The organism is Arthrobacter sp. Leaf234 (assembly GCF_001422665.1).
Lineage (GTDB): Bacteria > Actinomycetota > Actinomycetes > Actinomycetales > Micrococcaceae > Arthrobacter_D.
The window spans coordinates 1-114374 of the sequence record NZ_LMLU01000007.1 but is presented as its reverse complement, the minus strand read 5'-3'; the positions used below and the strand labels follow the sequence as shown (position 1 = coordinate 114374).

Sequence of the window (114374 nt, the reverse complement as noted above, 5' to 3'; positions counted from 1 at the left end):
TCCTGCAGTCCGCGTCCGGACTGCTCCGCCACTCCGACCTCACCCGGATTGAGGGCTTCATCCGGTCCGCCGCCCTGCGCGACCTCGTGGATGCGCTCGCCGTCGACGTCGTCGGAAGCCTCCTGCAGCGACTGGCGGGGCAGGATGCGGCGCGTGCGAGCGCCGTGGTGGCCCGGTGGGCCGGCACCGACGAGCCCTTGCTGCGGCGTGCGGCCGTCCTCGCCCACCTGCCCGCCTACCGGTCGGGGAACGGCGACGACGACGCCTTCCGGCGGACGGTCCGCTCCATCTCGGGCGTCCAGCGGAGCCGGGTCCCGGAGGTCGAGGAGGCGATCGCCCTGGTGCGATCCAGTGGCGCGCCCTAGCGGATGTCGATGGTGCGGATCAGTCGTCCACGCAGTGCCGGCACGAGGTGATGGATCCCCATCATCCCCACGCCGTACCGGCGGACCCGCCGCATGGACGTGGCGACCCGCAGGCGGGGGTCGATGCGGACCGCCTTGTAGCCGAGGCGGCGCGCCACCCGGGCGGAGAAGTCGATGTCCTCGTCGCGGGTGTCGATCGCGGTCCGCCCGAACCCGCCCGTGGCCAGATAGGCGGAGGCCCGCACGGCCATGTTGTGCCCGGCCACGAAGCGCAGGAAGGCGACGTCGAGATGGACGGCGGCCATCATAACGCGCAGGAGCCTCAGCGCGCCGGGCATGAGGATGTCGTCGCCCCAGCGGTAGTGGTGATCCCGCAGTGGCACGCTCGTCCCGCCGAGCAGCTGGACCTCCGGGTGCTCCGCGAACGTGCGGCGGATACGCGCCGACCAGTCCTCGGCCGGTTCGCTGTCGCCGTCGGTGCGGGCGATCACGGTGTAGCCGTCGGCGATCGCGGTCCGGAAACCGGTGTCGCAGGCTGCTCCCGTGCCCTTCTGCCGTTCGGTGAGCAGCGTGAGTCCGGCGGACGGGTGTGCGGCGGCGAACTGCCGGACGCGCTGTGCGGTGTCATCGGTGGAGTTGTTGTCCACGACGTAGACGTGCAGGCCATCGAGATCTCGCTGCCCGAGCAGCGCCTCGAGCGTGTGCGTGATGCCGGGTTCGTTGAAGACGGGTACGACGACGGCGAGCCGGTCGGTCACGAGTGGTCCTTCGGGGGTGTGCAGGGGGATGGGGGCGGATACCGGGGAGGGAGGTCTCAGGGGGTGTCGAGGTCGGCGGCGGCAAAGGTGTCGCAGGACCGGAGGTCTCCGGTCTCGTACCCCTGCGAGAACCAGGCCTGGCGCTGGGCGCTGGAACCGTGGGTCCACCCCTCGGGATCGACCCGGCCCGTCGCGGCCTCCTGGATGCGATCATCGCCGACGGACGCGGCAGCGGACAGTGCGTCCTGGAGATCGGTCGTGGAGAACGGGAGCAGGAACGGCTGGCCGGACTCCGGGTCCTCCACCGTCGTGGCGTGTGCAGCCCACATCCCGGCCAGGCAGTCGGCCTGCAGCTCGACGCGGACGCCGCCGGATTCCTCGCCCTGCGGGTCCTGCCCGGCGGCGCCGAGCGTGCCGATGAGGTTCTGGACGTGGTGGCCGAACTCGTGGGCGACGACGTATTCCTGCGCCAGCGGGCCGCTCGATGCGCCGAACTGCGTGACCAGTTCGTCGAAGAACGCGGTGTCGTAGTAGGTCTGCTCGTCGACGGGGCAGTAGAAGGGTCCGACGGCGCTGGTCGCCGTGCCGCAGCCGGTGTCCGTGCGGTCGGTGAACAGGGCCACGCCGGGCTGGGTGTAGGCGACCCCGTACTCGTCCAGGTAGGGGAGCCAGAAGCTGTCGAGGCTCTCCGCCGTCGCGAGGATGCGGCAGTCCAGCCGCTCGTTCGCCTCGATCCCCGAGACGCACTCGCTGATGGCACCGCCACCGTCGTCGCCCGGTCCGGCCGTGCTGGTACCGTCCTGCAGCCCGAGCTGGTCCACGACACCCGGACCGAAGATGAGGGAGAGGATCAGGAGGAGCCCCCCACCCACGCCGCCGCCGACGGCGACGCCGCGGCCCCGTCCTCGCCGGTCACTGACCCGGGAGGGGTCCAGGTGGGTCCTGTCGTTGAAACTCATGGATCAACCATAAGCCGACTTAGCGTCCGGCGGTGTACGGAGGGTGACGCGCCGCACCACTAGGCGAGCGGCCGGCCGGCGCGCGGCCAGGTCCCGGGATCCACCCGGACCTCGGACACGCCGACCTTCAGCGTGTCGAGCTCGCGTTGGAGGATCGCCGCGGCCTTCCGGCTGCCCTCGGGGGTGAGGTGGACGGCGTCGGCCAGGTCGTCCTCGAGTTCGTGCGCCGTCAGCCAGTCGCCCACGGAGACGAAGGTGATGCCCCGCGCGGCGGCGAGATCCCCGAGGAGTGCGTCCACCTCTGCACGGCGACCACCGCCGTCTCGGGAGCTGCGGCTCAGGGTGCCGATCATGATGACGCGAGACCGGGGGTAGGTCCGTTCGAGCCCGAGGAGCAGGGCGTTGGCGCTGCCGAGGATGTCCCCGTCCGATGCGCGCCGCCCGGCATCGTTCCCGCCTCCCTGGACGACGACGAGCGCGGGGTCGCCGTGCGGCAGGACCCAGGTGTTGCTGGTCAGGGAGTCGTAGTAGTTCGGCGCGTCGATGCTCGGATTGGCGACGACGAATCCGGTACCTCCCGCGCCGAAGAAGCGGACCTCGTAGCCGAGGGCGCGCAGGGCGAGCTGGGGCCAGGAATCCTTGCCGGCCGCCTGCGAGTCACCGATGAGCACGGCCGTCCGGCGCACCGTCGGCACCACGACCTCTCGCCTGCCGGTCGTCGGGTTGGTCGCGGTGCTCCCGACCTGCAGGCCGGGGACCGACACCACGGTGGCCGGCAGCACCGTCGTCGGACCGGTCACGGCCGGGGTGTGCAGGACGTCTTCCGATCGTGGTCGAGGGATGTCCCAATGGGGCAGGACGATGGACTCCGTCGTGGTGCGGCTGGACTCCTGCGCGTCGGCGGGCGCTGCCGAGGCCGGCGCCACCCCGGGAACGAGTGTCAGCGAAGCGATCAGGGCGACCGCCCCGATCCGGAGGCGGTTCCTGTCGGCGCCCCAGGCCACGGGTACGGCCTCGCTCTCCGTGGTGCTGGTCATCGTGATCCGCTCTCCCCCTGGGTGCCTCCACCCGGCATCCCGGGGACCAGCCTATCGGGGTGGCACGACGGTCCGCGGCCGCCCGGCCAGGACACTCCGGAGCGTGCGCTCGCGCTCCGGAGGACCGCTCAGGCGAGCCAGTGCTGCGGCGCCGACAGCCGTCGAGGCAGTCGGGTGGCCCGGTCACCCAGCGCCGCCGCGACCTGCATCGGCGTGAGGAACAGGGCGCCGGAGAGATCCGCACCGTGCAGGCGCGTGTCACGCAGGTCCGCGCCGAGGAGGTCCACCCGGTCGAGATCCACGCCCGAGAGGTCCGCGGCGATGAGGTACGCGCCGCGGAGATCGGCTCCGCGGAGCATGCGGCCGGTGAGGTCCGCGCCGAGCAGATCGGCACCGGGGCCGAGACGGCGGGGGTGGCGCGAGCCGGCAGCGCTGCGCCGTACGGACACGCTGACGGCCGTCAGCGTGTCGCCGACCCGCCGACGGAGGGCGCCGAGGTCGAGGCCCGGGAGGCGGACCGCGTCCAGGCGCGCGAGGGCGGTGGTCTCCTCGGTGAGCGCGGCGATCGTGGTTCTCACATCGGACGGGACCTCCGGTGCGCCGGCGGCCAGGGCCAGCGCCTCATCGAGGTACCAGAGGATCTCGTGCAGGTCGCGGACCACGGGGAAAGCAGCGAACATCGGTGCGCGCACCTCCGGGTGGTCGGTCCAGCTGCGTCCGCCGAAGGTCAGCTGGGCAACCTGCTGGCCGGCCCCGAAGCAGTCGAAGACGGTGCAGCCCTTGTAGCCCGCATCGCGCAGCTTCCGGTGGATGGTGCAGGAGAAGTCGTCGGCGAGGTTGTGGCAGGCGCGGCCGATCGGCTTGTCGTGCGCGAAGTCGCTGGAGCGCTCGAAACCGAGCGCCGAGCAGCACAGCGCGAAGCAGCTGGAGCAGTCGGCGGTCAGGGGGACCTCCGGGTACCCGGTCAGGTGCAGGGGGACGGCGGGCACGGGGTCCTTCCGGATGCGGCTGGCGTCGGCCATCGATGCAAGCGTGGCGGAACCTCCACTGTGCCACAGGCAGGACGAGCCCCGCCGGAGTCCGGCGGGGCTCGTGCTGACGCGCCCGGCGCGCCGGTGTCAGTGCGCGGGTGTCAGTGCACGGGCGTCGGTGCGGCGCCGTCCTGCTGCGGCGCGCGGACGAAGAAGGAGGCGACGACGGCGAGGAGGAAGATGATCGCGCCGTACATGAACGCGGCCCTGATCCCGCCGGCCATGGCGGGGAGTTCCCCGACGCCCTCCGAGACCAGGGCAGTGGTCTGCAGGGTCATCACGGAGATGAACAGCGCGGTCCCGGCGGCACCGGCCAGCTGCTGGGCCGTGCCGAACACGGCGCTGCCGTGCGAGTACAAGTGCGGCTTGACGGACCCGAGGGCCGAGGTCAGCAGCGGCGTGAACATCAGGGCGAGGCCGATGCTGAGGAACACGTGCGCCACGAGCACCAGCTGCAAGGGTGTGGTCTCGGTGAGCCGTGTCATGGCCCAGAACACCACGCTGACGAGCAGGGCTCCCGGCACCAGGAGTACGCGGGGTCCGCGGCGGTCGTAGATCCGACCGACCACGGGGCCGAGCAGGCCCATGGCCAGCCCGCCCGGGAGCAGGAGGAGTCCGGACACCAGGGGGTCCATGCCCAGCACGGTCTGCACGTAGATGGGGATGAGGATGATCGTGCCGAACAGGGCCATCATGCTGACGGCGATCGCGACGATCGAGATGGTGAAGTTGCCGGAGGTGAATACCCGGAGGTCCAGCAGGGCCGCGTCCCTGCGCTGCAGGACGAGCTGACGCGTGATGAAGAGGGCCAGACCGGCGATGCCGGCGACGAGCGGGATCCACGCGGGGACGGCGCTGCCGGTCGATGCCTCGCCCAGCTGGCTCAACCCGTAGATGATGCCGCCGAAGGCGACGGCGGACAGGATGACGGAGGGCACGTCGATGGCCGACCGGCGGGGCTCCGTGACGTTCTGCATCTTGGCCGCGCCGATGGCGAGCGCGGCGAGGGAGATCGGGAGGACGAGCCAGAACATCCAGCGCCAGTCGAGCACGCTCAGGATCGCTCCGGAGATCGTGGGACCGAGGGCGGGAGCCACCGAGATGACGATCGAGATGTTGCCCATGATCTTGCCGCGGGAGGCGGGCGGGACCAGCGTCATGACGGTGGTCATGAGCAGGGGCATCATGATGGCGGTGCCGCTCGCCTGGACCACACGGCCGATCACCAGGACACCGAAGCCGGGCGCCATCGCGGCGATGAGGGTGCCGAGGCTGAACAGGCCCATGGCGGCCATGAAGACGGGGCGGGTGTCGAAGCGCTGCAGCAGGTAGCCGGTGATGGGGATGACCACGGCCATGGTGAGCATGAACGCGGTGCTGAGCCACTGCCCGGCACCGACCGTGATCCCGAGGTCCTCGACCAGCCGGGGGATCGCCACGCCCATGATCGTCTCGTTGAGGATCACGACGAACGCGGAGATGAGCAGGAGTGTGATGACGAGCTTGTCGCGGGGCGGGAGTGCAGCGCCGACGGGACCGGCGGTCCGGCGCGCATCGGACGGCGCATCGGACGGCGCATCGGACGGGGCACCGGCGCGCGTGTCGGGACGGGGTGGTGTCGCGGCACGGGCCGTCGCGGCCGCGGCCCCGACGCCGGGCACCTCGGGACTGGGTAGTGCGTCGGAGACGCTGGAGGATGGGCTCTGGGTCATCGTGATCCGCTCGGTTCGATCTGGTGCCGCCCGGCCGGGACGATCCATCCGGGGCCGGTATGCGCGTGTACAGGGGACCGTCCAGGTGAATGGTTGATCCGGTCAACTACCTGAACCCCTGGGTCCGGGAGTCTATTCCGCCCGCGGTCCGCCTGCCCGGGACGGTGGCTCCGGCCGTCGTCCGCGTCAGGCCCGGGCGGTCCGCTGCTCCACTAGCATAGGGCTGGTGCGGCGCGCCGGGCCAGAGTCGGGGATCGCCGGTCCCGGCCCGCACGATCCCGTGCCGACGACGAAGGAGAACTCCCTGTGGCCGATTCTTTCTACCGCGGACTCGGTGGCGGACGGTTCGTCTCCACGCTCAACGCGCAGGGGGCGTGGAACCCGGAGGAACAGCACATGGCTCCGATCTCCGGGCTGATGACGCAGTGCCTGCTCGAGTGCGCGCCGCGGGAGGGCATGCAGCTGAGCCGGATCGGCTTCGACATCCTCGGGATGATCCCGGCGGGCGAGTTCGAGATCACCACCGCCGTCGTGCGTCCCGGGCGGACGATCGAGCTGCTCGAGGCCAGGATGGAGGCCGCAGGCAGGACCGCGATCGTCGCCCGGGCCTGGCGCCTGAGCGCACAGGACACCGGAGCCGTCGCCGCGGTGGAGGACCCGCGTATCCCCGGCCCCGACGCCGCTGGTCCCCATGAGGGCATGACCGCGTGGCCGGGCGGGTTCATCCGGTCGCTCGACGTACGCGTGGTGCCCGGCCACCGGCCGGGGCGCGGGCAGGTGTGGCTCCGGAACCCCTACGCCATGGTGGAGGGCGCAGCAGCGCCCGATGTGGTCCGCCTGGTCGGGATGATGGACGCAGCCAACGGCATCGCCTCGCGGGTGGCGCCCGGCGGGGACAGCTGGATGTTCCCCAACGTGGACCTGCAGGTCCATCTGTACCGGGAGCCCGCGGGGGAGTGGCTCGGCCTGGACACGCGGGTGACGTTCGGGCAGGACGGCGTCGGACTGACCTCGAGCGTGGTGCACGACCTCGACGGACCGTTCGGGCGGCTCGAGCAGATCCTCACCGTGCGGAAGCTCTGAGGGGCACCTGCCGGAATGACGGGGCGCCGGCCATGGTTGCACGAGGCACGGAAGCCTGCGGCGTGCTCCACGCCCGGGCGGTCACCGCGCCCACGCGCCCGTGGGACGTCGAGGAAGAGGAACCATGCCGAAAGCACTGTGGAACGATCAGGTCATCGCCGAGTCCGCGGACACCGTGATGGTCGAGGGGAACCACTACTTCCCGCCGAACTCCATCGCGGAGCAGTTCTTCGTCCCGACACGGACGCAGACGGTGTGCCCGTGGAAGGGGACCGCGAGCTACTTCAGCCTGGAGGTCGACGGCGAGCAGAACAAGGATGCCGCCTGGAGCTACCCGGAGCCGAAAGAAGCGGCGGAGAACATCCGCGGTTACTACGCTTTCTGGAAGGGCGTCACGGTCAGCGCGTGACCACGTGAGCGAAGGGCGCCGTCGTTCGACGGCGCCCTTCGCGCGTGCGGGCCGAAGCGGCCGGCACGGCACCACCCGAACGGACGACGGCGCCGCACGGCGCAGGATGAAGGAGCACCATGGAGAACCGGACACTCGGCAACAGCGGCACCTCGGTCTCGCACCTGGCCCTCGGAACGATGACCTTCGGCGCGGAATCGGACGAGGCGACGTCGCACGCCATCCTCTCGGACTACGCGGCGGCGGGCGGCAACCTGATCGACACCGCCGACGTCTACACCGCCGGGGCCTCCGAGGAGATCATCGGCCGCTGGATCGCGAAGAACCCGGCCGAGAGCGGACGCATGGTCCTCGCGTCGAAGGGCCGCTTCCCCATGGGCGATGACGCCAACGACCTGGGACTGTCCCGGCGTCACCTCCGCCAGGCGCTCGATGCCTCCCTCGCGCGCCTGGGCGTGGAGCACATCGACCTCTACCAGGTGCACTCGTGGGATCCGCTGACCCCGCTCGAGGAGACCCTCGGCTTCCTCGACCACGCCGTGGCGCAGGGCAAGATCAGCTACTACGGGTTCTCCAACTACACCGGCTGGCAGCTCACCAAGGCCGTGATGATCGCCCGGCAGCGCGGGTACTGCCTGCCGGTCACCCTGCAGCCGCAGTACTCGCTGCTGGTCCGCGAGATCGAGGCGGAGATCGCCCCCGCGGTGCTCGACGCCGGCATGGGCATGCTGCCCTGGTCCCCGCTGGGCGGCGGCTGGCTCACCGGCAAGTACAGCCGGGACACGGAGCCCACCGGGGAGACCCGGCTCGGCGAGAACCCGCAGCGCGGGATGGAGGCCTGGGAGAAGCGCAACGCGCAGGACCGCACGTGGCGCATCATCGACACCGTGACGGGCATCGCCGGCGAGCGTGGCGTGAACGCCTCCCACGTCGCCCTCGCCTGGGTGGCCGCGCAGGCCGGCGTCACCTCCGTGATCCTCGGCGCGCGCACCCGGGAGCAACTGGCCGACAACCTCGCCTCCGCCGACCTCGAGCTCACCGCGGCGGAACTCTCCCGGCTCGACGACGTCAGCGCCCCGACCTTCAGCGACTACCCCTATGGCGGCCCGGGCATCGAGCAGCGCAGCCGCGTGATCGGCGGGGGCCGCTGACCCGGTTGGCTCCGTCCGCCTGACGGGCTATCGTTTCGAGCAGTGACACGGGGTGTCCCTCCAAGGGAGGGGCTGAGAAGAGACCCGTCGAACCTGATCCAGCTCATACTGGCGAAGGGATGTCCTGCCGGGCCCTCGGCCCCGTGCGTCCTGCCGCCCCATCGCGAGAGGTCGCCACCGTGCACCAGGTCCAGGAGAACCCCACCCAGGCCGTCGGCCCCGTCACCGCCGAGGACTGTGCGCTGCTGCTCGCGGCCCTCCGCGACGCCGTGCCGCTCGTGCAGTGCATCACCAACGCCGTCGTCACGAACGTCACCGCCAACGTGCTCCTCGCCCTCGGAGCGGCTCCCGCCATGGTGGACATCCCGGGCGAGGCCCGGCAGTTCGCCCCCGTCGCCTCGGCTGTGCTCGTCAACCTCGGCACCCCCACCGGTTCCCAGCGCGAGGCGATGCTGGAGGCGGCGGACGCGGCGAACGGGGCAGGGACGCCCTGGGTCCTCGACCCCGTCGCGGTCGGCTTCCTCACCGTCCGCACGCAGACCGCCGCGGAGCTCGTCGCCCTCCGCCCCGGGATCATCCGGGGCAACGCCTCGGAGATCATCGCGCTCGCAGGTGCGGGCGCTGGCGGCCGCGGCGTCGACTCCCTCGACGAGCCGGCCGCCGCGCTCGACGCCGCGCGGCTCCTGGCCTCCCGCCACGGGTCGGTCGTCGCCGTGTCGGGCGCCGTGGACATGATCGTCGCGCCGTCGGGTGCCGTCGTCGGCGTGGCCAACGGGACGCCCCTCCTCACGCAGGTCACCGGGGGCGGGTGCGCGCTGGGGGCCGTCATGGCCGCCTTCGCCGCCCTCACCGAGGATCCGCTCCTCGCGGCGGTCGCCGCGACCGGCGCGTACACGATCGCCGCAGAACACGCCGCAGCCGTCGCGTCGGGGCCGGGCACCTTCGGGGCACAGTTCCTCGACGCGCTCTCAGCCATCACCCCGGACGACGTCCGGCGCAGGCTGACCCTGCAGGCAGGCTCCTGATGCCCGTCCAGGACGGGAGCGCCCGGCCGTCGCCGGCGTCGTACCTGCCCCTCTACCTCGTCACGGACACCGTGCTCTGCTCGCCACGGTCGGTGCCCGACGTCGTCGCCCTCGCCGTCGGGGGCGGGGTGACCTGCGTGCAGGTCCGGGACAAGCGAGCGGGCGTCCGCGATCTCCTGGACCTGCTGGTGGCCGTGGCCGCCGCGGTGGACGGCCGGGTGCCCGTGCTGGTCGACGACCGGGTGGACGTCTACCTCGCTGCCCTCGCCGGGGGTGCCCGGGTGCACGGCGTCCACGTGGGGCAGTCGGATCTTCCTGCCGGCGTGGTGCGGGCCATGGCCGGACCGGACGCCGTCGTCGGACTGAGCGCGGCGACGCCCGGGCAGTTCGAGGCGGTGTCGGAGCTCCCGGCGGGCACGGTCGACTACCTGGGTGTGGGCGCGGTGCATGCCACCAGCACCAAGCCCGATCACCCGGCGCCCCTCGGTGTCGACGGGTTCGCGGGCCTGGTGGCGGCTGCTCCACTGCCCTGCGTCGCGATCGGCGGCATCACGGCGGACGACGCGGCTCCGCTGCGCCGTGCCGGGGCCGCGGGGATCGCCGTCGTCTCCGCCCTGTGCACGGCCGCGGACCCGTCGGCGACCGCACGCGACCTGCTCGGGGCGTGGCAGGACGGAAGGAGCTGATCCCTGCGCGACCGGTCGGCGGGACGGGTTTCCCGGCCGGCGATCGGCGCTCGGTGCAGCAGGCACGACGTCGCCCGCGGTGGCCGGTCGCGGACCCCGCACCGGCCACCGGTGCCTACGATGAAGGGATGAGCACTTTGTGGAACGGCGCCGACGCGCTCGCCGTCGTCGTCGAGGGAGGTCCCGCCGATGCAGGCGACTCCCCGGTGGAGGACGCGGCCGTGGGGGGCGGGCCGCGCGCCGCTGCCGACCTCGATCGGGGCATCGCCATGCTGCGCGAGGTCGCCTCGGGGACCCGCCCGCCGACGCTGCGCCTCTACCGGCCCAGCCCTACCGTCGCCTTCGGCCAGCGGGACGCCCGCCTCCCCGGGTTCGCCGCCGCGGGCCGTGCCGCCGAGGACCGCGGATTCACGCCCCTCGTCCGGCGGGCGGGGGGCCGGGCCGCGGCCTACCATGGCGGATGCCTGGTGGTGGACCACCTCGAGCCGGCGGCCGACGGCGTCGCCGGTACGCGGGCGCGCTTCGCAGCCTTCGGCGCATTCTTCGCGGCGGTGCTCGCCCGCGTCGGCGTCGACGCGCACGTGGGGGAGGTCAAGGGCGAGTACTGCCCGGGGGAGTTCAGTGTGCACGGCCGCCGAGACGGCGTCCCCGCGGTCAAACTCGTGGGCACGGCCCAGCGTGTGATCTCCGGCGCCTGGCTGTTCTCGTCCGTCGTGGTGGTGGAGGACGCCACGCCGCTGCGTGCGGTCCTCTCGGACGTGTACGCGGCACTGGGCCTGGACTGGCTGCCCTCGACGGCGGGCGGGGCCGAGGACCTGGCTCCGGGACTCGCCGTCGACGACGTCGAGCAGGCGCTGCTCACGGCCTATGCCGCCGTCGTCCGCCTGGACCCCGCCTGACCGGCAGCTCGTCCGGAAACAGGGCGTCCCGCCCCTCCGGGAGGAGGGACGGGACGCCGGCGGACCGTGGTGCTGCAGCTCCGGGGTCAGTGCCCGCGCGCGATCCATTCCTCGAGGTGCGGGGCCTCGTCGCCGATCGTCGTGATGTCGCCGTGACCCGTGCGGGCGATCGTGTCCGCGGGCAGCGTCAGCAGGCGCGTCCGGATCGACTCGATGATCGTCGGGAAGTCGCTGAAGGACCGTCCGGTGGCACCGGGCCCGCCCTGGAAGAGCGTGTCGCCGGTGAAGACCGTGCCGGCCTCCTCGAGGTAGAAGCAGGTGGAGCCGGGGGAGTGGCCGGGCGTGTGCAGCGCGGTGAGGACGACGCCGGCGACCTCGATCCTGTCGCCGTCGCCGATCCACTGGTCCGGACTCAGCTCCGGGAACACCATGTCCCACAGTTCGCGGTCGGCCTCGTGCAGGTGGATGGGTGCACGGACGGCGTCGAAGAGGTCCCCGACGGCGCGGATGTGGTCGTCATGCGCGTGGGTCAGGAGGATGGCCCGCACGGTGCGACCGTTCACCTGCTCCACGATCGCCGCGGCGTCGTGCGGCGCGTCGATGATGACGCACTCGTCGTCGTCACCGACGATCCAGACGTTGTTGTCGACGTCCCACGTGCCGCCGTCGAGCGAGAACGTGCCCGAGGTGACGAGGTGCTCGATCCGCGCGACCATCAGAGTTCCACCACCGAGCGCAGCACCGCACCGTCGTGCATCTTCTCGAAGGCCTCCTCGACCTGGTCGAGGGAGATGCGCTCGGTGACGAAGGCCTCGAGGTCGAGGGTGCCCTGCAGGTAGTGGTTCACGAGCATCGGGAAGTCGCGGCTGGGCAGGCAGTCCCCGTACCAGGAGGACTTCAGCGACCCGCCGCGGCCGAAGACGTCCAGCAGCGGGAGTTCGAGGGTCATCTCGGGCGTCGGCACGCCGACGAGCACCACGGTACCGGCGAGGTCGCGGGCGTAGAACGCCTGCTTGTACGTCTCGGGGCGCCCGACGGCATCGATCACGACGTCGGCACCGTTGCCCCCGGTGAGGGCGCGGACGGCTTCCACGGGGTCCTCGTCCTTCGAATTGACCGTGTGGGTGGCACCGAGGCCCTTGGCGAGCTCCAGCTTCCGGTCGTCGATGTCGACGGCGATGATCGTGGTGGCGCCGGCGAGCTTCGAACCGGCGACGGCGGCGATGCCCACCCCGCCGCAGCCGATCACGGCGACGGAATCGCCGAGGGACACATTGCCCGTGTTGATGGCCGCACCGATGCCCGCCATGATGCCGCAGCCCAGGAGGCCGACGGCGGCGGCGTCGGCCGCCGGGTCCACCTTGGTGCACTGCCCGGCTGCGACCAGCGTCTTCTCGGCGAATGCACCGATGCCCAGGGCGGCCGTGAGCTCGGTGCCGTCCTCGAGGGTCATCTTCTGGGTGGCGTTGTGCGTGTCGAAGCAGTATTGCGGCTCGCCGCGGCGGCACGCCCGGCACTCGCCGCAGACGGCGCGCCAGTTCAGGATCACGCGATCACCGGGCGCCACCTGCGTGACGTCGTCACCCACGGCGCTCACGACGCCGGTGGCCTCGTGTCCCAGCAGGAAGGGGAAGTCGTCGTTGATGCCGCCCTGCTTGTAGTGCAGGTCGGTGTGGCAGACGCCGCACGTGAGGATGTCGACGAGGGCCTCGCCGGGACCCGGGTCCGGCACCAGGATGGTCTCGATGGTGGCGGGGGCGTCCTTCGCCCGCACCACGACTCCCTGAACTCTGTGCACCATGGTCTCGCTGTCCTTCCGCTGGGTACCTGCTGGCGGTCGGACCGCGTCCTGCCGGTCCGCCGTTCCCCAGCATAGGGGGACGGCGGACGAGGACGGCGCCGGGTCCGGGCTAGACGGAGAGGCGCGTCCTCACATCGGCGACGGACGGGTTGGTGGCCGTGCTGCCGTCCGGGAAGATCACGGTGGGGACGGTCTGGTTGCCGCCGTTGAGGGACGCCACGAGCTCGGCGGTGCCCTCGACCTCCTCGATGTTGACCTCCGTGTAGCCGATGCCCTGGGCGTCCAGCTGCGACTTCAGGCGTCGGCAGTACCCGCACCACGAGGTGGAGAACATGGTGATGGTTCCGGCGTCGGGCGTGTAGTCCACGGTGCTCCTCGAATCTGCGTGCGGTTCTCCCGCACGTGCTCTGATCGGTCAGCGGTCGGCATTCCCGCCCGCACCCTCCTCAACGCGCGTGGTGGGGCGGGCATTCCACGACCGACCCGCCGCCCCTGGCGCGCGCCGACCGGGGCGACGGTAGGCTCACGGCATGCCCGGAGCGAACGAAGAGCAGAACGCGATGCAGCTGGCGGCGGTCCGCGTGGCCATCAACGAGGTGGACGAGCAGCTCGTCTCCCTCATCTCACGGCGCGAGCGCCTGGTGCGGCGTGCAGGTGCCCTGAAGCAGGACGACGCCTCCGTGCGCGCGCTGGCGCGGGTGGAGCAGGTGATCACGAACGTCCGGGGCTACGCGGCCAGGCTCGGGGTGGACCCCACGGTCGTCGAGCACACGTACCGCGCGATGATCTCGGCGTTCATCGACCTGGAGCTGAAGGTGCGGCGCGAGGGCTGACTCCCCGTCGGACCTCCGCCGGTTTCCTGTGGCTCCCGCCGGCTCCCTGCAATGAGCGTGTTGGTCGGCCGTCCGCCCAGCCGATACGATCAGGACGGCGGTCCCGTGCCCTACCGGGTGCCGCCGTGCCCGTTCGGGCGACTATTTTCCACCCAGCACCGAGGAGACCTCCCGTGTCAGCGCCGCAGCCCCTGAAACTCATCGTCGACGGCGAAGAGAAGCAGGCGACCACGGGTACCACCGGCACCGAGCTGTTCTCCGAGCGGCGCGACGTCGTCGTCATGCGCATCGACGGGGAGCTGCGCGACCTCGACCAGGTTCTGCCGGACGGTGCGACCGTCGACGGTGTCACGCTGGAGGACCCGGCCGGGCTCGAGGTGCTCCGCCACTCCGCCGCGCATGTCATGGCCCAGGCCGTGCAGCAGCTGCGCCCGGGCGCGAAGCTGGGGATCGGCCCCTACATCACGGACGGTTTCTACTTCGATTTCGACGTCGAGGAGCCCTTCACGCCGGACGAGCTGAAGCAGCTCGAGAAGATGATGCTCAAGATCGTCAACGCCAACCAGCGCTTCGTCCGCCGCGTGGTGTCCGAGGACGAGGCCCGTGAGGCCATGAAGGACGAGCCGTACAAGCTCGAGCTCATCGGCCTCAAGGGCGGTGCCACCGAGGAGGACGGCGCCTCCGTGGAGGTGGGCGCCGGCGAACTGACCATCTACGACAACGTGGACCGCAAGTCCGGGGACGTGATCTGGCAGGACCTCTGCCGCGGGCCGCACCTGCCCAACACCAAGCTCATCTCCAACGCCTATGCGCTGACCCGCTCGGCCGCCGCCTACTGGCGCGGGAGCGAGAAGAACAAGCAACTGCAGCGCATCTACGGCACGGCCTGGCCCACGAAGGACGCGCTCAAGGCGTATCAGGAACGCCTGGCCGAGGCGGAGCGCCGCGACCACCGGCGCCTCGGCACGGAACTCGATCTCTTCTCCTTCCCGGACGAGCTGGGTTCCGGGCTCCCGGTGTTCCATCCCAAGGGCGGCATCATCCGCAAGGAGATGGAGGACTACTCCCGCCGGCGCCACACCGACGCCGGGTACGAGTTCGTCTACACACCGCACATCACCAAGGGCCACCTCTACGAGGTCTCGGGCCACCTCGACTGGTACCGCGACGGCATGTTCCCCGCGATGCACGTCGACGAGGAGCTCAACGAGGACGGCACGGTGCGCAAGCCCGGGCAGGACTACTACCTCAAGCCGATGAACTGCCCCATGCACAACCTGATCTTCCGGTCCCGTGGACGCTCCTACCGCGAACTGCCGCTGCGCCTGTTCGAATTCGGCTCCGTGTACCGGTACGAGAAGTCGGGCGTCGTCCACGGCCTGACGCGCGTGCGCGGCATGACCCAGGACGACGCGCACATCTACTGCACGCGCGAGCAGATGAAGGACGAGCTCACCGGGACGCTCACCTTCGTGCTCGGCCTGCTCAAGGACTACGGCCTCGAGGACTTCTACCTCGAACTCTCCACCCGCAACCCGGAGAAGTCCGTCGGATCGGACGAGATCTGGGACGAAGCCACGCGGACCCTCGCCGAGGTCGCCGAGGCATCGGGCCTCGAGCTCGTGCCCGATCCCGGGGGAGCGGCGTTCTACGGGCCGAAGATCTCCGTGCAGGCCCGGGACGCGATCGGACGGACGTGGCAGATGTCCACGATCCAGCTGGACTTCAACCTGCCCGACCGGTTCGAGCTCGAGTACCAGGCGGCGGACGGTTCGCGCCAGCGGCCCGTGATGATCCACCGGGCTCTCTTCGGCTCGATCGAACGCTTCATGGGAGTCCTCACCGAGCACTACGCGGGCGCCTTCCCGGCCTGGCTCGCGCCTGTGCAGGTGCTGGCCGTCCCCGTGGCCGAGGCGTTCAACGAGTACCTGTACGACGTCGTCGACAAGCTCAAGTCCCAAGGGATCCGCGCCCAGGTGGACGCCGGCTCGGACCGCTTCCCGAAGAAGATCCGGACGGCGAGCAAGGAGAAGGTGCCCTTCGTGCTCATCGCGGGCGGCGAGGACCAGGAGGCGAACGCCGTGTCCTTCCGGTTCCGGGACGGCAGCCAGGACAACCAGGTGCCCGTGGAGGAGGCCGTCCGGCGGATCGTGGAGGCGGTCCGCAGCCGGGAGGCGACCGTCTGATGGCGGGGGCGGACGGAGTGGACAGGCCCGTGGAGGGCGCCGCACAGGGGTACCCGGGTGATGCCGCGGTGACCGACGGCTTCGAGCTGGCGGGTGTGCCGGACGCCTTCCAGCGCCTGTGGACCCCGCACCGCCTCGCGTACGTGAAGGGCGGCCAGGACCAGGTCGGCTCCGAGGAGAGGTGTCCCTTCTGCCGTGCCCCCCGGCTCAGCGACGAGGAGTCGCTGATCGTGCACCGCGGGACCCACGCGTTCGTCCTGCTCAACCTGTTCCCCTACAACGCCGGTCACCTGCTCGTGGTCCCGTACCGGCACGTGCCCGACTACACGGACATCGACGAGGCGGAGACGGCCGAGGTGGCAGCCCTGACCCAGACCGCCATGCGCGTGCTGCGCCGCGTCTCCCACCCGACAGGCTTCAATCTCGGGATGAACCAGGGGGCGACCGGCGGGGCCGGGATCGCCGCCCACCTCCACCAGCACGTGGTGCCGCGATGGGGTGGGGACGGCAACTTCCTGCCGATCATCGCGCAGACCAAGGCCATCACCCAGACCCTCGGCGAGGTCCGGGCGCAGGTCGCCGAGGCATGGCCCTCGCGTGGGGACGACGCCGCCCCGCCGGAACCGGGCTCCTGATGCTCAACAGGTACGCCCGGGGCTTCTTCACCCGGCTGTTCACCCCGCTGGCGCGGTTGCTGCTGCGCTGGGGTGTGACGCCTGACGCCGTCACCATCGCCGGCACCATCGGGGTGGCAGGCGGTGCGCTGGTGTTCTACCCCCTCGGACAGCTGTTCTGGGGGACCGTGGTCATCACGCTCTTCGTCTTCTCCGATGTCATCGATGGGATCATGGCACGCCTGAAGGGGCACGGCGGCTCCTGGGGCAGCTTCCTCGACTCGACGCTCGACCGCATCGCCGACGGCGCGCTGTTCACGGCGGTCGCCATCTGGTTCTTCACCGGCGGACAGAATCCCGCCATCGCCGTCGCCGCCCTCGCCTGCCTCGTGCTCGGCATGCTCGTGTCCTACGCGCGGGCCAAGGCGGAGTCCCTGGGCTTCACGGCCAACGTCGGGGTGGCGGAGCGGGCCGAGCGGCTCGTGTCGGTCCTCGTGGTCACCGGGCTGACGGGCCTCGGGTTGCCGGAGGTCGTCCTGTTCACCGTCCTCGTGATCCTGGCGCTGGCGAGCCTCGTCACGGTGTACCAGCGTGTCCGCGCCGTGCGGAGGCAGTCGCTCGAGGCGGCGTCGCCCTCCTGACCCCACGCCGACGGGCCCACGCAGCGCGTGGCCGGGCCGGTGAGCAGCTGAGCGTCCCCGCACCCGTGCACGGTTGTGCGCACGGGTGGTCCAGCGGCCGGGTCCTGGTGCCACCGTCGTCCCTTGCGCCCGGCACCGATGCGTCCCGTCCGTCCGGCACCGATGAGTACCGTGCGCCCGGACCGTCTAAGGGGCACCGATGCTCCACGACGGAAGGACGGCGTCATGTCACCCCTCGGATTCCTGCCCGCGGACCTGCACATCGTCTCGCAGGGCGATCTCCTCCTCCTGCAGGCCGGCGGCACTGCCCGTGACCACCGCACCGGGCCCGGCGCCGGGAGCCGCCGGTGCCCGCCCTGGCCCGACGAGGCGGTCGACCGCGTCCTGGACGAGCTCGAGCGCAGGGACGCCGCCGTGCTGCAGTGACCCCGCCGTGAGTCACTCCCTGCGTTGCCGCGTGACGGTGACGGACGTGACGGACGCGACGGACGCGACGGACGCGACGGACGCGACGGACGCGACGGACGCGACGGACGCGACGGACGCGCCGCAGTCCCTCGGCATCAGGCGCCCGGCGCCGGCGCGGACCCGATGGACCAGATCCGCGGTGGTACGGCGCCGTTGACCGAATGGTCACCGACGATCCTGGCCTTGAAGACCCAGGGGTTGTGGTTGGCGGCGGTGCGCGCGTTGCGCCAGTGGCGGTCGAGGTTCTTCGCCGTGCTCACGCCCGAGGCCGCGAGGGCGCCGAAGACGTCGGACGTAGCCCGCGTGGCGAGGGCGGACAGGATCACCTGGGCCTTCGCGGTCTCTAGCTCGGCGACGTCGTTGCGCCGCTCGTCCTCGGCCTCGTCATCGAGGAACGCGCCCTCGTAGGCGTGCTGCAGCGCCCGCGCGGCACGCTCGACCGTCGCCTCCGCCGCATACGCGGCCGCGGACACCTCCCCGACGACCTGCAGGATCTGGGGATCGGCCGCGAAGGATGGAGCATTCCCGTGGCTGAAGATCCGCGTCCTGGTCCGGACCTCGCGGGCGACGTCGTGCTCCGCGCCCTTGATGGTCCCGGCAAGGACCGCAAGCAGCACCGCCTGGTAGAACGCGGTCTGGTAGGCGAACCGGGTATCGAAGTCGATGACGTTCTCGGCGTCGACGCGTGCTGCGTCGAACGTCGACGTCCCGGAGCCGGTGGTCTGCTGGCCGAAGCCGTCCCAGTCGTCGGCGTGCGTGACCCCCGGCTGGTGGGCACTGACGACGGCGATCACCTTGACGCCGTTGTCGGTGCGCTGGGCGAAGGTGTCGATCCAGTCGGCGAAGATGCTGCCTGTGGAGTAGTACTTGGTGCCGCTGACGAGGAACCCCCCGGAGTCCGGATCGGGACTGACCTTGGTGATCACGTCGCCGATCGTGACGCCGCCCACCTCGGTCCAGGAGTTCCCGACCGTCTCGCCGTCGACGAACCGCCTGAGCCACGTCTCGCGGTGCGGGCCCGAGGAGACCAGCCGGTCCTCCACGAAGGCGAAGTGGCCACGCAGGGCCTGCGGGATGTTCGGGTCGGCCGCGGCGAGCTCGGTGAGCAGCCGGAACAGCTGGGGTAGGGAGGCGCCGAAACCGCCGGCGGCTACGGGGACCCGGAGGGCGCCGAAGCCCGCGTCGATCAGGGCACGGATCTCGGCGCGGGGGAGTTCGTGCTCACGGTCCCGCCGCGAGGCTCCGTCGGCGATCCTGGCGAAGAGCGGGCGGAAGCGGGCGGCGAGGAGCTCGTAGTCGGCATCGGCAGTGCGGGTGATGTTCGTGATGGTGGTCATGACGGACCTTTCGATGAAGGGATGCAGGGCGGACAGGGCGCGGGAGGGGTGTAGAGCGGTTGTCAGGCGTCGACGGCGACCGGCTGCGCGGCGATGACCGGTACGGGCCGGCCGCCGAGGGTGACGGCGACCGCGAAGAGGGCACCGAGGACCACGGCCGTCGCGATGACGGCCGTCGTCCCGCCCGGCCAGGCGCCGTTGAGGCCGAGCAGCGCGGGGACCACGGTGCTGATTGTGCCCACGAGGATCGCGCTCCAGCCGGTGACCCGCGTGAGGCGCTCCGCGCCGCGGGCGAGGAGCAGGAAGAACAGGGTCCAGAGCGCGGCCCAGCTGATCCAGAGCACCGAGCTCACAGGGTCCTCGCGGGCTGCCGTGCCGGCGAGGACGAGGGCGAGCACGGCGACGAAGCCGCAGAACCAGCCGACGCCGGCCGATCCGAGGCCTGCGACCGAGCCCAGCCCCACGTACAGGTAGGTCAGGCCGAACAGGACGATCCCGGCCGCCGATCCGGCGGCGCCGGGATCGGACGAGGCGACGAGCAGCGCCACGACCAGTTGCAGCAGGCCGATCGCGATGTTGAAGAAACCGGCGTCGCGCGGGGTCACGCGGCCGAGCAGGGAGACGCCGTTGATCAGCAGGGCGGCCCCGGAGAGCAGGAGGCAGATGTACGACATGGGTGTCCCGTCGTCAGGACGCGGACCAGGGGTGCGCGCCGTGCTTGCCCCGACGCGGGCTGCGCGGGGCCTGATCGTCACCTGGGGCACCCCGCCACGGAGGGGGTTGCCGTCCGACGAGCCAGGGCTTCGCGTCGGAACTCTTGATCTGTCCTCCGAGGCTAGGCCGTCCCACCGCCGGTGTGCCGGAATGCGTCGGAGCGTGACCCCCGATGACCTCCGATGACGCCCCGCAGCCTCACGTGGCAGACCGGGATGCTCGGTCCGCCTCGCCCCGGAGACCGGTGCCCGACACCCGTCGCCCGCGGAACATAAGCACCCTTCGCAGTGTTGTAGAAGGTGATGACGATGCCCCAGGAACAGGATCTGACCACGATCACCCCCACGCGCCTGTGGGTCCCGCGCCATGTGCTGATCACGCGTGCAGCCTCCGACCTGCCGCACACCGCGGAGATCGTCCGCCGCTGTGAGGCAGCCGGAGTGGAGGACATCCGCGTCCTCCCCGGTAACGCCCTGACGGGGCTCCGCGGCGCCACGGAACGGGAGACCTATGCGTCGGCGAAGAACACTTTGGCCGTCGTCGTCGCACCGCCCAGTGCGCTGAAGCCCCAGCCGATCCCCCCGAGTGCCGACTGGCGGATCGACCTCGCGAAGGGTTGTCCCGCCCACTGCCAGTACTGCTATCTGGCCGGCTCGCTCCAGGGTCCGCCGGTGACCCGCGTCTACGCGAACCTCGACGACGTCCTCGACGGGGTGCGCACGCACGCCGGCCGGGGTTCCGTGACCAGCGGCACCATCGAGCGAGGTGGCGAGGGCACCACCTTCGAGATGTCCTGCTACACCGATCCGCTCGGCATCGAGAACGTGACGGGCTCGCTCGCGGCGGCGATCTCCCGCGTGGGCTCGGGAGAATTCGGCGAGGACGTCCAGCTGAGGTTCACCACGAAGTTCGACGACGTCGGCGAGCTGGTGACGCTGGATCACGGCGGCCGGACACGGGTGCGCTTCTCGGTCAACGCCGCCGAGGTGGCCAACCGCTTCGAGGGCGGGACGGCCAGGATGCCCGCACGGCTCACGGCGCTCCGCGCGGTCGCGGCGGCAGGCTACCGTGTGGGCCTGACCATCGCCCCCATCATGCCCGTCCCCGGCTGGCGTGAGCAGTACGGCGCGTTGCTCGACGACGTCGCCGCTGCCCTCGACGGCATCGAGGACGTCGACCTCACGGCCGAGATCATCACGCACCGGTTCACGCCCGCCAGCAAGGAGGTGCTGCTCGGCTGGTACCCGCGGACGAAGCTCGAGATGGACGAGGACCTGCGGAGTCGGAAGCGCTCGAAGTTCGGTGGGATCAAGTACGTGTACCCGAAGCAGACGATGAGCGAGATGCGGACCTGGTTCGTCGACGAGCTCGAGCGGCGTGTCCCGGCGGCGCGCCTCCTCTACTGGACCTGATCGGGGCATCCGGGCGTATCCGCCCGGTCCGCTGAACTCCCGGTGCAAGCCCCGTGGTAGGACCGCCCCTGGCCGAGCGCCACGGCCTGTCAGCACCCACCGCCCCCTGGAAACGGGCGGGCCGGCAGCTCTCCCGGGGGCCGCCACTGCGGCCGGAACAGTGCCCCGGGCGTCGTATCATGAAGGGTCAGCTTTTTTCTACCTTGAGGGGCAAGTTGTGTCCACCGTTGAAGACAATTCGGCAACCACAGCGCAGACCGGCGGAAGCCGGGTCAAGCGGGGTATGGCTGAAATGCTCAAGGGCGGCGTCATCATGGATGTCGTCACAGCCGATCAGGCCCGCATCGCCGAGGACGCCGGTGCAGTGGCCGTCATGGCGCTCGAGCGGGTTCCCGCGGACATCCGCGCCCAGGGCGGCGTGTCCCGGATGAGCGATCCCGACATGATCGACAGCATCATCGAGGCCGTCTCCATCCCGGTGATGGCCAAGGCACGCATCGGTCACTTCGTCGAGGCGCAGGTCCTGCAGTCGCTCGGCGTCGACTACATCGACGAGTCGGAGGTCCTCACGCCGGCCGACTACACGAACCACATCGACAAGTGGAAGTTCCAGATCCCCTTCGTCTGCGGTGCCACCAATCTCGGTGAGGCGCTGCGTCGCATCAACGAGGGCGCTGCGATGATCCGCTCGAAGGGCGAGGCCGGCACCGGTGACGTCTCGAACGCCACGATGCACATGCGCACCATCCGTGCGGAGCTCAACCGGTTGTCCTCCATGGCCGAGGACGAGCTCTACGTCGCCGCCAAGGAACTCCAGGCGCCCTACGAGCTCGTCAGGGAGGTAGCCTCGGCCGGCCGCCTCCCCGTGGTGCTCTTCACCGCCGGCGGGATCGCGACGCCGTCGGACGCCGCGATGATGATGCAGCTCGGCGCGGACGGCGTGTTCGTCGGTTCCGGCATCTTCAAGTCCGGCAACCCGGCCGAGCGCGCCAATGCCATCGTCCAGGCGACCACCTTCCACGACGACCCCGACATGATCGCCAAGGTCTCGCGCGGGCTCGGCGAAGCCATGGTCGGTATCAACGTGGACGAGATCCCGCAGCCGCACCGCCTCGCAGAGCGCGGCTGGTAGTACTGCCCGTCCCCGATCAGGGACGCGAGGACCTCAGGAGGACCGCAGCCCGCACGGGCTGCGGTCCTCCTGCCGTTCCCGGCCGGAACCGGCCTACCGACCGGCGGACCCGTCGAGCTGCAGCGAGAACGTCTTCCCGCGGCCCAGCAGCGTGAAGCCGCGTCGGGAGAAGAACGCATAGCCCTGGGGAGTGGCGTTGACCGCGAGGTCGAGGGCTCCGGCTGCCGCGGCCCGCCGTGCCGTCGTCGCCACCAGGGAGGTCGCCAGTCCCTGCCGCTGGTGATCCGGCAGCACCTCGAGGTGATGGATGCCGCCGAGGCCGCGCAGTCCGGCGACGCCGGACGGGTAGAACGAGTAGGCCGCACCGGTGATGTTGCCGGTACCGGCGGACCGCGACACCGCATGCCACGCCTGGCGGGGCTGCGACCGGACCACTCGCAGTTCCTGCGCCAGGGGTCCGATGTAGTCGGGCACCTCGTCCGTCAGCCGGGCGGCGCCCGCGTCCCCGCCGCCGTCGTCGCCCTCCTTCGCCACGCCCGCGCCACCGGTGACGGCCGACACCGGTGCGGCCATCCACCACGGCTGCCAGCTCGGCTCGAAGCGCAGGTCCCCGAGCTCGACGGCGTCCACGGCCCCGTTGAGCCACACGCGGACCGAGGCGGCGCCGAGCCGCACTCCTTCGGCCAGCGCGGGCCGCACGGCGGTGGCACTGACCGCGGAGGGGAACATCAGCCCGAGCTCACGCCGCGCCGGCAGCCAGACCCAGGTGTTCCCGTGCGTCGAGAACGTCTTCCCACCCGTCGCCGTCGCCAGCGCCGCCGACCATGCCGTCTCCAGCCGCTGGCACTGCGCGATGGTCACCATGCGGGTGCGCCCGCGCGGACGCGTCTCACGCGAGACCGCGACGCACGAGCAGGGGCTGCAGGTCCGCGTCGCGTCCGCGGAACCGGCGGAAGGCCTCCAGCGGATCGATGCTGTTGCCCCGTGACAGCAGCTCGCGCCGGAAGTGGTCGCCGTTCCCGCGCGTCAGGCCGCCGGAAGTCCTGAACCACTCGACCGTGTCGGCGTCGAGCATCTCGCTCCAGATGTAGGCGTAGTAGGACGCCGCGTACCCGCCGGCGAAGATGTGCTTGAAGTAGGACGTACGGTAGCGCGGCGGGACCGGCGCGAAATCCACCCCCGCGTCCGCGAGGGCGGCGGCCTCGAAGGCGAGCGGGTCCTCGACCACCGTGCCGGAGGGGATGGAGTGCCAGGCGAGGTCCAGGAGGGCGGCGCCGAGGTAGGCCGTGGTCTCGAAGCCCTCGCCCCAGGCGCCCGCCGGGTGGATGCGGTCGATGACGTCCTGGGGGAGCGCCTCCCCGGTCTCGTGGTGGCGCGCGTAGTTCGCGACGATCTCGGGCCACAGGATCCACATCTCGTTGACCTGTGAGGGGTATTCGACGAAGTCGCGCGGGACGGCGGTCCCGGCGAACAGCGGGTAGGTGACGTCCGAGAACAGGCCGTGCAGGGCGTGGCCGAACTCGTGGAACGTCGTGACCACCTGGTCGTAGGACAGCAGCGTCGGTTCGCCCGTGCCCGGCTTCGACAGGTTCAGGTTGTTGACGACGACGGCACGCGTGCCCTCGAGCGCGGACTGGTCCACGAACGAATTCATCCAGGCACCCCCGCTCTTGGTATCGCGCGTGTAGTAGTCGCCGAGGAACAGGCCCAGCCCTGACCCGTCCGCATCGAAGACCTCCCAGACGCGGACGTCCGGGTGGTAGCCGACGAGGTCGGGGCGCTCCGCGAAGCTGAGTCCGTACAGCCGGTTCGCGGCGTGGAAGACGCCGTCGTTGATGACGCTCTCCAGTTCGAAGTACGGGCGCAGTGCATCGAGGTCCACGTCGAACTTCGCCTTCCGCACCCGCGACGCGTAGAACGCCCAGTCCCACGGCTCGATCGGGTGCCCGGCCTCGGCCTCGAGTTCCGCGGCCTCGGTCCTGGCGTTACGGACGGCCGGAGCGGCCAGCTCCCGCATCCGGTCCATGATCGCGGCGAGCGACGGCGCCGTCTGGTTGTCGGTCGCCGCCGCTGCGTGCGTGTCGAATCCGAGCAGGGCTGCGCGTTCGGCGCGGAGGGTCGCCATGCGGGTCGCGATCGCGAGGGTGTCCGCCTCGTTGCCGCGCGCTCCGCGGTTGACGGACGCCTCGTGGAGCCTGCGGCGGACGTCCCGGTCCGTCAGCAGCTCCAGTGCGGGCTGCGCGGTCGGCAGGATCAGGGTCAGCAGGTACTTGCCCTCGTGGCCCGCCTCCGCGGCAGCTCCGGCGGCGGCGGAGACGGCGTCGGAGGAGAGGCCGTCGAGTTCCTCCGCGCGATCGAGGAGCAGCGCCGAATCGTTGGTGTCCTTCAGGAGTTTCTGGGAGAACTCCGTGCTGAGGGCCGAGAGTTCGGAGTTCAGTCGGCGCAGGGTCACCTGGGCGTCGTCGTCCAGTTCCGCACCTGCCCGGACGAAGCTGCGCAGGTACTCCTCCACCAGGCGCACGGATTCGTCGTCGAGCCCGTCGAGCGGCACCCGGCGGAGACGCTCGAACAGTGGCCGGTTCAGCTTGATGTTGTCCTCGTGCTCAGCGAGCCTCGGCGCCACCTGCTGTTCGAGATCCTGGATGAACGGCGTCGCGTGGCTGACCGAGTTGCTGAAGAACACGCTCGCGACCCGGTGCAGCGTACGCCCGGCACGCTCAAGTGCCACGACCGTGTTCTCGAAGGTCGGGGCCTCGGCCGAACCCGTGACGGCGTCGATCTCCGCGAGGTGCTCGGCGAAGCCGGCGTCGAAGGCGGGCAGGTAGTGCTCCTCCCGCAGGGAGGCGAAGGGTGGCAGCTGGTAGTCGAGGGTGCTCGGCTCGAGGAAAGGGTTGCTCATGAGAACTAACTTTTGCACGTTGTTGCACGTATGCGCACCACCCTTGACCCGTCCGGATCACGCTCCCTAGGGTCGGGAATGCTTCGCTGCCTGATGATCGGCGTCCTTCCGGGGGCGCCACCAGGACAGGGGCGGCCGGCACAGGAGCCGGTTGCCGCGGAGCACGCCGGGCAGCGCAGCCCGGTCCCGAGAAGGAGCACCCATGAGAACCCGTTCCCGAACATCCGTCCTGCTGACACTGTCGCTGGCCCTCAGCGGCGTCACCGTCGCAGCCGTCCCGGCAGTAGCGGCACCACCGCCGGCTCCCGCCCGCGTCGTCGCCCCCCTCGCCGCCGACGGGACGACGCCGATCCCGGCCGTCGAGGGCCCCCTCGCCTCCACGGCGGAGTCCTACCCCTTCGGGGCGGCGGACCACCAGGAGGTCCCGCAGGACCTCGCCCGCCTCGGGTACGTGGAGGAGGAGTACCTCGTGAGCGGTACCTCCAACGTCTACACATGGCCTGCGGCAGGGCCCGCCGAGATCCGGACCCCCGACGCCCCGTACAGCACCCGCGTACTGGTCCGTAAGCCGGCCAGGGGCCAGGCGTTCAGCGGCAACGTGGTCGTCGAGATGCTCAATCCGAGCAACCTCTTCGACCTCAACATCGGCTGGGCCGTGGCCCAGGAGCAGATCGTCGCCAACGGTGACGCCTGGGTGGGCATCACCGCCAAGCCGATCGCCGTCGAGGCGCTGAAGAACTTCGACGCGGAGCGGTACGCCTCGCTGTCCTTCGCCAATCCGCTGCCCCTGACCGATCCGGCGAACTGCGCCACGGTCGCCGCCGACTCCTCCAGGACGACGGAGAACGGCCTGATCTGGGACATCTACTCGCAGGTGGGTGCCTGGCTGAGGAGCGACGACGCCACGAACCCGCTGCGCTACGGCGCGCGGACAACCCGCGTGGAGCACGCCTACGGCTTCGGCTACTCCCAGACCGGTGGCTTCCTCGTGAACTACATCAACGGCGTGCACCCGCTCGTCGTCGAGTCGGACGGAGCGCCGATCTACGACGCCTACCTCGTCGCCGTCGCCGGTGGCGCCTTCGCCGGCGCGTACCCCATGAACCAGTGCGAGCCCGCGCCACCGGCCACCGACGTCCGCCGCCAGTTCAGGGACGTCGGCGTGCCCATCATGCGCATGATGTCGCAGTCCGACTATCTCCTCGGCATCGGCTCCCGCCGGGAGGACAGCGATGCGCCGGGCGACCAGTACCGCCACTACGAGATGGCAGGCGCCGGCCACGCGACCCCCGACGAGCTCACGTTCTCGGCGTCCTCCGCAGACATCCTCGCCGCGGACCGCGCCGTCCCGCCGGCATCCTGCAACGAGGGGCCACGCAGCCGGTTCCCGAGTTCGATCTTCTTCAACGCAGCGCTGCGGAACCTCGACGCCTGGGTGCGCGACGGCGTCGCGCCTCCCCACGCGGAGCCCATCCTGGTGCGCAACGGCGCGCCGGTCCTCGACCGGTTCGGCAACGTGCAGGGCGGCCTCCGCTCGCCGTTCCTCGACGCGCCCACCAGCACCTGGTACGGCACGGCGACGGGCGCGTCCTTCTGCTTCATCGCAGGATACGAGCGCCCGCTGTCCCAGACGGTGATCGACAGCCTCTACCGGAACCACGGAGCCTACGTGAAGGCGGTCAAGGACAGCGCACGCAGCCTCGAACGTGAAGGGTTCCTGACCGCCTACGACGCACGCGAGCTGCAGAGGGACGCCGCGCAGAGCAGGATCCCCTGATGGTGGGATGAACGCAGAGAGGCCCCCGTTCCGGCGGGGGCCTCTCTGCGTGGACGGCCTGCAAGGGGACATCGGCTGTGGCAGGGTTGCCGGATGGACGAGCAGACCTGGGAACAGCAGATCGGGACCTACTGGGAGCAGGAGTTCGACGACACGCGTCCCGAGGAATCCCTCGTCCGGATGCGGGACCTGGCCGCCGTGCGGCCTGACGGCGATGCGGCAGCCCTCTTCGAGTACGCCGGCGTGCACGACGCCCTCGGTCTCGAACACGAGGCGATCCCCCTCTATCGTGCGGCGATCCGTGCGGGTCTCGAGGGCGAGCGCGCCACCCGCGTGGTCATCCAGCTGGCCAGCACCCTGCGCAACGTCGGCGCGTCGGCCGAGGCGGTGCGGATGCTCGAGTCGATGCCGGCGACGGAGGCCGACGAGGCGGCGCGTCAGGCCTTCCTGGCCCTCGCGCTCTACGACGAGGGACGCTATGGCGATGCCCTGCGCACCGCACTCGCAGCCCTGATCCCGACGCTCGACGGCTACCGGCGAGCCCTCGGTGCCTACGCCGACGAGCTGCCGAGCACGACGCCGGACCGCGGCTCGTCCCCGCAGCCTGTCATGGATCGCCCTGAGTGACGTGACGTGACGTCCGTCCTCCGCGGCACGGTCACGGCCGGCCTTCACCCCACGTGGCGGCGAGCGCGGTCCAGGCTGTCCTTCCCGTGGCGAGCGGGGTCCTGGCTGTCCGTGCCTGGGCGGTTGCGCGTCCTGAACGCCTCCGCGCCGAGGGTCGCAGCCGTGCTGCCCACGCCGAGGACCAGGCCGATGCGGGTATGCGGAAGCCGCGTGCCTCTGTCCGCAAGGCGCTCCCCGACACCGAAGACGAGCCGTTCCATTCCGACCGTCAGCGCGACGCTTCCGCCGAGGAAAGCCACCGCTGCTCCCGTGAGCACCACCGGGTGACGTACGGGGTGGCGCATCGACGACCGGAAGCGCGGGCCCCGGTGGGTGCCCGAGCGTCCATCGGTGGTCGACCGGGGTGATGGAGGATCGGCGGCGACACCCGGGTCGCCGGGCTCCGGCTCCGGTGCAGTGTCCTCGCCGGGTGAAAGCCTGCCGCGTCTCATCGCCGCGATCCCGTAGGCCGCACTGGCGGTGAGGATCATCGTCTTGGCGACGACGCGCACCGGCCTGCTCGTGGTGTAGTCGGGCAGGGCGTACCAGAGGATGATGCCCAGCCCGGACAGGAGATCGGCCAAGAGCGGGAGGGGAGGTGTGGTCTTCGGCGACATGGGATCCACGCTACGGACCCGCCCGGCGCGGGCGCATCCGCCCTCGTGCTGATCCCGGTGTCCTCCGCGCGGAGGATGGCCGCCCGTCCGGCGGAGGAGAACACGCCCAGCCGGCGGAGCAGAAGGCGCTGGACGCCAGGGCGAAGTCCGCTGGACCCCGGAGCAGAAGGCGCTGGAGGCCGGAGCGAGGTCCGCCCGGACACCGGCCGTGCCCGCCCCGGAGTCGGGCGGGCACGGCGTCGGGTCCACGTCGTCCGCAGGTCAGCCGTTCGGGGGCGTGTAGAGCTGGAGGTCGTTGCCCTCGCTGTCCTTGAACGGGAGGATGCGACCCCACGGGTACTCGCTGATGTCGCCCTCCACGGACGCTCCACCCCGGGCGGCGATGCGCTCGAGCTCGTCCTCGATGGAGCCTTCCGGCTCGAGGCTGATGACGGCTCCGCCGCCTGCTCCGCCATGGGTGGCCTCCCGTGCGTTGAGGCCGATGGTGAGCCCGCCGGCGTCGATCTCGGCCCACTCGTCCTCCTGCATGCTGACGTCCAGTCCCAGGGTGTCCCGGTAGAAGGCCAGCGCCCGGTCCATGTCCTCGACGGGGACCCAGACGGTTGCTACTCCCTTGGCCATGATGCTCCTTCCGCGGATCCGGAGGGGATCCAGAGGGTTCACGGACCCGGCCGGGCCCGTCCCTCGGCACGCTACCGGCCGGTCGGAGCCGACGCTCCGGAGGAGAGGACCCTTGACGGCGGCTCGCCCGTGCTGTCCTACCGGGGGCGCTCGGCGGCGTGGCGGCGCGCGAGATCGGCCAGGGAATCGTCCAGGCCGTCGGCGTCGAAGGAACCGAACCTGCGCTCGGCGGCGGTGCGCAGGAGGAAGTCGGCGATGGCCGGGTTCTTGGGCAGGAGCGAGCCGTGCAGATAGCTCGCCACGATGTTCCGGTAGCGCGCCCCCTCATGCTCGTCCTCAGCATTGTTGCCCGCGCCCTTGACGACGGTCGCGAGCGGCCTGACGCCTTCGCCGAGGAAGGTCTGTCCGCTGTGGTTCTCGTAGCCGTGGATGTCGCCGAATTCCTCGCTGGTGGCGACGACGTTGCCGATCAATCGCTCCGTGCCACCCCGGGTTTCGAGGTCCAGCACGCCGATCCCGGGGATCACGGTGCCGTCGTGTGTCCGGAACTCCCTCCCGAAGAGCTGGTACAGACCGCAGATGAGCAGCATCGGCGTACCGTCTTCCGCGAGCTCGCGGAGACGCGGAGCGATCGACTGGAGGTCGTCCTGGATGACCACCTGTCCGCTGTCCTGTCCGCCGCCACCGATGATGACGTCGATGTCCGCGGGGAAGGCGTCGCCGGCGTTGTGTTCGAGGATCTCGGCGCCGTAACCGCGCCAGGCGAGCCGCTGCTTGAGGACCAGGACGTTGCCGTAGTCGCCGTAGATGTTCATCTCCCGTGGGTACAGCTGCAGGATGCGCAGCGTCCCCTTCGCCGGATCGGCAGGAGCCTCGCTGAGGTGGCTGGCGGACGGTGCATCGGTCATCAGGAGACCACCTCGACCTTCGTGATCTTGGAGAGTTCGCGGCGCACGGCGAGCATCGCCGTGTAGGTGCAGAAGATGCGCTTGGGGTGGCCCGCCGAACCGCCGATGAACTGCTTGAGCCCGTCCGGGATGTCGGTCTCGACGGCGCCCACGCGGACGTCGTCGTACTTCAACCGGAGCGCCATGTCGTAGGCGCGGACGCCGCTGACCATCTCTACGCCGCCGAGTCCGAGCGAGTCGAAGTCGACGTCCCAGAGCCAGGACATGTCGCGCCCGTCGGCGTAGTTGTCGTTGATCGCGATCATCGTCGCGCAGCCGGCAGGATCGAACGACTTCAGCCCGAGCCGGAAGCCACTCGGGTTCTTCACCAGGACCAGTTCCAGGGGAAGGCCGTCGACGACGAGGCTCTCGCCCCGTCCGAACGCGGGCTCGACGGCGGCCAGGGACGCGTACAACCGGTCGTCGTCGGCGGTTCCGGCCATGACGGTCCGCGCCGCAGCGAGCGCGGCGGCCGCGTTGAAGATGTTGTAGACGCCCCGGAGGCGGAGATCCGTGCGGGTCACCGTGCCGTCCGCCTCGAACTCGGCGGACTTACCGTCGACCGAGCGGAGGACCACGTCAGCGGGCAGGGCGGAGGCGGGAGCGGTGCCGGCCGCGCCGCGGAGTTCGTCGTCGTTCGGGAACGTGCTCCGCAGTGATGCGTCGAGGCCGAAATAGACGACGTCGGCGGTCGTGACCGATGAGGCGATACCGGCGACGCGCGGGTCCTCGCGGTTGAGCACGACGGTGCCCGTCGTGGCCAGGGCGATGCGCTCGAGCAGCCGCGTGGTGGCGTCGATCTCGCCGAAGCGGTCCAGCTGGTCGCGGAGCACGTTGAGGAGCAGGGAGAAGCGTGGGGGGACGAGCTTGACGAAGTGCACCGCGTGCGCCTCGTCGAGCTCGAGCACGGCGACGTCCGCCGTCAGGCGGCCGCGCCAGTCCACCTCGCCGAGCAGTGCGGCGGCCACGCCGCGCGTGAAGTTGCTGCCGGTGCGGTTGGTGAAGACTTTCAGGCCCTGGCCCTCGAGGAGCTCCACCACCATCTTGGTGGTGGTCGTCTTGCCGTTCGTCCCGCTGACGACGACGACGCCGCGGGGGAGGGTGGACAGCGCGCGGGCCATGAACCCGGGGTCGAGGCGCTCGACCACGAGGCCGGGAAGGGCGGAGCCGCCGCCGCGCAGGCGGGACGCGATGCGCACGGCCTTGCCCACGAGGACTGGAAGGGGATTCATGCCTCCACGATATCGCCGGGCCGGCGTTCTTCCCGCGAGGCGGGGGACGAGGCGCTCCCGGCCGGGGCGGCTACGCCCGGCCGACGACCTAGAATCGAGGGATGACCTCCCCGTCCTCCTCGGCGCCCCTGCCGACGTCGGTCCCCGTATCCGATGAGCCGATCGACGCTCCGATCGACGCTCCGTTCGACGCTCCGTTCGACGCTCCGTTCGACGCTCCGTTCGACGCTCCGTTCGACGCTCCGTTCGACGCGCCGATCGATGCGCCGGCCGACACCCGTCGATCCGGCGTGCGTCCGGTCGGCGTGCCTCCGGCCGGCGGGCGCCCGGTCTCCGGGGATCGCGCGATCACGGAGGGGAGGGCCGCGGCCGGACGGCGCGACGTCGTCGTCGGGGTCCTCGCGGTGCAGGGCGACGTACGGGAGCACATTGCGACGATCGAGTCGCTCGGCGGACGCGCCGTCACGGTGCGGCGTCCGGCGGAACTCGCCGCTGTGGACGGCCTCATCATCCCCGGCGGCGAGTCGACCACCATCGACAAGCTGACGCGCACCTTCGGGCTGGCCGCTCCGCTGCGCGAGCTGATCCTCGGCGGCCTGCCCGTGTACGGATCCTGCGCGGGCATGATCATGCTCTCGGATGTCATCGCCGATCCCGCCTCCGACCGCTCGGGGAATCCGCAGCAGACGTTCGGCGGGCTCGACATGGTGGTGCGGCGCAACGCCTTCGGACGCCAGCGCGAGTCCTTCGAGACCGACCTCGACTTCGCGGAGCTGGCGGCCACGGGTGCCGCCGCGGCCGGGGACCCCGTGCGCGCGGTCTTCATCAGGGCGCCCTGGGTCGAGAAGGTGGGCGACGGCGTCGAGGTGCTGGCGCAGGTGCCCGCCGCCGGGACACCCCGGGCGGCACCCCGGGACGACGTCGGTGACAGTGCTGACGGCGGTGGCTCGAGCGATGGCTCAAGCGACGGCTCAAGTGGCGGCTCAAGTGGCGGCTCAAGCGACGGCTCCGGCGGTGCTACGGACGGCGCAGGAGCGGACTTGGAGCCGGTCGCTAGAATTGTCGCAGTGCGTTCGGGCAACCTGCTGGCCACGAGTTTCCACCCGGAAGTGACGGGTGAGCGGCGGGTCCACGAACTCTTTATCCGGATGATCAGAGGAGAAGCGTAAGCATGTCGGGGCACTCCAAGTGGGCAACCACCAAGCACAAGAAGGCGGCGATCGACGCCAAGCGCGCGAAGTCCTTTGCGAAGCTGATCAAGAACATCGAGGTCGCAGCGCGCGCGGGCGGTGCCGACGTCGCCGGTAACCCCGGCCTCGAACTCGCCGTCTCGAAGGCCAAGAAGACCTCCGTGCCCATCGACAACATCAACCGCGCGGTGAAGCGCGGCGCGGGCCTGCTCGGCGAGGCCGTCGACTACCAGACCATCATGTACGAGGCCCGTGGGCCCCAGGGCTCGGCGCTCCTCATCGAGTGCCTCACGGACAACAAGAACCGTGCTGCCTCGGAAGTGCGGCTCGGTATCTCCCGCAACGGCGGGACGATCGCCGACCCCGGATCCGTGGCCTACCTCTTCGCCCGGAAGGGCGTCGTCACGCTGCCGAAGAACGGACTCACCGAGGACGAGCTCCTCATGTCCGTGCTCGACGCCGGCGCCGACGAGGTCAAGGAATCGGCCGACACCTTCGAGATCGTGTCGGAGCCGCAGGATCTCCGTGCGGTCGTCGAGGCCCTCGACGCGAGCAGCATCGAGTACGAGACCGACGAGGTCGAGTTCGTCCCGTCCATGCAGGTGGATCTGGACGCCGAGGGAGCGCGCAAGTTCCTGAAGCTCGTGGACGCCCTCGAGGAACTCGACGACGTCCAGAACGTCTACTCGAACGCCAACCTCTCGGACGAGGTCCTGGCCGAGCTCGAGGACGACTGACATCGCCCACCCCGGCGGCGTCCTCCTGCTGACCGGATCCGCCCTGTGACCTACCGTGTCATGGGCGTGGACCCCGGACTGACGAGGTGCGGCCTGGCCGTCGTCGACATCGAACCGAACCGTCGCTCGACGCTCGTGGCCGTCGGCGTCGTCGGGACGGAGGCTGGTCGCAGCCTGGACGAACGGCTGCTCGTCATCTCCGAGTCGGTCGACACCTGGCTGGACCTGCACAAGCCGGAGGTCCTCGCCGTCGAGCGCGTCTTCAGCCAGTTGAACGTGAGCACCGTCATGGGGACGGCCCAGGCGTCCGGCGTGGTCATCGTCTCGGCCGCCCGCCGCGGGATCCCCGTCGCCCTGCACACGCCCACCGAGGTCAAGGCGGCCGTCACGGGCAACGGGCAGGCGGACAAGGTGGCCGTCACCAAGATGGTCACGAAGATCCTCCGCCTCGACACCCCTCCGCGGCCGGCGGATGCCGCCGACGCGCTGGCCCTCGCCATCACCCACGCGTGGCGCAGGGGAGTGGGGCAGCAGGGCGCCGCGGCGTCCGGCGGCTCGCTCACGCCGGCGCAGCGCCTGTGGGCGGAAGCGGAAGCCAGGGCCCGACGCCGGTAGGCCCGCCCCCCGGTGTGGCGGCTCGATCGCACGGCGTGACGCCGGTACCGTAGTGCATTAGAACGTATGTTCGACACCGGGTGCGCCCGGTCCATCCATCCGCACGTGCCTCTGGAGCTCCTCATGATCAGTTCCCTCCGCGGGACAGTGACCCACGTGGGCCTGCACTCCGCCGTCATCGACGTCAACGGTTTCGGCATGCAGGTCCAGGCCACCCCGCAGACCCTCGCGGGACTGCGGACGGGCGAGGAGGCCAGCGTCGCGACGGCGATGATCGTGCGCGAGGACTCCATGACGCTCTTCGGGTTCGAGGACGCCGACCAGCGCGAGGTCTTCGAGACGCTCCTCGCCGTCAGCGGCGTCGGTCCGCGCCTGGCCCTGGCCGTGCTCGCCGTCCACACCCCGGATGCCGTGCGCATCGCGGCGTCGTCGGGCGACGACAAGGCCTTCAGCAAGGTACCCGGGATCGGGCCCAAGGGCGCGCGGCGCATCGTGCTGGAACTCGCGGGCAAGCTCGTGCCGCTGGAGGCGAAGCCCGGTGTGTCGGCGCAGTCCTGGCAGGGCCAGGTGCTCACGGCCATGATGGGCCTCGGCTGGTCCGAGAAGGACGCCGGAGCGGCGATCGACGCCGCCGTCGCCGAGGCGCCCGAGGTCGCCGCGACCGGCGACGTGGGGCAGATCCTGAAACTCACCCTCCGCAGGCTCGGCCAGGACGGCGCGCGCAGCTCCGCCCGGTCGACCACCCGGGGTCCGCGCACTCCCGCGGGCGCTGCCGGCCGGGTCCAGGCCGACGCCGAGGTGGGCGCATGACCGACCACCACCCCGAGGACGTGCCGCTGGTCGCGCCCGCGGCCGATCCGGAGGACCGCGCCGTCGAGGCCGCGCTCCGGCCGAAGAACCTCGACGACTTCGTCGGCCAGAAGCGCGTCAGGCGGCAGCTCTCGCTGGTGCTCGAAGCCTCCCGCCTGAGGGGGCGCAGCGCGGACCACGTCCTGCTGTCCGGCCCTCCCGGGCTCGGGAAGACCACCCTCGCCATGATCATCGCCGCGGAGATGAACGCGCCGCTGCGCATCACCTCCGGGCCCGCCATCCAGCACGCCGGTGACCTCGCGGCGATCCTCTCCTCGTTGACGGAGGGGGAGGTGCTCTTCCTCGACGAGATCCACCGCATGTCCCGGCCCGCCGAGGAGATGCTGTACATGGCCATGGAGGACTTCCGGGTCGACATCATCGTCGGCAAGGGACCCGGCGCCACCGCCATCCCCCTGGAGCTGCCGCCGTTCACGCTCGTCGGAGCCACGACGCGAGCCGGCCTCCTTCCCGGCCCGCTCCGGGACCGGTTCGGCTTCACGGGGCACCTCGAGTTCTACTCCACCGAGGAACTCGAGCTCGTGCTCCGCCGCTCCGCGATGCTGATGGACATGAAGGTCAGTTCGGCGTCCTTCGCGGAGATCGCCGGCCGCTCCCGGGGGACCCCGCGTATCGCCAACCGCCTGCTGCGGCGTGTCCGGGACTGGGCGCTCGTCCACGGCGTCGACCTCATCGATGCACGGTCCGCCAGTGCGGCGCTGGACATGTACGAGGTGGATGCGCGCGGGCTCGACCGGCTCGACCGCTCGGTGCTCACGGCCCTCATCACCAAGTTCAACGGAGGGCCGGTGGGACTGTCCACCCTGGCCATCGCCGTCGGTGAGGAACCGGAGACCGTGGAGACCGTGGCCGAGCCCTACCTGGTGCGTGAGGGCATGCTGGGACGCACCCCGCGGGGGCGGATCGCGACCGCCGCCGCCTGGAAGCACCTCGGCCTCGTGATGCCCGCCACCGTGGCCGCAGCCATGCCCGAGGACCTCTTCTCCGTCGCGCCGGAGGACCTGATGGGCAGCGAATCCGCGATCGACAGCTGGGCCCGACCGGACCCGTGACGCGGAAGCGGTCAGGATTCCCCTTTACACTGGTGTCTTCGTCTGTGTGCCGGGGCACATCCCTGCCGCACACACCCAGACCCACGAACGGATTCGCCCAGTGCTCGCACACGTAGTTGCCCAGACCGCATCCGAAGATGCTCCTCCCTTCGACATCTTCTCGCTGCTGCTGCCCCTGGCGCTGGCGTTCCTGATCTTCACCATGTTCCGGCGGCAGCGTAAGTCGCAGCAGCAGGTCAAGGAGATGCGGACGCAGATGGAGCCGGGCACCGAGGTCATGACGCAGTTCGGTCTCTTCGGCACGATCGTCTCCATCGACCAGGAGAACAATAAGGCCGTCCTCGAACTGTCGCCCGGCACCTTCGCGACCGTCCATACGCAGGCCCTCTCGAAGGTCGTGCAGCAGGAGTCCGCCGCGGCGGAGGACACGCCCGGTACGGACGATGACGCCGCACGGCGCGATCTCGACGCCTACGACGGCGCGGTCGTCCCGGACGACGCCTCCTCGCTCGACGGTGTCGACCGGCCCGCCACCGGCGGGGCGACCGCCACCTCGCCCTCCACGGTGTCGGGTGCCGAGACCCCGGACCCCCTGCGCGAGCAGGGCGGCGAGCTGCCCGAGAGTGATCAGCCGCTGCGGGACAACCGCGACGCGCGCGACGCCCGCGACCCCAAAGCGAACCCCGACCACTAGCATTCCTCAGGGGCCGGTACTCAGCCGCGCCTGTCGTGACACCGGCGCCACGCGTGGCGCCACAGCATAAGGACACCTCACCATGCCTCGTACCGGTCCCGGGACGGCAGCCAAGCGGACACTTGTCTGGCTGGGCGTACTGACCGCACTGCTCGCGATCCTCCTCGGCTCGGGCTCCATCTGGAGCACGGCCAGCTGGAGCCCGCGCCTGGCCCTCGACCTCGAGGGCGGCACCCAGATGATCCTCGCCCCCCGGGTCCAGGGCGGCAGCGAGATCACGCCCGAGCAGCTCGACCAGGCCGTCGAGATCATCCGCCAGCGTGTCGACGGCTCAGGCGTCGCCGAAGCCGAGATCAACACCCAGTCCGGCCAGAACGTGATCGTGTCCCTCCCGGGCACCCCTGACCCGGAGACGCGGGACCTGATCCAGGCATCCGCGCAGATGGAGTTCCGGCCGGTCCTCGCCGGCGGACCCGGTCAGGCGCCCGCCGCCGAGACGCCGACGCCCGACGACCAGCTGCCCCAGCCCGCGGCCGAGCCGCAGGACGCCAGCGATCCGAACTGGATCACCCCGGAGCTGTACAAGGAGTTCGAGGCGCTCGACTGCCTCGATCCGGCCGCACTCGAGCCCGCGGAGGAACCGGCGCCCGCCGACGAGCCCATGGTCGCCTGCGAGCCAGACACCCAGGGCAAGTACATCCTCGGCCCGGTCGAGGTACCGGGCACGGACATCTCGACCGCGAGTTACGGGCTGCAGCGGGGTGCCCAGGGCCAGGCGCTCAACACCTGGGCCGTCAACATCGACTTCAACGACGAGGGCACGCAGATCTTCCGCGAGGTCACCGAGCGCCTCTTCGCCCTCGGCGACGGGGACCCACGGAACCAGTTCGCCATCGTGCTCGACGGCCGGATCGTCTCCGCGCCCACCACCAACGCCGTGATCCCCGACGGCAATCCCCAGATCAGCGGCAACTTCACCGAGGAGTCCGCCGCGGCGCTGGCCGAGCAGCTCAAGTACGGCGCGCTGCCGATCAGCTTCGAGATCCAGAGCGAGCAGCAGATCTCCGCGACCCTCGGTGCGGACCAGCTCCGCCTGGGCCTGATCGCCGGGCTGATCGGCCTGCTCCTCGTCGCCGTGTACTCGATGTTCCAGTACCGCCTCCTCGGGCTGGTCACCATCGCGTCGCTCGTCGTCGCGGGCGTCCTGACCTACCTGGCCATCTGCATCCTCGGCTGGACGGAGAACTACCGTCTCTCACTCGCCGGTGTCGCAGGCCTGATCGTGGCTATCGGCCAGACCGCGGACTCGTTCATCGTGTACTTCGAACGCATCCGCGACGAGCTGCGTGACGGGCGCGGGCTCGTCTCCGCCGTCGAGAACGGGTGGCGCCGGGCCAAGCGCACCGTCCTCGCCTCGAAGGCCGTCAACCTCCTCGCCGCGCTGGTGCTCTACTTCGTCGCCGTGGGCAACGTCCGTGGCTTCGCCTTCACCCTCGGCCTGACCGCCATCGCCGACCTGATCGTCGTCTTCCTGTTCACGCACCCCGTGCTGCGGCTCCTCGCGAGGACGAAGTTCTTCGGTGAGGGCCACCCGTGGTCCGGCCTCGATCCCCGCCGCCTCGGGGGCATTCCCCTCTACCGGGGAGCAGGCAGGCTCCGTGAGCCCGGCGCCACCGTTCCCGCGCCGGCCGCCACGACCCGCGCCAGGAACAAGGGCGCCTCCGGTGAGGCGGAACGCCGCCTGACCATCGCCGAGCGCCGCCGCGCGGAGCAGCAGGAGGCACTCGCCGGACGTACGGGGTCCACCGTCGTCGACCGCACCGGTTCTTCCCAGAAAGAGACCCACGAATGAGCCGCACCAGCTTCGCCACCTTCGGCAACGAGCTCTACTCGGGCAAGCGCTCGTATCCTTTCGTCGCCAAGCGGAACCTCTGGTTCCTGATCGCGGGGATCGCCCTCCTCGTCTCGATCGTCATCCCCGTGGTCAAGGGTGGCTTCAACCTCGGTATCGACTTCCGCGGCGGTTCGGAGTTCACCGTGTCGGCGACGGAGAACACGGAGGTGGCCGTCGGTGAGCAGGCCGTGACCGATGTCGTTCCCGACGCCGTGCCTCGCGTGACGAACATCGCCGCGGACACCATGCGCATCCAGACCGAGCGGCTCTCCGACGACGAGACCCTCAGCGTCCGCGACAACCTGGTCGCCGGCTACGGTGTCGGGGAGGACCAGGTCACGTCGAGCTTCGTCGGCCCGACCTGGGGCGAGGACGTCAGCCGCCAGGCGCTGATCGGGTTCGGGGTGTTCGTGGTCCTGGCCGCGATCCTGATGGGCATCTACTTCCGCACGTGGAAGATGTCCCTCGCCGCCATGGCGGCCCTCGTGGTGGTCATGGTCGTCACGGCCGGCCTGTACTCGCTCAGTGACTTCGAGGTCACACCCTCGGCGATCATCGGCTTCCTGACCATCCTGAGCTACGCCCTCTACGACACGGTGGTGGTGTTCGACAAGATCCGGGAGAACACCGCGGACGTGACCATCTCCACGAAACGGACCTTCGCCGAGCAGGTCAACCTCGCCGTCAACCAGACCCTGGTGCGCTCCATCAACACGTCGGTCGTGGCCATCCTCCCGGTCGCCTCGATCCTGTTCATCGGTGCGTTCGTCCTGGGGGCGGGCACCCTCCAGGACCTCTCCCTGGCACTGTTCATCGGCATCATCCTCGGCACGCTCGGTACCATCTTCATCGCAGCCCCCCTGTACGCGGCGCTGCGGCTCAACGAGCCCGAACTGAGGAAGCAGGAGAAGAAGGTCCTGAACCGCCGCTCCATGGAGGCCGCTGCCGCCTGACCGCAGCGCCGGAACGCTGATCCGCCGAGCGCATCGACGACCCCGGCGACGACTCCGACGCGCTGCTCCGGCCGTCGCATCCTTCAGGGGATGCTGCGGCCGGTGCGGTGAAAAGCCCGGCTAGACTTGGATGTGCGACCCGACCTGTGGCATCTTGAGTCCTTCCAGGGTCCGATACCGAGATGGAGGGGCTGTGCATGGCTGAAGCGGTGAATCCCGCAGTGCGGCCCGGTGACGCCCAGGACGTCGTCCCGGCCGAGGGCACGGGGCCTGTCACCACCGAGGTCCCGCAGCCTGCAGCCCGGGGGCTCGTGCAACCCGCGTCGCCGTCGTCCGCGCCTTCCGCGAGCAGCGCCGGCGAAGTCGCCCCCGGCCGCCGCGGCCGTACCCGCGCCAGGATCGCGCGACTCACCGGAAGGGGTTCCTCCGGGTACTCGCCCGTCCTCGAGCCGCTCCTGCGCACCGTACGCGCCAACAACCCCAAGGAGGACCTGGACCTCATCCAGCGCGCCTACCTGGTTGCCGAGCGCAGCCACGAGGGCCAGACGCGGAAGAGCGGCGACCCCTACATCACGCACCCTGTGGCCGTCGCGACCATCCTCGCGGAGCTCGGCATGACCGGCACCACGCTGGCGGCAGCGCTGCTGCACGACACCGTCGAGGACACCTCCTACACCCTGGACGAACTGAAGCGTGATTTCGGCGCGGAGGTCGCCATGCTGGTCGACGGCGTGACGAAGCTGGACAAGGTCTCCTTCGGGGATGCCGCCCAGGCCGAGACAGTCCGCAAGATGGTCGTCGCCATGGCCAAGGACATCCGGGTGCTGGTCATCAAGCTCGCCGACCGGCTGCACAACGCCCGGACCTGGCGCTTCGTCTCCCCGGCATCCTCGGCGAAGAAGGCGCGGGAGACCCTCGAGATCTTCGCGCCCCTCGCCCACCGCCTCGGCATGAACACCATCAAGTGGGAGCTGGAGGATCTCTCCTTCGCCGCGCTGCATCCGAAGGTGTACGAGGAGATCGTCCGGATGGTGGGGGACAGGACCCCCGAGCGGGAGAAGCACCTGAGCCTCGTGCGGAACCAGGTCGAGGAGGATCTCCGCGCGGTGAAGATCAAGGCCACCATCACCGGGCGGCCCAAGCACTACTACTCGATCTACCAGAAGATGATCGTGCGCGGCAAGGACTTCGACGACATCCATGACCTGATGGGCGTGCGCGTGCTGGTGGACAGCGTGCGCGACTGCTACGCGACCCTCGGCTCGCTGCATTCCCGCTGGAACCCCCTGCCCGGGCGGTTCAAGGACTACATCGCGATGCCGAAGTTCAACATGTACCAGTCGCTGCACACCACGGTGATCGGCCCCGGCGGGAAGCCGGTGGAGATCCAGATCCGGACGCACGACATGCACCGCCGCGCCGAGTACGGCGTCGCGGCGCACTGGAAGTACAAGAGCGGCGGGCGGCAGCTCGAGACCCCGGAGAACGGCGACATGGGGTGGCTCCGCAGCCTCGTCGACTGGCAGCAGGAGACGTCCGACCCGAACGAGTTCCTCGATTCGCTGCGCTTCGAGATCAATGCGCGCGAGGTGTTCGTGTTCACCCCGAAGGGTGAGGTCATGGCGCTGCCGGCCGGGTCCACGCCCGTGGACTACGCGTACGCGGTCCATACCGAGGTGGGGCACCGGACCATCGGCGCCCGGGTCAACGGGAAGCTGGTGCCGCTCAACAGCGAGCTGAACCACGGCGACTGGGTGGAGATCTTCACCTCGAAGGCCGAGGGGGCCGGCCCCAGCCAGGACTGGCAGGGCTTCGTCAAGAGTCCCCGCGCCCGGAACAAGATCCGCCAGTGGTTCACCAAGGAACGCCGCGAGGAGGCGATCGACAAGGGCAAGGAGCTGCTGACGCGCGCCATGCGCAAGCAGAACCTGCCGCTGCAGCGCATGATGACGCACAGCGCCCTCATGTCGGTCGCGGAGGAGCTGAAACACCAGGACATCGCCGCGCTGTACGCGGCGGTGGGCGATGGCCACACGTCCGCGCAGAACGTGATCGAGCACCTCGTCGCGCTGATGGGCGGTCATGAGAGCGCGGAGGAGAAGATCGCGGAGACCGCGGTTGCCACGCAGCCCCGGAGGCCGAAGTTCTCCGACTCCGGTGTGACGGTCCGCGGTGTCGGTGATGTCTGGGTCAAGCTAGCCCGGTGCTGCACGCCCGTCCCGCCGGACCCCATCATCGGGTTCGTCACGCGCGGCTCCGGCGTCTCGGTGCACCGGAACGACTGCCGGAACGTGGCGGAGCTGAGGGACCAGCCGGACCGGATCGTGCCGGTCGACTGGGCGCCCACGCAGTCCAGCGTGTTCCTCGTGGAGATCCAGGTCGAGGCGCTGGACCGCAAGAGCCTGCTCTCGGACGTCACGAGCGTGCTCGCCGAGAACCACGTGAACATCCTGGCGGCGAACGTGAACACGTCCTCGGACCGGGTCGCCATGTCGCGGTTCGCCTTCGAGATGGGCGATCCCAAGTACCTGAACCACATCCTGAGTGCCGTGCGCCGCATCGACGGCGTCTTCGACGTGTACCGGACGACGGGGTCGCAGCGCCGCTGATCGAAGCACTGCCGGCCGCAGCGCCGGTACCCGGATTCGTCCGGTCCTGAAACTGCAGGTGTCCGGCGGGACGACATGGGCGGGCTGCCCGGCGTCGTCGCATGGCCCGCGCTCAGTCACGATGTGGACCCCGGGCCTGACGCAGCCGCTCCAGTGCCCGGGTCTTCCCCGGCACGCGCGCGGTCCTGGCCAGGGCCACCTCCACCAGCCGGAGCGGGCAGTCCAGGGTGGCCGAGGACCCGATGGCGCGCAGGATCTCCACCGCATCCCGCTCCTCTCCGTGCACGGCGATGTCCAGCGCCGTCCTGAGCGGTGTCGTCACGGATACGCCACCCACGAGGTTGACGTCGAACGGCCCGAGCGCCACCTGGTGCATGACGGCGGGCGAGAAGGGCGGGAGGGCGGTCGTGCGGCGCCGATGGTCCGTCACGAGGCTGATCACGCTCGGAGGAGCCGCGCAGCCGTAGATCCACGCCGCGCAGGATCGACCGAGCGCCACACGGGGGCGCACAGAGTGCGGGACGCTGTGTGCCGCCGCCCGGGACCTGGTGGCAGGATCCTCCCGGAAGTCGCTGCGGAGGTAGGAGTCCCCGATCACGAGGCGGACGAGGCCGTCGAGCCGCATGGCCTGCAGCTCGGCCGAGGTGAAGATCTCGCCTGCGTGGAACAGGGCGCCGCCGGTCGACGTCACCGGGACGGCGCCTGCCCCCAGATGGCGTTCCGGGGGTGCTGCGACGTCGGCACTGTCGAGGGGAGGCATTGGTCCAGCATCGCGAGGACGGCCTCGACGCAAAAGCCCTCCGGCGCCGATGTGGACAACGGCGCCGGAGGGCTGGTGGCTCGGCGGCCGGCGGACCGGCCCCCGGCTAGGAGAAGTCCTGGGCGGACTTCTGCAGCATCTCCAGCCACTGTTCGCGAGCGGCGAGGGCTTCGCGCGCGCCGGCGATCTTCTTCGCGTTGCCCGCACGCTCGGCCGAGGCGAGGTCCTCGCGGAGCTGCGCGATCGTCCCCTCGAGCTGGCTGAGCGCACTGTTGGTGCGCGCCTTCGTCTCGGGATTCGTCTTCGTCCAGTGCTCGTCATCCGCAGACTTCACGGCGTCCTCGACCTGGCGGAGACCGGCATCGATCCGGCCCATGTCCGCGCGGGGCACCTTGCCGGCCTCGTCCCAGCGGTCACGGATGGACTGCAGTGCCTTCTTGGCGGCGGCGAGGTCGCGGATCGGCAGGATCTGCTGGGCTTCCTTCAGCAGGGCCTCCTTCGCCACGAGGTTCCCTGCGTACTCCTCGTCGACTGCCTCGTTGACGGCCTTGCGGGCCTCGAAGAAGCGGTCCTGCGCTGCCCGGAAGCGGGCCCACAGGGCGTCGTCGTCCTTGCGGCTGGCGCGCTTCGACGCCTTCCACTCGTCCATCAGGCGCCGGTACTCGGCGGCGGTCTGGCCCCAGTCGGTGGAGGTGGACAGCTGCTCCGCGCGCTTGATGAGCGCTTCCTTGGCCTGCTTGGCCTCGGCGTTGTCGTTGTCCAGCTGGGAGAAGTATGCGCGGCGGTGGCGGTCGAACACGGTGCGGGCCGAGCGGAACCGCTTCCACAGGGCGTCCTCCGTACCGCGGCCCAGGCGCGGCCCGTTCTTCTGGGCAGCCTTCCACAGCTCGAACAGCTCGTTCATGCGCGTGCTGCTGGCCTTCCACTGCACGGTGGAAGGATCGCGCCCCGAGAGCTCCTCGGCCTCCGCGACGATGGCTTCGCGGGCAGCGAGTTCCTTCGCCTTGAGCTCGTCCTGCACGGCGCGTTCGGCCTTCTCGAGACCGCCGATCTCCGCGAGGAGTGCGTCGATCCGCGCCTCCAGGGCGAGCACGTCGCCGACCATCTTGCGTTCGCCGACCTGCGCGCGCAGATGCTTGGCGGTCTTGGTCATGTCCGACGACGGCGCCTTGGCCTGGACACGCTGTTCGAGCAGGGCGACCTGGCTGACGACGTCGTCGTACTTCCGGACGAAGTAGCCGAGCGCCTCGTCACGCGTCGCATCGGGGTACTGGCCCACCGCGTGCTCCTCGCCGTCGACGAGGAGGAAGACATGGCCGTCCTCCTCGACACGTGCGAACTTCGCGGCCTCCTCGAGGGAGGTGCTGTGCGCGGGTGGAGCGACGACGGGCTGGGCGGTCTTCTTCAGCGGCCGCGGCGTCATGGCGGTGGGCAGCGGCGGCTTGGGAGCCGCGAGGCGGGGGGAGGGGGTGCTGAGGGGAGCGGGTTCTGCGGCGAGGGGCGGAGCGGGCTCGGTCGTCCCGGTCGCTTCGGTCGTCGTCGCGACGTCGTCCGCTGTCGCCTCGGCTTCCGAGGTCCCGGCGTCGTCCGCTGCTGCGGCGTCGGCCGGAGCCGCGACCTCGTCGACCTCGGTGGCCTCGGTGGCCTCGGTGGCCTCGGTGGCCTCGGTGGCCACCGGGTCCGCCGTGCCGGCGGACGCCTCATCCGCCGTCGCGTCATGATCCGCGGCGGATCCGTCCTCGACCACCTCGTCCGCGGGAGCAGCGGGGGCGTCCGCCGGAGCCGCCGGGGCTTCGTCGGCCTGAGCCGCCGGGGCTTCGTCGGCCTGAGCCGCCGGGGCGTCCTCCGTGCCGGAGGTCGAGGGGCGGTCGCCCATGGCACCGTCGGCCTCCGCAGCGTCCTGCTGCGTCCCGAGGCCGATGGTCGTTTCGTCGGATTGCTGACTCTCTGTCACCGCTAGAAGTCTTTCGCTCGTCGGATGGCCCTGATCAACGCCGGAGCCATGTCATGCAGGATCACACCATGCAGGGTTCAGGAGTCTATCGGTCCGGTCCCGGCCGGCGAGGGAGGCGTCCACCGGACACCCCTGCTCGACACCGGCAGTACCGCGATTCCTGCCCCTGAGGCTACTTTACCCACTGCCCTCCGTTCCGCGTCCCGGCGCGGATCACGCCGGTGCGTCCACCCGAGCGGCGCCCGGCCCCTGTCACCGCCTGCCGTTCCTTTTCCGGCTGCCCTGCCTGACGCCTAGGATTGAGGCCGCAGAACCGGACCGCCGGCAGCACGGCCGCGGTGACCGGACCCCGTGCAGGAGGAGATCAACACCATGGCCCGCAAGGCATCACTGTCCGGCTTTCCCGAGTGGCTCCCGGAAGAGCGCCTGATCGAGCTGCACGTCCTCGAGGTCCTGCAGCGCACGTTCGAGCTGCACGGGTTCTCGAGCATCGAGACGCGCGCCGTCGAGACCGTGGAGCACCTCCTGCGCAAGGGCGAGATCGACAAGGAGGTCTACGCCGTCTCGCGGCTTCAGGCCGAGGAGGCCTCGGCGTCGGAGAGCGGACTGGCGCTGCACTACGACCTCACGGTCCCGTTCGCCCGCTACGTCGTCGAGAACGCGGGGCACCTCGCCTTCCCGTTCCGCCGGTTCCAGATCCAGAAGTGCTGGCGGGGTGAGCGCCCGCAGGAGGGCAGGGCCCGCGAGTTCACGCAGGCGGACATCGACGTGGTGGGTGACGGCGTCCTGCCGTTCCGGTACGACGTCGAGCTCGCCCTCGCCGTCGTCGAGGCCCTGGGGGCCCTCCCGATTCCCGACGTCACGCTCCGCGTCAACAACCGCAAGCTGGCGGAGGGGTTCTACCGGGGGATCGGTCTCGAGGACACGGCCGCGGTGCTGCGCAGCATCGACAAGCTGGAGAAGATCGGCCCGGAGAAGGTCGGCGCCCTGCTGCGGGACGAGACAGGTGCCGACGACAGGCAGGTGGAGCTCGCCCTCGAGCTGGCGGGCATCCGCACGCCGGACACGTCCTTCGTGGACCAGGTGCGTGCCCTCGGGGTGACGAACGACCTGCTGGAGGAGGGCCTCGACGAGCTCCGCCAGGTGGTCGGCGAGGCGGCACGTCGCGCCCCGGGCCGGGTCGTCGCGGACCTCAGTATCGCCCGCGGTCTCGACTACTACACGGGGACCGTCTACGAGACGGTCCTCGACGGGCACGAGGGCCTCGGCTCCATCTGCTCGGGCGGCCGCTACGACTCCCTCGCCCGGAAGGGCAACCGCACCTTCCCCGGTGTCGGCCTGTCGATCGGGGTGACGCGCATCGTCTCGCGCATGCTCAGCCAGGGCTTCGCGACCGCCTCCCGCGCCGTGCCCACGGCCGTCCTCGTGGCACTCGCCGACGATGACGCGTGGTCGCAGGCGCAGGACGTCGCCGCGGCCCTGCGCCTGCGCGGGATCTCCGCGGAGGTCGCTGCGGGTGCCGAGAAGTTCGGCAAGCAGATCAGGTTCGCCGATCGACGGGGTATCCCGTTCGTCTGGTTCACGGCTGCGGACGGCACGCACGAGGTGAAGGACATCCGGTCCGGCGATCAGGTGGTGGCCGATCCCGCCACGTGGATGCCCCCGTCGGCTGACCTGCGTCCGGTGATCACCCGCGCCTGACCCCGCTCACGCCGTCGCGCGCCCGCCGGGCGAGCACGATCGCCCGGCCGACGAGTCCGACGGCGAGCACCACCAGCATGGTGACCACCGACGTCGCCGGGAGCGTGAAAGCGAGGACGAGGCAGGCGAGCGCGCCGGCCACGTTCAGCCAGCGCGGCGCGTACCACTGCCGGTCCGTCAGGGTGAAGGCCGCGATGTTCGCGATCGCGTAGTACAGCAGGACGCCGAAGCTCGAGAAGCCCACCACCGTCAGCACGTCCGTGGCCAGCAGGAGCACCACGACCACCACGGCCGTGGCGATGTCAGCGATCCAGGGGACGCCGAAGCGCCGCGAGACGCGCCCCAGCAGCTGCGGCAGGTCGCGTCCGCGGGCCATCGCGAGGCTCGTCCGCCCGACCCCGGCGATGAGCGCGAGCAGCGCGCCCAGGCTCGCGAGGGCCGCGGCGAGGGTCACGACGGCGCCGCCCCGGCCCATCGAGCCCTCGCCGGGCACCGCGGCGTCGAACACGTCGCGCAGGGGTGCGGAGGCTTCCGCCAGGGCGGCCGGCCCGAGCACCCTGAGCAGGGACACCCCCAGCACGAGGTAGAGGACCAGCGTGAAACCGAGGGCGCCGAGGATGGCCAGCGGGATGGTCCTGTGGGGGTTTCGGACCTCCTCGCCCATCGTCGCGATGCGGGCGTACCCGGCGAAGGCGAAGAACAGCAGGGCCGCCGCCTGCAGGACCCCGCCGGCCCCCACGGGCACGGTGTCGGAGGCGCCCTCCGCCGGGGGCGTGCTGAGGGCGACCACGATCACGAAGGCGATCACCGGGACCACGAGCGAGACGATCACGCGGGTCGCGAGGGCCGTGCGCGTCACGCCGAGGAGATTGACGGCCGTGAGTGCGGCGACGGCGGCGACGGCCGCTGCCTTCTCGAAGCCCGGGGCGGCGTAGAGGCCGAACGTCAGGGCCATCGCCGCGCAGGAGGCCAGCTTTCCCGTCACGAAGCTCCAGCCCGCGAGGAAGCCGGTCCAGTGACCGAGCTGTTCGCGGCCGTAGACGTACGCGCCGCCGCTGGACGGGTAGCGGACGGCCAGGGAGGCCGTGGCGGAGGCGTTGCAGTAGGCGACGAGGCCGGCGATGAGGATCGCCAGGGGCAGGAACCGCCCCGCGGCGGCTGCCGCAGGCGCGAAGACCGCGAAGGCGCCGGCACCGATCATCGCGCCCAAGCCCACGGTGGTCGCGTCGAAGGCGCCCATCACGCGGCGCAGGGCTGGTTGCTGGGACATGGTCCTCCTCGGACGGGGTGGCCGCCGGGCGGCTGATCGCGCCGGTCGGGCAGGACGGCCGGGCGCCGTCCTCCTCCGGCCGGACAGTGTCCGGGCGCCCGGGGGCGGACCGGTAAAGTTGACTCGGTTCGCACCAACTGTAGGCAGGCGCATCGGCACCTGCGATTCATCTGACACCCCTGTGGGAAGGAATGCTGTGCTCCGCACGCATGAACTCGGCTCCCTTCGGCCCGAGCACGTAGGACAATCGGTCACCCTGGCGGGCTGGGTCGCGCGACGCCGCGACCACGGCGGCGTGGCCTTCCTCGACCTCCGTGACGCCTCCGGTTTCGCGCAGGTCGTGGTCCGCGAGGAGGACGTCTTCTCGAGCCTCCGCAACGAGTACGTCCTGCAGATCGTCGGCACCGTGCAGCAGCGCCCCGAGGGCAACGAGAACCCCGCCCTCCCCACGGGCGCCGTCGAGGTGATCGCGGACTCCGTGACCATCCTCAACACCTCGGACCCCCTGCCGTTCCAGATCGACGAGCACGTCGAGGTCGGCGAGGAGGCACGCCTCCGCCACCGCTACCTCGACCTCCGCCGTCCGGGCCCCCAGGCCAACCTGCGCCTGCGTTCCGAGGCGAGCCGCGTGGCGCGCGAGCTGCTGCACCAGGACGGGTTCGTGGAGATCGAGACCCCCACCCTGACACGCTCGACACCCGAGGGCGCGCGCGACTTCCTCGTTCCCGCGCGGCTCGCCCCCGGCTCCTGGTACGCCCTGCCGCAGTCCCCGCAGCTGTTCAAGCAGCTCCTCCAGGTGGGCGGCTTCGAGAAGTACTACCAGCTGGCCCGCTGCTACCGCGACGAGGACTTCCGCGCGGACCGCCAGCCGGAGTTCACGCAGCTCGACATCGAGGCGAGCTTCGTCGAGGAGGACGACATCATCGCGCTCGGCGAGCAGCTCGTCTCCCGCCTGTGGAAGCTCATCGACGTCGACGTGCCGCTGCCCATCCGCCGCATGACCTACGCGGACGCCATGGCGAAGTACGGCTCCGACAAGCCCGACCTGCGCTTCGGTCTGGAGCTCAGCGAGCTGACCCGGTTCTTCAAGGACACCGGCTTCGGTGTGTTCAAGGCCCCCTACGTCGGCGCCGTCGTCATGCCCGGTGGCGCGTCGCAGCCCCGCCGCCAGCTCGATGCCTGGCAGGAGTGGGCCAAGCAGCGCGGCGCCAAGGGCCTCGCGTACGTCCTCATCGACGACGACGGGAGCCTGCGCGGCCCGGTCGCGAAGAACCTGACCGACGCGGAGCGCGAGGGCCTCGCTGCGGCGACCGGCGCGAGCCCCGGCGATTGCATCTTCTTCGCCGCCGGGGACGCTGCGTCCTCGCGCGCCATCCTCGGCGCCGCACGGGTCGAGATCGGCCGACGCACGGGACTCGTCAAGGAGGGTGACTGGGCGTTCGTGTGGGTCGTTGACGCTCCGATGTTCGAGCCCGCGTCGGCCGCGGTGGCCGCGGGCGACGTCGCCGTGGGTGGCGGCGCGTGGACGGCCGTGCACCACGCCTTCACGTCGCCGAAACCCGAGTTCATGGACACGTTCGACTCGGATCCGGAGAACGCCCTCGCCTACGCGTACGACATCGTGTGCAACGGGAACGAGCTCGGTGGCGGATCCATCCGTATCCACCAGCGTGACGTCCAGGAGCGCGTGTTCGCGGTCATGGGACTGAGCGCCGAGGAGGCCCAGGAGAAGTTCGGGTTCCTGCTCGAGGGCTTCAAGTACGGAGCGCCTCCCCACGGCGGGATCGCGCTCGGCTGGGACCGCGTGGTGTCGCTGCTGGCCGGCACGGACTCCATCCGCGACGTCATCGCGTTCCCGAAGTCCGGCGGCGGCTACGACCCGCTCACCGCCGCCCCCGCGCCCATCACGGCGCAGCAGCGCAAGGAGGCGGGCGTCGACGCGAAGCCCAGGTCGGAGACCACGGCCGACCAGTAGGCCGGTCAGGTTCCTCCGCGCCCTGAGGGACGGGACACCCGGCAGGGGTGTCCCGTCCCTCAGGCGTCCGGGGCCTCATGCGCCACGCTCGCGGTGATCGCTGTCGGACGAATTATGACGATCCGACGGTGGGTCCGCGGGCACTGTGAAATAATCGGCGCAGTACGTGCTCCGGGGTCGGTGTAAGTCCGAACCGGCGGTGATAGTCCGCGACCCGCTCCGTCGTTCCGCACCCGCGGAACGAGGGCGGTTGAGCCGGTGGAATTCCGGGACCGACAGTCAAAGTCTGGATGGGAGAAGCACGCACAGCAGTGCACTGTCCGCTGCCCGATCGATGGGCCGCGGCTCTGCCGTGGTCCGCCGCGGCACGGGGTCCACTGCTGCCATCACCCGGAGCCGTCGTAGCGGCGAAGGATCGGCATGGATTTTCTGCAGTGGCTCTTCGAAGCCCGCATCCCCGTAGGCAACGGCTCCCTGCTGCTCCGTGAGGTGGTGGGCAACGTCTTCGGGCTGCTCAGCGCCCTCGGCGGCATGCGGCGCCGGGTCTGGGCCTGGCCGGTCGGCATCGTCGGCAACGTCCTCCTCCTCACCGTCTTCCTCGGTTCCGTCTTCGGCGCCGCGAGTGCCGCCAACCTCCTCGGCCAGGCCGGCCGCCAGGTCATGTTCATCGCCGTCTCCGTATACGGGTGGCGCCAGTGGCAGGCGAGCCGTCACGGGGGCGGGCAGGCCGTGACGCCCCGGTGGGCCGGGACCAGGGCCAGGATCGGCATGGTCGCCTTCATGGTCCTGGGGACCGTCGCCCTCACCCCCCTCTTCCGCGTGCTCGGTTCCTACGAGCCCGTGTGGGCCGATGCCTGGACCTTCGTCGGGTCTCTCCTCGCCACCTACGGCATGGCCAGGGGCTGGGTCGAGTTCTGGCTGGTCTGGGTGGCCGTGGACCTCGTGGGTGTTCCCCTGCTGTTCAGTGCCGGCTACTACGCGAGCGCCGTCATGTACGCCTTCTACGGGGTCTTCACCCTGGTGGGCTTCTTCGTGTGGGCCAGGGCCCAGCGCACGGCGCAACCCCGTGTCGAGGCCCTCCTGCCCGACCCCAGCCTCCGATGAGCACGACGACGCGGGTGGCGGAGGCCGAGGCGAGGGCGATGCTGCGCGCGCTGGAGCTCGCCGGTCTCGGCGTGCGTGGCGCGAACCCCCTCGTCGGCGCCGTCCTCCTGGCTCCCGACGGCACGGTCCTCGGGGAGGGGCACCACCGGGGCGCCGGCACCCCCCACGCGGAACCCGCGGCCCTCGCGGACGCCGGGGACCGCGGGCACGACCCCCGCGGCGGCACGATGGTGGTCACGCTCGAACCGTGCAACCACACGGGACGCACCGGCCCGTGCAGCGAGGCGCTCATCAGCGCCGGTGTGGCCCGCGTGGTCTTCGCCGCGGATGACGTCAACGGACCAGCGGCGGGCGGCGCGGGCCGGCTCCGCGCAGCGGGCGTCGGGTGCGTCGGCGGGGTGGAAGCGGAAGCGTCGCAGCACCTCAACGAGCGCTGGACGGCGTCCGTCGCAGCGGGTCGCCCCTTCGTGACAGTGAAATCGGCCCAGTCGCTCGACGGGCGGGTGGCGGCGGTCGACGGCACCAGCCAGTGGATCACCGGACCGGAGGCGCGCGCCGACGGCCACCGCCTCCGGGCCCTCGCCGACGCGGTCCTCGTGGGCAGCGGGACGGTGCGCGACGACGATCCGCGCCTCACCGCGCGCGGCGGGCCCGCGGTGGACGGGACGTCCGCGGGAGCCAGGGCGACCCTGCGCGTCGTGATGGGGCTGACCCCGGTGCCCTGCGAGGCCGCCATCCGGGGTCCGGGCTTCGTCCACCTGACCACCCGGGACGTCCGCGCCGCCCTCGATGGACTCTTCGCCCGGGGGGTGCGGCACCTCCTTGTCGAGGGGGGACCGCGGATCGCCGCCGCCTTCCTCCGTGCAGGTGTAGTCGACGAACTGGTCAGCTACGTGGCGCCCGTGGTCCTCGGTGACGGCGCTCCCGCCTTCCCCGACCTGGGGATCGACTCCCTCGCCGCTGCCCCGCGTTGGGGCCTGGACGAGGCGGGCGGACCGGCCGTCCACCGACTCGGGGCGGATGTCCGGCTGCACCTCCGGCCGCCGCCCGGGTGAGCAGCCCGTCCGGCGTCCGACGCCGGACGACTTGACCCCCGGTCGATCCAGGTAGACCCACCCGTCGCTCCATCCCCTCCCGACCCACCCGAAGGAAGTACCCGTGTTCACAGGAATCGTGTCCGAGCAGGGCAGCGTCGTCTCACTCGACGTCACGCCCGACGGCGAGAGCGCGCTGCTCGTCTTCGAGGCGCCCGAGACCGGGAGGGACCTCAGCCCAGGGGCGTCGATCGCCGTCAACGGCGTCTGCCTCACCGCGGTGACGCTCGACGGCGGGCGCGTGGGCGTCGACGTCATGGGCGAGACCCTCCGCCGCACCACCACGGGCGGGCTGCAGCCCGGGACGCCCGTCAACCTCGAGCGCTGCGTGCCGGCCGGCGGACGCCTCGACGGTCATGTCGTCCAGGGCCATGTCGACGGCATCGGGGTGCTCCTCGAGCGCGAGGACCTCGGCGCCTGGCACCGGCTCCGCTTCGGCCTGCCCGCGACGCTCGGCCGGTACGCCGCCGAGAAGGGGTCCGTCGCGATCGACGGCGTGTCCCTGACCGTGACCGCGGTGAGTGCGCCGGACGAGAGCGACCAGTGGTTCGAGGTCGGCCTCATTCCCACGACCCTCAGGGAGACCGGTCTCGGCGCCAAGGCCATCGGCGATCCCGTGAACCTCGAGATGGACGTGCTCGCCAAGTACGCCGAGCGCCTGCTCGGTTTCGCGGCGGTCGACGCCCGGCGGCAGGACACGTCCGGGGACGCGCAGTGATCCGCGAGCCGGCCCGCGACACGACACTCCTCCGCCTCGATCCCGTCGAGGACGCGGTCGCCGCCATCGCGGCCGGCGGTGCAGTCGTCGTGGTCGACGACGAGGACCGCGAGAACGAGGGCGACATCGTCTTCGCCGCCGAGGACGCGACCCCGCAGCTCGTCGGCTGGACCGTGCGGTGGACCTCCGGTGTGCTGTGCGTCCCGCTCCGCGCTGAGGATGCGGACCGCCTCCTCCTGCCGCCGATGACCGCCGTGAACGAGGATTCCAAGGGCACGGCCTACACCGTGTCCTGCGACGCCGCGACGGGCGTCAGCACGGGCATCAGCGCCGCGGACCGGGCCCGGACCGCGCGTGTCCTGGCGGACGGCGCCAGCGGGCCCACGGATGTCACCCGGCCGGGCCACGTCTTCCCCCTCCGCGCTGCACCGGGCGGCGTGCGCGAGCGGGCCGGCCACACCGAGGCCGGGGTGGAGCTCAGTGTCCTCGCGGGCAAGCGCCCGGCCGCGGTGATCGCGGAACTCGTGCACGACGACGGCGACATGATGCGGCTGCCGGCCCTGCGCCGGTTCGCCGACGAGCACGGCATCCCCCTCGTCTCCATCGAGGACCTCGTCGTCTTCCTCGGGGCACGTGCAGCGTCCGGGCCCGACGGCAGCACCGGCGCCGGCGGTGCAGTCCATCGTCCGGACACCCCTGAACACCCCCTCGACATCCCCAGCGACACCACCCCGGAAGGAACATCATGAGCGGCCACGGAGCACCCAGCATCGACATCAGCGCACTCACCACTCAGGACGGCGCGCCACTGCGGCTCGCGATCATCGCGGCGAGCTGGCACACGCAGATCATGGACGGTCTGCTCGACGGCGCCCGGCGTGCCGCCGCGGAAGCGGGGGCGGACGTCACCGAGGTCCGCGTGCCGGGTAGTTTCGAGCTGGCCGTCGCCGCCGCGCGCATCGCCCCGCACGTCGACGCGGTCGCTGCCCTCGGCGTCGTCATCCGCGGCGGGACGCCCCACTTCGAGTACGTGTGCCAGGCCGCGACCTCCGGCCTGACCGACGTCAGCGTCCGGACGGGCGTACCGGTCGGCTTCGGGGTCCTGACCTGCGACACCGAGCAGCAGGGCCTCGACCGCGCCGGCCTGCCCGGCTCCTCCGAGGACAAGGGCCACGAGGCGGTCTCCGCCGCGCTGGCCACGGCCTCCGTCCTCCGGGCCTTCGGGCGGTGACGGCCGAGGCATCCGTCACAGAGCGGGCCGGGCGTGCCGAGCCGGTGCGGSGAGCCGATAGCCTAGGGGATGTGAAAACCTTTGATTCCCTGTTCGAGGAGCTCAGCGCCAAGGCCGTCGAGCGCCCTGCGGGGTCGCGCACCGTCGCGGAACTCGACTCGGGCGTGCACGGCATCGGCAAGAAGGTCGTCGAGGAGGCCGCCGAGGTCTGGATGGCCGCGGAGTACGAGTCGACGGAGGACGCCGCCGAGGAGATCTCGCAGCTGCTCTACCACCTGCAGGTCCTCATGATCGCGAAGGGACTCACGCTCCAGGACGTCTACAAGCATCTCTAGCCGCGCCGGCGCACCCGCCCGCGGCCCACGATCGCCTGTCCCACCCTCCTGACGCGAAAGTACCCCATGCTCCGTGTAGCAGTCCCCAACAAGGGCGCCCTCTCCGAGGCCGCCTCGTCCATGCTCGCCGAGGCCGGCTACCGCCAGCGCCGCGACTCCCGCGAGCTCGTCCTCGTGGACCCCGAGAACGAGATCGAGTTCTTCTTCCTGCGGCCCCGCGACATCGCGGTGTACGTCGGTTCCGGGACGCTCGACGTCGGGATCACCGGCCGTGACCTGTTCCTCGACGCGCAGGTGAAGGCGGAGGAGCTCATGCAGCTCGGCTTCGGCGCGTCCACTTTCCGCTTCGCCGGTCCGGTCGGCGACTTCGACGCCCTCGAGCAGCTCGAGGGCAAGCGGCTCGCCACGAGCTACGAGGGCCTGCTGAAGGACTACCTCGCCGAGCGCGGCATCACGGCGTCGGTGGTCCGGCTCGACGGCGCCGTGGAGTCCTCCGTGCGCCTCGGCGTCGCCGATGCCATCGCCGACGTTGTCGAGACCGGCAACACGCTGCGCGCCGCGGGGATGGAGATCTTCGGTGATCCCATCCTGCAGAGCGAGGCCGTGCTCATCGGCCGCGCGGGGGAGGCCCCCGTGGGCCTCGACGTGCTCCTGCGCCGCCTGCAGGGCGTCCTCGTGGCCCGGCAGTACGTGATGATGGACTACGACGTCCGGAAGGACCTCGTCGACGCGGCGGCGGCCCTGACCCCCGGCCTCGAGTCCCCGACCGTCTCACCCCTGCGCGACTCCGAGTGGGTCGCGGTGCGCTCCATGGTCCGGCGGAACCAGACCAACCGCATCATGGACGAGCTGTACGAGCTCGGTGCGCGCGCCATCCTCGTCAGCACCATCCACGCCTGCAGGATCTAGGGAGGCGAGCATGAGTGTCGCCATCCGCGTGATCCCCTGCCTCGACGTTGACGCCGGACGCGTGGTCAAAGGGGTCAACTTCGAGGACCTGCGTGACGCCGGGGACCCGGTGGAGCTCGCGCACCGCTACGACCGGGCCGGTGCCGACGAGCTCACGTTCCTCGACGTGACCGCCTCCTCCGGCAACCGCGAGACCACGTTCGACGTCGTCTCGCGGACCGCCGAGGAGGTCTTCATCCCGCTGACGGTGGGCGGGGGAGTCCGCGAGATCTCCGACGTGGACCGCCTCCTGCGGTACGGCGCGGACAAGGCCTCGATCAACACCGCCGCCGTCGCGCGGCCGGCCGTGATCGACGAGATCACGAAGCACTTCGGTGCCCAGGTCCTCGTCCTGTCGCTCGACGCGCGCCGGACCCGGGACGCCGCGACGCCGTCGGGCTTCGAGGTGACGACCTACGGCGGCCGCAAGGGTACCGGGATCGACGCCGTCGCCTGGGCGAAGGAGGCCGCCGACCGCGGGGTGGGGGAGATCCTGCTGAACTCGATCGACGCCGACGGAACCAAGGAGGGGTTCGACCTCGAACTCATCCGCGCCGTACGGGCGGCCGTCGGCGTGCCGCTCATCGCCTCGGGCGGTGCGGGCGAGCCCGCACACTTCCCGCCCGCCGTCGAGGCCGGCGCGGACGCCGTGCTGGCGGCCTCCGTCTTCCACTTCGGTCCGGTGTCCGCGATCGCGGACGTCAAGGCCGCGATCCGCGCGGCAGGGTACCCCGTCCGCTAGGCGCCGGGTCCTGCCTGCAGCGGGAGGATTCAGAGACCGACGTCGGCACTCTCGAGCAGGGCGACGGCATCGGGCCCGCCCTCGAACGTGACGAGTGCCTGGGCACGGCGACCGTGGGCGTGCATGAGCAGTTCGCCCGGCTCGCCCACGATGGCCACCGATACGGGTGCGCGCTTCGCGACGTGGCGGGGACCGTCCGTCCGCACCAGCACGATCCCGAGATCCACGCCGCGGTAGAGGATGGCGGCGCGCTTCACGAGTTCCTCCCACAGGGCGTTCGCGTAGTCCTCGTCGAGCGCCCTCGGTGCCCAGCGCGAGCCGGCCCGCCGGACGTCCTCGGTGTGGACGAAGTACTCGATCAGGTTGGCGCTCTTGTCGACGGCATTGAGGCGCATCGGCGAGAGCGCGGGTGGACCGGCGAGGAAACGCCGCACGAGCGCCTCGTAGCCCGCCGGGGATCCGGCACGTTCGGCCGTCTCCCGCGTGGCGCGCTCGGTAATCGGGGCGAACCTCTTCACGACCATGCCGAGGCCCAGGGCCGGCTTGTGCTCGCGCAGGTACAGATGCGCCGCCAGATCGCGCGTGTGCCACCCCTCACAGAGCGTGGGGGCATCGGGACCGGCTGCCAGGAGCGTCTCGGCCAGGACCTCGCGGGACGGGGTTACGTAGTGCATCACTGCTGAAACTAGCACGCCACGCGAGGGCGGTGGCAGGCGCGCCGCGCCGCCGTCGGGGCCGCACTAGAATCAGGGGTGATGCCTCCCACCACGTCCTCCCCGTCCGCCGCCGGAACAGGCGCTCCTCCGGTCTCCGAACGCCAGGCGGCGCGCGACGCGCCCCTGCTCGATCCCGCGATCGCCGGGGCCCTCAAGAAGGACGACGCCGGCCTGGTCGCCGCCGTCGTCCAGCAGTACGACACGCTCGAGGTGCTCATGCTCGGCTGGATGGACGAGGAGGCCCTCCGCCGGACCCTGACCACGGGTCGGGTCACCTTCTTCTCCCGGTCACGCGACGAATACTGGCGGAAGGGCGACACCTCCGGACACCGTCAGTGGGTCAAGGGCGTCGCCCTTGACTGCGACGGAGACGCCCTGCTCGTCACCGTCGACCAGGAAGGCGCCGCCTGCCACACCGGCACCCGCACGTGCTTCGACGGCCGCGACCTGCCCTCCGTCACCTCCAGCCGTCCCGACGCGGAAGGATCCTGACCCGCATGCAGCAGCTCGGCACCATCAGCCCCACCCTCGAGGAGTTCCGCGACCTGGCGAAGGCGCGGCGCGTGGTGCCCGTGCACCTGAAGGTCCTGGCGGATGCGCACACGCCCATCGGGATCTACCGCAAGCTCGCGGACGGCCGCCCGGGCACCTTCCTCATGGAATCCGCGGCCGTCGGCGGCGTCTGGTCGCGCTACTCGTTCATCGGGGCGCACTCCCGGGCAACCCTGACCACGCGCGACGGCGAAGCGCACTGGCTGGGCGAGCCGCCGGCCGGCGTGCCGGTCGCAGGCGATCCCGTCGAGGCGCTCCGCCTCACCGTCGAGGCCCTGCGCACGGAGCGCTTCGAGGAACTGCCTCCCTTCACCTCCGGCATGGTCGGCTTCGTGGGCTGGGAGGCCGTGCGGCACTGGGAACGGCTGACGAGTCCGCCCGAGGACGATCTCCTGCTGCCCGAACTGGCGATGTGCCTGGTCTCCGACCTCGCCATCCATGACAACTCCGAGGGCTCGCTCACCCTCGTCGCCAACGCCGTCAACTTCGACGGCACCGACGAGCGGGTCGACGAGGCCTGGCACGACGCCGTAGCGCGGGTGCGCGCCATGCTCGCCACGCTCGTCGCCCCGGCCGAGCTCGCCGTGTCCGTCATGGCCGAGGGCACGCCAACGGCGGAGGAGTCGATGGAGCGCGTCCGGGAGTCCTGGTTCGAGCCGGAGTACCTGCGCGCGATCGAGCGCGGCAAGCGGGCCATCGTCGACGGCGAGGTCTTCCAGGTCGTCATCAGCCGCCGCTTCGAGATCGAGTGCGACGCTTCTCCGCTGGACGTCTACCGCATCCTGCGGACCACCAACCCGAGCCCCTACATGTACCTGTTCAGCCTCGAGGATTCCGACGGACGCGGCTACTCGATCGTTGGCAGCTCGCCGGAGGCACTCGTCACCGTCACGGGCGACGAGGTCATCACCCACCCCATCGCGGGCTCGCGCCCCCGCGGCAGGACCACGGAGGAGGACCGCGACCTCGCCGTCGAACTCCGGGCGGACACGAAGGAGAAGGCCGAGCACCTCATGCTCGTGGATCTCGCGCGGAACGACCTCTCCAAGGTGTGCACGCCGGGCAGCGTCGACGTCACCCAGTTCATGGAGGTGGAGAAGTTCAGCCACATCATGCACCTCGTCTCCACGGTCGTCGGTCGGCTCTCGCCGGCGAAGACGGCCTACGACGTCCTCGCGGCGACCTTCCCGGCCGGGACACTCTCCGGCGCCCCGAAGCCGCGTGCACTGCGCCTCATCGACGAGGTGGAACCGCATCGCCGCGGCATCTACGGAGGAGTGGTTGGCTACCTCGACTTCGCGGGCGACATGGACATGGCCATCGCCATCCGCTCCGCGCTCCTGCGCGAGGGCACGGCATACGTCCAGGCCGGCGGCGGGATCGTCGCCGACTCGGTGCTGGAGGCCGAGGCCCTCGAGACCGTGAACAAGGCTGCGGCACCCCTGCGGGCAGCCCTCACCGCGGCCGGGCTCCGGCCCGCGGCGGTGGACGCACCATGAGTGCCGGACGCACCGAGCGCACCGCGCCGGGCAGGTTCGCGCGGCGCGGCATAGTCGTCATGGGGATCGTGGTCCTCGCGCTCCTGGCCTTCGGTTCCACGACCCAGACCTGGCTCACCGTCCGCCTGCCGCAGGAGGCCGTGCAGACGCCGGACCTGATGATCGCCGGGAGCGACGCGTCGACCCCCGTGACGGCTTTCGCCCTCGTGGCCCTGGCGGCTGCCCTCGCCGTGTCGATCGCCGGTCGCCTCGCTCGGTGGGTCATCGCCGTGATCCTCGTGCTCTCGGGCGTCGGTATCGCCCTGTCCAGCGCGGGTGTCGCGCTCGATCCCGCGGCGGCTGCAGAACCCGCCGTCGGCGAGGCCATCGGCGTGAGCGGCCTGGCCGGTGCCGAGGCGACGGCCGGCGTCTTCCCGTGGCTCGCCGTCGCGGCCGGCGTCCTCCTGGTGCTCGCGGCCGCCTGGGTGGTCCTGGCGGGCCGCACCTGGGGAGTGAACCGACGATACGACGCCGGGGCCTCGCGGGCGGTCACGCCTGCTGCCGGTGACCTGCAGCCCGGAGCGCCCGCGCCTTCCACGGGAGACGTAGCCCCCGGGGTGGTCCCGGCCGCCGATGACGACGACGGCCGCAGTGAAGGTCCCGTCGACGGACGCCCGGTCCCGGGAGGCGCGTCATCCTCCGCGGCGGCACGGTCCGCGGCCGCGCCCGATGCACCCCCCGACCCACTGCTCCCCGCCGGGGACGAGACCGGCGGGGCATCCTCGGCCGCGGCGCGTCCCTCCCGCGGCCGGTCCAGCGCCCATGCGGACGAGATCGACAGCTGGGACCAGCTCTCGCGGGGCAACGACCCGACCGGCTGAGAGCCGGGCGCGTACGTCCCCACCGGTTCCTCCCGACCGCCCCATCAATGGCAGAATGGAACCTGACCCGTTCGAAGGAGATTCACCATGGCATCCGAGACCCGCGCCTCCGCGACCCGCAACACCCCCGCGAACCACGCCCGGATGGGTGACGAGACGATCGGTCACGGCAACAGCCCCGCGGCATGGACCTGCGTGCTCATCATGCTGGCCGGTGCCGCTGTGGCCTCCTTCGCCTACATCCTGGCGAGCACGGAGGGCAACCACGACTTCGGCACCCTCCTCTTCTGGATCGGGATCGCGGTGATGTTCGTCGGCCTCCTCGTCGGATTCGTCCTCCGGAAGATCGGCTACGGCGTCGGCGGCTCCAAGCTCAAGAACAACGGCCACTAGATGACGGTCCTCGACGACATCATCGGGGGCGTCCGCGAGGACCTCGCGGAGCGTCGGCGTGCCGTTCCCCTCGAGGACGTCCGGAGGGCGGCGACGTCCGCTCCCGCGCCGATCGACGCCTTCGCGGCGCTCGGCTCGGGTGCGGGAGGAGACCTCGCGGTCATCGCCGAGGTGAAGCGCAGCAGCCCCTCCAAGGGCGCCCTGGCGGACATCGCCGATCCGGCGTCCCTTGCCGCGTCCTACGAGCGTGGCGGCGCCGCCGTCATCTCCGTGCTCACCGAGGAGCGGCGCTTCGGGGGTTCGCTGGCCGATCTCGACGCCGTCCGAGCAGCAGTCCAGGTGCCTGTGCTCCGCAAGGACTTCACGGTGGACGCCTACCAGATCTGGGAGGCGCGGGCCCACGGCGCCGACGTCGTGCTCCTGATCGTCGCGGCACTCACCGACGCCGAGCTCGCCGGCTTCCTCGCCCTCACCCACGAACTCGGCATGAGCGCGATCGTCGAGACCCACACCGAGGACGAGGTACGGCGCGCCGTCGCGGCGGGGGCACCGATCATCGGTGTCAACGTCCGCAATCTGAAGACGCTCGAGATCGACCGCGGCGTCTTCGCCGGATTGGCCCACCTGGTCCCGGCGGGGACCGTCGTCATCGCCGAGTCGGGAGTCCGTGATGCCGCCGACGTCGAGGAGTACGCGGGCCACGGCGCGCACGCGGTCCTCGTCGGCGAGGCACTCGTCCGGCACGACGATCCGGCCGCGACGATCGCGGATTTCCGCCGGACGGGCCGTACCGCCTGGCGGGAGCCGGGCATGGCCGCGCGCGCCTGAACGCGTCGACGGGCCGGCGCCCGCAGCTCCCACCAGGGAGCGGTCCAGCCGGACCATCCATACCGGGCACGCGCCCGCCAAGCACCGGCCACCGGTCGGCACCAGCACCACCGAGCAGCACACGGGACGGATCACCGGACCCGCCGGCGCCCGCGACGCATCCCCGTCCGGGCGAGGACCAACAGGACAGGATTGCTGAAGTCATGACTGATATGCACCAGGACACGGGCCTGACCGGCACGGACGCCGGAGCAGCGGACGCCATCGACGCCGGGACGGCCGAGGCCTTCCTCAGCCACGACCAGAGCCTCCGCCACGCCCCCGGTCCGTACTTCGGCGCCTACGGCGGCCGCTGGATGCCCGAATCGCTCATCGCGGCGCTCGACGAGCTGCAGGACACCTTCGACAAGGCGAAGGCGGATCCCGAGTTCACGGCCCAGGTCGCGGAGCTCAACAGGAACTACGCCGGCCGCCCCTCGCTGCTCACCGAGGCCGCGCGCTTCGCCGAGCACTGCGGGGGCGTCCGGGTCTTCCTCAAGCGGGAGGACCTCAACCACACCGGGTCCCACAAGATCAACAACGTGCTCGGCCAGGCGCTGATCGCCAAGCGCATGGGCAAGACCCGTGTCATCGCCGAGACCGGCGCCGGCCAGCACGGCGTCGCCAGCGCGACGGCGGCAGCCCTCCTCGGTCTCGAGTGCGTCGTGTACATGGGCGCGGAGGACACGCGTCGGCAGGCGCTGAATGTCGCCCGCATGCAGCTGCTCGGCGCGACGGTGGTCCCCGTGACCAACGGGTCGCAGACCCTCAAGGACGCCATCAACGACGCCCTGCGTGACTGGGTCGCCAACGTCGAGACCACGCACTACCTCCTCGGCACCGCCGCGGGAGCGCACCCCTTCCCGTCGATGGTCCGCTACTTCCACGAGGTCATCGGCGACGAGGCGCGCGAGCAGATCCTCGAGCAGACCGGACGCCTGCCCGACGCCGTGACGGCCTGCGTGGGCGGCGGGTCCAACGCGATCGGCATGTTCCACGGCTTCCTCGACGACCGCGAGGTCGCGCTGTACGGCTTCGAGGCCGGGGGCGACGGCGTGGAGACCGGCCGCCACGCCGCGACGATCACGCTCGGCCGACCGGGTGTGCTGCACGGCGCCCGGTCCTACCTGATGCAGGACGAGGACGGCCAGACCATGGAGTCACACTCCATCTCGGCGGGCCTCGACTACCCCGGGGTCGGCCCCGAGCACGCCTACCTCGCGGACATCGGGCGCGCGCACTACGAGCCCATCACCGACGCCGAGGCCATGGAGGCCTTCAAGCTCCTCAGCCAGACCGAGGGCATCATCCCCGCCATCGAGACCGCACACGCACTCGCCGGGACCATGAAGCTCGGCCGGCGCCTCGCCGCCGACCTCGCCCCGGGGGAGCAGCCCTCGGACAGGATCATCGTCGTGAACCTCTCGGGCCGTGGGGACAAGGACGTGGCGACCGCCGCGGGCTACTTCGACCTGCTGCCGGACGACAGCGTGGAGCAGGAGATCGCAGAGGAGGGTGAGCAGCTGTGACGACACACGTCCCTGACCAGCAGCAACCGGAGCCCGGCGCAGCCGGCGCACCCGCCTCAAAGGCGGCTGCCGCCATCGAGAAGGCCCGCAGCGAGGGTCGCGCAGCCCTCATCGGCTACCTGCCCGCGGGGTTCCCCGATGTCAGGACCACCATCGAGGCCGGGATCGCCATGGCGGAGAACGGCGTGGACCTCATCGAGATCGGCATCCCGTACTCCGACCCCGTCATGGACGGGGTGGTGATCCAGGAGGCGACGGTCGAGGCCCTCGCGAACGGCTTCACCGTGCCGCAGATCTTCGACGTCGTGGAAGGCATCACCCGGAAGACGGATGCCGCGGTGCTCGTGATGACGTACTGGAACCCCGTGATGCGGATGGGTGTCCGCGACTTCGCGGAGCGCCTCGCCGCCGCCGGCGGAGCCGGGCTCATCACCCCCGACCTCATCCCCGACGAGGCAGCGGAATGGCTGCAGGTCTCCGAGGAGCTCGGCCTCGACCGGGTGTTCCTCGTCGCGCCCTCCACCTCCCCGCAGCGCATGCAGAACACCGTCGACGCCAGCCGCGGCTTCGTGTACGCGGTCTCCGTCATGGGTGTGACGGGTGCCAGGACCTCCGTCGGTGCGGCGGCCCAGGCCGTCGTCGACGCCGCGCACGACGCCGGCGCCGAGCGCGTCTGCGTGGGACTCGGCGTCTCCTCCTCCGCCCAGGTGCGCGAGATCGGCGCCTACGCGGACGGCGTGATCGTCGGGACGGCCCTCGTGGCGGCCCTCAGGGACGGTGGTGTGCAGGCGGTCGCGGACCTCACACGCGAGCTCAGCACGGGTGCCGCCAAGGTGTCCGCCGGAGGGTCGGCATGACCGGGATCGCCGTCGCGGCGTCCATCCCGAGCCCGCCGTCCGAATGGGCGAGCTTCGCCCTCGGGCCGGTCACCATCCACGCCTACGCGCTCTGCATCCTCGCGGGCATCATCCTCGCGCTCATCCTCACGCAGAAGCGCTTCGTCGCCTTCGGCGGGAACGCCGACGCCGTGTGGGACATCGCCATCTGGGCCATCCCCTTCGGCATCATCGGCGGACGGCTCTACCACGTGGTGTCGTCGCCGGACGCGTACTTCGGACCCGAAGGGGATCTCGCCCGGATCCCGCAGATCTGGCTGGGCGGCCTCGGGATCTGGGGGGCCATCGCCCTCGGTGCCGTCGGGGCCTGGATCGGGGCGCGGCGGGCCGGGGTCAGGCTCTCCGCCTTCGCCGATGCAGCGGCGCCGGGCGTGCTCCTCGCGCAAGCCGTGGGGCGTCTCGGGAACTGGTTCAACCAGGAGCTCTTCGGCGCGCCCACCACGCTGCCCTGGGGTTTGGAGATCGATGCCGACAACGCCAACTTCCCGCTCGACCAGGAACCCGGGACGCTGTTCCACCCGACCTTCCTCTACGAACTCCTGTGGAACCTCGCCGGAGTCGCCATCCTCCTGCTGCTCGCGCGGAAGCTGAACCTCCGTGGCGGACGCATGTTCTGGCTCTACGCCGCCTACTACACGCTCGGGCGCGTCTGGATCGAGGCCCTGCGCATCGACGACGCCGAGATGGTGACGCTCTTCGGGGTCACGCAGCGCCTGAACGTCTGGACGAGTATCGCCGTGTTCGTCGTCGCGCTGGCCGTCCTCGTGTATCTCGCCGTGAAGCGCCGGCCGGCCGAGGCGCCGTCGGTGTATGTGCCGGGCCGGGAACCGAAGGACGCCGTCGGGGCGGACGTCGACTCCACGGGTGCCACGGATACGGGCGCCAAGGACACCACGGCCACCGACGGCACCGCTGCCGCGGATGCCGCAGGTGCCGAGCCTCCCACCGATCGTGACGACGCCGGACGGTCCGTGAGTAACGCTTCAGCCACAGGTGGCCACGCCTCGGATGGAGCGGCGGACGCGCGGAACGAGCGTGGTAATCTGTCCGAAACAAACGGCTCCTGAGGATCGATCCACGCTCCGAGGACCCCGCGAGAGCGGAGCCGCGGGACTGGGTCCCCGACAGCAGTCCCCGGGCCACCGCCCCTCAAGGACGCAACACCACACAGTTGTGGACCACAGGTGCGACGGCCGGATCACCTTCCGAGCCTGCACCGGTACCGCCCTGACCAGCGCAGGATGACCACAGTGATCGCCCGCCAACAGCGCCGGGCGGCGCAGGGCCGGGCGGTGCACGCGAGATCGACAGACGGTGCCCGTTCCCCTCGGATCGGTGCCCGCGGGGCCAAGGCTGTCCCCTCCCGACGCTCCATCATGGGGGAAGGATCCTTTCTATGACTGCTTTGACGCCACACCCTCTGCAGGCGGACCCGGGCACGGACACGTCCTCGACGGACGCCGCCGAGTCCCCTTTCACGCGGTTCGCCTCGCTGCCCGAGGCCACGGGCCTGTACGACCCGCAGAACGAGAAGGACGCATGCGGTCTCGCCGTCATCGCCACCCTGCGCGGTGAACCCGGCCACGACATCGTCGATGCCGCCCTGACGGCGCTCCGCAACCTCGAGCACCGCGGCGCGGTCGGGGCGGACGAGGGCACCGGAGACGGCGCGGGCCTCCTCACCCAGATCCCCGACGAGTTCTTCCGCGCCGTCGCGGGCTTCGACCTGCCCCCTGCCGGCGGCTACGTGGTCGGGACCGCGTTCCTGCCTGCCGAGGCGAAGGAGGAGGAGACCGCCCGCGCGGGACTGGAGTCCATCGCCGAGTCCGAAGGCCTGGAGGTCCTCGGCTGGCGCGTGGTGCCCGTCGTCGCCGACCTCGTCGGAGCCATGGCGCGCGCCTGCATGCCGCACTTCGTCCAGCTGTTCCTGGCTCCGGCCGACGGTGACGCCTCGGACCTCGACGGACGCGCGTTCCGCCTGCGGAAGCGGGCGCAGAACAAGTACGGCGTGTACTTCCCGTCGCTGTCGTCGAAGACCATCGTCTACAAGGGCATGCTGACCACGGCCCAGCTGGAACCGTTCTACCCGGACCTGTCGGACGAGCGGTTCAAGACGCGCCTCGGGATCGTCCACTCGCGCTTCTCCACCAACACCTTCCCGTCCTGGCCGCTCGCGCAGCCCTTCCGGACCATCGCCCACAACGGCGAGATCAACACCGTCAAGGGCAACCGGAACTGGATGCGGGCCCGCCAGTCGCAGCTGTCCAACCCGCTGCTCGGGGACTCGCCCGAGGAGTTGTACCCCATCTGCACGCCCGGCGCGTCGGACTCGGCGTCCTTCGACGAGGTGGCCGAGCTCCTCACGCTCTCCGGCCGGCCGATCACGCACTCGATCATGATGATGATCCCGGAGGCGTGGGAGAACCACGCCACCATGGATCCCGCCCGCCGCGCGTTCTACCAGTACCACTCCATGCTCATGGAGCCGTGGGACGGACCAGCCGCCGTGTCCTTCACGGACGGTCGGCTCGTCGGCGCCGTGCTGGACCGCAACGGCCTCCGCCCCGCCCGGTACTGGGTCACCGAGGACGGCCTCGTCATCCTCGCCTCCGAGGTGGGCGTGCTCGACGTCGAGCCGTCCCGCGTGGTCCGCAAGGGCCGTGTCTCACCCGGCAAGATGTTCCTCGTCGACACCGAGGCGGGCCGGCTGATCGAGGACCAGGAGATCAAGGCCGAGGTCGCCGCGGCGAACCCGTGGGGGGAGTGGGTCCGGGAGAACCTGATCCAGCTCGAGGACCTGCCCGAGCGCGAGCACGTGGTGCACACCAAGGCCTCCATCAACCGCCGCCAGCGGACCTTCGGCTACACGCAGGAGGAGCTGCGCATCCTCCTCGGCCCGATGGCGAAGAACGGTGCGGAACCGCTCGGCGCCATGGGCTCGGACACGCCGATCGCCGTCCTGTCCAAGCGTCCGCGCCTGCTGTTCGACTACTTCGTGCAGTCCTTCGCGCAGGTGACCAACCCGCCGCTGGACTCCATCCGCGAGGAACTCGTGACCTCCATGGGTGTCACGATCGGACCCGACGGCAACCTGCTCTCCACCGGCCAGGTCCGGTCCAAGCAGATCGCCCTGAAGTTCCCGGTCATCACCAACGACGAGCTGGCGAAGATCGCCAACCTCGAGACCGACGACGGCGATCGGCTGACCGTGCGCGTGCGCGGCCTGTACCGGCACGACGGCGGGGAGGCGGCCCTCCGGGCGCGCCTCGCCGAGATCTGCGAGCAGGTCTCCAGCGCCCTGAACCGCGGCGTCGAGTACGTGGTGCTCTCCGACCGGGATTCGAACGGTCAGTGGGCGCCCATCCCGTCGCTGCTCCTGACGAGCGCCGTGCACCACCACCTCCTCAAGAGCGCCAACCGCACCAAGACGTCCCTCGTGGTCGAGGCGGGCGATGTCCGCGAGGTCCACCACGTCGCGGTGCTGATCGGGTACGGGGCGTCCGCCGTGAACCCCTACCTCGCGATGGAGAGCTGCGAGGAGCTGGTCCGCAACGGCGACATCACGGGCGTGAGCGCCGAGGCCGCCGTCGCGCACCTCATCAAGGGCCTCGGCAAGGGCGTCCTGAAGATCATGTCCAAGATGGGTATCTCCACGGTCAGCTCCTACTGCGGCGCGCAGACCTTCGAGGCGCTCGGACTCTCGCAGGAGCTCGTGGACGAGTACTTCCACGGCACCCAGACGCAGCTCGGTGGCGTGGGCCTCGACGTCATCGCCGCGGAGACCGCTGCCCGGCATGACACGGCGTACCCGCAGGACGGCATCGAGGACCCGCACCGCGGCCTCGACAACGGCGGCGAATACCAGTGGCGCCGCGAGGGCCCGCCGCACCTGTTCAACCCGGAGACGGTCTTCCGGCTGCAGCACGCGACGCGTGAGCGCCGCTACGACATCTTCAAGGCCTACACGCAGGGCGTCGACGACCAGTCGCGCGAGCTCATGACGCTCCGCGGCCTGCTGAGGCTGCGCGACGACGCCCGGCCGCCCCTCCCGCTCGACGAGGTGGAGCCGGTCTCGGAGATCGTGAAGCGCTTCTCCACAGGGGCGATGAGCTACGGCTCCATCTCGCAGGAGGCGCACGAGACCCTCGCCATCGCGATGAACCGCCTGGGCGGGAAATCGAACACGGGCGAGGGCGGCGAGGACGTCGAGCGCCTGCTCGACCCCGAGCGGCGGTCCGCCATCAAGCAGGTGGCCTCGGGCCGGTTCGGCGTCACGAGCCTGTACCTGACCAACGCCGACGACATCCAGATCAAGATGGCGCAGGGAGCCAAGCCCGGTGAGGGCGGCCAGCTCATGAGCCAGAAGGTCTACCCGTGGATCGCCCGCACACGGCACTCCACGCCCGGCGTCGCGCTGATCTCGCCGCCGCCGCACCACGACATCTACTCGATCGAGGACCTCGCACAGCTCATCTACGACCTCAAGCGCTCCAACCCGAGCGCGCGGGTCCACGTCAAGCTGGTGTCCGAGGTGGGCATCGGCACGGTGGCCGCGGGCGTCACGAAGGCCAAGGCCGACGTCGTCCTGGTGTCGGGGCACGACGGCGGGACGGGCGCGAGCCCGCTCAACTCCCTGAAGCACGCGGGCATCCCGTGGGAGCTCGGCCTCGCCGAGACGCAGCAGACCCTCATGCTCAACGGCCTGCGCGACCGCGTGGTGGTCCAGGTCGACGGACAGCTCAAGACCGGGCGCGACGTCGTCATCGCCGCCCTGCTGGGCGGCGAGGAGTTCGGTTTCGCGACCGCCCCCCTCGTGGTCTCGGGCTGCATCATGATGCGCGTCTGCCATCTCGACACCTGCCCCGTGGGGGTGGCGACGCAGAACCCCGAGCTCCGCAGCCGCTTCACCGGCAAGCCGGAGTTCGTGGTCAACTTCTTCGAGTTCATCGCCGAGGAGGTCCGAGAGATCCTGGCGGAGCTCGGCTTCCGGACCCTCGAGGAGGCCATCGGCCACAGCGAGCTGCTCGACGCCCGCAAGGCGATCGAGCACTGGAAGGCCGACGGGCTGGACCTGGACCCGATCCTGCGCGGCAACGAGTTCGACTCCGGCGAGCCGATGCGCAACATGCTGAAGCAGAACCACGACCTGGACCAGCACTTCGACAACAAGCTCATCGAGATGAGCGCCGACGCGCTGCAGCACCGTTCGCCGGTCCGCATCTCACTGGATGTCGTCAATACCGACCGCTCCGTCGGGACGATGCTCGGTCACGAGGTCACGCGCACCTTCGGCCTCGACGTCCTGGCGCCGGACACCATCGACGTCACCCTGACCGGGCAGGCCGGACAGTCCCTCGGGGCCTTCCTGCCGGCCGGTATCACCCTGCGCCTGCTCGGCGACTCGAACGACTACGTGGGCAAGGGGCTCTCCGGCGGCCGGATCATCGTGCGTCCGGACCGTACCAACGTGTTCCGGGCCGACCACAACGTGATCGCCGGCAACGTCATCGGCTACGGCGCGACGAGCGGCGAGATGTTCCTGCGCGGGCAGGTGGGGGAGCGGTTCCTCGTCCGCAACTCCGGCGCGACGGCGGTGGCCGAGGGAATCGGCGACCACGGCTGCGAGTACATGACGGGAGGGCAGGCCCTCATCCTCGGACGCACGGGCCGCAACTTCGGCGCGGGCATGTCCGGGGGGACGGCGTTCGTCCTGGACCTGGACCGTGCGCGCGTCAACAAGCAGAGCCTCGAGAACGGGGAGCTCCTGCTCGTCGACCTCGACGCCGAGGACATCGAGATCGTCCGGCGGCTGCTGATCCAGCACGTCGAGGAGACCGAGTCCACCCTCGCGGAGAGCCTGCTCGGGTCCTTCGAGGACACCATCGCCCGTCTCACCAAGGTCCTGCCGCGCGACTACGCCGCGGTGCTGGACGCCCGTGCCACCGCCGTCGACCAGGGGCTCGACCCCGACGGCGAAGAGGCGTGGACCAAGATCCTGGAGGTAACCGGTGGCTGACCCACGCGGATTCATGAAGGTGCGCGAGCGCCAGACCCAGCCCCGACGCCCGGTCCCCGTGCGCATCATGGACTGGAAGGAAGTGTACGAGGCCCAGGAGAAGGGCGTCCTGAAGGCGCAGGCCGGCCGCTGCATGGACTGCGGCATCCCGTTCTGTCACCAGGGCTGCCCGCTGGGCAACCTCATCCCGGAGTGGAACGACCTCACGTTCCGGGAGAAGGGCCGGGAGGCGATCGACCGGCTGCACGCGACGAACAACTTCCCGGAGTTCACGGGCCGGCTCTGCCCTGCGCCGTGCGAATCCTCGTGCGTGCTCGGCATCAACCAGCCTCCCGTGACCATCAAGCAGGTCGAGGTGTCCATTGCGGACCAGGCCTTCGGTGAGGGCTGGGTGGAGCCGCACCCGCCGGAGCGCCTGACGGGCCGGACGGTCGCCGTCGTCGGATCCGGACCGGCGGGCCTCGCCGTGGCCCAGCAGCTCACGCGCACCGGGCACACGGTCGCCGTCTACGAGCGGGACGACCGCATCGGCGGGCTCCTCCGCTACGGGATCCCCGACTTCAAGATGGAGAAGATCCATGTGGAGCGACGGGTCGACCAGATGAAGGCCGAGGGGACGCGCTTCCGGACCGGTGTCGACGTCGGCAAGGACATCAGCTGGGGACAGCTGAAGCGCCGCTACGACGCCGTCGTGGTCGCCACCGGAGCCACGGTCCCGCGCGACCTGCCGATCCCGGGCCGTGAGCTCGAGGGCGTGCACTTCGCCATGGACTACTTGGTCCCGGCGAACCGCGTCGTGGCCGGCGACGCCGTCGAGGACCAGATCCACGCCGAGGGAAAGCACGTCGTCATCCTCGGCGGCGGCGATACGGGCGCCGACTGCCTCGGTACCGCTCACCGCCAGAAGGCCGCGTCCGTGACCACGCTCGCCATCGGCCAGCAGCCGCCCGCCGAGCGACGGCCGGACCAGCCCTGGCCCACGTTCCCGACGCTCTTCGACATCGCCAGTGCGCACGAGGAGGGCGGCGAGCGGCGCTACCTCGCGTCCACCGTGGAGTTCGTCGGCGACAACGGCGTGCTGCGCGGCATCAAGGTCGCGGAGACCGAGTTCGTGGACGGGCGGCGTGTCCCGAAGGCCGGCTCCGAACGGGAGATCCCGGCGGACCTCGTCCTGCTCTCGCTCGGTTTCACGGGCGCCGAACCCGCCGGCATCACCGAGCAGGTCGAGGCCGCCTTCGACGACCACGGCAACCTCGCGCGGGACGGCTACTACATGACGAACACCGCGGGTGTCTTCTCGGTCGGCGACGCCGGCCGAGGCCAGTCGCTGATCGTCTGGGCGATCGCGGAGGGCCGCGCGTGCGCTGCCGCCGTGGACAAGTACCTCATGGGGTCGACGAAGCTGCCCGCGCCCGTAGCACCGTCAGATCGCTCCATCGCCGTTCTCTGACCGGCCCCCACACCATCCCCACGACCCCAACACGACTAGGCTAGGTTTATGAGACGCGCAAAAATCGTTGCAACATTCGGGCCCGCAATCGCCAGCTATGAGAACACGCTCGCCGTGCTCGAGGCGGGCGTGGACGTCGCCCGGATGAACATGAGCCACGGTGACTACACCGTGCACAGCAGCACCTACGAGAATGTGCGGCGTGCCTCGGCGGAGCTGGGCAAGCCCGTCGGCATCTTCGCCGACCTACAGGGCCCGAAGATCCGCCTCGGCCGGTTCGTCGACGGACCCCACGCCCTCGCCCCGGGGGACATCTTCACGATCACCACCGAGGACATCGAGGGGACGCAGGAGATCTGCTCCACCACCTTCAAGGGACTGCCCCACGACGTCAACGTCGGTGACATGCTCCTCATCGACGACGGCAAGGTATCGCTCCGCGCGACCGCCGTCGACGACGTGAAGGTCACCACCGAGGTCGTCGTCGGCGGGATGGTGTCCAACAACAAGGGCATCAACCTGCCCGGTGTCGCCGTCAACGTCCCCGCACTGAGCGACAAGGACGAGGAGGACCTCCGCTGGGCCATCCAGATCGGCGTCGACATGGTCGCGCTGTCCTTCGTCCGCGATGCCGGTGACGTCCGGCGCGTGCACGAGATCATGGACGAGGAGGGACGCCGGGTCCCCGTCATCGCGAAGATCGAGAAGCCCCAGGCCGTCGACGCCCTCGAGGAGATCATCGACGCCTTCGACGCCATCATGGTTGCTCGTGGGGACCTCGGCGTCGAGCTCCCGCTGCAGGACGTGCCGATCGTGCAGAAGCGGGCGATCGAGCTCGCCCGCCGCTGGGCCAAGCCGGTCATCGTCGCGACCCAGGTCCTCGAGTCGATGATCGACAACCCGCGGCCCACGCGCGCCGAGGCCTCGGACTGCGCCAATGCCGTCCTCGACGGTGCGGACGCCGTCATGCTCTCCGGTGAGACGAGCGTCGGCAAGTACCCGATGGAGACGGTGAAGATCATGAACGACATCATCGAGTCCACCGAGCGCCACGGGCTCGAGCGCGTCCCGCCGCTGGGCAGCAAGCCGAAGACCCGCGGTGGCGCCATCACGCGCGCGGCCGTCGAGATCTCCGACCAGCTCGACGCGAAGTACATCTGCACCTTCACGCAGTCCGGCGACTCGGCGCGCCGCCTGTCCCGCCTGCGCCCGAAGAAGCCGGTCTTCGCCTTCACGCCGGTGCAGTCCACGCTGAACACCATGTCGCTCATCTGGGGCATCCAGCCCAAGCTCGTCGAGTTCGTCGAGCACACGGACCAGATGACGTCGCAGGTGGACCGCGTCCTGTTCGAGCAGGGCCTCGTCGAGGTCGACGACCTCGTGGTCATCGCCGCCGGTTCCCCTCCCGGGCAGGCAGGATCGACCAACTCGATCAAGGTGCACCGCGTCGGCGACATCACGGACGCCGGCCAGCTCCCCGACGACCACACCTCCTTCATCAAGGAGGACGTCGGCCCCTGGCCCGTCAGGAAGAAGTAGCGATCACGCGCTGACCACGAAGACCCCCACCCGATCGGGTGGGGGTCTTCGTGTAGTCGCTACGACCGGGGGGTGGGACTGCGAGAAGTCCCCGCGGAGTCAGTTGACCTGGTTGATGATCGTCTCCGCGACCTCGCGCATGCTGAGGCGGCGGTCCATGGAGGTCTTCTGGATCCAGCGGAAGGCCTCTGGCTCGGTGAGGCCCATCTTGGTGGTGAGCAGGCTCTTGGCGCGCTCCACGAGCTTGCGGGTTGCGAACTGCTCCTGGAGGTCGGACACCTCGGCCTCGAGGGCCTTGATCTCCTCGTGGCGTGACATCGCGATCTCGATGGCGGGGATCAGGTCCGCGGGAGTGAACGGCTTGACGACGTAGGCCATGGCACCGGCATCGCGGGCGCGCTCGATGAGTTCCTTCTGGCTGAAGGCCGTGAGGAGGACCACGGGGGCGATGCGCGCCTTGACGATCTGCTCCGCCGCGGTGATGCCGTCCATGACGGGCATCTTGACGTCCATGAGGACGAGATCGGGCCTGTGCTCCTGGGCCAGGGCGACCGCCTTCTCGCCGTTGTCGGCCTCCGCTACGACCTCGTAGCCCTCGCCGCGGAGGATCTCGATGATGTCGAGCCGGATCAGCGTCTCGTCCTCGGCCACGATGACCCGGCGAGCGGGTCCGGCGGGCGTGGTTTCGGTGGATTCAGACACTGTTGCTCCTTGATGATGACGGCGTTCCGGCGGATCGCGGATGGCATGCTCCCGATCCGGGATCCAGCCTATCGGCATGTAGAGTGGTTTCGCGCACCGGCGGAGGACGGAAGTCGGCCTTCTTCCTCACAGCCGTGGCGGGCACGGCCCGAATGGCGGAATTGGCAGACGCGCTGCACTCAAAATGCAGTATCGAGAGGTGTGTGGGTTCGAGTCCCACTTCGGGCACCTAAAACGCCTAGTCAGAGGCGGGTAGCGCTGCATGGTGTGGACAGAAGTTGAAATAGCGTGGACAGCGGTCCACGATTGCGGACATGGCGAGCATCAAGGTCCGGCAGCGTAAGAACGGCACGAGCTCCTTCACTGTCTGCTGGAGGGACCCCAAAACGCGGCGTGAGCAGGGCGTAACCTTGGATACAAGAGGCGAAGCTGAGACGCCAAAGCGGCTACTTGAGTCCAATGGCAACTCGTTTGAAATCGCGCAGCACGCCATTGTGCAGAGCAACATAGGGAACTGCCAGACGATGTGGTCGGTCACTATGACCGACGCCTGAACACCATCTACATTGACCCACGAACCAGCTGCCGAACACAGCGCTGCACGATCGTCCATGAACTCATCCACTGGGAGGATGACGACGGGCCCTGCGCAAACGACTGGCTGAACAACAAGCGCGAGCTCCGCGTCGAGGCAGAGACAGCGCGCCGGCTCATCAGCATCGACGCCGTAGTTGACGGACTGCTCTGGTGCATCGACCACTCCGAGCTGGCAGAGCACTGGGACGTCGACGTCCACCTCGTCATGCTGCGGCTCGAAGTACTCACCGATGAAGAGCAGGACATCATTACGTTTTTCGTCGACGCTGAAGAGGAGTTCATCGTTGCCTGACCGGCTCGAACTCACTGAGCGCCAACAACAGATGCTTCGCATGGCTGGTTCAAGCTACAAGAGACAGGGCACACGCGAGAGCGACATTCAGTATCTCTTCACGTTGACGCCGACGGCCTTCTACCAGCAGGTGAACTCACTCATCGACACCGAGCACGACGACGCCTGGAACCCAATGCTCGTGCGGCGCCTGCGAGCGCTGCGGGGTAGTGAGGGGCGTCCGCGGGTGCGGCGACTAGGAGTCTCAATATGACCAGCGATGTGAAGTACGCCTCAAACCTTTAGTCTTGCGCAGTGACTAACTACGTCCCTGGTGCGGACGATACCCCGCCACTCGTCGATCGCCTTCGTCTCGTGGGCGGAATCAACTTCACAACTTGGGCAGACCTTAAATGGAGTCGAGGTAACTCACACGCTGCCGTGCTCAGGTCGAAGCTCATTGAGTGGCAATCAAGCGCTGCGGTATCAATTGAGGCAGTCTTGCGGGAGGACCGCTTAGGGGTTGACTTGGTTGCTCGCACGCCTGGAGGCATACCGAAGCACGATTGGGCGCTGGATTTTGGTGATGCCCTGCACAACTTTCGGAGTGCCTTTGATGCCGTCGCATGGGGTATGGCGCATTACAACGGAGCGGTGCCCCGGAGGCCTAAATCGGTGTACTTTCCCGTCTGCACTGATGACGGGCAGTGGAAAAAAGTTCTCAAGGACTGGGTTGGCGAGATAGATCCCGAGTTTCAGAAGCGGCTCCGCGCAGTGCAACCCTTCAATTACATGCCGCTCGGAGGAACAACAATCCTTTCGATGCTCCACGACCTCGACATCGTGGACAAGCACCGCGACATGCTGGTCATCACAGCTGATGTAGAGGGCATCCAACTTGGAGGTCACTACAAGATCGAAGATCCCTCTGCGCCAACTGCCGACAGTCTTGAGCTTTTTCCAGACGTCGTATTTCGCGATGGCGCGGTGCTCGGCACTTTAGGCGTAGGAACTCGGATTCGGAGTGTCGACCAGCTCATCTTCCGCCCGGCGGTGAAACTGCAGTTCGTCTATGAAGAGAACGTGTTCGATTTGATGCCGGTGCTCCAGCATTTCGTGACCGAGTCTCGGCGTTGCCTCGAAGTCCTGCTGGCCGGCCTGCCCGAAGCCGACGAATCGATCGAACCGAGCTGGCCGCCACTTTGAACCCCTGAGGTTCGGCCGGAGGTTGTGGATGTGGCCAGCAGACCATCTGACGAATGTGGACACCGTCCACGGGGCGGCCCTCAGCAGTCCGGATTTGTCATGCCTGAGGCGCTCGGATGCCCGGGGTCTCGCGTAGATAGTTTGGTAAGCAAGGCTCTTGTCCGGTTCGAGTCCCACTTCGGGCACCACGGCCGCGGTCCTTCGGCGCGGCGGACCACCCTGATGACCTAGCTGATGATCGCGCTGACGATGCGGCGGGTGGTCAGGCGGATCACCCGGCGGCGTTGTTCGCGTAACACCCGGGGTGTGTGAAGCACCCTGCTGTTTCTCCTGCGCCGCACCCGGGATCATCGCGTCATGACGACGCCGACCCTTCCGCTCCAGACGCCTCCTCGGACTGCAGGACCAGCTCCCGGGTCCGGCCGGTGAGCGCCACCCGCTGCACCTGCGTCTGGGGTGCGCGACCGCTCGTCCGGCTGGTCATGGATCCCACCTGCCCCGCCTTCACGCTCCACGTGCTGCGGGACACGGCGAAAACCTTCGGGGAGCGGCCCCTGGACGGCTGACTCCCGCCGGGTCCTGCCGCCCGGAAGGACCCACGGGTACTGTGGGCGCATGGCCAGCGAAGCGATGATCCTCGACGTCGACGGACCGGAGGGCGTACGGCCGGTCCGGGTGTCCAGCCCCTCGAGGGTGCTCTGGCCCGACGTGGGCCTCACCAAGCTGGACCTCGCCCGGTATCTCGTGGAGGTCGCTCCCGCCTTCCTCCGCGCGAACGGCAGCCGCCCCGTCTCCCTGCAGCGTTTCGGCGCGGACGTGGACGGTGATTTCTTCTTCAGCAAGAACCCGCCCAAGGGTGCTCCTGACTACGTGCGGAGCGTGACCGTGACATATCCCAGCGGACGATCCCACCCCCAGCTGGTCCTCGACGAACCGGCGTCCGTCGTGTGGGCCGCACAGATGAACACCGTCGTCTTCCACCCGTGGGCGTCCCGAGCCGCCGCGCCGGATCTCCCCGATGAACTGCGGATCGACCTCGACCCCCAACCCGGCACCACGTTCGCCGACGTCGTGGCCGCCGCCCACGAGTTGCGCGCCGTCCTCGCCGGAGCCGGGCTCACGTGCTTCGTCAAGACGTCGGGCAACAGGGGGCTGCACGTGTTCGCGCCGATCGAGCCCGCCCACGAGTTCCTCGACGTCCGCCGCTCCGTGATCGCCGCCGCGCGTGAGCTGGAACGCCGGATGCCGGACCGTGTGACTACGGCATGGTGGAAGGAGGAACGCGGCGAGCGGATCTTCGTCGACTACAACCAGGCGAACCGGGACCGCACCATGGCGGGCGCCTACAGCCCGAGGGCGCTGCCACATGCCCCTGTCTCGTGCCCCGTGACGTGGGAGGAGCTCTCCGACGTCGACCCGGCGTCGTTCACGGTCGCCACTGTCCCGCAACGCCTGAGCACGGTCGGCGATCCGTGGGAGCACATGCATGACGCACCAGGGAGCATCGACGTGCTGCAGTCGTGGTGGGAACGCGATGCCGAGCAGGGACTCGGGGAGCTGCCCTTCCCACCGGACTTCCCCAAGATGCCCGGGGAACCGATGCGGGTGCAGCCCAGCCGGGCACGTAGCCGGGACTGACGCGGCCTGTCAACGGTCCGTAGTCCTCAGAGCTCCCTGCCCGACGCCGATGGCCCGCTGGTAGAACAGGAAGGAACGCTGCTGCGTCCCGGTGGAACCGGGCCCGACACCGTGCCGGTCCATGTCCGGCCGCTGGGAGAACCATGAAGAAGAACGTCCTGCCATCGACCCTCCTGCTGCTGCTCGCGCTCTCCGGGTGCGGCGGCAACCCGGCCACCGGCCCCGAACCTGCCGGGCCCACGCCGAATCCGGCGGAGACGGCATCGGAGCAGGCCGCGGCCCCGTCCGACGCGCCCTCCGTGGAGGGGCTCGCGGATGCGAACAGCGGCAGCTTCGCCTTCCTCGTCGACCAGGCGAAGGGGGATGTCGTCCTGCCCGCCGAGGAGCCGGCGGACGTGGAGGCCCTGCGCGCGGAGCTGGGCGGGGACGCCGCGACCTACGCGCTGGTCAGGGTACAGAATCCCGAGGGTGGCCTGACCCTCGATCTGGACACCGTGACCGTCTCCACGCCCGAGGGGCAGGAGCTGGAACTCCGACCCGCAGCGGCGGTGATCGAGGAGTGGGGCGCGGCGGCGAACGGCGGCGAGGCCGATCCGGACGTCGTGGGACTCGTGGAGGAGTACAGCGGGGGAGCGCTGCCGGGAGAAACGAGCGAACTCCTCATGATCGGGTTGTTCCCCGAACTGCCGGGCACCCTCCGGACCGTGATGGTCCAGCCGTCCGGCGGCGTCGAGGCGGTCGAGGCAAGGGTCAGGCCCGAGTCCTGACCCTCCCCGCGGCTGCAGCATCCCGTCGGGCTGCGTGCCACGGCGGAAACGCCCCGGAGTAAACTTGCGGCATGCCGAGTACCGACCGCGCCCGCACTGCCGTCGTCATCGAGGACGATGACGACGTCCGGGATCTCCTGCACACCGTGCTGACCGGATCCGGTTTCCGCGTGCACACCGCGCCGGCGGGACTCGCCGGGGTCGAGATGGTGCGGCGCCTGATGCCGGACGTCGTGACGCTCGACGTCGGCCTGCCCGACATCGACGGCTTCGAGGTCGCGCAGCGCATCCGTCGGTTCTCGGGAACCTTCATCGTCATGCTGACGGCGCGCGCGGAGCCCTCGGACGAGAAGCGGGGATTCGAGTCCGGGGCGGACCGCTACCTCCGCAAGCCCTTCCGGCCCGCCGAGCTGCGACGGCACATCCAGGAGGGGACAGCCACCGCCGACGCCTGACCCATGTCGGCAGGTGCCGATGGGTGGGTCCTGCGTCAGTGCGAGCGCACGCCGGCTCGGCTCACGAGTGCGGGCGGGTTCAGCGCGTCGGACGCCGCACCCGTGACCACCGAGTACACGCTCTTGTGGAGGCAGTCGACGGTCTTCTCGCCGGAGGGCCAGAGCGACGGAGCGGCGCCCGCCCCGGTCGCGTTCTCGAGTGTCTGGTCGAAGGCGAGGCGCAGCACGGTGTGGGCGGCTGTCGCTGACGGACCACGGATCCCCGTGACGGACCATATGCCACGCACCGCGCCGAGCGCGGCACCGGTGAGCCAGTGCATCGCGTGGTTCCACCCCGGGTACTGCGCCGCCTGGCCGGTGGGCCGGCGCAACAGCAGACGCAGCGTACGCGCGGGGACGTGGGAGTCCGGCCGGCCGGTGACGCGCTGCTCCAGGAGTTCTCCGGCGGTCATGGCCGCGGTCCCCAGCAGGCCTGCCGCGGCACCGCGGAGAGCCGCCCGGCCGAGGGCCGCCGCGCGCTCCGCCACTAGTTGTCGTTCCCGCGGGCATCGTCGCCGAGGTCGGTGTCGATGCCGTTGTTGTCGTCGTAGTTTCCGGTGTCCGTCCCGGAGTTGTCGCTGTCCTTGGTGCCGAGGTCGCAGCCGCCCAGGAAGAGCGTGCTCGCGGCGAGGAGGGCGGCGATGGTCCTGTGATGCTTGTCTGCCATGGGAGGCTCCGTCCGGGTGCTGTTCTGTGCTCTGGCAGGACGGTCATCGGGGACCGGCCCTCCCTCCACGGTAGGAAGAGCCGGGGAGCCCGGGCAACCATCCCGGGGGTCACAGGGCGGACTTGCTTTCCGGCACCGTGGTTCCTACCCGGCCAGGACGCCGGCCCGCTGCATGAGCCAGTTGAGGTTGTTCTGCAGGCCGGCATTCCAGGCCTCCCACGTGTGACCGCCGGGCACGGTCTGCAGCTGGACGTCGACGCCCGCGGACGTCAGGGCCGCCGCGACATTCTCGCCCTGCGGCCTGTAGAAGCTGTCATCGGCACCGACCGTGATGATCCCCGCGGTGCCGGGCAGGGGAGTCGTCGTGACGACGTCCAGGGCATCCTGGGCCTCGAAGGCCGCCGCGTCACCGGAGAAGTAGTTCGCGATCAGCGCGTCGCGGCCCGCCTCGATGGTGGGCTCGTCCTCGCCGGAGATGTCGAGGAAGGTCGGGTACACGGACGGGTGTCCTGCCGCCAGGGTCAGCGAGCAGGTCCCGCCGTAGGAGAATCCCCCGATCGCCCAGTCCGTAGCTGCATGGGTGCCCGCCTTCAGCGTGGACTTCACCCATGCGGGGACGTCCGTGGACAGATAGGTCCCGGCCTTGCCGTAGTTGCTGTCCAGGCACAGTGACGGCGTGGGACCGGTGCTGGCAGAGCCATCAGGGAGGATCACGATCGGGGCCAGGCCCTTGTGCGCCGCGGCGTACGCGTCCATCACCGCGGGAAGCCGACCGCCCGTGATCCAGTCCTCGGGCCCGCCGGGGTCGCCATGGATGAGGACGAGGACCGGCAGGTGGGCCGGGGTGGACGCAAGATACGCCGGCGGCAGGTAGACGTAGGCGTCACCGGCCTCCACTCCCGAGACCGTCCCGGGGATCGTCGTCACCGAGATGGTCCCCGTGGAGGGCATGTCGGCCGGTGGCTCCCAGTCGTCGATGGTGGTCAACGGACCGGAGCCCTCGGGAGTGCGGACGGCCTCCAGGCGGGGAACGTCCGCACCGCCGGTTACCGCCTGCAGGGTGGGAAAGGAACCGTAGTAGGCGTTGATGCTCACGGCGACCGCCACGAGGACCAGGACGGGAGCGACGACGGTCAGCACGCGCTGCCACCACCGCCGGCGGGTGCGGAGCCCCGTCGCGCCGAGCAGGACCGCCGCGATCGCCGTGCCGCCCAGCAGGTAGAACCAGGGGGGCTGTGGCGCCCCCCAGATGTTGAGGACTTCCTCGGTCACGAACCAGACCGCGACACCCCCCACCGCGCCGATCAGTGCGGCCGGGACGACGGCGCGAACCAGGTGCCGCCGGCGGCCCGCCACGAGCCACAGGAGGGCCAGTCCGCCCAGGGCGGCGAGGACGGCGGGCGCGGGCCCGTCGATGAGGTCCCACTCGAGCGGGTCCATGGCTACTCCTTCGGTCCGCCGGAGCGGGTGGGGGACGGGTCGCGCTCGCGGAGGGGCGGTGCGGGTGCGGGTGCGGGACCGGATACGCGGACGGGCAGGGAGGCCGGCGCCGGCCCGGGTGCGGTCCGGCCCCTGCGTCGCGGCCCTGTGACGAGGAGCCGCCACACGTCCGCCGCGCCGGCATCGGGCGCATAGGCACGCGTGATGGCCTGCCCGATCGCCGGCAGCGTGGCCGGGTCCTCGAAGCACAGGTACAGCGGGACGTAGCGCGGGCCGAACTTGGCCTTGAAGGCGAAGAGGGAACGGAAGCCGTAGACCGGCTCGAGGGTGCGGCTGACGACGCCGAGCATCCGGTCGAGGGCGTCGCCCGGGTCGCCGTCGGCGTCCTCCGACCCCGACCGGGCGAGGGGAGCACCGGAGAGGCTGAGCTCGGTACAGCCCTCCGCCTGCAGGTCCAGCGCGGCCTGCGCGATCAGCACCTCGATGCTGTGCTTGAAGCCGGAGCCGCGCCGGCGCATGAAGTCGAGCGTCCACCCGGTCACCCGTCCGCCGTCGTGGATGGGCAGCCAGGACGCCACGGCGTGGACCGTCCGTCCGTCGTCGATGATGACGGAACAGCGCACGGCGGGGTCGCGGAGCTCGTCGATCCCGCCGAGGGTGAAGCCCATCTCCGGCAACGACTTGTCCGCCACCCATTCCTCGGAGATGCTGCGCACCTGGTCGAGGATCGCCGCCGGGGTCTGCACGGGATCGACCCACTCGTTGTGCACGCCGTTCTTCCTGGCCTGGTTCAGGGCGGTGCGGACGTCCTGGAACCGCTTGCCGGTGAAGGCGAGCCCGTCGAGGTCCAGGACCGTCTCCTCCGCGACCTGCAGGCGCCGGTACCCACGCGGCAGCAGGTCCGCCACCTTGCCGGTGACCGAGTACAAGCAGGGGATCCAGCCCTGCGTGTGGCAGTACTCCGAGAACCCGCGCAGTGCTCGTCCGGTGTCGGCGGCCGGTCCCACCGGACCCGCGAGGGTCAGTGCGACGCCGGAGATCACCCGGTAGGGCACGTAGGAGGACCCGTCGAACCAGTAGGAGTTGCCCGGCCAGAGGCCCATCCAGGTCATGGAGCCGCGGCCCTCCACCGAGGCGATGCTCCGTGCGCGATCGCGGTCGGCGTCGTCCCCGGTGCGCCGGACCGACCGGAAGGAGCGGAGCAGGAGTCCGGCGACCACAGCCCAGAAGGCGATCCCGATCCACTCGTAGAGGATGATCGCCGCGCTGTCCGAGGGCAGGAACCCGGGGTAGACGTGCAGCGTCGCGGCGATCGGCAGCAGCCGCTGCGGGAAGTCGGCGAGGAGCGTGGCCCCCGGGCTGAACTGGCGCGCGACCACCAGTCCGAGCCCCACGTAGAGGGTGCCGGAACCGACGAGGGCGCCGGCCGTGTGAAGCCCGATGGTGCGGTAGGTGCCGGGAGCCGCGCGAAGCACGAAGAGGCGCCGGACGAGGACCAGGAGCACGACGATCACCACGGGCTGCAGCGCCGGCACCACGAGGTCGGCGATGATCCGTTCCGGGCGTGCGCCCGCCAGGAGCGTCGCGAGCTCACCGTCCGCGCGGTGCCGCAGGAAGGTGAGGAAGGTGTGGACCGACAGCAGCGCCAGGGCCAGCTGCACCACGATCGTCCCGGCCCACGCGAAGCGCCGGCCGCGTCTCAGGCCGTCGGCGAGGACGAGCAGGAGGACCGTCGGGAGGCAGGACATCACGAGGCCCCCTGCACCGGCCCGTGCCTGCAGTTGCGCCTCGGCGCAGCGCCGCACCACGCCGCCGGGCTCGCAGGCCGCTCGGACGGCGTCGGGCGTGGCGCCCTCCACGGAGGTGAAGAGGATCCCGAGGACCGCGAACGGCCCGGTCGCATGCGGCGAGAGGGCGGCGAGCGCGGGCCCGACGGCGGCGGCGGCGCAGACGAGCGCAACCAGGACACGCGACTCACGGATGGACGGCGCAGCCGGTCGGTGCGCGTGGCGCCCCAGGAGGAGCGGCCCGGCAGCCAGGCCCGCGAGGGCTGCGAGCAGGAGCGCGACGGACATCAGCGCGCCGTTGTAGAGGACGAGCGTCAACGGCAGGAGGACGCCCATGATCCTCAGCCGCCGCCGCCAGAGGGGCCCCATCCCCGCGGTGGCGGCCAGCATGGCACCGAGCATCCCGAGCGTCGGACCGCCGAGCGATGCAGTGCCGAACGCTGCCGACCAGCGGGGGAAGAGGGGTGCGACGGCGGTACCGAGCACCAGGGCGCCGATCAGCGCCGCGAGGTGGGTGACGACGACGGCGAGGGCGAAGCGCCGCGTCCCGAGCCGGGTCTCGGCGAGGATGCCGAGGGCGGCAGTCGCCGCCGTCGCTCCGAGGTAGGCGGGAAGATCCGGCGCCCAGACCAGGGACAGCAGCAGGGAGAGGGGGTGCTGCTCCGAGGTGCGGGGGGAGAAGAGGACGGACGGCGCGAGCCCGGCGGGCGGTCCGGCGGGCAGTGCACCCGTGCCGAGGGCGAGGAGCCAGACGGCGGCGAGGGCCGACAGCGCGAGGGGTGCCCTGCGGGCCGTCCGTACCGAGCTGTGCCACGCGGACCGGAGCGTCGCCGTGATCTGCCACGGAACCGATCCCGGCTCTGGTCGCAGCCCCTGCTGTGTGTCCGCCATCATCCCTCGTCCCGCCGGCGACGTGTCCCCGGGGCGGACGCCCCGGGGCGTCCCACCCCGGCCGGCCGCAGTCAGTATCCGAGCATCGGCTGACTGTTCTCTGGGCGGACGGTGTCCGTCCGCTGGACAGAAGGAGGGGCGGGCCGGGATGCGGTGGGGCTCAACCGCGCGCGTCCCTGATCATGTTGGTGATGCGGGCCGTGGACAGACGCCTGCCCTGCTCGTCGGTCATGACGACCTCGTGGGTGGTGAGCGTCCGCCCGAGATGGATCGCCGTCGCCGTGCCGGTCACCGTGCCGGAATCGATGCTGCGGTGATGCGTGGCCCCGACCTCGATCCCGACCGCCTGCCGACCTGGGCCCGCGTGCAGGGCGGCGGCGAAGGACCCCAGCGTCTCGGCCAGCACCACGTGCGCCCCGCCGTGGAGGATGCCGGCGACCTGCTGGTTCCCCTCGACGGGCATGGTGGCGACCATCCGCTCGGCGCTCATCTCCTGGAAGACGATGCCCATCTTCACGGTCAGTGCGCCCACTCCGTACCGGCCGAGCCAGCCGTGCATCTCGGGCGGGATCCCTGCGGCGGTGAGCTCGGCCAGGCGCTCCTCCGTGGGCTGCTGGACGGCGTCGGGTCGGGTGCGGTTGTCTGTCATGGCAACTAGGCTGGCACCTGTGAGTGAAACGACCAAACCTGCTGCCACCCTGACCATGACGCCGCCCGCCGAGGGCACTCCGGACGGCGCCGTGGCACCGGCCGGCGGGCAGGCGTCGGCTCGGCGGAGCGACGGCTCGCGCAACAGGCTGCTGGTGATCGACGGCCACTCGATGGCCTTCCGCGCCTTCTACGCACTGCCGCCGGAGAACTTCTCCACCGACACCGGGCAGCACACCAACGCGGTCTACGGCTTCACCGCAATGCTCATCAACCTCATCAAGGACCAGAAGCCGAGCCACGTCTGCGTGGCCTTCGACCTCGACACCCCGACCTTCCGCTCGGAGGAGTACACGGAGTACAAGGGCGGCCGATCCAAGACGCCCGAGGAATTCCACGGGCAGGTGGATCTCATCATCAAGGTCATGGAGGCCATGCGGATCCCCACCATCTCGCTCGACGGCTACGAGGCGGACGACATCCTGGCGACGCTGGCCTACCAGGCGGCCGCGGCGGACTGGGACGTGCAGGTGGTCAGCGGCGACCGGGACGCCTTCCAGCTCGTCAACGACCGCGTGACCGTGCTCTACCCGAAGCAGGGCGTCACGAACATCCCGCAGATGGACGCACAGGCCATCGAGGAGAAGTACTTCGTTCCGCCCCACCAGTACTCGGACCTCGCGGCGCTGGTCGGAGAGAGCGCCGACAATCTGCCGGGCGTACCGGGGGTCGGTCCGAAGACGGCCGCCAAGTGGATCAAGCTCTACGGCGGCCTCGAGGGCATCCTGGAGAACCTGGACAAGATCGGCGGCAAGGTCGGCGACTCGCTGCGCGCCAACATCGAGGACGTGAAGCGCAACCGCCGCCTGAACCGCCTGCTCACCGACCTCGAGCTGCCGGTGGACCTCGACGCGATGGTGTCCCAGCACCCCGACCGCTCCGCCGTCGAGGATCTCTTCGACTCGCTCCAGTTCAACACCCTGCGCAAGCGCCTCTTCGATCTCTTCGGCGAGGAGGAGTCCGAGGAGGAGGGGGAGGAGCAGAGCGCCCCGGCCCACGTGATGCTCGAGGACGCTGCAGCGCTGACGCACTGGTTCGCGTCGACCAACCAGGCGCAGGCCTCCCTCTCCCTGGCCACCGAGACGACGGCCGGCGCCACGGACGTCGTGGGGATCGCGGTCGTGACCTCCCTGCAGGCCGCGTTCATCCCGCTCGAGCAGCTCGACGCCGAGGCGGAGCAGGTCCTCGGTGCCTGGTTGGCCGCCACGGACGCACCGAAGATCGTGCACGACTACAAGACGGTCGCGAAGCTGCTGCACGCGCGCGGGTTCGCGCTGGCCGGCGAGGTCGACGACACGGCGATCTCCGGGTACCTGATCCAGCCGGACCGCCGCAGCTACGAGCTGGCCGATCTGGCCCAGTACCACCTCCGGCTCTCGATCACGGCGGCCGCGAGCGATTCCTCGGGCCAGCAGGCACTGGACCTCGGCGGCAACGACGTCGCCTCGCCCGCCGTCGTCGCGGCCTACGCGGCACTCCAGCTGAGCGAGCACTTCGCCGGCCAGCTCGTGGAGCGCGGGGCCAACCAGCTGCTCGGCGGACTCGAGCTCCCGCTCGCGGAGGTCCTCGCCCGGATGGAGCTCACCGGCGTGGCCGTCTCGGTCGAGGGCCTGGACCGGCTCTACGACGACTTCTCCACCACCATCAGCGCGGCCGGGGCCGAGGCCTACCGGATCATCGGCAAGGAGATCAACCTCGGTTCCCCGAAGCAGCTCCAGGCGGTCCTGTTCGAGGAGCTCGAGCTCCCGAAGACCAAGAAGATCAAGACCGGGTACTCCACGGACGCGGATGCACTGACCGATCTGATCGTCAAGACCGGGCACCCGTTCCTCACGCAGCTGCTCGCCTACCGCGACGCGATGAAGCTGCGCCAGACGGTCGAGGGCCTGCGGAAAGCCGTGGACGACGACGGCCGCATCCACACCACCTACCTCCAGACGATCGCGGCGACGGGCCGGCTGTCCTCGACGAACCCGAACCTACAGAACATCCCGGTGCGCTCGGACGAGGGGCGGCGGATCCGCGAGGTGTTCGTCGTCGGGCAGGGACGGAACGGCGAGAAGTTCGAGAGCCTGATGACTGCGGACTACTCGCAGATCGAGATGCGGATCATGGCGCACCTCTCCGGCGACGAGGGGCTGATCGCCGCCTTCCAGGAGGGCGAGGACCTCCACCGCTTCGTCGGTTCGCACATCTTCGGCGTGGCCCCCGAGGAGGTGACCAACGCGATGCGGTCGAAGGTCAAGGCGATGTCCTACGGCCTGGTGTACGGCCTCAGTTCCTTCGGCCTGTCGAAGCAGCTGAACATCTCCGTCGACGAGGCGCGCACCCTGATGCGCGACTACTTCGAGCGCTTCGGTGCCGTCCGCGACTACCTGCGCGGCATCGTGGAGCAGGCACGCAAGGACGGCTTCACCTCCACGATCGAGGGACGCCGCCGGTATCTCCCGGATCTCTCCAGCGACAACCGCCAGCTGCGGGAGATGGCCGAGCGCGCGGCCCTCAACGCGCCCATCCAGGGCTCCGCCGCGGACATCATCAAGAAGGCGATGCTCGGGGTGGACGAGGCCCTCACCCGGCGCGGACTCGCGTCGAGGATGCTGCTGCAGGTGCACGACGAACTCGTCCTCGAGATCGCGGCGGGCGAGGCCGCGGAGGTCGAGGCACTCGTGCGCGAGCAGATGGGGTCGGCGGCCGATCTCTCCGTCCCGCTCGACGTCTCGGTGGGCACGGGCGCCAGCTGGCACGACGCCGCACACTAGTTGCGCTCAGGGTGACGACGAGGGACCGGCACGCGGTCGCCGGGCTAGGGTGGTCCTCGTGAGCCACGACACGACACCTGCCCTCCAGACCCGCATCTTCACGCCCGATCCCGACGAGGACACCTCGGCGACGGGACGTTTCGCGACCTGGCTGAACGCCGAAGGCATCGGTTTCCACGACGGCACCTTCGATCCTGAGGACATCCCGCGCTTCCTCGAGGCGTACCAGGCCGACGGTCGCGTGCTGTGGGGTGTCCACGACGACGCCCAGCCGGCCGAAGCGCTCGGGGCCGACCATCCGGTGGGCACCTATGGCACCATGGTCCACCCCCTGAACGTCGGCTCGGCCCAGATCGAGGTCCACCAGATCACGGCGGTGACCGTCCGGGCGAGCCACCGCCGCCGGGGCATCCTGCGGTCCATGATGACGCGCGACCTGCGTGAGGCGAAGGACCGTGGCCTTCCCCTTGCGATCCTCACCGCGTCGGAGGCGACCATCTACGGCCGCTTCGGGTTCGGGGCAGCGACGTTCACGCAGAGCATCGAGGTGGACGTGCGGGAGCGCTTCGAGGTGACCGCTCCGGCCACCGGCACCACGACCCTCGTGGCCCGCGAGCACGCGGTGCGCCTTGCCGGGGAGGTGTTCGCCGGCTTCCAGGCGTCGACCTTCGGATCCGTGGGCCGACAGTACGCCTATGCGCGGCGGGCCTCCGGCGACTGGGGACGCGAGCGGCCCGTCGAGGACCGAGCCGTCCGGATGGCGGTCCACTACGACGCCGAGGGTACGCCCGCGGGCTATGTGACCTACCGCTTCGCGGGCTGGGAGACGTCGCCGCGCACCCTGAAGGTCCTGGACCTCGTCGCCGGCACCCCGTCGGCCTATCTGGAACTGTGGCGCTACCTGGGATCGCTCGACCTCATCCAGGTGGTCACCTGGGACGAGGCCCGGCGCGACGACCCCCTCCCGTGGGCGCTGCGCGACCGCCGCTGCTACGCCGTCAAGGGCACGGACGACGTCCTCTGGGTCCGCCTGCTCGACGTCCCCGCGGCGCTCGGAGCGCGGTCCTACCGCGGCAGCGGGAGCATCGTCCTCGAGGTGCAGGACGATCTCGGCCTCGCACACGGCACCTTCGCGCTGGCGGTGACGGACGGCGTCGCGCAGGTGCACACCGTCGACGACGGTACCGCCGCCGACGTCACGCTCACGGTCAACGCCCTCGGATCGCTCTACCTCGGTGGAGTCCAGGCCTCGACCCTCGCGGCGGCCGGTGGCCTCACTGCCGGCGCGGCCGAGGTCGAGCTGCTGGATGTCCTGTTCGGGCTGGCGCAGGAGCCCTACTGCATCACGCACTTCTAGCTTCGAAGGTGAGCGCCGGACCGGGTTTGGCAGGGCCCCGTCCGGGCGGCTCGCCGCGACCCGGCTGCTTTGACGGTGTTGGGGGCCGAGGCTAGACTGGATAGGCGCGTAGTGCGCTCTGGCGGGTCCCGGTGCAGACCGATGTCCTCCGCAGGGCACTACCACTGTCGAACCTCTCGAGGTTCTGTCCCTTTCGTCCACATCCGGACAGGGGAACCCGCTTCCGGCATGGCTGGAACCGCGGTGTTCACCATGACCGGAGCACGTCATCATCCACAACGGAGTCCCAACTACATGACCATCACCACCACCGAGAAGCAAGGTGCCCCGCAGGTCGCTATCAACGACATCGGCACCGCTGAGGACTTCCTCGCAGCTATCGACGCGACCATCAAGTACTTCAACGACGGAGATCTCGTCGAGGGTACGGTCGTCAAGGTCGATCGCGACGAGGTCCTGCTCGACATCGGTTATAAGACCGAGGGTGTCATTCCTTCCCGCGAGCTGTCCATCAAGCACGACGTCGACCCCGGGGACGTCGTCTCCGTGGGCGATCAGGTCGAAGCCCTGGTGCTCACCAAGGAAGACAAAGAAGGCCGACTGATCCTCTCCAAGAAGCGGGCTCAGTACGAGCGCGCCTGGGGCGACATCGAGAAGGTCAAGGAAGAGGACGGTGTCGTCACCGGTACCGTCATCGAGGTGGTCAAGGGTGGCCTCATCCTGGACATCGGCCTGCGCGGCTTCCTGCCCGCGTCGCTCGTCGAGATGCGTCGCGTCCGCGATCTGGCTCCGTACATCGGCCAGCAGATCGAAGCGAAGATCATCGAGCTCGACAAGAACCGCAACAACGTCGTGCTGTCGCGTCGTGCGTGGCTCGAGCAGACGCAGTCCGAGGTCCGCTCCACGTTCCTCAACAAGCTCGAGAAGGGCCAGGTCCGTCCGGGCGTCGTCTCCTCGATCGTCAACTTCGGTGCCTTCGTGGACCTCGGCGGCGTCGACGGCCTCGTCCACGTCTCGGAGCTGTCCTGGAAGCACATCGACCACCCGTCCGAGGTCGTCGAGGTCGGCCAGGAGGTCACGGTCGAGGTGCTCGAGGTCGATCTCGATCGCGAGCGCGTCTCCCTGTCGCTGAAGGCCACGCAGGAAGATCCCTGGCAGACCTTCGCCCGCACGCACGCCCTGGGCCAGGTCGTCCCGGGCAAGGTCACGAAGCTCGTTCCCTTCGGCGCGTTCGTCCGCGTCGAGGACGGCATCGAAGGCCTCGTGCACATCTCGGAGCTCGCCGTCCGCCACGTGGAACTCGCCGAGCAGGTCGTCTCCGTCGGCGACGAGCTCTTCGTCAAGGTCATCGACATCGACCTGGAGCGCCGCCGCATCTCGCTCAGCCTCAAGCAGGCGAACGAGGGCGTCGACGCCGACAGCACCGAGTTCGATCCCGCGCTCTACGGCATGGCCGCCGAGTACGACGACGAGGGCAACTACAAGTACCCCGAGGGCTTCGACCCCGAGTCGAACGAATGGCTCGAGGGCTACGAGACGCAGCGCGCGGCCTGGGAAGCCCAGTACGCCGAGGCGCAGTCCCGCTGGGAAGCCCACAAGAAGCAGGTCGTCCAGCACGCGTCCGACGACGCCGCCGCGGCGAACGAGCCGGTCGAGTCCAACTCGACCAGCTACTCGTCCGAGCCCGTCGTCACCGACTCCGGTTCGGGGACGCTCGCGTCCGACGAGGCACTCGCGGCACTCCGCGAGAAGCTGACCGGAGCGTAAGCCACCGGTTCACGGCTGACACGAAGGCCCCCATCCATCGGATGGGGGCCTTCGTGCATGTCGGGGGCCGTAGGGGAGGTCTTCCGTCCTTACAGGCCGGCACCTCGATCACTCGTGGGGCCGCTCCCTCCTGGTCGAGACGGTCACGGTGAAGCGGTTGGTCCGGTCGAGCTGCCGCGTGGGGCCGATGGTGCGTTCGAGGACCGGCCGGTACCGGAGATGACTGTTCCACACCGTCCAGAGCTCGCCGCCCTCCGTCAGTACCCTCGCGCACGCGTCGAAGAGGCGGTGTGCAATGCCCTCATGGACCGTGCTCCCGCTGTGGAACGGCGGGTTGAGGACGATCACGCGCGCGGAGGCATCCGGTAGGGCCGAGAGGGCATCATCCCTGCTGACCGCCACGCGGTCCGCGACCCCGTTGGCCGCAGCGGTCGCGCGCGTGGAGCCGACCGCCGACGCCGACTGGTCGCTGGCGTGCAGGCGGAGGTCGGGCCGGCTGAGCGCAAGATAGGCGGAGACCGCACCATTGCCGCAGCCGAGGTCGATCACCTCTTCCTCCACCGGCCCGCCGATGCCGTCGGCCACGGACCTGCCGACGGAGATGCCCTGCAGGTGAGGGAGGAGCAGTCGCGTACCGGGATCGAGCGCGGCGCCGCCGAAGGTGGCGCCGAAGGCGCGGAGTTCGAGCGGTCGGTCGAGGCCGACGTCGTGCCCGGAGCGTCGGGGGAAGGCGGCGGGGGGGACGTCCAGCGGCTCCCGGGCGACCAGGACCCTCGACTTCTGCCGCGCCAGGCTCGCGGTGACGGATCCGAAGTAGCGAGCCAGGACGGCGTTCATCGAGAGGGACATGTGCTTGAGGCGGCCGGCGGCGAACACCTGGACGTCCGGTCGGGCGTGGACTGCGATGGTCCACGCCAGTTCGTCCAGTTCGTCGAGTGCACGGGGCAACCGAAGCAGTACCGTCGAGACGCCGTCGAGGAGTTCGGGGGAGAGGGGATAGGAGCGGTAGGCGCTGTGCAGCCCCTGCTCCGCCGCATTGCAGGCGAGGGCCCGCTCATGGACGATGCCGTCCTGGAAGGACCGCAGGTCACTCCGTCCCGTGAGGTCCGCGGCTCCCAGGGTCACCGCTCCGTAGGAATCCCCGATCGTCGCGATCCCGCCGTCGGTGCGTCGCAGGGCGTCCGCTGCGACGTCGAGCAGCAGGCGGTCCGCCGCGTCGACGGCGACCAGCTCCGGGGCTTCGAGATCGGGGCGTCGTCGCAGCAGGTCGGGATCGAAGGGGTTCACCCGGTCCATCGTAGAGCCCGCCTTCGGACGCCCGACCCTCCCATCAGGGCGTGCCGGGACTGCGACCGGCTCCGCCGTCCGGTTCGTTGTCCCCACGCCGGTCGTCGAAGAGCCAGTCGAGCGACGTGCCGTCAGGGGAAGCCCTGTCCGGGCCGGACGGTCCCTGGTCCGGCAGGTCCTGGTCCTTCCCCGCGGGGTCGGTGCTGTATGGTGCGCGCGGAGGTGGTGGGAGCCGATCGATCAGTTCGTTGGCGGCGTGGGCGAGCAGGTCCCGCTGCAGCGGAGGAAGCGTGAAGGAACCGTGCAGGTAGGCCTCCACCTCGTACTCGCCGGCATCCCCGCCGAGCCCGAAGTAGTGCAGCCACAGTTCACTGGCGTCGATCTGGGCATGCCGGATGGCCCTGAGGAGGTGGATCCGCTGATATTCGTGATCTGGATGGTTCTCCACGGGCTTCGCCTTAGTGCGAGCTACCGGCAGTGCCGTCGATCACGGTGAGGGTGACGGTCCTCACATCGGTCTTCGCGGCGGACGCCTCGTCCAGCATGCGCCTCATCGATGCTTCGGGGTTCAGTCCGTACCGCTCCATAAGGATGCCCCGTGCCGTGAGGATGACGTCCCTGGTGTTCAGGGCCTCACGAAGGGCGCTGCTCACCGTGCCGGCCGCGGTGTCCGGCTGGGCGCTGCCGAGGAGCGTTGCCGCGGGGGAGGCGAGCAGCATGAGCTACTTGCGGTGCTGGGTCGAGAAGGCCGACGGCAGGGGCGAATACACCTTCAACGCGCCGATGCTCTTCCCGTCGTGAATGAGTGCGGTGCTGAGGGTGGAGCGGAGGGGGAGGCCGGCGACCGCTTCGCTCCAGAGCGGCCAGCGGTCGTCCTGCTGCACGTCATCGATCTGCACCGTCGACTCCGCCGCCCAGGCGGTGAGGCAGGGACCCTGTCCCAGCTCGTACTGCAGGGCGTCGGCGGCGGCCACGACGTCGTCGGTGTACCCCGTACTGCGTCTGCGGCCCTGATCGTCGATGAGTGAGACTCCGGCGCCGAGTGATCCGGGGACCGATTTCTTCACGGCCTCGGCGAGGTCCTCGACCGCCTGTCCGGCCTTCAGCTCGGTCAGGAGGAGACCCTTGAGCCGGGCGAAGACCACGGTCAGTTCTTCCATCGGTGACGTCAAAATTCCAGCCTCGGCAACAGAGTGGTTCTGTTCGGATACAAAGTATCAGGATACACAGCGCCGCCCCTTGGCCATGGTCGATCGTGTCCCGGATCCGGGGCAGACAGCCGCCCGCGTACACCGGAGGATTGCTCCCGGTCCAGTGGCGGGCAGGCGGCAGGGTGCTTGCACCCCTCGATCGGCCGTCCCTAGGGTGGAATGACCCAGCATGCTTACCGATACCCCGAGGAGTCGACGTGAGCGGATCAGCAGACCACCATGCACTGCCCCTGACCGACTACGACCACATCCCGATCGCTACCCTTCCCACCCGCATCACGGGCCTCGACGCGGGTGGCCTGCAGGCGCTGATCGACTACGAGGAGGCTCACGGGGACCGGCTTCCGGTGAAGGTGGTGCTGCAGCACAGGCTCGACGCCGTGTTGAGCGGTGCCGAACTCTCGGAAGGGGCCGCCACGTCGATGCCGGAAATGGAGAGCACGGCCGGCGGGTCGCCGGTCAGCCCTGCGACATCCGGTCCGCCCACCAACCCGCCGTCGCAGGGGGATCCGACCAACCCGGCGCAGCCGAGGTGACACGGGCACGTCCCATCGAAGGGCCGTCCCCCCGAGCCGGCCGTCCCCCCGAGCCGGCCGTCCCCCCGAGCCGGCCGTCCCCCCGAGCCGGCCGTCCCCTCGAGCCTGCCGTCGCCGGGGCGGGCCGTTCCGTTCTCGGTCTCTCCCGCGTTCGGGTCCTCCGACGCTCCATCTGGCCTAGTCGGCGGTCGCCACGCCTGTCAGCAGGTCCTTCTCCTCGATGAGCGCGAGGGAGAGTGTCTTGTAGCCGACCGTCTCGAACAGGACCGTGACGATCCCGTCCTCGTATCCCATCACGGAGCCCCGCCCCCACTCGGGGTGTTCCACCGCCGTGTCGACCGCGAAAGGCATGTCATGGTGGTCCGGCGTCTCCTCTGCGCTGCCGTCGGCACTGCCCGCCGGAGTGCCGTTCGGGGATGCTTCCTGCGTCCCGGCCGGCGTGCCCGATCCGGCTCTCCGCTCGCAGTTGTCACACGCACCGCAGGTCTTCGGGAATTCCTCGCCGAAATAGGACAGGAGGAACTGTCGGCGGCACCCCTTCGTCTCGGCGTAGCGGCGGGCCATGTCGATCCGCGACCGGTCGATCCGCTCCCGGTTCGCTGCCTGCTCCACCGCGCGGTCGACGGCCTCCCCGGCGCTCATCGTCCGGGCCCGGTACCCCTTCACTCCGTCGGTCACGCACCCCGAAGCGGTCAGGAGGTTGAGCAGGCCCGTGAGCTTGCGGGAGGAGAGACCTGTGAGGTCCTTGAGCTTCTTCATCTTCACGGGCTTCCCCTGCGCCGAGATGAGCCGGAACAGGTCCCCGAGCTGGGTGCGATGCGCGGTCTTCGCGGCGAAGAACCGACGGAGCGAGAGGTCCTCGGGCCGGTAGTGGAGGATGGCCCGGGCATCGAGCCCGTCGCGGCCGCCGCGACCGATCTCCTGGTAGTAGCTGTCCAGGGAGTCCGAGATGTCTGCGTGCACCACGAAGCGGACGTCGGGCTTGTCGATGCCCATGCCGAAGGCGGTCGTGGCGACGACGACGTCGACGCGACCGTCGAGGAACCCTTCGTGCACCGAGGCACGGTCCTTCTTGCTCCGCCCTGCATGGTAGGCGTCGGCGTTGGTGCCCCGCTCCTGGAGTTCGGCGGCCAGCCGGTCCGCCGCCTTCTTGGTGGCGACATAGACGAGGCCGGGTCCGGTGAGCCCGAGCACCTGGCCGCGGACGGCGTCGTGCTTCTCCGCGTCCTCGACGTGGTGCACCACCTCGAGATGCAGGTTCGGACGGTCGAAGCCCTCGACGAGGATCGTCGGGTCCTTCAGATGCAGACGTTCGACGATCTCCTTCTGCACGGGGCGCGACGCGGTCGCGGTCAGCGCGACCACGGGCGCTCCGAGGTCCCGCACCAAATGGCCGAGCTGCAGGTAGTCGGGGCGGAAGTCATGGCCCCACGAGGACACGCAGTGCGCCTCGTCCACGACCACGAGGGAGACGTCGAGTGACCGCAGCCGCGCCGCGACCTCGTCCCGCGCGACCTGCTCGGGTGCGAGGAAGAGGAATTTGGCGCGCGTCTGCTCGTCGTCGTCGGCCGCTGCCTCCCACGCGGCCTCGAGCTCGCGCTTCCGCAGGGCGGAGTTGATGACACGGGCCCGCGGCGAGCCTGCATGGGCGTTGATGGCCTCGGCCTGGTCGTGCTGCAGCGCGATGAGGGGTGAGATGACGACGGCGACGCCCGGCAGCGCCATGGCCGGAACCTGGTAGATGGCGGATTTGCCGGAGCCCGTCGGCATGACGCAGAGGATGCTGTGGTCCTCGAGGACCGCCTCCATGGCATGCTCCTGGCCGGACCGCAGATCGTCCCAGCCGAAGGTGGAAGCAGCGGTGTGCTGAAGGTCCTGCAGCGTGATCGACACGGTCCTCCTCGAGAAAGTAAGTCCACTGAGCGTATTCACGGGTAACGACATTTCCCCGGGTCGGGTGAGTTGCGAGGAGACCCTTGACAGAGGGTCTCGACCGGACGACGGAGGGGGCGTGCGACGGGCTAGGGTGTGCTCATGCTGCGCATCGGTCTGACAGGAGGCATCGCCGCGGGGAAGTCCGCGGTGGCCACGGAACTCGGACGCCTGGGAGCGGTGGTGATCGATGCCGACCTGCTGGCACGGGCCGTCGTGGAGCCGGGCATGCCAGGCTTCGACGAGGTCGTCCGGACGTTCGGCACGGATGTGCTCGGGCCGGACGGCGCCCTGGACCGGCCGGCACTGGGACGGCTCGTCTTCGGCGACAGCGCCGCGCGCGAGACGCTGAACCGGATCATCCATCCCCGGGTCCGCGCGGAGGCCGCCCGGCTGATCGACGATTCGCCGGCCGACGCGGTGGTCGTGGAGGACATCCCGCTCCTCGTCGAGACGCACCAGGCCGCGCGCTTCCACCTCGTCCTGGTCGTCGACGCCCCGGACGAGGTGCGGATCGCCCGGATGATCGAACGGCGGGGCATGGACCGGGAGGACGCCGAGCAGCGCATCGCGGCGCAGGCTCCACGCGACGAGCGACGAGCGGCCGCGGACGCAGTGCTCGTCAATGATGGGACGCTGGAGGCACTCGTCGCCGCGACCCAGGCGCTCTGGGACATCAGGATCCTCCCGTTCGCGGCGAACCTCGTACACGGCCGACCGGCCCGTACCCGTCCTCCCGCCGCGCCGGATCACCACGGTGCCGACGTCCCCGCGGGCCTCGCGGGGACGCACGGCCTCGCCCGACGTCTGGCGTCGAAACTCACCGCCGCCCTCCCTGCGGGAGTCGCCGTCGAGCCCGGCCCCGGGTCCGACGTCGTCGTCGCGGAGGTGCTCGTCCGGCCGGGACCCGGGGAGGACCTGGCTGCCGTGTCGGCCGCCGTGGCGGCAGCGGGCTTCCCGCGGGCGGAGGTGCCCCGGGGCTCCGACGCCGGGGTCCACCGATCAGGGACGGACACCGTCATCCACCGATCGGCGGATCCGGCGCTCGACGTCACCGTGACCGTGCTGCCTGTGGGCGCTGGACTGCTCCCCGAAGAGTCGTGAGGCCCTCTTTCGGTCGCGTTCGGCACCGCGCGGGCGGGCTTCGGACGGGAAGGCCGCAGATGGCTGCCGAGCCGCGTTCAGCCCGCAGGAAAACGGGGGAGAAGTGTCACCGTCAGGCGATACCGTTGACACATGAGTCTTGCGCAGGATATCAAGCGTGTGGTCGCGCCCTTCGAGGTCATCAGCGAGTACCAGCCGGCGGGTGACCAGCCCACGGCGATCAAGGAACTGGCGGAACGCATCAACGCCGGCGAGAAGGACGTGGTGCTGCTCGGAGCCACTGGTACCGGCAAGAGTGCCACGACGGCGTGGCTGATCGAGCAGGTCCAGCGCCCCACCCTGGTCATGGTGCAGAACAAGACCCTCGCCGCGCAGCTGGCCAACGAGTTCCGGGAGCTGCTGCCCAACAATGCGGTGGAGTACTTCGTCTCGTACTACGACTACTACCAGCCCGAGGCCTACGTCCCGCAGACGGACACGTTCATCGAGAAGGACTCCTCCATCAACGAGGAGGTGGAACGCCTCCGGCACTCGGCCACCAACGCCCTGCTGACGAGGCGCGACGTGATCGTCGTCGCCACCGTGTCCTGCATCTACGGCCTCGGTACCCCCGAGGAGTACATCAACAAGATGGTCACGCTCCGTCGTGGCGACCAGATGAACCGTGACGAGCTGCTGCGTCAGTTCGTCGGCATGCAGTACACCCGCAACGACATGGACTTCCACCGGGGGACCTTCCGGGTGCGCGGGGACACCGTCGAGATCATCCCCATGTACGAGGAGCACGCCCTGCGGATCGAGTTCTTCGGCGATGAGGTGGAGAACATCTACACGCTCGATCCCCTCACGGGCAACGTGATCCGCGAGGAGGAGGAGATGTACGTCTTCCCTGCCTCGCACTACGTCGCCGGCCAGGACCGCATGACGCGCGCCATCAAGGACATCGAGGACGAGCTGCAGGTACGGCTGGCCGAGTTCGAGTCCCAGAACAAGCTCGTCGAGGCGCAGCGGCTGCGCATGCGCGTGACCTACGACCTCGAGATGATGCAGCAGATGGGCTTCTGCAACGGCATCGAGAACTACTCGCGCCACATCGACGGGCGCGACCCGGCGTCCGCGCCGCACTGCCTCCTCGACTACTTCCCGGACGACTTCCTGCTGGTCGTGGACGAGTCGCACGTCACCATCCCGCAGATCGGCGCCATGTACGAGGGCGACTCCTCCCGCAAGCGGACCCTCGTGGATCACGGATTCCGGCTTCCCTCGGCGATGGACAACCGACCGCTCAAGTGGGACGAGTTCCTCGACCGGATCGGGCAGACCGTCTACCTGTCGGCCACCCCGGGCAAGTACGAGCTCGGCAAGGCGGACGGATTCGTCCAGCAGATCATCCGGCCCACCGGTCTGATCGACCCCGAGGTGGTCGTCAAGCCGACCAAGGGCCAGATCGACGACCTCCTCGGGGAGATCCGCAAGCGCACGGAGATCAACGAGCGCGTCCTCGTCACCACGCTCACGAAGCGCATGGCGGAGGACCTCACGGGCTACCTGCTGGAACACGGCGTCAAGGTGGAGTACCTGCACTCGGACGTCGACACCCTGCGGCGCGTCGAGCTCCTGCGTGAACTCCGCATGGGGACCTTCGACGTCCTCGTGGGCATCAACCTCCTCCGGGAAGGCCTAGATCTGCCGGAGGTGTCCCTGGTCAGCATCCTCGATGCGGACAAGGAGGGCTTCCTCAGGAGCACGACGTCGCTCATCCAGACCATCGGGCGTGCCGCCCGCAACGTGTCCGGTGAGGTGCACATGTACGCCGACCGCATCACGGACTCGATGGACCGGGCGATCGACGAGACCAATCGGCGCCGCGCCATCCAGGTGGCACACAACCTCGAACACGGTATCGACCCCACGCCCCTCCGGAAGCGGATCGCCGACATCACCGACACCATCAACCGGGAGGACGCCGACACCCGCGCGCTGCTGGAGGAGGCCGGGAAGAGCCGGAAGCCGAAGAAGGGCGCAGGGCGGCACGACGGACTCGCCTCGGTGCCGGCGGAGGATCTGACCGATCTCATCCAGCAGCTGACCGACCAGATGCATGCTGCTGCCGGCGAGCTGCAGTTCGAGCTCGCCGGTCGCCTGAGGGACGAGATCAGCGACCTCAAGAAGGAGCTTCGACAGATGCAGTCGGCCGGCCATGCCTGACCGGCGGCGCTGCGGAGTTCGTCGCGCCGTCCGTGCCCGGCACTGTCCCGATACCGGTCGGCGAGCCGGTCGCCGTCGTGCATCGTCCGCGGTGGCCTATGAGGTGGCCCCGCCGAGTCGATGTCAAGGCTCGAGGTGCCCATGCCCCGGTATTCCTGCGCCGCGGGTAGGATTGGCCGGACGTAAGGGAGTATCCCACGCGCTACGGACGTCAACACGCTGAGCATCGTTGCTCCGCCGGGCGTAGCGGTCGGTCGGCAGCATGCCGCGGCGGAGAGACTTACGGCACGTCACTGCACCCCCGGAAGGTACTCCATGCCCACATTGCCCCTCGCGTTCGAGGTCGGCACGTTCGTCGTCCTCGGCATCATCCTGCTGTTCGACCTGCTGCTCGTCGTCAAGCGCCCGCACGAGCCCTCGATGAAGGAAGCCGGCCTGTGGGTCGCCTTCTACGTGGGCCTCGCGCTCGTGTTCGCGGCACTGATGTTCGTCTTCACAGGTCCGGAGTACGGGGGGCAGTTCGTCGCCGGCTGGGTCACGGAGTACAGCCTCAGCATCGACAACCTGTTCGTGTTCATCATCATCATGGCCAGGTTCTCGGTCCCCAGGAAGTACCAGCAGGAAGTGCTGATGGTGGGCATCATCATCGCGCTGATCCTGCGCGGCATCTTCATCGCCCTGGGCGCGGCCGTGATCGAGAACTTCAGCTGGATCTTCTACATCTTCGGCGCCTTCCTCCTCTACACCGCCTACAAGCAGGCGACCGACTCGGGCGAGGACGAGGAGCACGCAGGGGACAACAAGCTCATCTCCAAGCTGAAGTCGGTCCTGCCGATGTCCGAGTCCTACGACGGCAACAAGATCCGCACCGTCGTCGACGGCAAGAAGGTCTTCACGCCGATGCTGATCGTGTTCGTCACGATCGGCCTCACGGACCTCCTCTTCGCGGTCGATTCCATCCCCGCCATCTTCGGTCTCACGCAGAGCGCGTTCATCGTGTTCACGGCCAACATCTTCGCCCTGATGGGGCTCCGTCAGCTCTACTTCCTGCTGGGCGGCCTGATGACACGTCTCATCTACCTCAAGCACGCACTGTCCGTGATCCTCGCGTTCATCGGTGTGAAGCTCGTCCTGCACGCGATGCACGTGAACGAGCTGCCTTTCATCAACGGCGGCGAGCACATCGAGTGGGCGCCCGAGATCCCCACCTTCGTGTCGCTGGCCGTCATCATCGCGACCATCGTCATCGCCGTCGTCGCCAGTCTCATCCGCTCCCGTGTGACGGAGAATTCGGCGTCGCGCGCTGATGAGAAGGGTGAGCTCGCCGAGGCCCCCGTCGTCGACGAGGATCTGGACCATGCGGCGGGCGACGCCGGAGCGAAGGACACCCGCCGCTAGCAGGCGGAATCGTCCCGGTCCTGTCCGCGTCCTGTCCTCGTGCGGCGTCCCGGACGTGCCGGCCACTCCACACCCGACCTGACGAAGGACCCCCGTGCCCCGCACGGGGGTCCTTCTGCGTCCCGCTGCGCGGCACAGGCAGGACCCCCGGGCCGCCACCGGAGGCACCACGCGACGCCGGACGGCATCGACGCCCCGGGACACGGGCACGAGCGGGGGCTACCTCCGGGTCATGCCCAGCAGGCGGGTGAAGATCCCCTCGCCGTCGTCGGCGATGCCGTCGTGGTGGAACTCGTCCGTCTCCCAGACCTCGAGGCTGCGGACGGCCGCGGCGGTCCGCAGGGACAGGTCCCGGTCCACGTAGATGTCGTGCCGGTACACGGCGGCGGCGGCAGGCACGGTGTTCGTGGCGAGGACGTCGGCGTCGTACAGTCGCCCCCAGTCCTCCTTGACGGCGAGGAGTTCCGCGACGGGGCGGAGCGCGCGGAGGGCAGGGTCCTCCTCAAAGTACCAGGGGTAGACCATCTCGCCGGTGAGGAGGACCTCCGCGGCGTCGGGGAGGAACTGCGGATGTGCTCCGAGGACCCGCTCGGCGGCCCAGGCGGACGAGGCGCCCTGGCAGTAGATGGATTCGTGCAGCACGGCGTAGAGCGGCTGCGATGCCCGGCTCACCACCGCGTGGACCTGCTCGAGGAACACGGCGGAGAGCCGGGGCCGTCCGTCGATCTCGACGAACGCGTCCTCGAGCAGGTAGTGCAGTGCGTGCACCCGGGTGTTGCCGCCGAGGAAGGCCCCGATCATCTGGAAGCGCCGCACGGTGAGGCGTTCCCCGCTGGGGAGGACCTCCTCGACGCCGTCCAGGTGGCGGGCGATGCGCGTCACCAGGTCCCGGTCCTCGGGATACCAGGCGAAGTACTCACGGTTGCGCTCCTCCACCCGTGCGAACGTGGCGCGGTAGACGTCGTCGGCGGGCCCGGACAGGGGAGCGAGGCCGCCCGTGATGATCGCCCGCTCCATCCCCTCGGGCGCGAGGGAGAGATAGGTGAGGGTGCAGAAGCCCCCGTAGCTCTGGCCGAAGACCGTCCACGGGCCGCTGCCGAGCGCGCGGCGGATCAGTTCCGCGTCCGCCACGATCGAATCCGCCCGGAAATGGGTGAGGTAGTCGGCCTGCTCCGCCGGAGTCCGGAAGCCGCCGAGCGTCGCGGCGTCGGCGGGGGTCGACAGGCCGGTGCCCCGCTGGTCGATCATGAGGATGCGGAAGTCCTTCGCCGCGGCCTTCATCCAGCCCGAGAGCTGCGTGGTCCGCACACCGCGTCCGCCCGGTCCACCCTGCAGGAAGAGCAGCCAGGGGAGCCGGGCGGCGTCCGGGTCGTCGTGGTCCAGCGACGTGTATTCCCGGGCGAAGACCTCGATGGTCGGGGAGGCCGGGTCTGCGTGGTCCAGCGGCACGGTGAAGACGTGACCGGTTGCGCGGAGGCCCCTCATCACCAGCGTCGGTCCGGTGGTGTGGTCCGCTGCGTCCATCGGGGCGTTTGGGACGCCGGACCCGGCGATCGGTGTCACAGTGCGGCGACCTCGGCCAGGGCGTCGCCCGTGAGGCGGAACGTGCTCCAGCCCGACTGCGGTCGGGCTCCGAGGCTCTCGTAGAAGCGGATGGACGGTTCGTTCCAGTCGAGGACCGACCACTCGACACGGGCGTACCCACGGTCGGCGGCGATGCGGGCGAGATTCGACAGCAGCGCCTTACCGTACCCGGCGCCGCGTGCGTCGGGACGCACGTACAGGTCCTCGAGGTAGATGCCGTTGACGCCCTCCCACGTCGAGTAATTGAGGAACCACAGGGCGAAACCCTGCACCTCGCCCTGCGCCTCCGCCACGTGTGCGTAGATGGTGGGGCGGTCACCGAACAGAGCAGCCTCCAACCCCTCCGCCGTGTTCCTCACGGCGTCGGGCTCCTTCTCGTACAGGGCGAGATCGTGGATGAGCTGCAGGATCACCGGGACATCGGCCGGGCGTGCTTCGCGGATCGTCATGAGGCAAGTTTAACGACGCCGGGGCACCCGTCCGGCACCCGGACGGCAGGAGCGGTTCAGGCTGCGGGTGCGCCCACACCGACGATCCGCACGACCGGGCTCCCCGCATCGTCGGACGCCGCGAGGTCCACCTCGGCGTTGATGCCCCAGTCCCCATTGCCCTCGGGGTCCTTGAGGATCTGCCGGACACGCCACGTGCCGGGCGCCTTCGTGATGAGCAGGAGGGCCGGACCGCGGGCCGCCGGCCCGTCGTCGATGTCCTCGTAGTCGCCGAAGTACCCGTCGAGCGCCTCGGCCCACCGATCCGCGGTCCAGCCGGACTCCGCGTCGAGGGCACCGAGCGCCTCGTCCTGCTCGTCCGCGAACAGCTTGACCCGCTGGAACATCTCGTTGCGCACCATCACCCGGAACGCGCGCTCGTTCGACGTGACCGACGGCGGTTCCTCCGGCAGGTCGACGGCGGCAGCCGCGGCCGCACCCGCGTCGATACCGGCGGAGAGCTGGGTCCACTCGTCGAGCAGGCTGCTGTCCACCTGGCGGACGAGCTCGCCGAGCCACTCCATGGTGTCGCTGAGGTCCTCCCTCAGCGCCTCGACCGGAACGGTGTGCCGCAGGGCCTTGTAGCAGTCGGCGAGGTAGCGCAGCAGGATCCCCTCGGAGCGCGTGAGGGAGTAGAAGGCGACGTACTCCCCGAAGCTCATGGCCCGCTCGTACATGTCGCGGACCACGGACTTCGGAGCTAGCTCGAAGTCGCCCAGCCAGGGCGCCGATGAGCGGTAGACGTCGAACGCCTGCTGCAGCAGTTCCTCCAGCGGCTTCGAGTAGGTCACCTCCTCGAGGCGCGCCATCCGTGCGTCGTAGTCGATACCCTCGGCCTTCATGGCCGCGACGGCCTCGCCGCGTGCCTTCTTCTCCTGCGCGTTCAGCACCTGGCGCGGCTTCTCGAGCGTGGCCTCGATGACCGAGACGACATCGAGCGCGTACCCCGGCGCGTCGGGGTCGAGGAGCTCCAGGCTTGCAAGGGCGAAGGGCGAGAGGGGCTGGTTGAGGGCGAAGTTCGCCTGCAGGTGCACCTTGAGGCGGATCATCCGGCCGTCGGGCTCCGGTTCGGTGAGCCTCTCCACGATGCCGGCGGTCACGAGTTCGCGGTAGATGCCGATGGCCCGGCGCATGAGCCGCAGCTGGGACGCCCGCGTCTCGTGGTTCTCGGTGAGGAGCCGCTTCGCCGCGGCGAACGGGTCGCCGGGGCGCTCGAGCAGATTCAGCAGCATGGAGTGGCTGACGGAGAACGACGACGTCAGCGGATCCGGCACGCTCTCGACGAGCCGCTCGTAGGTCGGTCTGCCCCAGGACACGAAGCCCTGCGGCGGCTTCTTCCGGACCACCTGGCGCAGCTTCTTCTGGTCGTCGCCGAATTTGCCCACGGCCTTCGCCATGGCCTTCACGTTCTCGACGACGTGCTCGGGGGCCTGGACGACGACGGTGCCGGCCGTGTCGTAGCCCGCGCGGCCCGCGCGGCCCGAGATCTGGTGGAACTCCCGGGAGTTCAGCAGGCGCGTCCGGACGCCGTCGTACTTGCTGAGCGCGGTCAGCAGGACGGTGCGGATGGGCACGTTGATCCCGACGCCGAGCGTGTCCGTCCCGCAGATCACCTTGAGCAGGCCGGCCTGGGCCAGCTGCTCGACGAGGCGGCGGTACTTCGGCAGCATGCCGGCGTGGTGCACGCCGATGCCGTGCCGGACCAGGCGGTTCAGCGTCTTCCCGAAGCCCGCCGAGAAACGGAACGTGGCGATCAGTTCGGCGATCCGGTCCTTCTCCTCGCGCGAGCAGATGTTGATGCTCATCAGGTTCTGGGCTCGCTCGATGGCTTCCGCCTGGCTGAAGTGCACCACGTACACGGGGGCCTGCCGCGTGGTGAGCAGTTCCTCGAGCGATTCCTGCACCGGCGTCTCGACGTAGTAGAAGTGCAGCGGGATGGGCCGTTCGACGGAGGTCACCGTCGCGGTGGGGCGACCCGTCAGATCGGTGAGGTCCTTCTCGAACCTGCTGACGTCGCCGAGGGTCGCCGACATCAGGAGGAACTGCGCCTGGGGGAGCTCGAGGAGGGGGACCTGCCAGGCCCAGCCGCGCTGCGGGTCGGAGTAGAAGTGGAATTCGTCCATGACCACGGTGTCGACGTCGGCCAGCGCGCCTTCCCGCAGCGCGAGGTTCGCGAGGATCTCGGCCGTGCAGCAGATGATCGGTGCGTCCTGGTTGACCCCGGAGTCGCCCGTGATCATGCCGACGTTCTCAGGACCGAAGATCTCGCAGAGCGCGAAGAACTTCTCGGACACGAGCGCCTTGATGGGCGCGGTGTAGTAGCTCGTGCGCCCCTCTGCGAAGGACTTCAGGTGCGCGGCGACGGCGACGAGGGACTTCCCGGATCCGGTGGGCGTGGCGAGGATGACGTTGCTCCCCGAGACGAGCTCCATGGCCGCCTCGTCCTGTGCCGGATAGAGCGTCAGTCCCCGCTCGACCGCCCACCCCGTGAAGGCCTCGTAGACCGCATCAGCGGTGAGGCGGCCGTCGTCGTGCCGGGACAGGTGCTCGTGGATCCTCATGGTAGGTCCAGCCTACCGGTGGCCACTCACGCCGGGGGGCGGTGGGCTCACCGGACTCCCGGCCCTCCGCCGGCAGGAACGGCGCGGTGCTTCGGGGGGGTCCCCGCCGGTTACCAGCCGCGCTGCTTCCACTCCGTGAGCGAGCCGCGTTCCGCCCCGAGCGTGGTGCCCGCGCCGTGGCCGGGGTGGACGAGGGTGTCGTCGGGCAGGTAGTCGAAGATCCGCGTCCCGACGTCCTCGATCAGGGACGCGAAGCGGGCGGGATCGCCCTGGGTGTTGCCCACGCCTCCCGGGAACAGCGAGTCGCCCGTGAACAGGTGGGCGGGACCGTGCGGGTCGCGGTACAGCAGGGCGACGGACCCCGGTGTGTGCCCGCGCAGGTGGATGGCCTCCAGCTCGAAGCCCTCGAAGGACCCGACGTCGTGGTGCTGCAGGGCGACGTCGGTGGGGACGGCGATGTCCGCGACGTCCTCCGCGCCCGCCGCCGTCCTGGCGTGGGTGGCCTCCTTCACCTCGGCCAGCGCCCGGACGTGGTCCCAGTGCGCGTGGGTGGTGATGATGAGGGCCACGCGGGCCTCGGCATCCGTGTCCTCCTGTGCATCCGCCAGCAGGGCGAGGATCGCCGGCGCGTCGTCCGCCGCGTCGATCAGGACCTGCGCGCCCGAGGACCGGGAGGTGAGCAGGTACACGTTGTTGTCCATCTCGGAGACGGCGATCGAACGGATGGTCACTTCGCTGAGCTGGTGCATGGGTTCAGTGTAGGCAGGGGAGCGGGGCCCGCAGGAAGCACGGCGATCGGAGGTCCGGCGTACGGAGGGCCGAGGCAACTCCGCGGCCGGGGATAGGGTGCAGGTACCAGGCCCACCCGTTGCCGGCCTCCACGGAAGGACACGCATGGAGCAGGACATCCCCCGTTGGCTGAGGCTGGATCCGACGAGTGCGGTCCCGCCTTTCGAGCAGGTCAGGCACGCCGTCATGGCCGCGGCCAACTCCGGCAGGGCCGCCGTCGGAACCCGCCTGCCACCCGTCCGCGTGCTCGCCACCCACCTGGGCATCGCGGCCAACACGGTGGCCCGGGCCTACCGCGAACTCGAACAGGCGGGGGTCGTGGAGACGCGCGGCAGGGCAGGCACCGTCATCGCGGCGGGGAGCGACGACGCACGGCAGAAGGTGGGTGCTGCCGCCGAGGAATTCGCGGAGACGGTCCGCTCGGTGGGCCTCTCCGAGGCCGACGCGGTGGCGATCATCAGGGCCGCATTGCGCCGAGCGTGAACGGGTCCGTTCCCCGCGCAGTATCAGGGCGGAAGATGTCCTATTCGAATATGTCTTCGAACCCCTTTTCCCCTACAGTGGACGGGTGGCTACAGCACATTCTCTCGAGCAGCATGCCCATCACCCGGACCCCGCTCCCCAGGACCTCTCGCGTCTGATCGTCAAGGGCGCCCGCGAACACAATCTGCGCAACGTGGACCTCGACCTCCCGCGTGACGCGATGATCGTCTTCACCGGTCTGTCCGGTTCCGGGAAGTCCTCGCTCGCCTTCGACACCATCTTCGCGGAGGGACAGCGGCGGTACGTCGAGTCGCTGTCGGCCTACGCGCGCCAGTTCCTCGGCCAGGTGGACAAGCCCGACGTCGACTTCATCGAGGGCCTCTCGCCCGCGGTGTCGATCGACCAGAAGTCGACGAGCAAGAACCCGCGGTCCACGGTGGGCACCATCACCGAGATCTACGACTACATGCGTCTGCTCTGGGCGCGCGTCGGCAGGCCGCACTGCCCGGTGTGCGGCGAGCCCGTCGCCAAGCAGACCCCCCAGCAGATCGTCGACCAGCTGCTCGAACTCGACGAGGGGACCCGCTTCCAGGTCCTCGCGCCCGTCGTGCGCGCACGCAAGGGCGAGTTCGTCGACCTCTTCCAGGAGCTGACGGCGAAGGGGTACTCGCGTGCCCGCGTCGACGGCACGCTGATCCAGCTCAGTGATCCGCCGAAGCTCGGCAAGCAGTACAAGCACACCATCGAGGTCATCGTCGACCGCCTGGTGGTCAAGGGCGGAATCCAGCAGCGCCTCACCGACTCGGTCGAAACGGCACTGAAGCTCGCGGACGGTCGTGTCCTCGCGGAATTCGTCGACCTCCCCGAGGACGACGAGAAGCGCCTCCACGCCTTCTCGGAGCATCTGGCGTGCCCCAACGAGCACCCGCTCGCCATCGACGAGATCGAGCCGCGCTCCTTCTCGTTCAACAACCCCTTCGGTGCCTGCCCCGCCTGCACCGGCATCGGCACCAAGCTCGAGGTCGACGAGGAGCTCGTGGTCCCCAACCCGGATCTCAGCCTCGCCGAGGGTGCCATCGCACCGTGGTCGCTCGGGACCGCGACCCTCGAGTACTGGACGCGGCTCCTCGAGGGCCTCGCCTCGGAGCTGAAGTTCGACATCACGACGCCGTGGCGCAAGCTGCCGGACCGCGCCCGCGAGGCGGCGCTGTACGGCAAGGACCACAAGGTGGTGGTGCAGTACAAGAACCGTTTCGGGCGCGAGCGGAAGTACAGCACGGGCTTCGAGGGTGCCATCCAGTACATCCACCGCAAGCACCTCGAGACCGAGTCGGACCACGCCAGGGACCGCTACGAGGAGTACATGCGGGAGATCCCCTGCCCCACGTGCGGCGGGGCGCGGCTGAACCCAGCGTCGCTCTCGGTGCTCATCAACGGGCGGTCCATCGCCGAGGTCTCGGCCATGCCGATGCGGGACTGCGCGGATTTCCTCGACAACCTCGTCCTCACCGGACGCGAGGCGCAGATCGCCAACCAGGTGCTCAAGGAGATCCAGGCCCGCCTGACGTTCCTCCTCGACGTCGGACTGGAGTACCTGAACCTCGAGCGGGCCTCCGGCACGCTGTCCGGTGGCGAGGCCCAGCGCATCCGCCTGGCCACGCAGATCGGCTCCGGCCTCGTCGGGGTGCTCTACGTCCTCGACGAGCCGTCGATCGGCCTGCACCAGCGCGACAACCGGCGCCTCATCGAGACGCTCACGAGGCTCCGCAACCTCGGCAACACGCTGATCGTCGTCGAGCACGACGAGGACACGATCGCCGAGGCGGACTGGATCGTAGACATCGGACCCGGCGCCGGCGAGCACGGCGGCGAGGTGGTCCACTCCGGTCTCCTCGAGGACCTGCTGACCAACGAGAAGTCGCTGACGGGCGACTACCTCTCGGGGCGACGGAAGATCGAGATCCCGAAGAAGCGGCGGAAGATCGACCGGTCGCGCCAACTCAAGATCGTCGGTGCGCGTGAGCACAACCTGACTAACCTCGACGCCACGATCCCCCTGGGCGTGCTGACCGCCGTGACCGGCGTCAGCGGGTCCGGCAAGTCCACCCTGGTCAACGACATCCTCTACAAGGTTCTGGCGAACAAGCTCAACGGTGCCAAGCAGGTCGCCGGGAGGCACAAGCGGATCGACGGGCTGGAGCATCTCGACAAGGTCATCCACGTCGACCAGAGCCCCATCGGCCGGACACCCCGGTCGAATCCGGCGACCTACACCGGCGTCTTCGACAACATCCGCAAGCTCTTCGCCGAGACCACCGAGGCGAAGGTCCGCGGCTACCTGCCGGGGCGGTTCTCCTTCAACGTCAAGGGCGGCCGCTGCGAGGCGTGTTCCGGTGACGGCACGCTGAAGATCGAGATGAACTTCCTGCCCGATGTCTACGTCCCGTGCGAGGTGTGCCACGGTGCGCGGTACAACCGCGAGACGCTCGAGGTGCACTACAAGGGCAAGACCATCGCGGACGTGCTGGACATGCCGATCGAGGAGGGTGCCGAGTTCTTCGCGGCGTTCAGCCCGATCGCGCGGCACCTGAACACCCTGGTGGAAGTGGGGCTCGGCTACGTGCGGCTCGGCCAGCCGGCGACGACGCTCTCCGGCGGCGAGGCGCAGCGCGTCAAGCTCGCCAGTGAGCTCCAGAAGCGGTCGAACGGCCGCAGCATCTACGTGCTGGACGAACCGACCACGGGCCTGCACTTCGAGGACATCCGCAAGCTGCTGATCGTCCTGCAGGGACTCGTGGACAAGGGCAACACCGTCATCACGATCGAGCACAACCTCGACGTCATCAAGAGCGCCGACTGGGTGATCGACCTCGGACCCGATGGCGGTTCGGGTGGAGGTCAGATCATCGCGACAGGAACGCCCGAGGCGGTCGCGAAGAGCGATCGCAGCTACACCGGGACGTTCCTCAAGGAGATCTTCGACAAAGCCGCGGTCTGACCCACCCGGCTCCCGTTGGTATTCCCGGGGCGGCATGCATGATGCATGCCGCCCGGGGACTATGGCAAGCTTGCCCGGTGCCTCCTCCGTATTCGCTGATCCTCTTCGACCTCGACGGCACCCTCGTCGACCCGGCCGGCGCCATCACCGGGGGGATCAGCGGGGCCCTGCGTGCCCACGGCCTCGCCGTCCCCGACCAGGACGCCCTGCAGTCCATGGTCGGCCCGCCCCTCCTCCACTCGCTCGGCGTCATCGCCGGGGTCCCGGCTCCGCTGATCGGTGCCGTCATGGCGACCTACCGGGCCGGCTACCGGTCGACCGGCATCCAGCAGAGCCGTCCGTACCCGGGGGTGGCGCGGTGCGTCGGGACGCTCGCGGAGGCCGGGGCGGTCGTCGCCGTGGCCACGCAGAAACCGGAATGGCTGGCCGAGGAACTGCTCGAGGCGCAGGGCCTGCGGTCCCTCTTCGCGTCGGTCCACGGGTCCCCGCGGGACGAGCGCCGGGCAGCGACGGGCAAGACCACCATCATCCGGGCCGCACTCGACGCCCACCCCGCTGCGGCTCAGCGCGCCGTGATGGTCGGGGACCGGCTGCACGACGTCGAGGGCGCCCGTGCCAACGGCCTCCCCGGTGTCGGCGTCACGTGGGGCTTCGCCGCCCCCGGCGAGCTCGAGGAGGCGGGGGCGGCCGCCGTCGTGCACACGGCCGAGCAGTTACTGGAGGTGCTCCGTGGGGGTCTATGACCTGACACGCAGCACCACGCGGGGACTCATCGCCGGTCTGTGCCGTCCCACGGTCGAGGGCCTGCACCACGTACCCAGGACCGGTCCGTTCATCGTGGCGCCCAACCACCTGTCCTTCCTCGACAGCGTCCTCGTCCAGGCGCTCATGCCGCGGCCCGTCGCGTTCTTCGCCAAGGCCGAGTACTTCACCGGCACGGGGATCAGGGGCTCGCTCATGAAGTCGTTCTTCGAGGGCGTCGGGTCCATCCCGGTGGAGCGGGGCCAGCAGGCGGCGAGCGTCGCCGCACTGAGGACGCTCCTGGACCTGCTGGAGCAGGGCGACGGAGTCGGCATCTACCCCGAGGGCACCCGCTCACGGGACGGCCGGCTGTACCGGGGCCGGACCGGCGTCGGATGGCTGGCCCTCACCACCGGCGCACCCGTGGTGCCCGTCGGCCTCATCGGGACCGACGCCCTGCAGCCCGCGGGGCGCCGGGGCGTCCGGCCCCAGCACTTCACCCTGCGGATCGGTGAGCCCCTCGTCTTCGCCCGGACGGGTCCGGGCCACCCGCTGCCGGCCCGTCGGAACGCGACGGACACGATCATGGACAGCATCGCGGCGCTGAGCGGCCAGGAACGCGTGGGCCACTACAACCAGAGCCCGCCCGCGGAGTAGGCCCCCGCACCCCTGCCGGCGCCGGCCGGACGGTGGTGCAGCCGTCAGCGGACAGGGGCCCGTACGGTCGGGGCGTGTCACCGCGCAGCCCTAGGATTGATGGCGTGGCAAACCCAGTGACCTACCGTCCGAAGACCGGCGAGATCCCGCTCGATCCCGGGGTCTACCGCTTCCGTGACGAGCACGGCCGGGTCATCTACGTCGGCAAGGCCAAGAACCTCCGCTCCCGCCTGAACTCCTATTTCGCGAACCCCCAGGGCTTGCTGCCGAAGACGCGCTCCATGGTGTTCACCGCTGCCAGCGTGGAGTGGACCGTGGTCGGCAGTGAACTCGAGGCCCTGCAGCTCGAGTACACCTGGATCAAGGAGTTCGATCCGCGCTTCAACATCATGTTCCGCGACGACAAGTCCTATCCCTACCTGGCCGTCACGATGGGGGAGAAGTACCCTCGCGTGCAGGTGATGCGCGGTGACAAGAGGAAGGACACGCGCTACTTCGGGCCGTTCTACCCCGCCAAGGCCATCCGCGAGACGGTGGACACGATGATCCGGGTCTTCCCGGTGCGGACCTGCAGCAGCGGCGTCTTCAAGCGCGCGGAGCGGAGCGGCAGGCCCTGCCTCCTCGGCTACATCGACAAGTGCTCGGCGCCGTGCGTCGGACGCATCAGCCCCGACGACCACCGCGCGCTGGCCCGCGACTTCTGCGACTTCATGGCGGGGGACTCCAAGAAGTTCATCTCGAGCCTGGAACGGAAGATGGGCGAAGCCGTCGCCGAGCTCGACTTCGAAGCAGCGGCACGCCTGCGGGACGACATCGCGGCGCTCCGGCGGGTGTTCGAGCGCAACACCGTGGTCCTCTCCGAGGACACCGATGCCGACATCTTCGCCCTGAGGGAGGACGAGCTCGAGGCCGCCGCGCAGGTCTTCCACGTGCGCGGCGGCCGCATCCGCGGCCAGCGCGGCTGGGTCGTCGAGAAGGTCGAGGACATGGACACGGCCGACCTCGTGGAGCACCTGCTCCAGCAGGTCTACGGCGAGGGCAGCAGCAGCAACGAGGAGATCCCGCGGGAGGTGCTCGTACCCGTGCTCCCGAGCAACGGTGAGCAGATGCTCGAGTGGCTGCGCGGACTGCGCGGCGGACGCGTCGACGTGCGGGTGCCGCAGCGCGGGGACAAGGCGACCCTCATGGGCACGGTCGAACAGAATGCCGCGGATGCGCTGCGCCTGCACAAGAGCCGCCGCGCGGGTGACATCACCACGCGCTCCGCCGCCCTGCAGGAACTGCAGGAGGCCCTGGACCTGCCCCAGCCGCTCATGCGCATCGAATGCTTCGACATCTCCCACGTCCAGGGCACCAACGTCGTCGCCTCGATGGTCGTCGTCGAGGACGGGCTGCCCCGCAAGTCCGAGTACCGGAAGTTCTCCATCACGGGTGACGCGGCACGGGACGACACCGCGTCGATGTACGACGTCATTTACCGCCGCTTCCGCAACTACCTCGCCGGCAAGGCGGGCGAGCAGCGTGACGCCGCCGCGGACCTGCCGGATCCGGAGACCGACCCCGTGGACGACGCCGCTTCGGTCCTCGACCATCCGGAGGTCGACGGGGCGGGCGAGCCGATGCGGGACACGACGACGGCGGTCACCCGGAACCGGTTCGCCTACCCCCCGAGTCTGGTGGTCGTGGACGGTGGCCCGCCGCAGGTGGCCGCAGCGGCGCGTGCCCTGGAGGACCTGGGGATCGACGACGTCCACGTCGTCGGGCTCGCCAAGCGCCTCGAGGAGGTGTGGGTGCAGGACAGCGAGTTCCCCGTGATCCTGCCCCGCGCGTCGGAGGGCCTGTTCATGCTGCAGCGCATCCGGGACGAGGCACACCGCTTCGCGATCACCTTCCACCGCCAGAAACGGGGGAAGTCGATGACGGCCTCCGCCCTCGATGACGTCCCCGGGCTCGGGCCCGCCAAGCGGAAGTCCCTGCTCAAGCACTTCGGGTCGGTCAAGAAGATCCGCGCGGCGTCCGTCGACGAGCTCCTCGCGGTACCCGGCATCGGGCCCGCACTCGCCGAGACCGTCCGCAGCTCGCTCGCCGTCGAGCCCGGGAATGCTCCCGCATCGGCCGTGAACATGACCACGGGCGAGATCATCGAAGATTAGCTAGGCTGAAGGAGCGGTGGGTTCGAAGGCCGCACCGATCACGAGCTGACAACAGACCGCACACATCGGGGCACCCAGCGGGACCGGGCCCCCGTCGATCCGGAACGGATGCACCACGATGACTGAGGCCACGAGCCTGACTCCGGTCAAACCCACCGAGTCCGAGCTGCTGGTGGTGACCGGCATGTCGGGCGCCGGCCGCAGCACGGCGGCGAATGCGCTCGAGGACCACGGCTGGTACGTCGTGGAGAACCTCCCCCCGCAGATGCTGTCCACGCTGACGGAACTCGTGGCCCGGACGCCCCAGTCCATCCCGAAGCTGGCCGTCGTCATCGACGTGCGCGGCAAGGAACTCTTCAACGACATCCGTGCCTCGCTGGCCGCCCTGCGCGCCGCCGGCGTCAACTACCGCGTGCTGTTCCTCGACGCCGACGACGCCGTGCTGGTCCGCCGGTTCGAGCAGGGGCGCCGACCGCACCCGCTGCAGGGGGACGGGCGCATCCTCGACGGCATCGCGGCCGAGCGCGAGGTCCTGAAGGAGCTCAAGCACTCCTCGGACATCGTGATCGACACGACCGAGCTCAACGTCCACGCGCTGGCCACCAGCGTCACCGAGCTGTTCTCGGAGTCCGGCCCGATCGTCCTGCGCCTCAACGTGATGAGCTTCGGCTTCAAGTACGGACTGCCGGTGGACGCCAACTACGTCGCCGACGTCCGCTTCATCCCGAATCCGCACTGGGTGCCGGTCCTCCGTCCGCAGACCGGGCTGGATGCCCCGGTCCGCGACTACGTCCTCGGGGCGCAGGGGGCCGGCGACTTCATCGACCGCTACGTGCACGCCCTCGTCCCCGTCCTCGACGGCTACCGCCGTGAGAACAAGCACTACGCCACCATCGCCGTCGGCTGCACGGGCGGGAAGCACCGCTCGGTCGCGGTGACCGAGGAGATCGCGCAGCGCCTGGCGCAGCTGCCCGGAGTGCAGGTCACGGCCCACCACCGCGACCTCGGGCGTGAGTAGTGGCCCTGTTCTCGGGTCCGTTGCCCCTCATTCCACCGGCGGCGCGCCAGACCGGTGAGGGCCAGGGCCCCGGGCCGACCGTCGTCGCCCTCGGCGGAGGCCATGGGCTGTCCGCCTCCCTCTCCGCGCTGCGCCTCCTGACGCAGGAGCTGACCGCCGTGGTGACGGTGGCGGACGACGGCGGATCCTCGGGGCGCCTCCGCCACGAACTGGGGGTGCTGCCGCCGGGGGACCTCCGCATGGCACTGGCGGCCCTGTGCGACGACACCGACTGGGGCCGCACCTGGCGTGACGTCATGCAGCACCGGTTCACCTCCCGTCCCGGCGTGGAGGGGTCGCTCGACCACCACGCGATGGGGAATCTGCTGATCGTCACGCTGTGGGAGCTCCTCGGCGACCCGGTGGCCGGTCTGCAGTGGGCCGGTGCGCTCCTCGGTGCGCGCGGGCGCGTGCTCCCGATGGCGAGTGTCCCCCTGACGATCGAGGGGGACGTCCTCAGCGAGGTGGACGGTGCCCTGCGCGTCACGAACGTCTCCGGCCAGGCGAAGCTCGCCGTCGCGGCCGAGACCGGCAACGTGAGCAACGTCCGGCTCCTCCCGGCGTCGGCCCCTGCCTGCCAGGACGCTCTCGAGGCGATCGAACTCGCCGACTGGGTGGTGCTCGGGCCCGGCTCCTGGTACACGTCGGTGCTGCCCCACCTGCTCCTCCCCGAGTTGCGGGACGCCCTCTGCCGCACCTCGGCCCGGCGCTGCCTCACCATGAACCTCAGCAACGACACGAAGGAGACGCAGGGCATGAGCGCCATCGACCACCTCACCGTGATCTCGCGCTACGCGCCGGAATTCACCGTCGACGTCGTCCTCGTCGACCCCGCCGTGGTGGCGGACCGTGCCGCCTTCGAGCGGGCCGTCGCCGGGATGGGCGGGCGCGCCGTCTTCGGTACAGTGGGAGTTTCGACCGGAAAGCCCGTCCATGATCCGTTGCGGTTGGCGACGTCCTACAACGACATGTTTGGGGAGAACTAGGAGTGTATCTGTGGCCCTGACCGCCGACGTCAAGGAGGAGCTCTCGCACCTCGACGTCAAGAAGTCCTCGGTGCGCAAGGCCGAGGTGTCCGCGCTGCTGAGATTCGCCGGAGGACTCCACATCATCTCCGGCCGGATCGTCATCGAGGCCGAGGTGGATCTCGCGTCGACCGCGCGCCGCCTCCGCGCCGCGATCGCCGAGGTGTACGGCCACAACAGCGAGATCATCGTGGTCACGGGCGGTGGCCTCAAGCGGGGTAACCGCTACGTGGTGCGCGTGGTGCGCGACGGGGAGTCACTCGCGCGACAGACCGGGCTGCTCGACACCCGTGGCCGCCCCGTGCGGGGACTGCCCTCCGCCGTCGTCAACGGCTCGACCGCGGACGCCGAGGCCGTCTGGCGTGGTGCCTTCCTCGCCCACGGATCGCTGACGGAGCCCGGGCGCTCGTCGTCGCTCGAGGTCACCTGCCCCGGCCCCGAGTCCGCCCTCGCACTCGTCGGTGCCGCCCGCCGCCTCGACATCGCCGCGAAGGCCCGCGAGGTACGCGGCGTCGACCGTGTCGTGATCCGGGACGGTGACACGATCGCCGCGCTCCTGACCCGCATGGGCGCACACGACGCCCTCATGGTGTGGGAGGAACGGCGCATGCGCAAGGAGGTGCGGGCGACGGCGAACCGCCTCGCGAACTTCGACGACGCCAACCTGCGCCGCTCCGCCCAGGCAGCCGTCGCCGCCGGGGCCCGCGTGGAGCGCGCACTCGAGATCCTCGGTGAGACCGTCCCGGAGCACCTGCGCTATGCCGGGGAGCTGAGGGTGGCCCACAAGCAGGCCAGTCTCGACGAACTGGGTCGCCTCGCGGACCCGCCCATGACGAAGGATGCCATCGCCGGCCGTATCCGGAGGCTCCTCGCGATGGCCGACAAGAGGGCCTCGGACATCGGCATCCCGGGGACCGACGCCAATGTGACCGCGGACATGCTCGACGAGTGAATGAGTGCATAGGATGGAAGAGCAAGCCCGCTCGCGGTCGATAGCTGATCCGGCGGGACTCCCGCCGTTCGGAGCCCGTGAGGGGCTGCGGGCAGCGCGGGTACACGGGATCACTACATGGAGGACTACGTGAGCGACTACGTACTGCCGGATCTTGACTACGACTACGCGGCCCTGGAGCCGCACATCTCGGGCCGGATTATGGAGCTGCATCATTCCAAGCACCAGGCCACCTATGTCAAGGGCGCCAATGATGCCCTGGCCCAGCTGGCCGAGGCCCGCGAGAAGGGCGAGTTCGGGACGATCCCGAAGCTCTCCAAGGATCTGGCGTTCCATGTGGGTGGTGTGATCAACCACAGCATCTTCTGGAAGAACATGTCG

The 114374-nt window shown here is 70.0% G+C and carries 103 protein-coding genes, 1 tRNA gene, 1 pseudogene and 3 riboswitches (1 of these 108 running past the window's edge); of the genes and pseudogenes, 69 read left to right on the top strand and 36 right to left on the bottom strand.

Features of this window, described 5'->3' with window-relative positions:
- On the top strand, nucleotides 1-365 hold the 3' portion of the coding sequence (locus ASF21_RS12790; RefSeq protein WP_235498970.1) for a DNA alkylation repair protein. Its footprint begins 262 nt before the window's first position; 365 of the gene's 627 nt are visible here — the last part of the coding sequence; its start codon lies beyond the left edge, outside the window; the stop codon is at nucleotides 363-365.
- Here ASF21_RS12790 and ASF21_RS12785 read toward each other — a convergent pair.
- The 5 genes from ASF21_RS12785 to ASF21_RS12765 form a co-directional block, all read right to left on the bottom strand.
- Nucleotides 362-1123: a glycosyltransferase gene (locus ASF21_RS12785; protein ID WP_055771882.1), complete on the bottom strand. Its 762-nt coding sequence runs from the start codon at nucleotides 1121-1123 to the stop codon at nucleotides 362-364. The genes ASF21_RS12790 and ASF21_RS12785 overlap by 4 nt on opposite strands.
- Nucleotides 1124-1179: 56 nt before the next feature.
- The gene (locus ASF21_RS12780) at nucleotides 1180-2082 is read right to left on the bottom strand and encodes a neutral zinc metallopeptidase (protein ID WP_055771879.1); all 903 of its coding nucleotides are present in this window, start codon (nucleotides 2080-2082) and stop codon (nucleotides 1180-1182) included.
- 59 nt (nucleotides 2083-2141) lie between these two features.
- Nucleotides 2142-3119 carry an SGNH/GDSL hydrolase family protein gene (locus tag ASF21_RS12775; protein WP_055771876.1) on the bottom strand — a complete coding sequence of 326 codons (978 nt, stop codon included), beginning with the start codon at nucleotides 3117-3119 and terminating at the stop codon, nucleotides 2142-2144.
- A 128-nt stretch (nucleotides 3120-3247) separates the two neighbouring features.
- Entirely contained in the window at nucleotides 3248-4141 is an 894-nt protein-coding gene (locus ASF21_RS12770) for a pentapeptide repeat-containing protein (RefSeq protein WP_082471546.1), read from the bottom strand.
- Nucleotides 4142-4251: 110 nt separating this feature from the next.
- Nucleotides 4252-5862, bottom strand: coding sequence for an MDR family MFS transporter (locus tag ASF21_RS12765; RefSeq protein WP_082471545.1), 1611 nt, complete (start codon nucleotides 5860-5862; stop codon nucleotides 4252-4254).
- A 306-nt stretch (nucleotides 5863-6168) separates the two neighbouring features.
- Here ASF21_RS12765 and ASF21_RS12760 point away from each other — a divergent pair, with 306 nt between their 5' ends.
- The 6 genes from ASF21_RS12760 to ASF21_RS12735 all read left to right on the top strand — a co-directional run bounded on the left by ASF21_RS12760 (nucleotide 6169) and on the right by ASF21_RS12735 (nucleotide 11115).
- Nucleotides 6169-6945 carry a thioesterase family protein gene (locus ASF21_RS12760; protein ID WP_055771873.1) on the top strand — a complete coding sequence of 259 codons (777 nt, stop codon included), beginning with the start codon at nucleotides 6169-6171 and terminating at the stop codon, nucleotides 6943-6945.
- 124 nt (nucleotides 6946-7069) lie between these two features.
- Complete coding sequence (locus tag ASF21_RS12755) at nucleotides 7070-7354, top strand: DUF427 domain-containing protein (RefSeq protein WP_055771870.1); 285 nt, start codon at nucleotides 7070-7072, stop codon at nucleotides 7352-7354.
- 119 nt (nucleotides 7355-7473) lie between these two features.
- Nucleotides 7474-8505 carry an aldo/keto reductase gene (locus ASF21_RS12750; RefSeq protein ID WP_055771868.1) on the top strand — a complete coding sequence of 344 codons (1032 nt, stop codon included), beginning with the start codon at nucleotides 7474-7476 and terminating at the stop codon, nucleotides 8503-8505.
- Between the two features lie 38 nt (nucleotides 8506-8543).
- Nucleotides 8544-8642, top strand: a riboswitch (TPP riboswitch).
- A 42-nt stretch (nucleotides 8643-8684) separates the two neighbouring features.
- Entirely contained in the window at nucleotides 8685-9530 is an 846-nt protein-coding gene (thiM, locus tag ASF21_RS12745; RefSeq protein WP_055771865.1) for a hydroxyethylthiazole kinase, read from the top strand.
- Nucleotides 9530-10216 carry a thiamine phosphate synthase gene (gene thiE / locus ASF21_RS12740; RefSeq protein WP_055771862.1) on the top strand — a complete coding sequence of 229 codons (687 nt, stop codon included), beginning with the start codon at nucleotides 9530-9532 and terminating at the stop codon, nucleotides 10214-10216. The genes thiM and thiE overlap by 1 nt, the downstream gene beginning before the upstream one ends.
- Before the next feature lie 269 nt (nucleotides 10217-10485).
- Nucleotides 10486-11115 (top strand): biotin/lipoate A/B protein ligase family protein, encoded by a 630-nt coding sequence (locus tag ASF21_RS12735; RefSeq protein ID WP_414826632.1) that lies wholly within the window; start codon nucleotides 10486-10488, stop codon nucleotides 11113-11115.
- 86 nt (nucleotides 11116-11201) lie between these two features.
- Here ASF21_RS12735 and ASF21_RS12730 read toward each other — a convergent pair whose 3' ends face one another.
- The 3 genes from ASF21_RS12730 to ASF21_RS12720 form a co-directional block, all read right to left on the bottom strand.
- On the bottom strand, nucleotides 11202-11831 hold the full coding sequence (locus ASF21_RS12730; protein ID WP_055771859.1) for an MBL fold metallo-hydrolase: 630 nt from the start codon (nucleotides 11829-11831) through the stop codon (nucleotides 11202-11204).
- Entirely contained in the window at nucleotides 11831-12916 is a 1086-nt protein-coding gene (locus ASF21_RS12725) for an S-(hydroxymethyl)mycothiol dehydrogenase (RefSeq protein ID WP_055771856.1), read from the bottom strand. The genes ASF21_RS12730 and ASF21_RS12725 overlap by 1 nt, the downstream gene beginning before the upstream one ends.
- A 109-nt stretch (nucleotides 12917-13025) precedes the next feature.
- A complete protein-coding gene (locus tag ASF21_RS12720) occupies nucleotides 13026-13283 on the bottom strand; it encodes a mycoredoxin (protein WP_055771854.1) in 258 nt (85 codons plus the stop codon).
- Between the two features lie 163 nt (nucleotides 13284-13446).
- Between ASF21_RS12720 and ASF21_RS12715 the strand changes: the two genes are divergently transcribed.
- The 5 genes from ASF21_RS12715 to ASF21_RS17075 all read left to right on the top strand — a co-directional run bounded on the left by ASF21_RS12715 (nucleotide 13447) and on the right by ASF21_RS17075 (nucleotide 17616).
- The gene (locus ASF21_RS12715; protein WP_082471544.1) at nucleotides 13447-13749 is read left to right on the top strand and encodes a chorismate mutase; all 303 of its coding nucleotides are present in this window, start codon (nucleotides 13447-13449) and stop codon (nucleotides 13747-13749) included.
- Nucleotides 13750-13922: 173 nt separating this feature from the next.
- Nucleotides 13923-15935 carry a threonine--tRNA ligase gene (thrS, locus tag ASF21_RS12710; RefSeq protein ID WP_055771851.1) on the top strand — a complete coding sequence of 671 codons (2013 nt, stop codon included), beginning with the start codon at nucleotides 13923-13925 and terminating at the stop codon, nucleotides 15933-15935.
- Nucleotides 15935-16570 carry an HIT family protein gene (locus ASF21_RS12705; protein WP_055771847.1) on the top strand — a complete coding sequence of 212 codons (636 nt, stop codon included), beginning with the start codon at nucleotides 15935-15937 and terminating at the stop codon, nucleotides 16568-16570. Before thrS ends, ASF21_RS12705 begins: the two co-directional genes overlap by 1 nt.
- Nucleotides 16570-17190, top strand: a complete 621-nt coding sequence (gene pgsA, locus ASF21_RS12700) for a phosphatidylinositol phosphate synthase (RefSeq protein WP_055772325.1) — start codon at nucleotides 16570-16572, stop codon at nucleotides 17188-17190. Before ASF21_RS12705 ends, pgsA begins: the two co-directional genes overlap by 1 nt.
- A 225-nt stretch (nucleotides 17191-17415) precedes the next feature.
- Nucleotides 17416-17616: a hypothetical protein gene (locus ASF21_RS17075; protein WP_055771844.1), complete on the top strand. Its 201-nt coding sequence runs from the start codon at nucleotides 17416-17418 to the stop codon at nucleotides 17614-17616.
- A gap of 137 nt (nucleotides 17617-17753) precedes the next feature.
- Here ASF21_RS17075 and ASF21_RS12690 read toward each other — a convergent pair whose 3' ends face one another.
- A complete protein-coding gene (locus ASF21_RS12690; RefSeq protein WP_055771841.1) occupies nucleotides 17754-18995 on the bottom strand; it encodes an acyl-CoA dehydrogenase family protein in 1242 nt (413 codons plus the stop codon).
- 62 nt (nucleotides 18996-19057) lie between these two features.
- Nucleotides 19058-19669, bottom strand: a complete 612-nt coding sequence (locus ASF21_RS12685; protein ID WP_055771838.1) for an AmiS/UreI family transporter — start codon at nucleotides 19667-19669, stop codon at nucleotides 19058-19060.
- Nucleotides 19670-19704: 35 nt separating this feature from the next.
- Nucleotides 19705-19818: riboswitch (SAM riboswitch) on the bottom strand.
- A 199-nt stretch (nucleotides 19819-20017) separates the two neighbouring features.
- Between ASF21_RS12685 and ASF21_RS12680 the strand changes: the two genes are divergently transcribed.
- Nucleotides 20018-21121, top strand: a complete 1104-nt coding sequence (locus ASF21_RS12680; RefSeq protein WP_055771836.1) for a spore photoproduct lyase family protein — start codon at nucleotides 20018-20020, stop codon at nucleotides 21119-21121.
- A gap of 217 nt (nucleotides 21122-21338) precedes the next feature.
- Nucleotides 21339-22253, top strand: a complete 915-nt coding sequence (gene pdxS / locus ASF21_RS12675) for a pyridoxal 5'-phosphate synthase lyase subunit PdxS (protein ID WP_055771833.1) — start codon at nucleotides 21339-21341, stop codon at nucleotides 22251-22253.
- Nucleotides 22254-22346: 93 nt separating this feature from the next.
- On the opposite strand, the gene ASF21_RS12670 is transcribed toward pdxS, so the two are convergent.
- Both ASF21_RS12670 and ASF21_RS12665 read right to left on the bottom strand, forming a co-directional pair.
- A complete protein-coding gene (locus ASF21_RS12670) occupies nucleotides 22347-23117 on the bottom strand; it encodes a GNAT family N-acetyltransferase (protein ID WP_055771830.1) in 771 nt (256 codons plus the stop codon).
- 25 nt (nucleotides 23118-23142) lie between these two features.
- Nucleotides 23143-25152 (bottom strand): M3 family metallopeptidase, encoded by a 2010-nt coding sequence (locus tag ASF21_RS12665; protein ID WP_055771828.1) that lies wholly within the window; start codon nucleotides 25150-25152, stop codon nucleotides 23143-23145.
- A gap of 202 nt (nucleotides 25153-25354) precedes the next feature.
- Here ASF21_RS12665 and ASF21_RS12660 point away from each other — a divergent pair, with 202 nt between their 5' ends.
- Both ASF21_RS12660 and ASF21_RS12655 read left to right on the top strand, forming a co-directional pair.
- The gene (locus tag ASF21_RS12660) at nucleotides 25355-26929 is read left to right on the top strand and encodes an alpha/beta hydrolase domain-containing protein (RefSeq protein WP_055771825.1); all 1575 of its coding nucleotides are present in this window, start codon (nucleotides 25355-25357) and stop codon (nucleotides 26927-26929) included.
- A gap of 93 nt (nucleotides 26930-27022) precedes the next feature.
- A complete protein-coding gene (locus ASF21_RS12655) occupies nucleotides 27023-27556 on the top strand; it encodes a tetratricopeptide repeat protein (protein WP_055771820.1) in 534 nt (177 codons plus the stop codon).
- 44 nt (nucleotides 27557-27600) lie between these two features.
- Here ASF21_RS12655 and ASF21_RS12650 read toward each other — a convergent pair whose 3' ends face one another.
- The 4 genes from ASF21_RS12650 to ASF21_RS12635 form a co-directional block, all read right to left on the bottom strand.
- Nucleotides 27601-28212: a hypothetical protein gene (locus ASF21_RS12650; RefSeq protein ID WP_055771817.1), complete on the bottom strand. Its 612-nt coding sequence runs from the start codon at nucleotides 28210-28212 to the stop codon at nucleotides 27601-27603.
- A 261-nt stretch (nucleotides 28213-28473) separates the two neighbouring features.
- Entirely contained in the window at nucleotides 28474-28833 is a 360-nt protein-coding gene (locus ASF21_RS12645; RefSeq protein ID WP_055771814.1) for a VOC family protein, read from the bottom strand.
- Nucleotides 28834-28970: 137 nt separating this feature from the next.
- Entirely contained in the window at nucleotides 28971-29741 is a 771-nt protein-coding gene (locus tag ASF21_RS12640) for a type 1 glutamine amidotransferase (protein ID WP_055771810.1), read from the bottom strand.
- Nucleotides 29741-31012 (bottom strand): Mur ligase family protein, encoded by a 1272-nt coding sequence (locus tag ASF21_RS12635; RefSeq protein WP_055771806.1) that lies wholly within the window; start codon nucleotides 31010-31012, stop codon nucleotides 29741-29743. Before ASF21_RS12635 ends, ASF21_RS12640 begins: the two co-directional genes overlap by 1 nt.
- A 347-nt stretch (nucleotides 31013-31359) precedes the next feature.
- Between ASF21_RS12635 and pdxT the strand changes: the two genes are divergently transcribed.
- The 9 genes from pdxT (at nucleotide 31360) to ASF21_RS12590 (ending at nucleotide 41626) form a co-directional block, all read left to right on the top strand.
- Nucleotides 31360-32181 carry a pyridoxal 5'-phosphate synthase glutaminase subunit PdxT gene (gene pdxT, locus ASF21_RS17595; protein ID WP_055772323.1) on the top strand — a complete coding sequence of 274 codons (822 nt, stop codon included), beginning with the start codon at nucleotides 31360-31362 and terminating at the stop codon, nucleotides 32179-32181.
- 2 nt (nucleotides 32182-32183) lie between these two features.
- Nucleotides 32184-32939 carry a YebC/PmpR family DNA-binding transcriptional regulator gene (locus ASF21_RS12625; protein ID WP_055771802.1) on the top strand — a complete coding sequence of 252 codons (756 nt, stop codon included), beginning with the start codon at nucleotides 32184-32186 and terminating at the stop codon, nucleotides 32937-32939.
- Between the two features lie 45 nt (nucleotides 32940-32984).
- On the top strand, nucleotides 32985-33554 hold the full coding sequence (gene ruvC / locus ASF21_RS12620; RefSeq protein ID WP_055771799.1) for a crossover junction endodeoxyribonuclease RuvC: 570 nt from the start codon (nucleotides 32985-32987) through the stop codon (nucleotides 33552-33554).
- Nucleotides 33555-33677: 123 nt separating this feature from the next.
- Nucleotides 33678-34364: a Holliday junction branch migration protein RuvA gene (gene ruvA, locus ASF21_RS12615; RefSeq protein ID WP_055772321.1), complete on the top strand. Its 687-nt coding sequence runs from the start codon at nucleotides 33678-33680 to the stop codon at nucleotides 34362-34364.
- Nucleotides 34361-35476, top strand: a complete 1116-nt coding sequence (gene ruvB, locus ASF21_RS12610) for a Holliday junction branch migration DNA helicase RuvB (RefSeq protein WP_055771796.1) — start codon at nucleotides 34361-34363, stop codon at nucleotides 35474-35476. Before ruvA ends, ruvB begins: the two co-directional genes overlap by 4 nt.
- A gap of 100 nt (nucleotides 35477-35576) precedes the next feature.
- Nucleotides 35577-36170, top strand: coding sequence for a preprotein translocase subunit YajC (gene yajC, locus ASF21_RS12605; protein WP_055771794.1), 594 nt, complete (start codon nucleotides 35577-35579; stop codon nucleotides 36168-36170).
- 82 nt (nucleotides 36171-36252) lie between these two features.
- Nucleotides 36253-38022, top strand: a complete 1770-nt coding sequence (gene secD, locus ASF21_RS12600) for a protein translocase subunit SecD (protein WP_055771791.1) — start codon at nucleotides 36253-36255, stop codon at nucleotides 38020-38022.
- Nucleotides 38019-39017, top strand: a complete 999-nt coding sequence (secF, locus tag ASF21_RS12595) for a protein translocase subunit SecF (protein WP_055771789.1) — start codon at nucleotides 38019-38021, stop codon at nucleotides 39015-39017. The genes secD and secF overlap by 4 nt, the downstream gene beginning before the upstream one ends.
- A 197-nt stretch (nucleotides 39018-39214) precedes the next feature.
- On the top strand, nucleotides 39215-41626 hold the full coding sequence (locus ASF21_RS12590) for a RelA/SpoT family protein (protein ID WP_082471541.1): 2412 nt from the start codon (nucleotides 39215-39217) through the stop codon (nucleotides 41624-41626).
- Between the two features lie 112 nt (nucleotides 41627-41738).
- Here ASF21_RS12590 and ASF21_RS12585 read toward each other — a convergent pair whose 3' ends face one another.
- Both ASF21_RS12585 and ASF21_RS12580 read right to left on the bottom strand, forming a co-directional pair.
- Nucleotides 41739-42386 carry a hypothetical protein gene (locus tag ASF21_RS12585; RefSeq protein WP_055771785.1) on the bottom strand — a complete coding sequence of 216 codons (648 nt, stop codon included), beginning with the start codon at nucleotides 42384-42386 and terminating at the stop codon, nucleotides 41739-41741.
- Nucleotides 42387-42492: 106 nt separating this feature from the next.
- The gene (locus ASF21_RS12580) at nucleotides 42493-44262 is read right to left on the bottom strand and encodes a DUF349 domain-containing protein (protein ID WP_082471567.1); all 1770 of its coding nucleotides are present in this window, start codon (nucleotides 44260-44262) and stop codon (nucleotides 42493-42495) included.
- Nucleotides 44263-44712: 450 nt separating this feature from the next.
- Between ASF21_RS12580 and hisS the strand changes: the two genes are divergently transcribed.
- Entirely contained in the window at nucleotides 44713-46041 is a 1329-nt protein-coding gene (hisS, locus tag ASF21_RS12575; RefSeq protein WP_055772315.1) for a histidine--tRNA ligase, read from the top strand.
- Here hisS and ASF21_RS12570 read toward each other — a convergent pair.
- Nucleotides 46028-47311: an APC family permease gene (locus ASF21_RS12570; protein ID WP_055771782.1), complete on the bottom strand. Its 1284-nt coding sequence runs from the start codon at nucleotides 47309-47311 to the stop codon at nucleotides 46028-46030. The genes hisS and ASF21_RS12570 overlap by 14 nt on opposite strands.
- A gap of 196 nt (nucleotides 47312-47507) precedes the next feature.
- Here ASF21_RS12570 and aspS point away from each other — a divergent pair, with 196 nt between their 5' ends.
- The 9 genes from aspS to hisF all read left to right on the top strand — a co-directional run bounded on the left by aspS (nucleotide 47508) and on the right by hisF (nucleotide 55458).
- The gene (gene aspS, locus ASF21_RS12565) at nucleotides 47508-49286 is read left to right on the top strand and encodes an aspartate--tRNA ligase (RefSeq protein WP_082471540.1); all 1779 of its coding nucleotides are present in this window, start codon (nucleotides 47508-47510) and stop codon (nucleotides 49284-49286) included.
- 163 nt (nucleotides 49287-49449) lie between these two features.
- A riboswitch (FMN riboswitch) is annotated at nucleotides 49450-49592 on the top strand.
- A gap of 114 nt (nucleotides 49593-49706) precedes the next feature.
- On the top strand, nucleotides 49707-50390 hold the full coding sequence (gene pnuC, locus ASF21_RS12560) for a nicotinamide riboside transporter PnuC (RefSeq protein WP_055771779.1): 684 nt from the start codon (nucleotides 49707-49709) through the stop codon (nucleotides 50388-50390).
- The gene (gene ribD / locus ASF21_RS12555; RefSeq protein ID WP_055771777.1) at nucleotides 50387-51445 is read left to right on the top strand and encodes a bifunctional diaminohydroxyphosphoribosylaminopyrimidine deaminase/5-amino-6-(5-phosphoribosylamino)uracil reductase RibD; all 1059 of its coding nucleotides are present in this window, start codon (nucleotides 50387-50389) and stop codon (nucleotides 51443-51445) included. The genes pnuC and ribD overlap by 4 nt, the downstream gene beginning before the upstream one ends.
- 103 nt (nucleotides 51446-51548) lie before the next feature.
- Nucleotides 51549-52202, top strand: a complete 654-nt coding sequence (locus ASF21_RS12550) for a riboflavin synthase (RefSeq protein WP_055771774.1) — start codon at nucleotides 51549-51551, stop codon at nucleotides 52200-52202.
- Complete coding sequence (gene ribB / locus ASF21_RS12545; RefSeq protein WP_082471539.1) at nucleotides 52199-52951, top strand: 3,4-dihydroxy-2-butanone-4-phosphate synthase; 753 nt, start codon at nucleotides 52199-52201, stop codon at nucleotides 52949-52951. The genes ASF21_RS12550 and ribB overlap by 4 nt, the downstream gene beginning before the upstream one ends.
- Nucleotides 52948-53433: a 6,7-dimethyl-8-ribityllumazine synthase gene (gene ribH / locus ASF21_RS12540; RefSeq protein ID WP_055771771.1), complete on the top strand. Its 486-nt coding sequence runs from the start codon at nucleotides 52948-52950 to the stop codon at nucleotides 53431-53433. The genes ribB and ribH overlap by 4 nt, the downstream gene beginning before the upstream one ends.
- 71 nt (nucleotides 53434-53504) lie before the next feature.
- Entirely contained in the window at nucleotides 53505-53768 is a 264-nt protein-coding gene (locus tag ASF21_RS12535; RefSeq protein ID WP_055771768.1) for a phosphoribosyl-ATP diphosphatase, read from the top strand.
- A 66-nt stretch (nucleotides 53769-53834) separates the two neighbouring features.
- A complete protein-coding gene (gene hisG / locus ASF21_RS12530) occupies nucleotides 53835-54677 on the top strand; it encodes an ATP phosphoribosyltransferase (RefSeq protein WP_055771765.1) in 843 nt (280 codons plus the stop codon).
- 10 nt (nucleotides 54678-54687) lie between these two features.
- Nucleotides 54688-55458 carry an imidazole glycerol phosphate synthase subunit HisF gene (gene hisF / locus ASF21_RS12525; RefSeq protein ID WP_055771761.1) on the top strand — a complete coding sequence of 257 codons (771 nt, stop codon included), beginning with the start codon at nucleotides 54688-54690 and terminating at the stop codon, nucleotides 55456-55458.
- Between the two features lie 29 nt (nucleotides 55459-55487).
- Here hisF and ASF21_RS12520 read toward each other — a convergent pair whose 3' ends face one another.
- The gene (locus ASF21_RS12520) at nucleotides 55488-56132 is read right to left on the bottom strand and encodes a TIGR03085 family metal-binding protein (protein WP_055771757.1); all 645 of its coding nucleotides are present in this window, start codon (nucleotides 56130-56132) and stop codon (nucleotides 55488-55490) included.
- Nucleotides 56133-56213: 81 nt separating this feature from the next.
- Between ASF21_RS12520 and hisI the strand changes: the two genes are divergently transcribed.
- From hisI to pyk, 11 genes are all read left to right on the top strand, one after another.
- Nucleotides 56214-56666 (top strand): phosphoribosyl-AMP cyclohydrolase, encoded by a 453-nt coding sequence (gene hisI / locus ASF21_RS12515; RefSeq protein ID WP_055771754.1) that lies wholly within the window; start codon nucleotides 56214-56216, stop codon nucleotides 56664-56666.
- 5 nt (nucleotides 56667-56671) lie between these two features.
- Entirely contained in the window at nucleotides 56672-58225 is a 1554-nt protein-coding gene (locus tag ASF21_RS12510; RefSeq protein ID WP_055771751.1) for an anthranilate synthase component I, read from the top strand.
- On the top strand, nucleotides 58222-59085 hold the full coding sequence (locus ASF21_RS12505; protein WP_055771748.1) for a Trp biosynthesis-associated membrane protein: 864 nt from the start codon (nucleotides 58222-58224) through the stop codon (nucleotides 59083-59085). Before ASF21_RS12510 ends, ASF21_RS12505 begins: the two co-directional genes overlap by 4 nt.
- A 144-nt stretch (nucleotides 59086-59229) precedes the next feature.
- The gene (locus ASF21_RS12500) at nucleotides 59230-59478 is read left to right on the top strand and encodes an HGxxPAAW family protein (protein WP_082471566.1); all 249 of its coding nucleotides are present in this window, start codon (nucleotides 59230-59232) and stop codon (nucleotides 59476-59478) included.
- Complete coding sequence (gene trpC / locus ASF21_RS12495; protein WP_055771741.1) at nucleotides 59479-60306, top strand: indole-3-glycerol phosphate synthase TrpC; 828 nt, start codon at nucleotides 59479-59481, stop codon at nucleotides 60304-60306.
- Nucleotides 60307-60518: 212 nt separating this feature from the next.
- Nucleotides 60519-61874, top strand: coding sequence for a tryptophan synthase subunit beta (gene trpB / locus ASF21_RS12490; RefSeq protein WP_055771737.1), 1356 nt, complete (start codon nucleotides 60519-60521; stop codon nucleotides 61872-61874).
- Nucleotides 61871-62731, top strand: a complete 861-nt coding sequence (gene trpA / locus ASF21_RS12485; protein ID WP_055771734.1) for a tryptophan synthase subunit alpha — start codon at nucleotides 61871-61873, stop codon at nucleotides 62729-62731. Before trpB ends, trpA begins: the two co-directional genes overlap by 4 nt.
- Nucleotides 62728-63837 carry a prolipoprotein diacylglyceryl transferase gene (gene lgt, locus ASF21_RS12480; protein ID WP_055771731.1) on the top strand — a complete coding sequence of 370 codons (1110 nt, stop codon included), beginning with the start codon at nucleotides 62728-62730 and terminating at the stop codon, nucleotides 63835-63837. Before trpA ends, lgt begins: the two co-directional genes overlap by 4 nt.
- 329 nt (nucleotides 63838-64166) lie before the next feature.
- Nucleotides 64167-68786, top strand: a complete 4620-nt coding sequence (gene gltB / locus ASF21_RS12475) for a glutamate synthase large subunit (RefSeq protein WP_055771728.1) — start codon at nucleotides 64167-64169, stop codon at nucleotides 68784-68786.
- Complete coding sequence (locus ASF21_RS12470) at nucleotides 68779-70236, top strand: glutamate synthase subunit beta (protein ID WP_055771726.1); 1458 nt, start codon at nucleotides 68779-68781, stop codon at nucleotides 70234-70236. Before gltB ends, ASF21_RS12470 begins: the two co-directional genes overlap by 8 nt.
- A gap of 48 nt (nucleotides 70237-70284) precedes the next feature.
- Nucleotides 70285-71775 carry a pyruvate kinase gene (pyk, locus tag ASF21_RS12465; RefSeq protein WP_055771722.1) on the top strand — a complete coding sequence of 497 codons (1491 nt, stop codon included), beginning with the start codon at nucleotides 70285-70287 and terminating at the stop codon, nucleotides 71773-71775.
- Between the two features lie 99 nt (nucleotides 71776-71874).
- Here the strand turns inward: pyk and ASF21_RS12460 are convergent, their stop codons facing one another.
- A complete protein-coding gene (locus ASF21_RS12460) occupies nucleotides 71875-72477 on the bottom strand; it encodes an ANTAR domain-containing response regulator (protein ID WP_055771718.1) in 603 nt (200 codons plus the stop codon).
- 146 nt (nucleotides 72478-72623) lie between these two features.
- Between ASF21_RS12460 and ASF21_RS12455 the strand changes: the two genes are divergently transcribed.
- From ASF21_RS12455 to ASF21_RS16940, 4 genes are all read left to right on the top strand, one after another.
- Nucleotides 72624-72705 (top strand) — tRNA-Leu (locus ASF21_RS12455).
- A 298-nt stretch (nucleotides 72706-73003) separates the two neighbouring features.
- Nucleotides 73004-73366 (top strand): hypothetical protein, encoded by a 363-nt coding sequence (locus tag ASF21_RS12450; protein WP_055771715.1) that lies wholly within the window; start codon nucleotides 73004-73006, stop codon nucleotides 73364-73366.
- Nucleotides 73305-73619 carry a DUF3263 domain-containing protein gene (locus tag ASF21_RS12445; protein WP_082471537.1) on the top strand — a complete coding sequence of 105 codons (315 nt, stop codon included), beginning with the start codon at nucleotides 73305-73307 and terminating at the stop codon, nucleotides 73617-73619. Before ASF21_RS12450 ends, ASF21_RS12445 begins: the two co-directional genes overlap by 62 nt.
- A 41-nt stretch (nucleotides 73620-73660) precedes the next feature.
- Complete coding sequence (locus ASF21_RS16940; protein ID WP_157365903.1) at nucleotides 73661-74551, top strand: hypothetical protein; 891 nt, start codon at nucleotides 73661-73663, stop codon at nucleotides 74549-74551.
- Between the two features lie 355 nt (nucleotides 74552-74906).
- Here the strand turns inward: ASF21_RS16940 and ASF21_RS16935 are convergent, their stop codons facing one another.
- Complete coding sequence (locus ASF21_RS16935) at nucleotides 74907-75080, bottom strand: hypothetical protein (RefSeq protein ID WP_157365902.1); 174 nt, start codon at nucleotides 75078-75080, stop codon at nucleotides 74907-74909.
- Nucleotides 75081-75166: 86 nt separating this feature from the next.
- Between ASF21_RS16935 and ligD the strand changes: the two genes are divergently transcribed.
- The 3 genes from ligD (at nucleotide 75167) to ASF21_RS12425 (ending at nucleotide 77411) form a co-directional block, all read left to right on the top strand.
- Nucleotides 75167-76189: a non-homologous end-joining DNA ligase gene (gene ligD / locus ASF21_RS12435; protein ID WP_055771709.1), complete on the top strand. Its 1023-nt coding sequence runs from the start codon at nucleotides 75167-75169 to the stop codon at nucleotides 76187-76189.
- Between the two features lie 143 nt (nucleotides 76190-76332).
- Nucleotides 76333-76956, top strand: a complete 624-nt coding sequence (locus ASF21_RS12430; protein ID WP_055771706.1) for a hypothetical protein — start codon at nucleotides 76333-76335, stop codon at nucleotides 76954-76956.
- 71 nt (nucleotides 76957-77027) lie between these two features.
- Nucleotides 77028-77411 carry a response regulator transcription factor gene (locus ASF21_RS12425; protein ID WP_055771702.1) on the top strand — a complete coding sequence of 128 codons (384 nt, stop codon included), beginning with the start codon at nucleotides 77028-77030 and terminating at the stop codon, nucleotides 77409-77411.
- Between the two features lie 35 nt (nucleotides 77412-77446).
- Here the strand turns inward: ASF21_RS12425 and ASF21_RS12420 are convergent, their stop codons facing one another.
- The 5 genes from ASF21_RS12420 to ASF21_RS12400 form a co-directional block, all read right to left on the bottom strand.
- Entirely contained in the window at nucleotides 77447-77938 is a 492-nt protein-coding gene (locus ASF21_RS12420) for a hypothetical protein (protein ID WP_200914835.1), read from the bottom strand.
- Nucleotides 77938-78117, bottom strand: a complete 180-nt coding sequence (locus ASF21_RS12415; protein ID WP_055771699.1) for a hypothetical protein — start codon at nucleotides 78115-78117, stop codon at nucleotides 77938-77940. Before ASF21_RS12415 ends, ASF21_RS12420 begins: the two co-directional genes overlap by 1 nt.
- A gap of 144 nt (nucleotides 78118-78261) precedes the next feature.
- Nucleotides 78262-79557: an alpha/beta hydrolase gene (locus tag ASF21_RS12410; RefSeq protein ID WP_055771695.1), complete on the bottom strand. Its 1296-nt coding sequence runs from the start codon at nucleotides 79555-79557 to the stop codon at nucleotides 78262-78264.
- A 2-nt stretch (nucleotides 79558-79559) separates the two neighbouring features.
- Nucleotides 79560-82238: a DUF2156 domain-containing protein gene (locus ASF21_RS12405; protein ID WP_055771692.1), complete on the bottom strand. Its 2679-nt coding sequence runs from the start codon at nucleotides 82236-82238 to the stop codon at nucleotides 79560-79562.
- Between the two features lie 157 nt (nucleotides 82239-82395).
- The gene (locus ASF21_RS12400) at nucleotides 82396-82884 is read right to left on the bottom strand and encodes a hotdog fold thioesterase (RefSeq protein WP_082471536.1); all 489 of its coding nucleotides are present in this window, start codon (nucleotides 82882-82884) and stop codon (nucleotides 82396-82398) included.
- 172 nt (nucleotides 82885-83056) lie between these two features.
- Here ASF21_RS12400 and polA point away from each other — a divergent pair, with 172 nt between their 5' ends.
- From polA to rpsA, 3 genes are all read left to right on the top strand, one after another.
- Nucleotides 83057-85705, top strand: a complete 2649-nt coding sequence (gene polA / locus ASF21_RS12395) for a DNA polymerase I (RefSeq protein WP_055772303.1) — start codon at nucleotides 83057-83059, stop codon at nucleotides 85703-85705.
- A gap of 58 nt (nucleotides 85706-85763) precedes the next feature.
- Nucleotides 85764-87062 (top strand): GNAT family N-acetyltransferase, encoded by a 1299-nt coding sequence (locus tag ASF21_RS12390; RefSeq protein ID WP_162237551.1) that lies wholly within the window; start codon nucleotides 85764-85766, stop codon nucleotides 87060-87062.
- Between the two features lie 294 nt (nucleotides 87063-87356).
- Entirely contained in the window at nucleotides 87357-88829 is a 1473-nt protein-coding gene (gene rpsA, locus ASF21_RS12385; RefSeq protein WP_055771683.1) for a 30S ribosomal protein S1, read from the top strand.
- 108 nt (nucleotides 88830-88937) lie between these two features.
- Here rpsA and ASF21_RS12380 read toward each other — a convergent pair whose 3' ends face one another.
- From ASF21_RS12380 to ASF21_RS12365, 4 genes are read right to left on the bottom strand one after another with little or no spacing between them, the layout of a single operon-like run.
- Nucleotides 88938-90125 carry a class I SAM-dependent methyltransferase gene (locus ASF21_RS12380; protein WP_055771681.1) on the bottom strand — a complete coding sequence of 396 codons (1188 nt, stop codon included), beginning with the start codon at nucleotides 90123-90125 and terminating at the stop codon, nucleotides 88938-88940.
- Nucleotides 90126-90159: 34 nt separating this feature from the next.
- A complete protein-coding gene (locus tag ASF21_RS17370) occupies nucleotides 90160-90564 on the bottom strand; it encodes a hypothetical protein (protein WP_321166898.1) in 405 nt (134 codons plus the stop codon).
- Nucleotides 90565-90574: 10 nt separating this feature from the next.
- Nucleotides 90575-90835: an ANTAR domain-containing protein gene (locus ASF21_RS12370; protein WP_055771678.1), complete on the bottom strand. Its 261-nt coding sequence runs from the start codon at nucleotides 90833-90835 to the stop codon at nucleotides 90575-90577.
- A 3-nt stretch (nucleotides 90836-90838) separates the two neighbouring features.
- Nucleotides 90839-91276 (bottom strand): GAF domain-containing protein, encoded by a 438-nt coding sequence (locus tag ASF21_RS12365; protein WP_055771675.1) that lies wholly within the window; start codon nucleotides 91274-91276, stop codon nucleotides 90839-90841.
- A gap of 248 nt (nucleotides 91277-91524) precedes the next feature.
- Here ASF21_RS12365 and ASF21_RS12360 point away from each other — a divergent pair, with 248 nt between their 5' ends.
- Complete coding sequence (locus tag ASF21_RS12360; RefSeq protein WP_055771672.1) at nucleotides 91525-91863, top strand: hypothetical protein; 339 nt, start codon at nucleotides 91525-91527, stop codon at nucleotides 91861-91863.
- Nucleotides 91864-92040: 177 nt separating this feature from the next.
- Here ASF21_RS12360 and ASF21_RS12355 read toward each other — a convergent pair whose 3' ends face one another.
- Nucleotides 92041-93756 carry a RecQ family ATP-dependent DNA helicase gene (locus tag ASF21_RS12355; protein ID WP_055771668.1) on the bottom strand — a complete coding sequence of 572 codons (1716 nt, stop codon included), beginning with the start codon at nucleotides 93754-93756 and terminating at the stop codon, nucleotides 92041-92043.
- Nucleotides 93757-93897: 141 nt separating this feature from the next.
- Between ASF21_RS12355 and coaE the strand changes: the two genes are divergently transcribed.
- The 3 genes from coaE to ASF21_RS12340 all read left to right on the top strand — a co-directional run bounded on the left by coaE (nucleotide 93898) and on the right by ASF21_RS12340 (nucleotide 98505).
- Nucleotides 93898-94899, top strand: coding sequence for a dephospho-CoA kinase (coaE, locus tag ASF21_RS12350; RefSeq protein WP_157365900.1), 1002 nt, complete (start codon nucleotides 93898-93900; stop codon nucleotides 94897-94899).
- A gap of 132 nt (nucleotides 94900-95031) precedes the next feature.
- Nucleotides 95032-97107: an excinuclease ABC subunit UvrB gene (gene uvrB, locus ASF21_RS12345; protein WP_055771663.1), complete on the top strand. Its 2076-nt coding sequence runs from the start codon at nucleotides 95032-95034 to the stop codon at nucleotides 97105-97107.
- Between the two features lie 315 nt (nucleotides 97108-97422).
- Nucleotides 97423-98505: a TerC family protein gene (locus ASF21_RS12340; RefSeq protein WP_055771660.1), complete on the top strand. Its 1083-nt coding sequence runs from the start codon at nucleotides 97423-97425 to the stop codon at nucleotides 98503-98505.
- Nucleotides 98506-98724: 219 nt separating this feature from the next.
- On the opposite strand, the gene ASF21_RS12335 is transcribed toward ASF21_RS12340, so the two are convergent.
- The 4 genes from ASF21_RS12335 to ASF21_RS12320 form a co-directional block, all read right to left on the bottom strand.
- The gene (locus ASF21_RS12335; RefSeq protein WP_055771657.1) at nucleotides 98725-100029 is read right to left on the bottom strand and encodes an alpha/beta fold hydrolase; all 1305 of its coding nucleotides are present in this window, start codon (nucleotides 100027-100029) and stop codon (nucleotides 98725-98727) included.
- A gap of 35 nt (nucleotides 100030-100064) precedes the next feature.
- Entirely contained in the window at nucleotides 100065-100538 is a 474-nt protein-coding gene (locus tag ASF21_RS12330; protein WP_055771654.1) for a GNAT family N-acetyltransferase, read from the bottom strand.
- A 56-nt stretch (nucleotides 100539-100594) separates the two neighbouring features.
- The gene (locus tag ASF21_RS12325) at nucleotides 100595-103138 is read right to left on the bottom strand and encodes a DEAD/DEAH box helicase (protein WP_055771651.1); all 2544 of its coding nucleotides are present in this window, start codon (nucleotides 103136-103138) and stop codon (nucleotides 100595-100597) included.
- 110 nt (nucleotides 103139-103248) lie between these two features.
- Entirely contained in the window at nucleotides 103249-103887 is a 639-nt protein-coding gene (locus ASF21_RS12320) for an MBL fold metallo-hydrolase (RefSeq protein WP_055771648.1), read from the bottom strand.
- A gap of 145 nt (nucleotides 103888-104032) precedes the next feature.
- Between ASF21_RS12320 and ASF21_RS12315 the strand changes: the two genes are divergently transcribed.
- From ASF21_RS12315 to ASF21_RS12275, 9 genes and pseudogenes are all read left to right on the top strand, one after another.
- The gene (locus ASF21_RS12315; protein WP_055771645.1) at nucleotides 104033-104410 is read left to right on the top strand and encodes a GntR family transcriptional regulator; all 378 of its coding nucleotides are present in this window, start codon (nucleotides 104033-104035) and stop codon (nucleotides 104408-104410) included.
- Between the two features lie 85 nt (nucleotides 104411-104495).
- A complete protein-coding gene (gene uvrA / locus ASF21_RS12310) occupies nucleotides 104496-107408 on the top strand; it encodes an excinuclease ABC subunit UvrA (protein ID WP_055771642.1) in 2913 nt (970 codons plus the stop codon).
- Between the two features lie 77 nt (nucleotides 107409-107485).
- Entirely contained in the window at nucleotides 107486-108151 is a 666-nt protein-coding gene (locus tag ASF21_RS12305; RefSeq protein WP_162237550.1) for an HAD hydrolase-like protein, read from the top strand.
- The gene (locus tag ASF21_RS12300; RefSeq protein WP_055771639.1) at nucleotides 108138-108806 is read left to right on the top strand and encodes a lysophospholipid acyltransferase family protein; all 669 of its coding nucleotides are present in this window, start codon (nucleotides 108138-108140) and stop codon (nucleotides 108804-108806) included. Before ASF21_RS12305 ends, ASF21_RS12300 begins: the two co-directional genes overlap by 14 nt.
- A gap of 104 nt (nucleotides 108807-108910) precedes the next feature.
- A complete protein-coding gene (gene uvrC, locus ASF21_RS12295) occupies nucleotides 108911-110959 on the top strand; it encodes an excinuclease ABC subunit UvrC (protein WP_055771636.1) in 2049 nt (682 codons plus the stop codon).
- A 118-nt stretch (nucleotides 110960-111077) separates the two neighbouring features.
- Nucleotides 111078-111977, top strand: a complete 900-nt coding sequence (rapZ, locus tag ASF21_RS12290; RefSeq protein WP_055771633.1) for an RNase adapter RapZ — start codon at nucleotides 111078-111080, stop codon at nucleotides 111975-111977.
- Nucleotides 111977-113002, top strand: coding sequence for a gluconeogenesis factor YvcK family protein (locus tag ASF21_RS12285; protein WP_055771630.1), 1026 nt, complete (start codon nucleotides 111977-111979; stop codon nucleotides 113000-113002). The genes rapZ and ASF21_RS12285 overlap by 1 nt, the downstream gene beginning before the upstream one ends.
- A 10-nt stretch (nucleotides 113003-113012) precedes the next feature.
- Complete coding sequence (whiA, locus tag ASF21_RS12280) at nucleotides 113013-113993, top strand: DNA-binding protein WhiA (RefSeq protein ID WP_055771628.1); 981 nt, start codon at nucleotides 113013-113015, stop codon at nucleotides 113991-113993.
- Between the two features lie 129 nt (nucleotides 113994-114122).
- Nucleotides 114123-114374, top strand: a pseudogene (locus ASF21_RS12275) (superoxide dismutase); the annotation flags it as partial.

Excerpts from the sequence above, each read along its gene's own strand:
- ASF21_RS12780 (WP_055771879.1), bottom strand. The coding sequence starts at position 2,082 with ATGAGTTTCAACGACAGGACCCACCTGGACCCCTCCCGGGTCAGTGAC.
- ASF21_RS12775 (WP_055771876.1), bottom strand. The coding sequence starts at position 3,119 with ATGACCAGCACCACGGAGAGCGAGGCCGTACCCGTGGCCTGGGGCGCC.
- ASF21_RS12770 (WP_082471546.1), bottom strand. The coding sequence starts at position 4,141 with ATGGCCGACGCCAGCCGCATCCGGAAGGACCCCGTGCCCGCCGTCCCC.
- ASF21_RS12765 (WP_082471545.1), bottom strand. The coding sequence starts at position 5,862 with ATGACCCAGAGCCCATCCTCCAGCGTCTCCGACGCACTACCCAGTCCC.
- ASF21_RS12755 (WP_055771870.1), top strand. The coding sequence starts at position 7,070 with ATGCCGAAAGCACTGTGGAACGATCAGGTCATCGCCGAGTCCGCGGAC.
- ASF21_RS12750 (WP_055771868.1), top strand. The coding sequence starts at position 7,474 with ATGGAGAACCGGACACTCGGCAACAGCGGCACCTCGGTCTCGCACCTG.
- thiE (WP_055771862.1), top strand. The coding sequence starts at position 9,530 with ATGCCCGTCCAGGACGGGAGCGCCCGGCCGTCGCCGGCGTCGTACCTG.
- ASF21_RS12735 (WP_414826632.1), top strand. The coding sequence starts at position 10,486 with ATGCTGCGCGAGGTCGCCTCGGGGACCCGCCCGCCGACGCTGCGCCTC.
- ASF21_RS12730 (WP_055771859.1), bottom strand. The coding sequence starts at position 11,831 with ATGGTCGCGCGGATCGAGCACCTCGTCACCTCGGGCACGTTCTCGCTC.
- ASF21_RS12725 (WP_055771856.1), bottom strand. The coding sequence starts at position 12,916 with ATGGTGCACAGAGTTCAGGGAGTCGTGGTGCGGGCGAAGGACGCCCCC.
- ASF21_RS12715 (WP_082471544.1), top strand. The coding sequence starts at position 13,447 with ATGCCCGGAGCGAACGAAGAGCAGAACGCGATGCAGCTGGCGGCGGTC.
- ASF21_RS12705 (WP_055771847.1), top strand. The coding sequence starts at position 15,935 with ATGGCGGGGGCGGACGGAGTGGACAGGCCCGTGGAGGGCGCCGCACAG.
- pgsA (WP_055772325.1), top strand. The coding sequence starts at position 16,570 with ATGCTCAACAGGTACGCCCGGGGCTTCTTCACCCGGCTGTTCACCCCG.
- ASF21_RS17075 (WP_055771844.1), top strand. The coding sequence starts at position 17,416 with ATGTCACCCCTCGGATTCCTGCCCGCGGACCTGCACATCGTCTCGCAG.
- ASF21_RS12690 (WP_055771841.1), bottom strand. The coding sequence starts at position 18,995 with ATGACCACCATCACGAACATCACCCGCACTGCCGATGCCGACTACGAG.
- ASF21_RS12685 (WP_055771838.1), bottom strand. The coding sequence starts at position 19,669 with ATGTCGTACATCTGCCTCCTGCTCTCCGGGGCCGCCCTGCTGATCAAC.
- ASF21_RS12680 (WP_055771836.1), top strand. The coding sequence starts at position 20,018 with ATGCCCCAGGAACAGGATCTGACCACGATCACCCCCACGCGCCTGTGG.
- ASF21_RS12670 (WP_055771830.1), bottom strand. The coding sequence starts at position 23,117 with ATGGTGACCATCGCGCAGTGCCAGCGGCTGGAGACGGCATGGTCGGCG.
- ASF21_RS12665 (WP_055771828.1), bottom strand. The coding sequence starts at position 25,152 with ATGAGCAACCCTTTCCTCGAGCCGAGCACCCTCGACTACCAGCTGCCA.
- ASF21_RS12660 (WP_055771825.1), top strand. The coding sequence starts at position 25,355 with ATGAGAACCCGTTCCCGAACATCCGTCCTGCTGACACTGTCGCTGGCC.
- ASF21_RS12655 (WP_055771820.1), top strand. The coding sequence starts at position 27,023 with ATGGACGAGCAGACCTGGGAACAGCAGATCGGGACCTACTGGGAGCAG.
- ASF21_RS12650 (WP_055771817.1), bottom strand. The coding sequence starts at position 28,212 with ATGTCGCCGAAGACCACACCTCCCCTCCCGCTCTTGGCCGATCTCCTG.
- ASF21_RS12645 (WP_055771814.1), bottom strand. The coding sequence starts at position 28,833 with ATGGCCAAGGGAGTAGCAACCGTCTGGGTCCCCGTCGAGGACATGGAC.
- ASF21_RS12640 (WP_055771810.1), bottom strand. The coding sequence starts at position 29,741 with ATGACCGATGCACCGTCCGCCAGCCACCTCAGCGAGGCTCCTGCCGAT.
- ASF21_RS12635 (WP_055771806.1), bottom strand. The coding sequence starts at position 31,012 with ATGAATCCCCTTCCAGTCCTCGTGGGCAAGGCCGTGCGCATCGCGTCC.
- ASF21_RS12625 (WP_055771802.1), top strand. The coding sequence starts at position 32,184 with ATGTCGGGGCACTCCAAGTGGGCAACCACCAAGCACAAGAAGGCGGCG.
- ruvA (WP_055772321.1), top strand. The coding sequence starts at position 33,678 with ATGATCAGTTCCCTCCGCGGGACAGTGACCCACGTGGGCCTGCACTCC.
- ruvB (WP_055771796.1), top strand. The coding sequence starts at position 34,361 with ATGACCGACCACCACCCCGAGGACGTGCCGCTGGTCGCGCCCGCGGCC.
- secD (WP_055771791.1), top strand. The coding sequence starts at position 36,253 with ATGCCTCGTACCGGTCCCGGGACGGCAGCCAAGCGGACACTTGTCTGG.
- secF (WP_055771789.1), top strand. The coding sequence starts at position 38,019 with ATGAGCCGCACCAGCTTCGCCACCTTCGGCAACGAGCTCTACTCGGGC.
- ASF21_RS12590 (WP_082471541.1), top strand. The coding sequence starts at position 39,215 with ATGGCTGAAGCGGTGAATCCCGCAGTGCGGCCCGGTGACGCCCAGGAC.
- ASF21_RS12585 (WP_055771785.1), bottom strand. The coding sequence starts at position 42,386 with ATGCCTCCCCTCGACAGTGCCGACGTCGCAGCACCCCCGGAACGCCAT.
- ASF21_RS12580 (WP_082471567.1), bottom strand. The coding sequence starts at position 44,262 with ATGGGCGACCGCCCCTCGACCTCCGGCACGGAGGACGCCCCGGCGGCT.
- hisS (WP_055772315.1), top strand. The coding sequence starts at position 44,713 with ATGGCCCGCAAGGCATCACTGTCCGGCTTTCCCGAGTGGCTCCCGGAA.
- ASF21_RS12570 (WP_055771782.1), bottom strand. The coding sequence starts at position 47,311 with ATGTCCCAGCAACCAGCCCTGCGCCGCGTGATGGGCGCCTTCGACGCG.
- pnuC (WP_055771779.1), top strand. The coding sequence starts at position 49,707 with ATGGATTTTCTGCAGTGGCTCTTCGAAGCCCGCATCCCCGTAGGCAAC.
- ribD (WP_055771777.1), top strand. The coding sequence starts at position 50,387 with ATGAGCACGACGACGCGGGTGGCGGAGGCCGAGGCGAGGGCGATGCTG.
- ribH (WP_055771771.1), top strand. The coding sequence starts at position 52,948 with ATGAGCGGCCACGGAGCACCCAGCATCGACATCAGCGCACTCACCACT.
- hisG (WP_055771765.1), top strand. The coding sequence starts at position 53,835 with ATGCTCCGTGTAGCAGTCCCCAACAAGGGCGCCCTCTCCGAGGCCGCC.
- hisF (WP_055771761.1), top strand. The coding sequence starts at position 54,688 with ATGAGTGTCGCCATCCGCGTGATCCCCTGCCTCGACGTTGACGCCGGA.
- ASF21_RS12520 (WP_055771757.1), bottom strand. The coding sequence starts at position 56,132 with ATGCACTACGTAACCCCGTCCCGCGAGGTCCTGGCCGAGACGCTCCTG.
- hisI (WP_055771754.1), top strand. The coding sequence starts at position 56,214 with ATGCCTCCCACCACGTCCTCCCCGTCCGCCGCCGGAACAGGCGCTCCT.
- ASF21_RS12510 (WP_055771751.1), top strand. The coding sequence starts at position 56,672 with ATGCAGCAGCTCGGCACCATCAGCCCCACCCTCGAGGAGTTCCGCGAC.
- ASF21_RS12505 (WP_055771748.1), top strand. The coding sequence starts at position 58,222 with ATGAGTGCCGGACGCACCGAGCGCACCGCGCCGGGCAGGTTCGCGCGG.
- ASF21_RS12500 (WP_082471566.1), top strand. The coding sequence starts at position 59,230 with ATGGGTGACGAGACGATCGGTCACGGCAACAGCCCCGCGGCATGGACC.
- trpC (WP_055771741.1), top strand. The coding sequence starts at position 59,479 with ATGACGGTCCTCGACGACATCATCGGGGGCGTCCGCGAGGACCTCGCG.
- trpB (WP_055771737.1), top strand. The coding sequence starts at position 60,519 with ATGCACCAGGACACGGGCCTGACCGGCACGGACGCCGGAGCAGCGGAC.
- lgt (WP_055771731.1), top strand. The coding sequence starts at position 62,728 with ATGACCGGGATCGCCGTCGCGGCGTCCATCCCGAGCCCGCCGTCCGAA.
- gltB (WP_055771728.1), top strand. The coding sequence starts at position 64,167 with ATGACTGCTTTGACGCCACACCCTCTGCAGGCGGACCCGGGCACGGAC.
- pyk (WP_055771722.1), top strand. The coding sequence starts at position 70,285 with ATGAGACGCGCAAAAATCGTTGCAACATTCGGGCCCGCAATCGCCAGC.
- ASF21_RS12445 (WP_082471537.1), top strand. The coding sequence starts at position 73,305 with ATGAAGAGCAGGACATCATTACGTTTTTCGTCGACGCTGAAGAGGAGT.
- ligD (WP_055771709.1), top strand. The coding sequence starts at position 75,167 with ATGGCCAGCGAAGCGATGATCCTCGACGTCGACGGACCGGAGGGCGTA.
- ASF21_RS12430 (WP_055771706.1), top strand. The coding sequence starts at position 76,333 with ATGAAGAAGAACGTCCTGCCATCGACCCTCCTGCTGCTGCTCGCGCTC.
- ASF21_RS12425 (WP_055771702.1), top strand. The coding sequence starts at position 77,028 with ATGCCGAGTACCGACCGCGCCCGCACTGCCGTCGTCATCGAGGACGAT.
- ASF21_RS12415 (WP_055771699.1), bottom strand. The coding sequence starts at position 78,117 with ATGGCAGACAAGCATCACAGGACCATCGCCGCCCTCCTCGCCGCGAGC.
- ASF21_RS12410 (WP_055771695.1), bottom strand. The coding sequence starts at position 79,557 with ATGGACCCGCTCGAGTGGGACCTCATCGACGGGCCCGCGCCCGCCGTC.
- ASF21_RS12405 (WP_055771692.1), bottom strand. The coding sequence starts at position 82,238 with ATGATGGCGGACACACAGCAGGGGCTGCGACCAGAGCCGGGATCGGTT.
- ASF21_RS12400 (WP_082471536.1), bottom strand. The coding sequence starts at position 82,884 with ATGACAGACAACCGCACCCGACCCGACGCCGTCCAGCAGCCCACGGAG.
- polA (WP_055772303.1), top strand. The coding sequence starts at position 83,057 with ATGGCCTTCCGCGCCTTCTACGCACTGCCGCCGGAGAACTTCTCCACC.
- rpsA (WP_055771683.1), top strand. The coding sequence starts at position 87,357 with ATGACCATCACCACCACCGAGAAGCAAGGTGCCCCGCAGGTCGCTATC.
- ASF21_RS12380 (WP_055771681.1), bottom strand. The coding sequence starts at position 90,125 with ATGGACCGGGTGAACCCCTTCGATCCCGACCTGCTGCGACGACGCCCC.
- ASF21_RS12370 (WP_055771678.1), bottom strand. The coding sequence starts at position 90,835 with ATGCTGCTCGCCTCCCCCGCGGCAACGCTCCTCGGCAGCGCCCAGCCG.
- ASF21_RS12365 (WP_055771675.1), bottom strand. The coding sequence starts at position 91,276 with ATGGAAGAACTGACCGTGGTCTTCGCCCGGCTCAAGGGTCTCCTCCTG.
- coaE (WP_157365900.1), top strand. The coding sequence starts at position 93,898 with ATGCTGCGCATCGGTCTGACAGGAGGCATCGCCGCGGGGAAGTCCGCG.
- uvrB (WP_055771663.1), top strand. The coding sequence starts at position 95,032 with ATGAGTCTTGCGCAGGATATCAAGCGTGTGGTCGCGCCCTTCGAGGTC.
- ASF21_RS12340 (WP_055771660.1), top strand. The coding sequence starts at position 97,423 with ATGCCCACATTGCCCCTCGCGTTCGAGGTCGGCACGTTCGTCGTCCTC.
- ASF21_RS12335 (WP_055771657.1), bottom strand. The coding sequence starts at position 100,029 with ATGGACGCAGCGGACCACACCACCGGACCGACGCTGGTGATGAGGGGC.
- ASF21_RS12330 (WP_055771654.1), bottom strand. The coding sequence starts at position 100,538 with ATGACGATCCGCGAAGCACGCCCGGCCGATGTCCCGGTGATCCTGCAG.
- ASF21_RS12325 (WP_055771651.1), bottom strand. The coding sequence starts at position 103,138 with ATGAGGATCCACGAGCACCTGTCCCGGCACGACGACGGCCGCCTCACC.
- ASF21_RS12320 (WP_055771648.1), bottom strand. The coding sequence starts at position 103,887 with ATGCACCAGCTCAGCGAAGTGACCATCCGTTCGATCGCCGTCTCCGAG.
- ASF21_RS12315 (WP_055771645.1), top strand. The coding sequence starts at position 104,033 with ATGGAGCAGGACATCCCCCGTTGGCTGAGGCTGGATCCGACGAGTGCG.
- rapZ (WP_055771633.1), top strand. The coding sequence starts at position 111,078 with ATGACTGAGGCCACGAGCCTGACTCCGGTCAAACCCACCGAGTCCGAG.